General features: G+C 33.6%; 90 protein-coding genes and 2 tRNA genes (1 of these 92 cut by a window edge). 63 read left to right on the forward strand and 29 right to left on the reverse strand.

Going from position 1 to position 111314, the window contains the following annotated elements; translation table 11 throughout:
- From ASF10_RS03175 to ASF10_RS03235, 13 genes are all read left to right on the forward strand, one after another.
- Window positions 1–2015: the 3' portion of a TAT-variant-translocated molybdopterin oxidoreductase gene (locus ASF10_RS03175; RefSeq protein ID WP_056245292.1), read on the forward strand. Its footprint begins 1051 nt before the window's first position; only the last 2015 of its 3066 coding nucleotides appear in the window; its start codon lies beyond the left edge, outside the window; it ends in the stop codon at window positions 2013–2015.
- A gap of 34 nt (window positions 2016–2049) precedes the next feature.
- The gene (gene nrfD, locus ASF10_RS03180) at window positions 2050–3450 is read left to right on the forward strand and encodes an NrfD/PsrC family molybdoenzyme membrane anchor subunit (protein WP_056245295.1); all 1401 of its coding nucleotides are present in this window, start codon (window positions 2050–2052) and stop codon (window positions 3448–3450) included.
- Window positions 3443–3967 (forward strand): DUF3341 domain-containing protein, encoded by a 525-nt coding sequence (locus ASF10_RS03185; protein WP_056245298.1) that lies wholly within the window; start codon window positions 3443–3445, stop codon window positions 3965–3967. The genes nrfD and ASF10_RS03185 overlap by 8 nt, the downstream gene beginning before the upstream one ends.
- Before the next feature lie 8 nt (window positions 3968–3975).
- On the forward strand, window positions 3976–4521 hold the full coding sequence (locus ASF10_RS03190; RefSeq protein ID WP_056245302.1) for a c-type cytochrome: 546 nt from the start codon (window positions 3976–3978) through the stop codon (window positions 4519–4521).
- Between the two features lie 27 nt (window positions 4522–4548).
- Entirely contained in the window at window positions 4549–5943 is a 1395-nt protein-coding gene (locus tag ASF10_RS03195) for a hypothetical protein (protein WP_056245305.1), read from the forward strand.
- A 19-nt stretch (window positions 5944–5962) separates the two neighbouring features.
- Window positions 5963–7147: a cytochrome c oxidase subunit II gene (locus ASF10_RS03200; protein WP_056245308.1), complete on the forward strand. Its 1185-nt coding sequence runs from the start codon at window positions 5963–5965 to the stop codon at window positions 7145–7147.
- Window positions 7148–7178: 31 nt separating this feature from the next.
- On the forward strand, window positions 7179–8981 hold the full coding sequence (locus ASF10_RS03205) for a cbb3-type cytochrome c oxidase subunit I (RefSeq protein WP_056245311.1): 1803 nt from the start codon (window positions 7179–7181) through the stop codon (window positions 8979–8981).
- Window positions 8982–9091: 110 nt separating this feature from the next.
- On the forward strand, window positions 9092–10114 hold the full coding sequence (ruvB, locus tag ASF10_RS03210) for a Holliday junction branch migration DNA helicase RuvB (RefSeq protein WP_055096839.1): 1023 nt from the start codon (window positions 9092–9094) through the stop codon (window positions 10112–10114).
- 11 nt (window positions 10115–10125) lie between these two features.
- Complete coding sequence (locus ASF10_RS03215) at window positions 10126–11472, forward strand: cytochrome P450 (protein ID WP_056245313.1); 1347 nt, start codon at window positions 10126–10128, stop codon at window positions 11470–11472.
- Entirely contained in the window at window positions 11469–12395 is a 927-nt protein-coding gene (queG, locus tag ASF10_RS03220; RefSeq protein ID WP_056245315.1) for a tRNA epoxyqueuosine(34) reductase QueG, read from the forward strand. Before ASF10_RS03215 ends, queG begins: the two co-directional genes overlap by 4 nt.
- A gap of 500 nt (window positions 12396–12895) precedes the next feature.
- Window positions 12896–20209: a gliding motility-associated C-terminal domain-containing protein gene (locus ASF10_RS03225; protein ID WP_082472372.1), complete on the forward strand. Its 7314-nt coding sequence runs from the start codon at window positions 12896–12898 to the stop codon at window positions 20207–20209.
- A 50-nt stretch (window positions 20210–20259) separates the two neighbouring features.
- The gene (locus ASF10_RS03230; protein WP_056245602.1) at window positions 20260–21165 is read left to right on the forward strand and encodes a type IX secretion system membrane protein PorP/SprF; all 906 of its coding nucleotides are present in this window, start codon (window positions 20260–20262) and stop codon (window positions 21163–21165) included.
- A 12-nt stretch (window positions 21166–21177) separates the two neighbouring features.
- Window positions 21178–23178, forward strand: a complete 2001-nt coding sequence (locus ASF10_RS03235; protein WP_056245320.1) for an OmpA family protein — start codon at window positions 21178–21180, stop codon at window positions 23176–23178.
- Between the two features lie 130 nt (window positions 23179–23308).
- Here ASF10_RS03235 and ASF10_RS03240 read toward each other — a convergent pair whose 3' ends face one another.
- Window positions 23309–23629: a hypothetical protein gene (locus ASF10_RS03240; protein WP_056245323.1), complete on the reverse strand. Its 321-nt coding sequence runs from the start codon at window positions 23627–23629 to the stop codon at window positions 23309–23311.
- A gap of 89 nt (window positions 23630–23718) precedes the next feature.
- Here ASF10_RS03240 and ASF10_RS24665 point away from each other — a divergent pair, with 89 nt between their 5' ends.
- From ASF10_RS24665 to ASF10_RS03325, 17 genes are all read left to right on the forward strand, one after another.
- A complete protein-coding gene (locus ASF10_RS24665; protein WP_056245326.1) occupies window positions 23719–23961 on the forward strand; it encodes a helix-turn-helix domain-containing protein in 243 nt (80 codons plus the stop codon).
- An 801-nt stretch (window positions 23962–24762) separates the two neighbouring features.
- Window positions 24763–25188, forward strand: a complete 426-nt coding sequence (locus tag ASF10_RS03250) for a CBS domain-containing protein (protein ID WP_056245328.1) — start codon at window positions 24763–24765, stop codon at window positions 25186–25188.
- Between the two features lie 159 nt (window positions 25189–25347).
- Window positions 25348–27639 carry an NADP-dependent malic enzyme gene (locus tag ASF10_RS03255; protein WP_056245330.1) on the forward strand — a complete coding sequence of 764 codons (2292 nt, stop codon included), beginning with the start codon at window positions 25348–25350 and terminating at the stop codon, window positions 27637–27639.
- A 77-nt stretch (window positions 27640–27716) separates the two neighbouring features.
- Window positions 27717–28298 carry a Holliday junction branch migration protein RuvA gene (gene ruvA, locus ASF10_RS03260; protein WP_055095154.1) on the forward strand — a complete coding sequence of 194 codons (582 nt, stop codon included), beginning with the start codon at window positions 27717–27719 and terminating at the stop codon, window positions 28296–28298.
- 25 nt (window positions 28299–28323) lie between these two features.
- Entirely contained in the window at window positions 28324–35523 is a 7200-nt protein-coding gene (sprA, locus tag ASF10_RS03265; RefSeq protein WP_056245333.1) for a cell surface protein SprA, read from the forward strand.
- Between the two features lie 87 nt (window positions 35524–35610).
- The gene (gene gcvH / locus ASF10_RS03270) at window positions 35611–35991 is read left to right on the forward strand and encodes a glycine cleavage system protein GcvH (RefSeq protein ID WP_056245336.1); all 381 of its coding nucleotides are present in this window, start codon (window positions 35611–35613) and stop codon (window positions 35989–35991) included.
- A complete protein-coding gene (locus ASF10_RS03275) occupies window positions 35984–36367 on the forward strand; it encodes a VanZ family protein (RefSeq protein WP_056245340.1) in 384 nt (127 codons plus the stop codon). The genes gcvH and ASF10_RS03275 overlap by 8 nt, the downstream gene beginning before the upstream one ends.
- Before the next feature lie 109 nt (window positions 36368–36476).
- Window positions 36477–37220, forward strand: a complete 744-nt coding sequence (gene deoC / locus ASF10_RS03280) for a deoxyribose-phosphate aldolase (RefSeq protein ID WP_056245343.1) — start codon at window positions 36477–36479, stop codon at window positions 37218–37220.
- A complete protein-coding gene (locus ASF10_RS03285; RefSeq protein ID WP_241774888.1) occupies window positions 37221–39359 on the forward strand; it encodes an energy transducer TonB in 2139 nt (712 codons plus the stop codon).
- A gap of 159 nt (window positions 39360–39518) precedes the next feature.
- Window positions 39519–40421, forward strand: coding sequence for a heme o synthase (cyoE, locus tag ASF10_RS03290; RefSeq protein ID WP_056245346.1), 903 nt, complete (start codon window positions 39519–39521; stop codon window positions 40419–40421).
- A gap of 8 nt (window positions 40422–40429) precedes the next feature.
- Window positions 40430–41017, forward strand: coding sequence for a heme-copper oxidase subunit III (locus tag ASF10_RS03295; RefSeq protein ID WP_056245608.1), 588 nt, complete (start codon window positions 40430–40432; stop codon window positions 41015–41017).
- 42 nt (window positions 41018–41059) lie between these two features.
- The gene (locus ASF10_RS03300; RefSeq protein ID WP_056245348.1) at window positions 41060–42043 is read left to right on the forward strand and encodes a cytochrome c oxidase subunit 3; all 984 of its coding nucleotides are present in this window, start codon (window positions 41060–41062) and stop codon (window positions 42041–42043) included.
- Window positions 42044–42061: 18 nt separating this feature from the next.
- Window positions 42062–42412 (forward strand): cytochrome C oxidase subunit IV family protein, encoded by a 351-nt coding sequence (locus tag ASF10_RS03305; RefSeq protein ID WP_055095146.1) that lies wholly within the window; start codon window positions 42062–42064, stop codon window positions 42410–42412.
- 78 nt (window positions 42413–42490) lie between these two features.
- Complete coding sequence (locus ASF10_RS03310; protein ID WP_056245350.1) at window positions 42491–43132, forward strand: hypothetical protein; 642 nt, start codon at window positions 42491–42493, stop codon at window positions 43130–43132.
- A 10-nt stretch (window positions 43133–43142) separates the two neighbouring features.
- Window positions 43143–43832, forward strand: a complete 690-nt coding sequence (locus tag ASF10_RS03315) for an SCO family protein (RefSeq protein ID WP_056245353.1) — start codon at window positions 43143–43145, stop codon at window positions 43830–43832.
- 2 nt (window positions 43833–43834) lie between these two features.
- The gene (locus ASF10_RS03320) at window positions 43835–44374 is read left to right on the forward strand and encodes a DUF420 domain-containing protein (RefSeq protein ID WP_056245356.1); all 540 of its coding nucleotides are present in this window, start codon (window positions 43835–43837) and stop codon (window positions 44372–44374) included.
- Entirely contained in the window at window positions 44367–44690 is a 324-nt protein-coding gene (locus ASF10_RS03325) for a hypothetical protein (protein ID WP_056245359.1), read from the forward strand. Before ASF10_RS03320 ends, ASF10_RS03325 begins: the two co-directional genes overlap by 8 nt.
- A 22-nt stretch (window positions 44691–44712) precedes the next feature.
- On the opposite strand, the gene ASF10_RS03330 is transcribed toward ASF10_RS03325, so the two are convergent.
- Window positions 44713–46119 carry a DUF4403 family protein gene (locus ASF10_RS03330; protein WP_056245362.1) on the reverse strand — a complete coding sequence of 469 codons (1407 nt, stop codon included), beginning with the start codon at window positions 46117–46119 and terminating at the stop codon, window positions 44713–44715.
- A gap of 175 nt (window positions 46120–46294) precedes the next feature.
- On the opposite strand from ASF10_RS03330, the gene ASF10_RS03335 reads away from it, so the two are divergent.
- The 7 genes from ASF10_RS03335 (at window position 46295) to tsaB (ending at window position 54162) form a co-directional block, all read left to right on the forward strand.
- Entirely contained in the window at window positions 46295–46996 is a 702-nt protein-coding gene (locus tag ASF10_RS03335) for an ABC transporter ATP-binding protein (protein WP_056245365.1), read from the forward strand.
- Window positions 46989–48233: an ABC transporter permease gene (locus tag ASF10_RS03340; RefSeq protein ID WP_056245366.1), complete on the forward strand. Its 1245-nt coding sequence runs from the start codon at window positions 46989–46991 to the stop codon at window positions 48231–48233. The genes ASF10_RS03335 and ASF10_RS03340 overlap by 8 nt, the downstream gene beginning before the upstream one ends.
- A 2-nt stretch (window positions 48234–48235) precedes the next feature.
- On the forward strand, window positions 48236–49501 hold the full coding sequence (locus tag ASF10_RS03345) for an ABC transporter permease (protein ID WP_056245369.1): 1266 nt from the start codon (window positions 48236–48238) through the stop codon (window positions 49499–49501).
- Window positions 49502–49539: 38 nt separating this feature from the next.
- Window positions 49540–50655 (forward strand): efflux RND transporter periplasmic adaptor subunit, encoded by a 1116-nt coding sequence (locus tag ASF10_RS03350; RefSeq protein ID WP_056245370.1) that lies wholly within the window; start codon window positions 49540–49542, stop codon window positions 50653–50655.
- A gap of 79 nt (window positions 50656–50734) precedes the next feature.
- On the forward strand, window positions 50735–52120 hold the full coding sequence (locus tag ASF10_RS03355; RefSeq protein WP_056245373.1) for a TolC family protein: 1386 nt from the start codon (window positions 50735–50737) through the stop codon (window positions 52118–52120).
- Window positions 52121–52126: 6 nt separating this feature from the next.
- Window positions 52127–53419, forward strand: a complete 1293-nt coding sequence (locus ASF10_RS03360) for an efflux RND transporter periplasmic adaptor subunit (RefSeq protein ID WP_056245376.1) — start codon at window positions 52127–52129, stop codon at window positions 53417–53419.
- Window positions 53420–53487: 68 nt separating this feature from the next.
- Window positions 53488–54162 (forward strand): tRNA (adenosine(37)-N6)-threonylcarbamoyltransferase complex dimerization subunit type 1 TsaB, encoded by a 675-nt coding sequence (gene tsaB, locus ASF10_RS03365; RefSeq protein WP_056245378.1) that lies wholly within the window; start codon window positions 53488–53490, stop codon window positions 54160–54162.
- A 6-nt stretch (window positions 54163–54168) separates the two neighbouring features.
- Here tsaB and ASF10_RS03370 read toward each other — a convergent pair whose 3' ends face one another.
- The 3 genes from ASF10_RS03370 to ASF10_RS03380 all read right to left on the reverse strand — a co-directional run bounded on the left by ASF10_RS03370 (window position 54169) and on the right by ASF10_RS03380 (window position 56523).
- Window positions 54169–54981 (reverse strand): mechanosensitive ion channel family protein, encoded by an 813-nt coding sequence (locus ASF10_RS03370; RefSeq protein ID WP_056245381.1) that lies wholly within the window; start codon window positions 54979–54981, stop codon window positions 54169–54171.
- An 89-nt stretch (window positions 54982–55070) separates the two neighbouring features.
- Window positions 55071–55478: a hypothetical protein gene (locus tag ASF10_RS03375; protein WP_056245384.1), complete on the reverse strand. Its 408-nt coding sequence runs from the start codon at window positions 55476–55478 to the stop codon at window positions 55071–55073.
- Window positions 55479–55623: 145 nt separating this feature from the next.
- Window positions 55624–56523 carry a NifU family protein gene (locus ASF10_RS03380; protein ID WP_056245385.1) on the reverse strand — a complete coding sequence of 300 codons (900 nt, stop codon included), beginning with the start codon at window positions 56521–56523 and terminating at the stop codon, window positions 55624–55626.
- A 143-nt stretch (window positions 56524–56666) separates the two neighbouring features.
- Between ASF10_RS03380 and ASF10_RS03385 the strand changes: the two genes are divergently transcribed.
- Both ASF10_RS03385 and ASF10_RS03390 read left to right on the forward strand, forming a co-directional pair.
- Entirely contained in the window at window positions 56667–57656 is a 990-nt protein-coding gene (locus tag ASF10_RS03385) for a type IX secretion system membrane protein PorP/SprF (protein WP_056245387.1), read from the forward strand.
- Between the two features lie 9 nt (window positions 57657–57665).
- Complete coding sequence (locus ASF10_RS03390; RefSeq protein WP_055095129.1) at window positions 57666–58184, forward strand: gamma carbonic anhydrase family protein; 519 nt, start codon at window positions 57666–57668, stop codon at window positions 58182–58184.
- 1 nt (window position 58185) lies between these two features.
- Here the strand turns inward: ASF10_RS03390 and ASF10_RS03395 are convergent, their stop codons facing one another.
- From ASF10_RS03395 to ASF10_RS03420, 6 genes are all read right to left on the reverse strand, one after another.
- Entirely contained in the window at window positions 58186–58902 is a 717-nt protein-coding gene (locus tag ASF10_RS03395) for a LytR/AlgR family response regulator transcription factor (RefSeq protein ID WP_056245389.1), read from the reverse strand.
- Window positions 58903–59005: 103 nt separating this feature from the next.
- A complete protein-coding gene (locus tag ASF10_RS03400) occupies window positions 59006–59716 on the reverse strand; it encodes an intradiol ring-cleavage dioxygenase (RefSeq protein ID WP_056245391.1) in 711 nt (236 codons plus the stop codon).
- A 13-nt stretch (window positions 59717–59729) separates the two neighbouring features.
- A complete protein-coding gene (locus ASF10_RS03405) occupies window positions 59730–60833 on the reverse strand; it encodes a sensor histidine kinase (RefSeq protein WP_056245393.1) in 1104 nt (367 codons plus the stop codon).
- Complete coding sequence (locus ASF10_RS03410; RefSeq protein ID WP_241774889.1) at window positions 60834–61154, reverse strand: DUF4907 domain-containing protein; 321 nt, start codon at window positions 61152–61154, stop codon at window positions 60834–60836. It lies immediately after the preceding gene.
- A gap of 1 nt (window position 61155) precedes the next feature.
- A complete protein-coding gene (locus ASF10_RS03415; RefSeq protein ID WP_056245400.1) occupies window positions 61156–62163 on the reverse strand; it encodes a Kelch repeat-containing protein in 1008 nt (335 codons plus the stop codon).
- Between the two features lie 16 nt (window positions 62164–62179).
- On the reverse strand, window positions 62180–62971 hold the full coding sequence (locus tag ASF10_RS03420) for a DUF6268 family outer membrane beta-barrel protein (RefSeq protein WP_241774890.1): 792 nt from the start codon (window positions 62969–62971) through the stop codon (window positions 62180–62182).
- A gap of 291 nt (window positions 62972–63262) precedes the next feature.
- Between ASF10_RS03420 and ASF10_RS03425 the strand changes: the two genes are divergently transcribed.
- Both ASF10_RS03425 and ASF10_RS03430 read left to right on the forward strand, forming a co-directional pair.
- Window positions 63263–64591, forward strand: coding sequence for a DUF4270 family protein (locus ASF10_RS03425; RefSeq protein WP_056245405.1), 1329 nt, complete (start codon window positions 63263–63265; stop codon window positions 64589–64591).
- Window positions 64592–65827, forward strand: a complete 1236-nt coding sequence (locus ASF10_RS03430) for a hypothetical protein (RefSeq protein ID WP_056245408.1) — start codon at window positions 64592–64594, stop codon at window positions 65825–65827.
- Between the two features lie 4 nt (window positions 65828–65831).
- Here the strand turns inward: ASF10_RS03430 and murI are convergent, their stop codons facing one another.
- The 8 genes from murI to ASF10_RS03470 form a co-directional block, all read right to left on the reverse strand.
- Window positions 65832–66608 carry a glutamate racemase gene (gene murI, locus ASF10_RS03435; RefSeq protein WP_056245411.1) on the reverse strand — a complete coding sequence of 259 codons (777 nt, stop codon included), beginning with the start codon at window positions 66606–66608 and terminating at the stop codon, window positions 65832–65834.
- 151 nt (window positions 66609–66759) lie between these two features.
- Window positions 66760–67263: an OmpH family outer membrane protein gene (locus tag ASF10_RS03440; protein ID WP_198529562.1), complete on the reverse strand. Its 504-nt coding sequence runs from the start codon at window positions 67261–67263 to the stop codon at window positions 66760–66762.
- Window positions 67264–67278: 15 nt separating this feature from the next.
- Entirely contained in the window at window positions 67279–68283 is a 1005-nt protein-coding gene (locus ASF10_RS03445) for an OmpH family outer membrane protein (protein WP_056245414.1), read from the reverse strand.
- Window positions 68284–68331: 48 nt separating this feature from the next.
- Window positions 68332–71079, reverse strand: coding sequence for an outer membrane protein assembly factor (locus ASF10_RS03450; protein WP_056245417.1), 2748 nt, complete (start codon window positions 71077–71079; stop codon window positions 68332–68334).
- On the reverse strand, window positions 71012–71752 hold the full coding sequence (locus ASF10_RS03455; RefSeq protein ID WP_056245610.1) for an isoprenyl transferase: 741 nt from the start codon (window positions 71750–71752) through the stop codon (window positions 71012–71014). Before ASF10_RS03455 ends, ASF10_RS03450 begins: the two co-directional genes overlap by 68 nt.
- Window positions 71753–71756: 4 nt before the next feature.
- Window positions 71757–72446, reverse strand: coding sequence for a DUF6089 family protein (locus tag ASF10_RS03460; protein ID WP_056245420.1), 690 nt, complete (start codon window positions 72444–72446; stop codon window positions 71757–71759).
- A 173-nt stretch (window positions 72447–72619) separates the two neighbouring features.
- Window positions 72620–73507, reverse strand: coding sequence for an NAD kinase (locus ASF10_RS03465; RefSeq protein ID WP_056245423.1), 888 nt, complete (start codon window positions 73505–73507; stop codon window positions 72620–72622).
- A 119-nt stretch (window positions 73508–73626) separates the two neighbouring features.
- The gene (locus ASF10_RS03470) at window positions 73627–74286 is read right to left on the reverse strand and encodes a CBS domain-containing protein (RefSeq protein ID WP_056245425.1); all 660 of its coding nucleotides are present in this window, start codon (window positions 74284–74286) and stop codon (window positions 73627–73629) included.
- A 116-nt stretch (window positions 74287–74402) separates the two neighbouring features.
- Here ASF10_RS03470 and ASF10_RS03475 point away from each other — a divergent pair, with 116 nt between their 5' ends.
- The 3 genes from ASF10_RS03475 to ASF10_RS03485 all read left to right on the forward strand — a co-directional run bounded on the left by ASF10_RS03475 (window position 74403) and on the right by ASF10_RS03485 (window position 78533).
- Complete coding sequence (locus ASF10_RS03475; RefSeq protein ID WP_056245426.1) at window positions 74403–75116, forward strand: pyridoxine 5'-phosphate synthase; 714 nt, start codon at window positions 74403–74405, stop codon at window positions 75114–75116.
- A 276-nt stretch (window positions 75117–75392) separates the two neighbouring features.
- On the forward strand, window positions 75393–77669 hold the full coding sequence (locus tag ASF10_RS03480; RefSeq protein ID WP_056245428.1) for a TonB-dependent receptor: 2277 nt from the start codon (window positions 75393–75395) through the stop codon (window positions 77667–77669).
- A gap of 3 nt (window positions 77670–77672) precedes the next feature.
- Entirely contained in the window at window positions 77673–78533 is an 861-nt protein-coding gene (locus tag ASF10_RS03485; protein WP_056245429.1) for a DUF4249 domain-containing protein, read from the forward strand.
- Between the two features lie 39 nt (window positions 78534–78572).
- Here ASF10_RS03485 and ASF10_RS03490 read toward each other — a convergent pair whose 3' ends face one another.
- A complete protein-coding gene (locus ASF10_RS03490) occupies window positions 78573–79934 on the reverse strand; it encodes a hypothetical protein (protein ID WP_056245432.1) in 1362 nt (453 codons plus the stop codon).
- 213 nt (window positions 79935–80147) lie between these two features.
- Here ASF10_RS03490 and ASF10_RS03495 point away from each other — a divergent pair, with 213 nt between their 5' ends.
- From ASF10_RS03495 to ASF10_RS03520, 6 genes are all read left to right on the forward strand, one after another.
- A complete protein-coding gene (locus ASF10_RS03495; protein ID WP_056245434.1) occupies window positions 80148–80912 on the forward strand; it encodes an alpha/beta fold hydrolase in 765 nt (254 codons plus the stop codon).
- Window positions 80913–81081: 169 nt separating this feature from the next.
- The gene (locus ASF10_RS03500; RefSeq protein ID WP_056245437.1) at window positions 81082–81426 is read left to right on the forward strand and encodes a phage holin family protein; all 345 of its coding nucleotides are present in this window, start codon (window positions 81082–81084) and stop codon (window positions 81424–81426) included.
- 118 nt (window positions 81427–81544) lie between these two features.
- The gene (locus ASF10_RS03505) at window positions 81545–82867 is read left to right on the forward strand and encodes a trigger factor (RefSeq protein ID WP_056245439.1); all 1323 of its coding nucleotides are present in this window, start codon (window positions 81545–81547) and stop codon (window positions 82865–82867) included.
- A 375-nt stretch (window positions 82868–83242) separates the two neighbouring features.
- Window positions 83243–83917 (forward strand): ATP-dependent Clp endopeptidase proteolytic subunit ClpP, encoded by a 675-nt coding sequence (gene clpP, locus ASF10_RS03510; RefSeq protein WP_055095106.1) that lies wholly within the window; start codon window positions 83243–83245, stop codon window positions 83915–83917.
- Window positions 83918–84102: 185 nt separating this feature from the next.
- Complete coding sequence (clpX, locus tag ASF10_RS03515; RefSeq protein ID WP_056245443.1) at window positions 84103–85335, forward strand: ATP-dependent Clp protease ATP-binding subunit ClpX; 1233 nt, start codon at window positions 84103–84105, stop codon at window positions 85333–85335.
- A 131-nt stretch (window positions 85336–85466) separates the two neighbouring features.
- Entirely contained in the window at window positions 85467–86135 is a 669-nt protein-coding gene (locus ASF10_RS03520; protein WP_056245446.1) for a murein L,D-transpeptidase catalytic domain-containing protein, read from the forward strand.
- Window positions 86136–86296: 161 nt separating this feature from the next.
- Here ASF10_RS03520 and ASF10_RS03525 read toward each other — a convergent pair whose 3' ends face one another.
- A complete protein-coding gene (locus tag ASF10_RS03525; protein WP_056245449.1) occupies window positions 86297–87262 on the reverse strand; it encodes a GlxA family transcriptional regulator in 966 nt (321 codons plus the stop codon).
- Window positions 87263–87431: 169 nt separating this feature from the next.
- On the opposite strand from ASF10_RS03525, the gene ASF10_RS03530 reads away from it, so the two are divergent.
- The 6 genes from ASF10_RS03530 (at window position 87432) to serB (ending at window position 91149) form a co-directional block, all read left to right on the forward strand.
- Window positions 87432–87845 carry an SRPBCC domain-containing protein gene (locus ASF10_RS03530; protein WP_056245452.1) on the forward strand — a complete coding sequence of 138 codons (414 nt, stop codon included), beginning with the start codon at window positions 87432–87434 and terminating at the stop codon, window positions 87843–87845.
- Window positions 87846–87877: 32 nt separating this feature from the next.
- Window positions 87878–88282, forward strand: a complete 405-nt coding sequence (locus ASF10_RS03535; RefSeq protein WP_056245456.1) for an SRPBCC family protein — start codon at window positions 87878–87880, stop codon at window positions 88280–88282.
- 132 nt (window positions 88283–88414) lie between these two features.
- Window positions 88415–88822 carry a VOC family protein gene (locus ASF10_RS03540; protein ID WP_056245459.1) on the forward strand — a complete coding sequence of 136 codons (408 nt, stop codon included), beginning with the start codon at window positions 88415–88417 and terminating at the stop codon, window positions 88820–88822.
- A gap of 2 nt (window positions 88823–88824) precedes the next feature.
- Complete coding sequence (locus tag ASF10_RS03545) at window positions 88825–89265, forward strand: SRPBCC domain-containing protein (protein ID WP_056245464.1); 441 nt, start codon at window positions 88825–88827, stop codon at window positions 89263–89265.
- Between the two features lie 52 nt (window positions 89266–89317).
- Window positions 89318–89776, forward strand: coding sequence for a VOC family protein (locus ASF10_RS03550; protein WP_056245466.1), 459 nt, complete (start codon window positions 89318–89320; stop codon window positions 89774–89776).
- A gap of 143 nt (window positions 89777–89919) precedes the next feature.
- The gene (serB, locus tag ASF10_RS03555) at window positions 89920–91149 is read left to right on the forward strand and encodes a phosphoserine phosphatase SerB (protein WP_056245469.1); all 1230 of its coding nucleotides are present in this window, start codon (window positions 89920–89922) and stop codon (window positions 91147–91149) included.
- Window positions 91150–91732: 583 nt separating this feature from the next.
- On the opposite strand, the gene ASF10_RS03560 is transcribed toward serB, so the two are convergent.
- Window positions 91733–93241 (reverse strand): GH3 auxin-responsive promoter family protein, encoded by a 1509-nt coding sequence (locus tag ASF10_RS03560; protein WP_056245471.1) that lies wholly within the window; start codon window positions 93239–93241, stop codon window positions 91733–91735.
- A 261-nt stretch (window positions 93242–93502) separates the two neighbouring features.
- On the opposite strand from ASF10_RS03560, the gene ASF10_RS03565 reads away from it, so the two are divergent.
- Both ASF10_RS03565 and ASF10_RS03570 read left to right on the forward strand, forming a co-directional pair.
- Window positions 93503–94297 (forward strand): DUF2797 domain-containing protein, encoded by a 795-nt coding sequence (locus ASF10_RS03565; protein ID WP_056245474.1) that lies wholly within the window; start codon window positions 93503–93505, stop codon window positions 94295–94297.
- A gap of 258 nt (window positions 94298–94555) precedes the next feature.
- A complete protein-coding gene (locus ASF10_RS03570) occupies window positions 94556–95635 on the forward strand; it encodes a glycosyltransferase family 9 protein (protein WP_056245477.1) in 1080 nt (359 codons plus the stop codon).
- Window positions 95636–95704: 69 nt separating this feature from the next.
- Here the strand turns inward: ASF10_RS03570 and ASF10_RS03575 are convergent, their stop codons facing one another.
- The 3 genes from ASF10_RS03575 to sppA form a co-directional block, all read right to left on the reverse strand.
- A complete protein-coding gene (locus ASF10_RS03575) occupies window positions 95705–98329 on the reverse strand; it encodes an AsmA family protein (protein WP_056245478.1) in 2625 nt (874 codons plus the stop codon).
- Between the two features lie 174 nt (window positions 98330–98503).
- The gene (locus ASF10_RS03580; protein WP_056245480.1) at window positions 98504–99451 is read right to left on the reverse strand and encodes an alpha/beta hydrolase; all 948 of its coding nucleotides are present in this window, start codon (window positions 99449–99451) and stop codon (window positions 98504–98506) included.
- A gap of 13 nt (window positions 99452–99464) precedes the next feature.
- Window positions 99465–101222, reverse strand: coding sequence for a signal peptide peptidase SppA (gene sppA, locus ASF10_RS03585; RefSeq protein ID WP_056245482.1), 1758 nt, complete (start codon window positions 101220–101222; stop codon window positions 99465–99467).
- Between the two features lie 269 nt (window positions 101223–101491).
- On the opposite strand from sppA, the gene folK reads away from it, so the two are divergent.
- Entirely contained in the window at window positions 101492–102625 is a 1134-nt protein-coding gene (folK, locus tag ASF10_RS03590; RefSeq protein ID WP_056245484.1) for a 2-amino-4-hydroxy-6-hydroxymethyldihydropteridine diphosphokinase, read from the forward strand.
- 174 nt (window positions 102626–102799) lie between these two features.
- Here the strand turns inward: folK and ASF10_RS24475 are convergent, their stop codons facing one another.
- The 3 genes from ASF10_RS24475 to ASF10_RS03605 form a co-directional block, all read right to left on the reverse strand.
- On the reverse strand, window positions 102800–106033 hold the full coding sequence (locus ASF10_RS24475) for a T9SS type B sorting domain-containing protein (protein ID WP_241774892.1): 3234 nt from the start codon (window positions 106031–106033) through the stop codon (window positions 102800–102802).
- Window positions 106034–106135: 102 nt separating this feature from the next.
- On the reverse strand, window positions 106136–106678 hold the full coding sequence (locus tag ASF10_RS03600) for an RNA methyltransferase (RefSeq protein WP_056245485.1): 543 nt from the start codon (window positions 106676–106678) through the stop codon (window positions 106136–106138).
- Between the two features lie 75 nt (window positions 106679–106753).
- Window positions 106754–107188 carry a DUF1573 domain-containing protein gene (locus tag ASF10_RS03605; protein WP_056245489.1) on the reverse strand — a complete coding sequence of 145 codons (435 nt, stop codon included), beginning with the start codon at window positions 107186–107188 and terminating at the stop codon, window positions 106754–106756.
- 157 nt (window positions 107189–107345) lie between these two features.
- On the opposite strand from ASF10_RS03605, the gene mutS reads away from it, so the two are divergent.
- The 4 genes from mutS (at window position 107346) to ASF10_RS03625 (ending at window position 110911) form a co-directional block, all read left to right on the forward strand.
- On the forward strand, window positions 107346–109952 hold the full coding sequence (mutS, locus tag ASF10_RS03610) for a DNA mismatch repair protein MutS (protein ID WP_056245491.1): 2607 nt from the start codon (window positions 107346–107348) through the stop codon (window positions 109950–109952).
- Window positions 109953–110112: 160 nt separating this feature from the next.
- Window positions 110113–110185: transfer RNA gene (locus tag ASF10_RS03615), tRNA-Gly, on the forward strand.
- 14 nt (window positions 110186–110199) lie between these two features.
- A tRNA-Leu gene (locus ASF10_RS03620) sits at window positions 110200–110285 on the forward strand.
- 251 nt (window positions 110286–110536) lie between these two features.
- Window positions 110537–110911: a hypothetical protein gene (locus tag ASF10_RS03625; protein ID WP_056245494.1), complete on the forward strand. Its 375-nt coding sequence runs from the start codon at window positions 110537–110539 to the stop codon at window positions 110909–110911.
- Between the two features lie 112 nt (window positions 110912–111023).
- Here ASF10_RS03625 and ASF10_RS03630 read toward each other — a convergent pair whose 3' ends face one another.
- On the reverse strand, window positions 111024–111236 hold the full coding sequence (locus tag ASF10_RS03630) for a hypothetical protein (protein WP_055095081.1): 213 nt from the start codon (window positions 111234–111236) through the stop codon (window positions 111024–111026).
- Between the last annotated feature and the right edge of the window lie 78 nt (window positions 111237–111314).

A 111314-nucleotide genomic window follows, 5' to 3' on the forward strand; every position in this document is an offset into this window, starting at 1 on the left:
TATTAGTTTCAGGTCTTGAAGATAAAAATGCTCAATTATTAGTTTTAGCGATCAATCAGGTATTGGCAAGTGAAGCTTTTAATACTGCAGGTACAAGACAAATTAGAAAAGGATCTAATGCTGTTGTATCTCAATTGGTAAAAGACATGAATGCTGGAAGTGTTCATACTTTGATCATGAGCGGAATTAATCCAGTTTATACTTTAGCTGATTCAGCTTCTTTTGTATCTGGATTGAAAAAAGTAAAAACGTCAGTTGCTTTTTCTTTAAAAGAAGATGAAACTGCATCTATAACTACAATTGCTGCTCCGGCTCCTCATTATTTAGAGGCTTGGGGAGATGTTGTAATTACAAAAGGAACTTATAGTTTAACTCAACCAACTATTCGTCCTATTTTCAATACAAAACAATTTCAAGATGTTTTACTATCTTTAAACGGAACTCCTGGAAATTTCTACGATTATATTAAAGCTAATTTGGCTTCAGTTGTTGTAGGTTCTTCTTGGAACAAAGTTTTACATGATGGTGTTTTTGTTATTGGTTCATCTGCATTAGCTGCTGGTTCTGTTGATTTTAGCGCTGCTGCAAATGCTGTTGCGAAATCAAAAGCGAGTGGTGAATTTGAATTAGTATTGTATACTAAAACAGGTTTAGGAGACGGACAACAAGCAAACAATCCTTGGTTACAAGAGTTCCCAGATCCAATTACAAGAGTTTCTTGGGATAACTATGTTACGGTTTCGAATGCTGATGCTAAGAAATATGACTTATCAAATGAAATTGTTGCAAACGGAGGTTTAAACGGAAGTTATGCTACAATTACTACTGCTGATGGTCTAAAATTAGAAAATGTTCCAGTAATTGTTCAGCCAGGACAAGCTGTTGGTACAGTTGGTTTAGCATTAGGTTATGGTCGTAAGGCTGCTTTGAAAGAAGAAATGGTAGTAGGTTTAAACGCTTACGCTTTATATAAAAATTTCAATAGTGTTCAATCTGTTTCTATTGCTAAAGCAAATGGAGTTCATGAGTTCGCTTGTGTTCAAGGACAGAAAACATTAATGGGTAGAGGAGATATCATTAAAGAAACTTCTCTTGAAATCTTTAATACTAAAGATGCTGAACATTGGAACGAACAACCAATGGTATCTTTAGATCACGAAGAAGTAAAAGCTACAACTGTAGATTTATGGGAATCATTTGATCGTTCTACTGGACATCACTTTAACCTTTCGATTGACTTAAACGCTTGTACAGGTTGTGGAGCATGTGTTATTGCTTGTCACGCTGAAAACAACGTTCCGGTTGTAGGTAAGGCAGAGGTAAGAAGAAGTCGTGATATGCACTGGTTGCGTATTGACAGATATTACTCTTCTGAAAGTACTTTTGAAGGAGATAACGAAAGAAAAGATAATATTGCTGGTTTATCTAGTTCATTATCTACTTTTAACGAAATGGAAAAACCTGGAGATAATCCACAAGTTTCTTTCCAACCAGTAATGTGTCAACACTGTAATCACGCACCATGTGAAACAGTTTGTCCGGTTGCTGCGACATCTCACGGTCGTGAAGGTCAAAATCATATGGCATACAACAGATGTGTTGGTACTCGTTACTGTGCAAACAACTGTCCGTATAAAGTACGTCGTTTTAACTGGTTCTTGTACAACAAAAACAGTGAATTCGATTACCACATGAATGATGATTTAGGTCGTATGGTGTTAAATCCAGACGTAAACGTTCGTTCTCGTGGAGTTATGGAAAAATGTTCTATGTGTATTCAAATGACACAGGCGACTAAGCTAAAAGCTAAAAATGAAGGTCGTCCGGTTGCTGATGGTGAATTCCAAACAGCATGTTCAAATGCTTGTTCTTCTGGAGCAATGATATTTGGTGATGTTAATGATGCTGAAAGTAAAGTTGCTAAATTAGCTGCTGATGATAGATCATACCATTTATTAGAGCATGTTGGAACAAAACCTAATGTGGTTTACCATGTTAAAGTTAGAAATACTTAGAATAAATTATTAATAAGAAACAATATAAAGGATTATGTCGTCTCACTACGAAGCACCCATTAGAAAACCTTTAGTTATAGGTGATAAAACTTATCACGATGTAACTGTAGATGTAGCTGCACCTGTTGAAGGGCCTGCAAATAAACAATGGTGGATTGTATTTTCAATCGCATTAATAGCCTTCCTTTGGGGGTTAGGTTGTATAATTTACACTGTATCTACCGGTATTGGAACATGGGGATTAAATAAAACAGTTGGCTGGGCCTGGGATATCACGAACTTCGTTTGGTGGGTTGGTATTGGTCACGCCGGAACATTAATTTCTGCGGTATTATTACTTTTCCGTCAACGTTGGAGAATGGCGATTAACCGTTCTGCAGAAGCAATGACTATCTTCTCGGTAGTTCAGGCGGGTTTATTCCCAATTATTCACATGGGTCGTCCATGGTTAGCATACTGGGTTTTGCCTATTCCAAATCAATTTGGATCTTTATGGGTAAACTTTAACTCACCGCTACTTTGGGACGTATTCGCAATTTCTACGTATCTTTCAGTATCATTAGTTTTCTGGTGGACTGGTTTATTACCTGATTTTGCAATGCTACGTGATAGAGCGATAACACCTTTTAATAAAAGAGTATATTCTATCCTAAGTTTTGGATGGAGTGGAAGAGCTAAAGATTGGCAACGTTTTGAAGAAGTATCTTTGGTATTAGCTGGTTTAGCTACTCCTCTTGTACTTTCTGTACATACGATTGTATCGATGGACTTTGCTACTTCTGTAATTCCTGGATGGCATACAACAATCTTCCCTCCATACTTCGTTGCTGGGGCAGTATTCTCTGGATTTGCAATGGTAAATACCTTGTTGATCGTTATGAGAAAAGTTTCTAATCTTGAAGCGTATATTACAGTACAACATATCGAGTTAATGAATATTGTAATCATGATTACAGGTTCTATCGTAGGGGTAGCGTATATCACTGAGTTATTCGTAGCTTGGTATTCAGGAGTAGAGTATGAGCAATATGCGTTCTTGAACAGAGCTACCGGACCTTACTGGTGGGCATATTGGTCGATGATGACTTGTAATGTTTTCTCTCCACAATTTATGTGGTTCAAGAAATTAAGAACAAGTATCATGTTTTCATTTATTATTTCGATCGTTGTAAACATCGGAATGTGGTTTGAAAGATTCGTAATTATTGTTACTTCTTTACATAGAGATTACCTTCCATCTTCTTGGACAATGTTTTCACCAACATTTGTTGATATTGGAATTTTCATCGGAACGATTGGTTTCTTCTTTGTATTGTTTTTATTATACTCAAGAACATTCCCTGTAATTGCTCAGGCAGAGGTAAAAACAATTTTGAAAGGAACAGGAGATAATTACATTAGAGAAAGAGCAAATAAAGACACACATCATGAGTAATAAAGTAATATACGCCATTTATAATGACGATGATATTTTGATGGATGCAGTAAAGAAAACCAGAGCTGCTCATCATCATATTGAAGAGGTTTTTACTCCATTCCCAGTTCACGGATTGGATAAAGCTATGGGTTTAGCACCAACAAGATTAGCAATTTGTGCTTTCTTATACGGATGTGTTGGTATTTCTGTTGCAACAACCATGATGAGTTACATCATGATTCATGACTGGCCACAAGATATTGGAGGTAAACCAAGTTTTAGCTTCATTCAAAATATGCCTGCATTTGTTCCGATTATGTTTGAAATGACAGTATTTTTTGCTGCCCACTTAATGGTTATTACTTTTTATATGAGAAGTAGATTATGGCCATTCAAACAAGCTGAGAATCCAGATGTAAGAACAACAGATGACCATTTTTTAATGGAAGTTGCTGTAAATGATAACGAAGCAGAACTAGTTTCTTTTTTCGAAGGTACAGGAGCTGTTGAAGTTAAAGTAATTGAAAAGAATTAATTGTAGCTATGAAAAGGATATATAAAATAACACTTTTAGTTGGTATAACTATTTTAGTTTCATCTTGCCACAATAATTCGGCACCAAACTATCAGTATTTCCCTAATATGTATGAGTCTTTGGCATATGAGCCATATTCAGAGGCAAAGATATTTAAAGGAGGAAAAGAAGGACAACTTCCTGCAGAAGGAAGTATTAACAGAGGTTTTGAGCCTTATGAATATGAAAATTCAACAGCAGGTTATGAATTGGCTAAAGCTAATTTAAAATCTCCTTTGGATTCAATCGAAAGAAATTCCGAAAAAGGAAAAGAACTTTTCGAAATTTACTGTATCAGTTGTCATGGTGCAACTGGAAACGGTAAAGGTAAATTGGTTGAAAGAGAAAAATTTCTTGGAGTACCTAGCTATAAAGACAGAGTAATTACTGAAGGAAGTATCTTTCACGTTGAAACTTATGGTTTAAATGCAATGGGTTCACATGCAAATCAATTAAGTGCCCACGAACGTTGGTTAGTTGCTGACTATGTTCTAAAACTAAAAAGCCAATTATAATTGTTGAACAAACTGATCGTAATAGATATGTATACATTTTCAAGTAAATTAAAAACTTTTTCTATCATCCTAATGGCCCTTGGTATATTAGGAATTGGATATGGTTTTTTAACTGCTCCTAAAGATATTCAAGAAGTTGAAAAAATTCTAGCTGCAGACGCACATGGTTCTCATGGTGCTGCACATGAAGCAACAGCTGAAACTTCACATCAAGAAGCTGGACATCATGAAGCTGCTGAAGCTTCGCATGAATCGCACAAAGGTGGCGAGCATGAAACAGTAAATGCTGCTGATGAGCACAAAGAACATTTAACGCATGTATTGCACCAATTGCAAAACAAGCCTTGGTCTGCTTTATATGTTGCTTGTATTTTCTTCTTGCTACTTTCTATGGGAACTTTAGCATTTTATGCTATTCAACAAGTTGCTCAGGCAGGTTGGTCTCCGGTTTTGTTTAGAGTTATGCAAGGAATCACAGCTTATTTACCTGTAGGTTCAGTTATTTTCTTTATTATTTTAATTCTTTGCGGATTACACTTTAATCACATATTTGTATGGTTAGGTGAAGGGGTTACAGATCCTGCTAGTGCAAACTATGATAAAATTATTGCTGGTAAAGCGGGTTATTTAAACTTTACTTTCTGGATTATCAGAGCAGCTATCTTTTTAGTAGGATGGAACTTATACCGTTACCAATCTAGAAAAAACTGTTTAGCTCAGGATGGAGCTAATGATGATCTATACTACAAAAAGAACTTCAAGTTAACTGCTGGTTTCTTAGTATTCTTTATCGTATCTGAGTCTATTATGTCTTGGGATTGGATTATGTCAATTGATCCACACTGGTTCAGTACTTTATTTGGATGGTATGTATTTGCTTCTTTCTTTGTAAGTGGTATTACTGCAATCGCATTGGTTACTGTATATTTAAAATCTAAAGGATATTTAGAATATGTAAATACAAGTCACATTCACGATTTAGCTAAATTTATGTTTGGTATTAGTGTTTTCTGGACTTATTTATGGTTCTCTCAATTCATGTTAATCTGGTATGCTAATATTCCTGAAGAGGTAACTTACTTCGTAACAAGAATTCAATTATACAATTTACCATTCTTTGGTGCTGTAGTTATGAACTTTGTGTTCCCATTATTAATATTAATCAATACAGACTTTAAACGTCTTAGCTGGGTTATTGTAATGGCTGGTGTTGTTATCTTACTAGGTCACTACGTAGATTTCTTTAATATGATTATGCCTGGTACAGTTGGAGATAAATGGTTTATTGGAGTTTCTGAAATTGCATCTATACTTTTCTTCTTAGGTTTATTTATTTTTGTAGTGTTTACTGCATTGACTAAAGCTCCTTTGTTAGCAAAAAGAAATCCTTTCATTGAAGAAAGTAAACATTTTCATTATTAATATTTAAAGAAGTAAACAGATGACAAGTTTGTTGGTAATTATAGTTTTAGTTTTATTAGCAGTTGCATTATGGCAATTGACCAAGATATTTGATCTTACTCAAGTGGGATCTTCTTCGGACGATTCTCAAGTTGCATCAGATAATGATAATAATATTCAGGGATATGTTATGTTTGGCTTTTTAGCTTTCATATATATATTTACAATTTACGGTTTACTAAAATGGGGTAATTTAGCACTTCATACTCCTGCTTCTGAGCATGGACTTTTAGTAGATAACTTAATGAATATTACTTGGGTTTTAATTTTTGTAGTACAATTTATTACACAAGGTTTATTATATTGGTTTTCTTTTAAAAATAGAGGACATAAAGATAAAAAAGCATTATTCTTTGCTGATAGTAATAAATTAGAAGCAATTTGGAGTATTATTCCATCTGTAGTTTTGGCTTGTTTGATCCTTTACGGATTGTATGCCTGGAACAATATCATGTTTGTTGATAAAGATGAAGATGTAATTGAAATCGAATTATATGCACAACAGTTCAAATGGACTGCAAGATATGCAGGTAATGATAATGTATTAGGAAAAGCGAATGTTCGTTTGATCGAAGGTGTTAATACTTTAGGTGTTGACATGTCTGATAAAAATTCGGCAGATGATATTGTAGTTTCTGAATTACATATTCCAAAAGGTAAAAAAATACATTTCAAAATGCGTTCTCAAGACGTATTACACTCAGCTTACATGCCTCACTTTAGAGCGCAAATGAACTGTGTTCCCGGAATGGTTACTGAGTTTGCTTTTATTCCAACTTATACAACTGCTGAATACAGAGAGTTGCCATTTATGGTAGAAAAAGTAGCAAATATCAACAAACTTAGAGCTGAAAAAAGCGTTGAGTTAGTTGCTAAAGGAGGTACAGCTTTAGATCCTTATACATTTGATTATTTATTATTATGTAATAAAATTTGTGGAGCTTCTCACTACAACATGCAAATGAAAGTTGTTGTTGATACTCCGGAAGATTATAAAAAATGGTTAAGCGAAAAAACTACTTTAGCTCAGGATATTAAAGCGGCAGCAGCTGCTAAAGAACCAGCTGAAGGAGCGAAAGCTACTACAGATAGTACTGCTAAAGATACTGTTAAAGCGGTTATTGATACTGTAAAGGCGGTTATAGCTAAAGTTGCTATGAAATAATATTTATTAAGAAAATTTAAAGTACACATATATGTCAGCAGAAGCGCACGGTCACGATCACGGACACGATCACGAGCACGAACATCATCATAAAGAAACGTTCATTACTAAATATATATTTAGTATTGATCACAAAATGATTGCTAAGCAATACTTAATTACCGGTATTATTATGGGTATAATTGGTATTGCAATGTCCTTGCTTTTTAGAATGCAATTAGCATGGCCAGAAGAGTCTTTTAAAATATTTAATGTTTTATTAGGAGATAAATTTGCACCTGATGGTGTAATGGCAAATGATATTTATTTGGCTTTAGTAACAATTCACGGTACCATTATGGTATTCTTTGTACTGACGGCTGGTTTAAGTGGTACTTTTAGTAACTTACTTATTCCACTTCAAATTGGAGCAAGAGATATGGCTTCTGGATTCATGAACATGATTTCATACTGGTTGTTTTTCTTGTCTGCTGTGATTATGTTGTCTTCTCTATTTGTTGAAGCTGGACCAGCTTCTGCAGGTTGGACAATTTATCCGCCGTTAAGTGCTTTACCACAAGCAATTCCAGGATCTGGAACAGGTATGACTTTATGGTTAGTTTCAATGGCAATATTTATTGCATCTTCGTTAATGGGATCATTAAACTACATTGTAACTGTTATCAACTTAAGAACTAAAGGAATGTCTATGACTAGACTTCCACTTACAATCTGGACATTTTTCGTAACAGCTATCATTGGTGTTATTTCATTCCCGGTTTTATTATCTGCAGCTTTATTATTGATTTTTGATAGAAGTTTTGGTACTTCATTCTTCTTATCTGATATCTATATCGCAGGAGAGGTTTTACATTACCAAGGAGGTTCTCCAGTATTATTCGAACACTTATTCTGGTTCTTAGGACACCCTGAGGTTTATATCGTAATCTTACCAGCGATGGGTCTTGTTTCTGAGATTATGGCAACAAACTCTCGTAAACCAATTTTTGGATACAGAGCGATGATTATGTCAGTTCTTGCAATTGCATTTTTATCTACAATTGTTTGGGGTCACCACATGTTTATTTCAGGTATGAATCCTTTCTTAGGATCTGTATTTACCTTTACTACTTTATTGATTGCAATTCCGTCTGCTGTAAAAGCGTTCAACTGGATTACAACTTTATGGAAAGGTAACTTACAATTTAACCCTGCAATGTTATTCTCTATCGGAATGGTTTCTACTTTCATCACTGGAGGTTTAACTGGAATTATTTTAGGAGATAGTACTTTAGATATTAACGTTCACGATACTTACTTTGTAATTGCTCACTTTCACTTAGTAATGGGTATCTCTGCACTTTACGGAATGTTTGCTGGTATCTACCACTGGTTCCCAAAAATGTACGGAAGAATGTTAAACAAAAACTTAGGTTATATTCACTTTTGGGTAACAGCAGTTTGTGCTTATGGAGTTTTCTTCCCAATGCACTTTATTGGATTAGCTGGTTTACCAAGACGTTACTATACAAATACAAACTTCCCATTATTTGATGATTTACAAAATGTGAATGTTTTAATTACAACATTTGCTCTTATAGGAGGTGCATTTCAATTGGTATTCTTGTACAACTTCTTTAGTAGTATTTTCTACGGTAAGAAAGCAGTTCAAAATCCATGGAAATCTACAACATTAGAGTGGACAACTCCAGTAGAACATATTCACGGTAACTGGCCAGGAGAAATTCCTCATGTATACCGTTGGCCATATGACTACAGTAACCCAAATCATGATGTAGATTTTGTGCCGCAAAATGTACCAATGAAAGAAGGTGAAGAAGTTTTACACCACTAAAAAATACTTTAAAAAGACTGTCCTAACCGACAGTCTTTTTTGTTTTAGTTAAAGTTTTATTCCGCTATTTTAGTATTTTACAAACTGATTACTTTGTCTATCTTTGTAAAATGAATGAGAACCTAGATCCCACTACAAATGGGTACAATCCAGAAGAATTAGATCTTGAAAAAAGATTACGTCCGCTATCGTTTGATGATTTTGCCGGACAAGATCAAGTTTTAGAGAATTTAAAAGTTTTTGTTGCAGCAGCCAATCAACGTGGTGAAGCACTTGATCATACTCTTTTTCATGGTCCTCCCGGATTAGGTAAAACTACTTTGGCTAATATTCTGGCAAATGAACTAGAAGTTGGCATTAAAATCACATCAGGCCCGGTTTTAGACAAACCTGGGGACTTAGCAGGATTGCTTACAAATCTTGACGAAAGAGATGTTTTATTCATTGATGAAATTCATCGTTTAAGTCCAATTGTCGAAGAGTATTTATATTCTGCGATGGAGGATTTTAAAATTGATATTATGATCGAGTCTGGGCCAAATGCCAGAACGGTACAAATTAATTTAAACCCTTTTACACTAATTGGTGCGACAACCCGTTCAGGATTACTGACTGCGCCAATGCGTGCACGATTTGGAATTTCATCCCGATTACAATATTACACTACAGAACTTTTGACAACAATCGTTGAAAGAAGTTCTTCCATTCTTAAAATGCCGATTTCATTAGATGCTGCTATCGAAATTGCAGGAAGAAGTCGTGGAACACCTCGTATTGCAAATGCATTGTTGCGTAGAGTTCGTGATTTTGCACAGATAAAAGGAAACGGAACGATTGATCTCGAAATTGCTCGTTATGCATTAAAAGCACTTAACGTCGATGCGCATGGACTTGATGAAATGGACAATAAGATACTGTTAACGATCATCAATAAGTTTAAAGGAGGACCTGTTGGACTTTCAACTTTAGCAACTGCTGTTTCTGAAAGCAGTGAGACTATTGAAGAAGTTTATGAGCCGTTTTTAATTCAGGAAGGTTTTATTATGCGTACACCACGCGGACGCGAGGTAACGGATAAAGCATATAAGCACCTGGGGAAAATCAACACGAACATTCAGGGTGGATTATTTTAAATTCTATCAAAATGTCTGAAAATAGAAAATATAATTATCCCAATAGACTTTCAATATTAAGATTCTTTCTGGATGGAGAAGGAGTACGTAAAAATCCGATTCCTTTTCATAAAAGATATTTCGATAAATTTGGAGATTCATTTTCTCTTAAAATTGGTTTCTCTAAACATATAATTTTATCAAGAGACAATGAGGTTGCTCAGTATATCTTACAGAAAAATCAGAAGAATTATCATAAATCTAAATTTCAATCCGTATACCTTTCAAAATATTTAGGTAAAGGACTTTTGACTGTTGATGGAGATTTTTGGCTGAAACAAAGAAGACTTATTCAACCTGCGTTTCATAAGCAAAAGATGAATCAATTGGTTGAAAACATGGATCAGACTATTGTTTCAGAGTTAGAAAACTTAGTTGAAGAAAAATCAATTGACCTTTTTCCTGTAATGAGCCAGTTGGCTTTTAATGTAGTGGCGAAGTCATTGTTTCAACTTTCAATTTCAGAAGAAAAGTTAAATCGTATAAAGTATATTATTGAGGAAGTTCAGAATTTTTTAATTAAAGAAATTAGGCTACCTCATAAAGCGCTCTGGTTTTCGTTAAGCGGGCAAGTTAAAAAGCACCTTGAATTAGCAGAAGAAAATAATTCGATAATTAGGGAAATCATTGAACAGAGAGTTCACTCAAAAGACGAGATAAACGATTTGTTGAATATGCTTTTAGAAACTCGCTATGAAGATACCGGAGAAGGTATGTCTGTAAGTCAGTTAGTAGACGAAATTAAAGTTCTGTTTATTGCGGGACATGAAACTACTGCAAATGCTTTGACTTTTACACTTTATCTTCTGGCAGAGAACCCTGATATACAGCAAAAAGTTTTTGATGAAATCACTGAAATTGAATCAACGACTGATGATATAGTAGAACAGCTTCAAAAAATGGTATATACAAATGCAGTTTTAAACGAATCTATGCGTTTGTACCCACCAGCCTGGATTACGGATAGACAAAATGTTACTGATGATACTCTTGCTGGTTTTCATATAAAAAAGGAAACTCTTATCGGAGTTTCTTTCTACGAGTTGCACCGAAATCCTAAATATTGGGAAAATCCGGATGAGTTTATTCCGGAACGATTTCTTGGCGAGCAGAAAAAACAATCTATGCAATATTTTTATCCGTTTGGAGCAGGTCCAAGAATGTGCATCGGATCTGGATTTGCTATTTATGAAATGTGTTTAACTGTTTCTCAAATTGTAAAAAAATACGTGATTAAATCCAATAATAAACCTATTGAATTTAATCCTTTAATTACACTAAAGCCGGTTGGAGTTGAAGTTTTATTCTCTAAAAGATGACAATTAATGCTAAAGAGACATATTCGAAATTTATAAAATCTGAAGCAAAACGCCTTGGGTTTCTTTCTTGCGGAATTTCTAAAGCGGGTTTTTTGGAAGAAGAAGCACCACGCCTTGAAAAATGGCTAAATAATAACCATCATGGTCAAATGGCTTATATGGAAAATTATTTTGACAAACGTTTAGATCCTACTTTGTTAGTTGATGATGCCAAAAGTGTGGTATCACTGTTATTAAATTATTATCCGGAAGAAACTCAAACTGAGGAAAGTTTTAAAATCTCGAAATATGCGTATGGTCAGGATTATCATTTTGTAATAAAGGAAAAACTGAAAGAATTTCTACATTCTATTCAGGAAAATATAGGAGATGTTTCAGGTCGTGCTTTTGTTGACTCGGCACCAGTTTTAGATCGTGCCTGGGCTGCTAAAAGCGGCTTAGGATGGATTGGTAAAAGTGGTAATTTGTTGACTCAAAAAGTAGGTTCTTTTTACTTTATTGCTGAACTTATACTGGATTTAGAATTAGAATATGATCATGCTACAACAGATCATTGCGGTTCTTGTACCGCTTGCATAGATGCTTGTCCTACACAAGCAATTGTTGCTCCTCATGTCGTTGACGGAAGTAAATGCATCTCTTATTACACAATCGAGCTCAAAGAAAATATTCCTTATGAAATGAAAGGAAAATTTGATGAATGGATGTTTGGTTGTGATACTTGCCAGGATGTTTGTCCATGGAATAGGTTTTCGAAACCTCATTCAGAACCATTATTTAATCCAAATCCTGAATTACTTTCTTTTTCTAAAAAAGACTGGATTGAAATTACAGAAGAAACTTTTCGAGTTATTTTTAAAAATTCCCCTATCAAAAGAACCAAATTTGACGGTTTAAAAAGAAATTTAAAGTTTTTACAATAATTTTTATCCTAAAAATCTTACATATAAATCTTTATTTTTCATTAATGTTGTTACTTCTTATTTACACTATTTGTAAGATTTTTACGTTTTTATCTTCGAAATCTTTAAATAATAATAATTCTGTAAAAAATTAAGAAAATTCTGCTGTTTTGTTATCAAATAGTTATATTTTTTGTTCTTCAACGTTAATTTTTACCGTTAAAAAGTGTAATTCAACGTTTATATGTGTAGTTTGACGAGTAAAGTAGCTAGTACAGAGGTGTTTGTATAATTTCGCCGCTCCAAAAACTACTAATTTAACAGAGAGACAATTTGTGTCTTGCACCTATAACGATCTATGGTTCACACATTACTTTATTCTTGTGAAGATTTTGAAAATGTTTTTTTCAGGCTTTTAAAATCCACTCTTTCTATTTTATCGTATCTCCCATACATCCAGTTGAACGCTAATATTGGCTATTCAGTTTTTGGTATTTCTATTTTTAAATTCACAGTTGTCTATGCGTAACTTTACTTTTAGCCGATCTAAATTATTTAGATTGAATTTTTTGACTTTATTTTTATTACTTATTACTTATAACGCATCGGCACAGTTTTACACAAAACATTATATTGCGCCAGCACCATGGCAATATTTTAGTAAAGCCAATGAAATTGTAATTGCAACAAATTCTACAGCAACTGTTAGTATTACGGTAGCTAAAAGTGATGGTACCTTGGTAACAACTTTAACGGCAACAAAAGGCGCTCCTGCCGTATATAGATTTGAAGGTAAGCCAAGTGCAGCTCCTGCTTTTGCATTAAATACAGTTTTGAATGCGTCGGGATTAATTGTTACAGGAGATGCACCAATATCAATTAATTTAAGAAATGTTGCTTCGGATGCATTAGGTGGGGATGGTACAGATAAGGATATTAAAGGAAATGCGGCATTAACAAGTTTTGGTGATGCAGGAATCGGTATACGTTTTAGAGTAGGATATTACAGAGATGGTTCGTTAGGAAATTTTAATAATTATGGCGATCAACGTCCTATTTATAGTATCATGGCAATTACAAATGGTACTTCAGTAACAATAGATGGTGTGGTAAAAGCAACTCTGGACGCTGGACAAAGTTATTTGTTTAAGGCGACGATTGGTACTTTAGTACAATCATCTAACCCAACTGTTATGAATACTTCTGCTGCTATTGATACACCTGGAGGTTGTGGAGACGGGGCATACAATCAAATTCCGCCTGAATCAGTTTTAGGATCAGAATATTTTATCGAAAGAGGAAAAGGAAATGATACAGCAGAACAAACTACAGTTGTTGCTACAAAAGATAATACAACAGTTACGGTTGATAGTTATTCAGCTACTGGAGTATTAACAAAAACAACAACGACAGTTTTAGCAACGGCGGGTAAATTTTTTACTTTTCTTAATGGTAATTCAAATACTAATTTTTCAGCATCCCGAGTTTCTGCAGATAAAAATGTTGCAGTCTATTCTGGTACTGCACAATCATGTGAGGTAGATATTTCGACGATTGCACCTGTATCAGAATGTGGTGGATCAAATTTTATAGAAACTGCTAAATTTAGAAATTACGGCACGGGTTCTTTACCTTATTTTGGATATATACTTTTAAAAGATGCAGCTTCTGTTGTAAATGTTAATGGAGTTAATATTGAAACAGTATCTGGTATTTCTCCTCGTCATCAATTAGGATCAACAGGTTGGTATATAATCAATTTTGAAGATACACAAATAGGAAGTCCAAATGTACTTTCGATTTCAAGTTTAGCTAAATTAACAGTTTCAATTGTACAACAAGGAGGCGGATTCTCCATGGCGGGATTTTTCTCAAATTTTGCGGCTCAGCCGGAAGATCCAACAATGACTTATGTTTCAGGAGGCGGATGTACTAATAACACGGCTACATTAACAACACCATCTGATTTTGCGCCCTATCAATGGTATTTTAATGGTACTGCTATAACGGGAGCAAATTCAAATTCATATGTAGCTACTAAAACAGGTTCATATTCAGTTGCTTCTACTTTAGCATGTGGAGTTCAGACCCAATCTAAACCAGTAAGTGTTACTTTGTGTACAGATTTGGGCGTGACAAAAACAGTTGACAATGCAACTCCATGTGTAGGATCGAATGTAGAATTTACTGTTAAATTAAGTAATTTGGGAGTAAATAATGCTACGGGAGTTTCTATAAATGATTTACTTCCTTCTGGATATAATTTTGTAAGCGCAACACCATCAGTAGGAAGTTATAATTCCGGAACCGGGGTTTGGAGTATTGGAGATGTAAATGGAGGAATTACAGAAACATTAAAAATTATTGCAAAAGTAAACGCTACAGGAAATTACAATAACACAGCGGCATTACCATCTACAACTACAGATAGTAATTTAGCAAATAACTCGGCTAGTGTTTCTACTACTCCTAATCCGTTACCAACACTTGTTATTACTAATCCGGCATCAGTTTGTTCGCCATCAAAAGTTGATATTACAGCTCCGGCAATTACTGCAGGAAGTTCATCAGATCTAACATTTACATATTGGACAAACTCAACTGCTACAACATCATATGCAACACCAACAGCGGCTATAGCAGGAACATATTATATCAAAGCAACTACAACTTCAGGATGTTCAGATATAAAACCAGTCGTGGTAACTGTAAATACAACTCCTGCAGCACCAACAGCATCGGCACAGACTTTTTGTTCGGCTGAAGCCAAAACAGTTAATGATTTAGTTGAAACAGGATCTAATAAAAAGTGGTATAATGCCAGTACAGCAGGAACACTTTATACAGGTACAGAATTATTGGCAACAGGAACTTATTATGTTAGCCAAACTTCTGCCAGTGGTTGCGAGAGTGCAAGAACTTCAGTAGCAGTAACGGTAAACACAACACCAGTTGCACCCACAGCTTCGGCACAGACTTTTTGTTCGGCTGAGGCCAAAACAGTTAATGATTTAGTTGCAACAGGATCTAATAAAAAATGGTATAATGCCAACACAGGCGGAACACTTTATACAGGTACAGAATTATTAGCAACAGGAACTTATTATGTTAGTCAGACTTCTGCCAGTGGTTGCGAGAGTGCAAGAACTTCAGTCGCAGTAACGGTAAACACAACACCAGTTGCGCCCACAGCAACGCCACAGACTTTTTGTTCAGCCGATACTAAAAAGGTAAGTGATCTAGTTGCTACCGGTACAAATTTAAAATGGTATAATGCCAGCACAGGCGGAACACTTTATACAGGTACAGAATTATTAGCAACAGGAACTTATTATGTAAGCCAAACTTCTGCCAGTAGTTGTGAAAGCGCGAGAACTTCGGTTTCGGTAATTGTAAATGCAACTCCTGCTCAACCTTTATTGAGCTCTGTTACTCAACAAACATGTTCGACAGCAACAGGTAGTTTTACTATAACTAATTATAATGCAAGTTATACTTATGTGATAAGTCCTTCAACAGGAGTTAGTCAGGCAGGAAATACCATTACAGCTCCAGCAGGAAATTATACAATAATTGCCAAAGCAAATAATTGTGAATCTTTAAGCACAAGTGCTACTGTTGATTCTAAAATTTGTGCCAATGTTGACAATACGTATCCAACACAAACTGCATCAGCTACAACGAATACAATAGGAAACGTTACAACAAACGACACGCTAAACGGATTACCAGTTACGGCAGCAAACACGAACGTAACACCAATTACAAACGGACCACTTAGTATTGATGCCAACGGGGAATTAACTTTGGACCCAAATACAAAATCAGGGACTTACACGATTACTTATACGATTTGTGAAGAAGGTGCAAACCCAATCAACTGCACATCAAACACGGCTACGGTTGTAGTTGAAAATACAATTATTGCTAATGTTGACAATACATATCCAACACAAACTGCATCAGCAACAACGACCACAATAGGAAACGTTACAGCAAACGACACACTAAACGGATTACCGGTTACGGCAGCCAATACGAACGTAACACCAATCACAAACGGACCACTTAGTATTGATGCAAACGGGGAATTAACTTTGGACCCAAATACAAAATCGGGAACTTACACGATAACCTATACTATTTGTGAAGAAGGTGCAAACCCAGTAAACTGCGCATCAAACACGGCAACGGTTGTAGTTGAAAACACACTTATTGCTAATGTTGACAATACATATCCAGTACAAACTTCATCAGCTACAACAGCTACAATAGGAAACGTTACAACAAACGACACACTAAACGGATTACCGGTTACGGCAGCAAACACGAACGTAACACCAATCACAAATGGACCGTTAAGTATTGATGCCAATGGGGAATTGACTTTGGACCCAAATACAAAATCAGGGACTTACACGATTACTTATACGATTTGTGAAGAAGGTGCAAACCCAATCAACTGTGCATCAAATACAGCGACGGTTGTAGTTGAAAATACACTTGTTGCCAATGTTGACAATACATATCCAACACAAACTTCATCAACAACCACAACCACAATTGGGAATGTTACAACAAACGACACCTTAAACGGATTAGCGGTTACGGCAGCTAATACGAACGTAACACCAATCACAAACGGACCACTTAGTATTGATGCCAATGGGGAATTAACTTTGGACCCAAATACAAAATCAGGAACTTACACAATTACCTATACGATTTGTGAAGAAGGTGCAAACCCAGCAAACTGTGCATCAAATACAGCGACGGTTGTAGTTGAAAATACCCTTGTTGCCAATGTTGACAATACATATCCAACACAAACTTCATCAGCAACAACAACCACAATTGGGAATGTTACAACAAACGACACCTTAAACGGATTACCGGTTACGGCAGCCAATACGAACGTAACACCAATCACAAACGGACCACTTAGTATTGATGCCAATGGGGAATTAACTTTGGACCCGAATACAAAATCAGGAACTTACACGATTACCTATACGATCTGCGAAGAAGGTGCAAACCCAGCAAACTGTGCATCGAATACAGCGACGGTTGTCGTTGAAAACACAATTATTGCCAATGTTGACAATACATATCCAGCACAAACGGCATCAGCCACAACAACGACAGTTGGAAACGTAACCTCAAACGACACGCTAAACGGATTAGCGGTTACATCTCTAAATACCAATGTAACACCAATCACAAACGGACCACTTAGTATTGATGCCAATGGGGAATTAACTTTGGACCCGAATACAAAATCAGGGACTTACACGATTACCTATACGATCTGCGAAGAAGGTGCAAACCCAGCAAACTGTGCATCAAACACGGCTACGGTTATAGTTGAAAACACAATTATTGCCAATGTTGACAATACATATCCAACACAAACTGCATCAGCCACAACCACCACAATAGGAAACGTAACAACAAACGACACACTAAACGGATTACCGGTTACAGCAGCCAATACGAGTGTAACACCAATCACAAACGGACCATTAAGTATTGATGCCAATGGGGAATTAACTTTGGACCCTAATACAAAATCAGGGACTTACACGATTACCTATACGATCTGCGAAGAAGGTGCAAACCCAATCAACTGCGCATCAAACACGGCGACGGTTGTAGTTGAAAATACAATTATTGCCAATGTTGACAATACATATCCAACACAAACTGCATCAGCTACAACAACTACAATAGGAAACGTTACAGCAAACGACACATTAAACGGATTAGCGGTTACGGCGGCAAACACCAATGTAACGCCAATTACAAACGGACCACTTAGTATTGATGCCAATGGGGAATTAATTTTGGACCCAAATACAAAATCGGGAACTTACACGATTACCTACACTATTTGTGAAGAAGGTGCAAACCCGGCAAACTGCGCATCGAATACAGCGACGGTTGTAGTTGAAAACACAATTATTGCCAATGCAGACAATACATATCCAATGCAAACTTCATCAGCAACAACAACCACAATAGGAAACGTTACAACAAACGACACACTAAACGGATTACCGGTTACGGCAGCAAATACGAGTGTAACGCCAATTACAAACGGACCGCTTAGTATTGATGCCAACGGAGAATTGACTTTGGCCCCGAATACACCATCAGGAACTTATACAATAATATATGAGTTGTGTGAGGTAGGAGCAACAACACCTAATTGTACAACAGGAACGGTTACAGTTATTGTTAAGGGAACAATTAATGCAGTTACTGAAAATACGCTTCCAATAAATGGAAGTATCGGAGGAACTACTTTATCATTAATTAATAACGATACTTTAAACGGAAGCCCGGCAATTATTACCAATAATCCTGGAGGAGTAATTTTAAAACCGGTTAATATACCAACTGGATTAATTTTAAATTCAAATGGAACAATAACAGTCAACGCAGGAACTCCAATAGGAATTTATGAAGTTGAATATAGCATTTGCGAATATGTAGATCAAACAAATTGTTCGACTGTAAAAAGTTATGTTCCGGTAACCGGAGCAGTTTTGCAAGCAAACAATGACAATGCAGGAACTGTAGATAGTAATAAAGGGCAAACTTCAACTACAAATATTTTTAACAATGATACTTTAAACGGATTAGCACTTAATCCAACAAGTGTTATTTTAACTACTGTTGTTTCAAATCCTAATTTAATTTTAAAAGCAGATGGAACAATCGAGGTAAAACCGGGAACTCCAATAGGAAACTATGAGTTAACGTACCAAATTTGTGAAGTTTTAAATCCATCTAATTGTAGTCAGGCAGTTATAAAAATTTCGGTAGTAAATAATGTAGGTGCTAATCCGCCAGCGACACCGTTAACACAAATTGTTCTTACAAATGATGGACTAATAAATGTTGACGGAATAAATGGTTCTCTTGAATTTATAAATGTTCTGGATAATGATTTATTAAAAGGTTTACCAATTAATTCTATGGATGTTGTAATTGCGAATACACCAAAAAACAATTATTTCGAATTTAATGCTGACGGAACCGTAAATGTAAAACCAAATACTCCCGGAGGAAATTATTCATTAGTATACCAAGTTTGCGAAAAATCAAATCCAACTAATTGCGCTACAGCAACGCTTGATGTTTTTGTAGAAGTTCCAGCAATTGGAATCATCAAAACAGCAGTTTTTAATGATGAAAATAGCAGCGGATTTGCAAATGCGGGCGAAACTATTACCTATAAATTTAAAGTAACAAATACAGGTAATGTCCCATTAAGAGGCATTATGGTTTCAGATCCTTTGCCGGGCGTTATTGTTTCAGGACAAGCAATTGATTTAGCAGTAAATGAATCAGATGAGAATAATTTTATTGCAACTTATAAAATCACACAAAACGATATCAACAAAGGAAGTGTTAGTAATCAGGCAAGTGTAAAAGGTACTAGTAATAGAGGAGTTGTTGTTGAAGATATTTCAGACAATGAAAACAACAACGGAGACAAACCAACAGTAATGCCTTTAAACGGGTGTGTTATAAAAGTGTTCAATGCATTTTCTCCAAACGGAGATCAAAAAAACAGCAGATTTTATATACAAGGATTAGAATGTTATCCTGATAATACGGTAGAAATATACAATCGTTGGGGAGTTTTGGTTTACGATATTGATAAGTACAACAATGAAGACCGTGTTTTTACAGGCTTTTCTGAAGGGCGTACAACCGTAAAACAAACAGACGGATTACCGGTGGGAACTTATTTCTACATATTGAAATATAAAGACAGCGGTTCAAACTTACATGAAATGTCAGGTTATTTATATATAAACAAATAAAAAATACAAGCGATTTGGTTGCAGCCAAGCCGTTATTTAAAGCTTTTCAAATGAAAAAGATAATTTTAGTTTTCATGTTTTTTTCCGTTGTGTGTTCAGCACAGCAAGATTCTCAGTTTACCCAATACATGTATAATACCATTACAATCAATCCCGCATATGCAGGTTCTCGCGGTGTATTAAGTGTTTTTGGTTTATACCGTACACAATGGGTAGGACTGGATGGCGCACCAGAGACCAGTACATTTTCTGTAAATACACCTTTAAGCAATAGTAATTTAGGATTAGGAGTTTCTTTAGTAAACGATAAAATTGGTCCAACTAACGAAAACACTTTGTCTGCAGATTTATCGTATACAATTCCAACATCAGAAACCTACAAACTGTCTTTTGGAATAAAAGCTACAGCAAATCTTTTTAATTTAGATGTAAACAAATTAAGTTTTGAAGATCAGGGAGATCCGCAGTTTCAGGACTTAAATAATAAAATCACACCCAATATTGGAGCAGGTGTTTATTGGCATTCAGATAAAGCATATTTAGGATTATCAGTTCCTAATTTTATCGAAACCAATAGATACGATGATAATGATACAGCAATTTTCAAAGAAAAAATAAACTATTATTTCATGGCAGGTTATGTTTTTGATCTTGATTATTACATTAAATTTAAACCGGCATTATTAACAAAAATGGTACAAGGAGCTCCTCTTCAGGTTGATGTTTCCGGAAACTTTATGTTTAATGATAAATTTGTATTGGGTCTTGCTTACAGATGGAGCGCATCAGTAAGTGCGATGGCTGGTTTTCAGGTATCAGACGGTTTATATATAGGATATGGTTATGATCATGAAACAACCAATTTAAGAAAGTATAATTCAGGATCACATGAAATTTTCCTTCGTTTTGAGTTTTTTAATAATTACAACAGAATTACATCACCAAGATTCTTCTAACAAATTCAATCCATGGCAATAAAAGATTTAAAATATATCGTTTTATTTTTACTGTTTTGTTTCAATACAATTGCACAAACACAAAGTTTGGATGATGCAAATGAAAAGTATGAAAAATTTGCTTATGTCGATGCCATAAAAGCGTATGAAAGTATAGCAAAGAAAGGATATAAAGACGAAAAAATGTTTCAGCGTCTTGGTAATTCCTATTATTTTAATGGCGAATTGCTTAATGCCTTAAAATGGTACGACGAATTATTTGCCATGAACGAACAGCAGGAACCGGAGTATTTATACAGATATTCGCAATGTTTGAAAGCTTCAGGAAATTATGCTAAATCAGATCTTATTTTAGAAACATTCAATCGCAAATTAGGTACAGATAAAAGAGGTGTTTTATTCGAAAACAACAAAAATTATTTAGAAGAAATAAAATCTAATTCCGGAAGATATGAAATTGCAGATGCCGGAGTTAATTCTGGTTATTCTGATTACGGAAGCGCCATTTTAGACAATACATTAATTTTTGCTTCGGCTAGAGATACAGGCGCAGTTGTTAAGAAAAATTTTAAATGGACCAACACATCTTTTACAAATTTATACAGCGCACAATTAATGTCGGATGGAAGTGTTGGAATTCCGCAGCGCTTTCACAAAAAAGTAAATACAAAGTTCAACGAGTCAACACCAGTTTTTACAAAAGACGGAAGAACTATGTACTTTACCCGAAACAATTTTTTAGACGGAAAAAGAGGCAGAAGCGAAAAGAAAATTACCTTATTAAAACTCTATAAAGCAACCTTAGTTAATGGCGAATGGTTAAATATCGAAGAACTTCCGTTTAATAGTAATCAATACAGTGTGGCACATCCTGCATTAAGTCTGGATGACAAAACGTTGTATTTTGCATCAGACATGCCGGGAACATTAGGACAATCTGATTTGTTTAAAGTGAAGATAAACGATGACGGAACCTTTGGAAAACCAGAAAATTTAGGAACCTCAATTAATACCGAAGGCAGAGAAACGTTTCCTTTTGTATCTGGCGATAATGAACTTTATTTTGCCAGCGATGGCAGACCGGGTTTAGGCGGACTTGATGTTTTTGTTTCAAAAATAAATAAAGACGGTTCTTATGATGAAATTCAAAACCTTGGAGAACCAATAAACAGCAAACAAGATGATTTTGCTTTTATAATAAACAGTAAAAACAGAAACGGTTTCTTTTCTTCAAATAGAGAAAACGGACATGGATTTGATGATGTTTATCGATTTACAGAAACCCGAAGACTTATTTGCGAACAAGACTTATCAGGTACAATTACAGATGCAGAAACAAATGAAGTTCTGGCAAACGTAACTTTGATTTTGTTTGATGAAACCAGACTAAATTCATTGCAAGTTGTTTCGGATCAAAACGGAAATTATATTTTTCCGAATGTAAAATGCGGTAAAAAATATACCATAAAGACTTCAAAAAACGATTACGAGATAAGAGAAATTCCTGTTGCAATAAAAAAAGCAAGCGGAAAAACTACGTTACTAATTTCGCTAGAAAAGAAAGCGATTCCGTTAGTGGCTAAAACCATAATGATAAAAACAGTAGCGCTTAAAGCTGTTAAAATGAAACCTATTGCAGTAGGAACAGATTTGGCAAAAACGCTTAATATCCCTATGAACTTTTTTGATTTAGGAAAAGCTACAATCAGAAAATCATCAGAACCTCAGTTGCAAAAAATTGTCGATGTATTAAAACAATATCCATCCTTAAAACTCGATATTCGTTCACATACAGACAGTAGACAATCAGCGGCAAATAATATGATTCTTTCAGAAAAAAGAGCACAATCGACCAAGAATTGGCTAATTAGCAAAGGAGTTGATGGCAACCGATTATCAGCAAAAGGATTTGGAGAAACCCAATTGGTAAACAAATGCGCCGATGGTGTAAAATGTACAGAACAACAACATCAACAAAATAGACGCAGCGAATTTATCATTACTAATTTGTGATTTTTCAACCGGACTAAAGTCCGGCCCTACAATATATTTAGTTCCTCCGGAACGTTATAAAGAGCTTTAAGCTCGATTTATATTGTAGGGCTGGACTTTAGTCCAGTTTACGTCAATAATGGTATTTTGATTAATTTTCAGTAACAAACATCTGATTAATTTCGGACAACAATTCAAATTCATTTAAAGGAAACATTTCAAGAACCATTTCTAAAACAAGAGAAACATTTATGGGATTTTTGTTGGTACTTGACCTTTTGTCTCCTTCATTATCGAGTGTCAAAATACACATTTTTATCATATTGGTAATTACGCAACCAATCTCATAATAACTGATATTAACTTGAGTCGTATAAACGTCTGATTTATTATCATTTGACTTCGAACGGTTAAAATACAGAGAAATTAATTTTCTAAGATTCTCTAATTTTTCAGTTTCATTTTGTTCCATGTGTGCTTTTTTTAAGTAAATGTACTACTATTTTACGACACGACATATATGTCGTATGATTTTTTTACACAGTTTAATAGATTTGATTTGTGGAAAATAATAAATACGAGTTAGAAATTGTCCGATTAGGTCTATTGATAAAACAACTCAGAAAAAAAGAAAAAATTACACAGGAACAACTATCAAGATTATGTAATGTTGATATAAGGACTATCCAACGAATTGAAAAAGGGGAACAGAATATTACAATTAGTTTGCTCTTTTCAATAGCTGATTCATTGAAAATAAAATCTAGCATCTTAATAAGTCAAATCTTTTCTGAAAATCTATAATCAGAGAACTGTATAGTCCCTACGGGACAAATGCTTACGGTCAATTTTTTTATCTACCAATATTTAATTTCTACGAAATACTCCGTTAGGAGTTTAATATCGGTAGAACCCCAAATTACCGCAATAAAAATATCCCGTAGGGATTATACAAATACAAATAACTCACACAATCTTGTCTTTTCTCGTTCTTCATAAAAGACAAAAAATCCCAGCGGGATGATATATTTATAGAAAATAAATAATTTGCGTAATTAAGCCCCATCGGGGTGGAATGGTAATATTTCCTTCATTTTATATATTTTCAACTGGACTAAAGTCCAGCTCTACAATATAATTTGTTCCTCTGGAACTTATATAGAGCTGATTTATGTTTTATTTATAAAAACTATAAAGAGCCATCGGCTCGATTAATTTTTTAGACTGGACTAAAGTCCAGCTCTACAATATAATTTGTTCCTCTGGAACTTATATAAAATGCATGTTTTATTTATAAAAACCATAAAGAGCCATCGGCTCGATTAATTTTGTAGAGCTGGACTTTAGTCCAGTTTATAAAAACATATTGAAATTTTAATTTGGTTTGTGATATCAAAAATGCTGAAATTTCATTCGTGAAAATCAAAAACCCTGCATTTTTCTCAAAAAAGTATTAAAATTCGTTCATTTTTTTAGTGTAAAATTCTTTTAAAACTGAATTTAGCTTATTATGTTTAAAATGAATTAGTTAAGTTTTAAAAAATCGATTTCGTTGTTGTGTGTGTTCATTTTTTTCTAACTTTATAGATCTAAAATTTTTCAGATATGACTGTAAATCAAATACTAAACACAAAAGGAAAAAATGTTTATTCTGTTCTTTCAACAACAACGGTTTATGAAGCCTTGAAAGTGATGGGGGAGAAAAACATAGGTGCTATTCTGGTTATCGATAACACCGATTTAAAAGGAATATTGTCTGAAAGGGATTATGCCCGAAAAATTGTTTTAAAAGACAAATCTTCAAAAGAGACATTTGTTCATGAAATTATGGAAAGCAATATTTTTTCGGTAAAACTTTCTAACAATATCGAAGATTGTATGGAACTTATGAGTACCAAAAGAATCAGACATTTACCAGTTCTGGAGGACGGAATCGTAGTAGGAATAATTTCTATAAGCGATGTTGTAAAAGCAATTATAGAAATTCAGAAAGACACAATAAATCACTTAAACTCTTATATTTCTCAGTAAAAGAAATTTAAAAAATAAGCTTAAAAAAATAGTCCAAATAACAACGGACTATTTTTTTTGGTTTTCGAAAATTGTTATTTTAGGAAAAGAAAACTATAAAAATACGCCAATTTAAACCAAGACTTATATCTTTGTAAGCTAGAATAAAAGCTAAAATAAATGAACAAAGAGAGTAAAAGAAGAGAAGCGTTACTGTACCATTCAGAACCAACTCCAGGAAAAATTCAGGTAGTTCCAACAAAAAAATACGCAACCCAAAGAGACTTGTCTTTGGCTTATTCGCCAGGTGTTGCAGAGCCATGTTTAGAAATTGCAGCAAACGTTGAGGACGTTTACAAATATACAGCAAAAGGAAATTTAGTTGCCGTAATCTCAAACGGTACAGCTGTTTTAGGACTTGGGGACATTGGTCCGGAAGCTTCTAAACCAGTAATGGAAGGTAAAGGTTTATTGTTTAAAATATTCTCTGATATTGATGTTTTTGACATTGAAATTGGAACGAAGGATATTGAAGAATTTATTCAAACCGTAAAAAATATTGCTCCAACTTTTGGAGGAATTAATCTTGAGGATATTAAAGCACCGGAATCTTTCGAGATAGAAAGAAGACTGGTAGAAGAATTAGATATTCCTGTAATGCACGATGATCAGCATGGTACAGCAATTATTTCTTCGGCGGCATTAATTAATGCTTTAGAATTAGCAGGAAAAAAAGCAGAAGATGTAAAAGTAGTAGTTTCCGGTGCAGGTTCTGCAGCGATAGCTTGTACAGATTTATATGTTTTATTAGGTGTTAAAGTAGAGAATATTTTAATGTTTAATAGTAAAGGACTTTTAACAAAAGATAATCCTGCATTATCAGAACTGCAATTAAAATATGCTTTAGATGGTGCTAAAATTGATTTAGCCGAAGCTGTAAAAGGTGCAGACGTTTTTATTGGTCTGTCTTCAGGAGGTATTTTGTCTGCAGAAATGTTATTGACAATGAAAGAAAATCCGATTGTATTTGCAATGGCAAATCCAAATCCGGAAATCGATTATAATTTAGCTACAGAAACTCGTAAAGATGTTATTATGGCTACAGGACGTTCAGACTTTCCTAATCAGGTAAATAACGTTCTTGGTTTTCCGTATATTTTTAGAGGAGCATTAGACGTGCGAGCTACAAAAATTAACGAAGCAATGAAAATGGCCGCTGTAAAAGCATTGGCTATTTTAGCAAAAGAACCGGTTCCGGAACAAGTTAACGTAGCTTACGGAGCAATGAAACTGGGCTTTGGTCAGGAATATATTATTCCTAAACCATTTGATCCACGTTTGATTACCGTTGTAGCACCTGCAGTTGCAAGAGCAGCAATGGAATCAGGAGTAGCAAAAAATCCTATTACAGACTGGGCTGCTTATGAAGATGCGCTTCGTGAACGTATGGGTAACGATAATAAAATGGTGCGTTTGATTACAAATCGTGCTAAAATGGATCCTAAGCGAATTGTTTTTGCAGAAGCAGATCAATTAAATGTATTAAAAGCAGCACAAATTGTTCATGAGGACGGAATTGGGCTTCCGATATTATTAGGAAACAAAGAAGTGATTTTAGAATTAAAAGCCGAGTTAGGTTTTGATGCTGAACTTGAAATCATAGATCCTAAAACAAATGATGAAGAAGCAAGACGTAATAAATTTGCAACTTCATATTGGGAAACAAGAGAACGCAGAGGTGTTTCGTTACTTGACGCTCAAAAGTTCATGCGCGAAAGAAACTATTTTGCTGCCATGATGGTAAACGAAGGCGAAGCAGATGCATTAGTAACAGGTCATACAAGAAGTTATCCTACGGTTGTAAAACCAATGTTACAATTAATTGATAAAGCGCAAGGAGCTTCACTGGTTGCAACAGCAAACATGATGATGACTTCAAGAGGACCAATGTTCTTGTCTGACACTGCGATTAATATTAATCCATCAGCCGAAGATTTAGTTAATATTGCAATTATGACTGCAAAAACAGCAAAAATGTTTGGTGTTGAGCCAGTTATTGCAATGGTTTCATTTTCTAACTTTGGTTCATCTACAAGTCCTGGAGCGGCAAAAGTTAGAGAAGCAGTAGCATATTTGCATAAAAATCATCCGGAATTGATCGTTGATGGAGAAATTCAGGCAGATTTTGCTTTAAATCAGGAAATGCTTGCAGAGAAATTTCCTTTTTCTAAATTAGCAGGTAAAAAAGTAAACACATTGATTTTCCCTAACTTAGAGTCAGCCAATATTACTTATAAATTGCTAAAAGAGTTATATAAAGTAAACTCTATTGGACCAATTATGATGGGAATGGGTAAACCGGTTCACATTTTTCAATTAGGTGCAAGTGTAGAAGAAATGGTAAATATGGCAGCCATCGCAGTCATTGATGCTCAGGAGAAAGAAAATAAAAAAAATAAACTAGCTAAATAGTACAAATAATAAGGATCGAATAATATTGTCGTATTTTTATTGCATTTTTGTTATATTTGACCCTTAATAAATTAACTATGATAGCACATTTGCAGGGTAAATTAGTAGAGAAAAATCCTACAGACGTCATTATTGACTGTGGAGGAGTTGGTTATCAGGTAAATATCTCTTTACACACCTTTTCGTTAATCCCCAATGCTGAAAATATAAAACTGTATACGCATCTTCAAATAAAAGAAGATGCGCATACTTTATTTGGTTTTGTCGAAAAATCAGAGCGTGAAATATTCAGAATGTTATTGTCTGTTTCCGGAATTGGAGCAAACATTGCCAGAACAATGTTATCATCAATAGAGCCAAGGCAAATTATCAACGCAATTGCATCCGGAGATGTAGGCGTTATTCAATCAATTAAAGGGATTGGAAACAAAACCGCACAGCGAGTTATCCTTGATTTGAAAGAAAAAGTGTTAAAGTTGTACGATTTGGACGAAGTTTCTGTTGTGCAAAACAATACAAACCGAGATGAAGCGTTATCTGCTTTGGAAGTTTTAGGTTTCATCAGAAAAACTTCAGAAAAAGTAGTAGAGAAAATCGTAAAAGAAGATCCGGAAGCTACAGTCGAAACAATCATTAAGAAAGCGTTAAAAAGCCTATAAACTCAATTTTTTATAACGAATTGGTATGCGTAAAATTTGTATTTTTTTACTGTTTTTGTTTTGCGGTAATGTTTTGCGTTCGCAAGTTAATCCAACGGTTAAAGATACAACGAAAACTCAATTCTCTGTAGGGAAAGTTGAACTGCAAGATCCACCAAGTGTACTATCTGCCTATAGATATGATCCAATTACGGATCGATATATCTATACAAACTCTGTTGATGGATTTTCTATCAATTACCCTATTATACTAACGCCAAAAGAGTACGAAGACTTAGTTTTGAAAGAATCCAGAAGGGATTATTTCAGAAAAAAATCAGATGCAATCGATGGTAAAAAAGTAGGTAGTGAAGCGGCAAAAAAAGACTTATTACCCCGATATTATATTAATTCAAGCCTTTTTGAAAGTATTTTTGGAAGCAATACAATTGATGTAAAGCCCACAGGATCAGTAGAGATGGACTTGGGTGTTCGATACACGAAACAAGACAACCCCTCATTTTCACCAAGAAACAGATCAAGCCTTACTTTTGATTTTGATCAGCGAATTAGTATGAGTTTAATGGGTAAAGTAGGAACAAGGTTAGAGGTTAATGCTAACTATGATACTCAATCTACATTTGCCTTCCAGAACTTATTTAAACTAGCTTATACACCATCTGAGGATGATATTGTCCAGAAAGTTGAGGTTGGTAATGTTAGCATGCCATTAAATAGTACCCTTATTCGTGGTGCGCAAAGTTTGTTTGGGGTTAAAACCCAGTTGCAATTTGGTAAGACAACTGTGACCGGAGTTTTCTCAGAACAAAAGTCACAAACAAAGAGTATAGTTGCAGAAGGTGGCGGAACAGTTCAAAACTTTGATTTGTATGCGCTGGACTATGATAATGACAGACACTTTTTCTTATCTCAGTACTTTAGAAACAAATACGATGCTTCTTTAAAAAATTATCCATTTATTGATAGCCGTGTTCAGATAACACGATTAGAAGTTTGGGTAACCAACAAACAAAACAGAGTAAGTACAAGCAATAACAATTTACGTAATATTATTGCACTTCAGGATTTAGGTGAAGGTCAGGTTACAGGTGTTCCTGATAATCAGGTTGTAGTTATAAGTTCTTCGACAGGCTTTTTTAATAATCCTGTAGATACCCCAACAGATAATAATAACAATAAATACGATCCTGCAACAATTGGTCAGGCAGGAGCCTATTTAAATTCGAATATTAGAGAAATCGTAACGGCAAAGTCCGGATTCAATAATGCGAATACCAGCGAAGGAACAGATTACTCTGTACTTGAAAATGCAAGAAAATTAACTTCAACAGAATATACTTTTAATACACAATTAGGATACATCTCTTTGCAGCAGCGTTTAGCAAATGATGAGATTCTGGCAGTAGCTTTTGAATATACTGTAGGAGGAAAAGTCTATCAGGTTGGAGAATTTGGTAGTGATGGAGTTGATGCAACTGTAGTTACTGGAAACAACAATGCAGATCAGGCTATTATTACACAAAGTTTAGTGTTGAAAATGCTAAAGAGTAATTTAACAAACGTTAAGAATCCGGTTTGGAACCTGATGATGAAAAACGTTTATCAAATTCCTCAGGCATATCAAATTAAACAAGACGATTTTAGGTTAAATATACTTTATACAGATCCTTCACCAATAAATTATATTTCGCCAGTTTCAGGAACTACTTTTCCTGCAAACCCAACAGCTGATAATAAGGTAGATCAAACCCCATTATTGAATGTCTTTAATCTGGACCGATTAAATTATAATAACGATCCGCAAACTGGAGGAGACGGTTTCTTTGATTATATTCCTGGAGTAACAGTAGACGTTCAAAACGGACGAATTATTTTTACAACTAAGGAACCATTTGGAGAACTTTTATTTAGAAAATTACAAAATACAGGTTCAGGCGAAAATTATGATGATCCAAATTCATATAATGCCAATCAACAAAAATATGTGTTTAGAAACATGTATAAAAACACACAATCCGGAGCTTTGCAGGATAGTGATAAAAATAAATTCTTATTAAGAGGAAAATATAAGTCATCAGGAAGTAACGGTATTCCTATTGGAGCATTCAACGTTCCGCAAGGCTCTGTTGTCGTTATGGCAGCCGGACGAAAATTAGTAGAAGGTATCGATTATAGTGTAGATTATCAACTGGGAAGAGTTCAGATTTTAGATCCTTCACTTCAGGCATCAAACACACCAATTGAAGTTTCATTAGAAAATAATTCCATTTTTGGGCAACAAACCAGAAGATTCATGGGATTCAATATTGAACACAAAATTTCGGATAATTTTGTTATTGGAGGTACTTTTTTAAAAATGACAGAGAAACCATTTACTCAAAAATCAAGTTATGGTCAGGAATCTGTAAACAATACCATTTTTGGATTTAATGGAAACTATTCAACCGAAGTTCCTTTCTTTACCAGATTAGTAAATAAATTACCAAATATTGATACAGATGTTCCTTCGAATCTTTCTATTCGTGGTGAAGTTGCTTTTTTAAGACCTGACGCTCCAAAAGCAAGTGATTTTGAAGGTGAAGCAACTATATATGTTGATGATTTTGAAGGTTCTCAATCAACAATTGATATGCGCTCAGCTTATGCATGGAGCCTAGCATCAACTCCTTTTGTAAATTCTATAAATGATAATACATTTAATGCAAATTCAAGCACATTAGAATACGGATTTAAACGTGCAAAATTAGCATGGTATACAATCGATCCTGTTTTTTATGCTTCAAAACCATCAGGTATTTCAAATGATGATTTATCATTAAATACAACAAGACGAGTTTACAGTAAAGAATTATATCCAAATACAGATATTGCGCAAGGACAGATTCAGGTAATTAATACACTTGATTTAAGTTATTATCCTTCTGACAGAGGACCGTATAACAACAACCCGAATTTTGGTACAAACCCTGCCAATTCCAATTTTGGAGGTATTATGCGTGCTTTAAATTCGACCAACTTTGAGCAGGGAAATGTTGAATATATTCAGTTTTGGGTAATGGATCCTTATGTAGGAAACGCAGAAGCGCCAACAAGTAATACCGGAAAAATATATTTTAACTTAGGAGAGATTTCTGAAGACGTATTAAAAGACGGAAGAAAACAATACGAAAACGGATTAGGGCCAGGGCAGATAATGGTAAATCCACAACCACTTTGGGGAGATGTTCCTGCGTCGCAATCTTTGATTTATGCCTTTGATACAAATGCTGAAAATCGTAAAAATCAAGACGTTGGTTTAGATGGTTTGCCGGATTCACGAGAAGGTTCAGTTTATACAAATTATGCAGGAGAAGCTGACCCTGCAGCAGATAATTATATCTATTATTTAAACACAGATGGGGGAGTTCTTGAGCGTTATAAAAATTATAACGGAGTCGAAGGAAACTCTGCAGTTAGTGTAGACGATCCTAATCGTGGTTCAACAACTTTACCGGATGTTGAAGATATCAATAGAGATAATACCATGAATACAATCAATGCTTATTATGAATATAGTATTGATGTAAGACCCGGAATGCAGGTTGGACAAAATTACATTACAGATATCCGTGAAGTAAGCAGCGTCGAATTACCAAACGGATCAACTACAACTGCAAGATGGATTCAGTTTAAAATTCCGGTTTCTCAACCACAAAATACAATTGGTAACATTACAGACTTTAGATCTATTCGTTTCATGCGTATGTTTATGACCGGTTTTAGCAACCAGATGACAGTTCGTTTTGGGGCATTAGATTTAGTAAGAGGCGAATGGAGAAGATATACAGGAACACTTGACGGTAATGATACAAACCCGGATGATGACGGAACTGAATTTGATGTTGCGGCAGTTAATATTCAGGAAAACGGAACAAAATGTCCTGTAAATTATGTTGTACCTCCCGGAGTACAAAGAGAGCAATTGTACAATAACAATACAATTATTAATCAAAACGAACAGGCACTTGCATTACGTGTTGGAGGTGCAGGTTTACAATATCAGGATTCAAGAGCAGTATTTAAAAACGTAAGTGTTGATATGCGTCAGTACAAAAAACTTAAAATGTTTTTGCACGCAGAATCTTTGCCTAACGAAAGTACTTTACTGGATGATGAAATGATTGGATTTATTCGTTTTGGAAATGACTTTACCCAAAACTTCTATCAAGTCGAAATCCCATTAAAAGTAACCAGAACAGGTGGTACTTGTACAATAAGCCCGGATCAGGTTTGGATGGAAGATAATAATATAGATCTGGCACTGGAGTTATTGACCAAAATGAAAATTAAGGCCATGAGTATTGATATCAACTCTAACAAGCGTGATATTAACGGAATTTATTATCCGGATGATGACTTAAGTACAGGTGGTGATGGTGATGGTAAACTGAGATTAGGTATAAAAGGAAACCCTAACTTTGGTTTGGTTCGAAATTTAATGGTCGGATTAAAAAGCAGGGCAGATCATAAAGATATAAAAGGAGAGGTTTGGTTTAATGAACTTCGTTTAGCTGATTTAGAAAACAAAGGCGGTATGGCTGCAATATTAAATATTGATACCAATATGGCTGACTTTGCTACAGTATCTGCAACAGGTAAAAAGAGCACGATTGGTTTTGGATCTCTTGAACAAGGAGCAAACGAAAGAGATCGTGAGGATATTCAGCAATATAATATTGTTACAAATCTTAATTTAGGTAAATTATTGCCTCACAAATGGGGAATCAATCTGCCTTTTAATTATGCTATTGGAGAAGAAGTAATTACACCGGAATATGATCCTTTTAATCAGGATATAAAATTAGACCAGTTAATAAGAGAAACTACAGATCCGGCAGAAAAAGAAAATATAAGAACTCGTGCTATCGATTATACAAAACGAAGAAGTATCAACTTCATCGGAGTCAGAAAAGATAGAGCACCGGAGCAAAAACCGCATATTTATGATGTCGAAAATTTAACATTATCACAATCATATAACCAGGTCGAACGTCATGATTATGAAGTAGCAGATTATGTAGATGAGCAATCAAATACAGCGGTAAATTATGCTTATACTTTTCAGCCAAAAGAAGTAGTTCCTTTCAAGCAAACCAAATTCATGAAAAAAAGTGAGTATTGGAAATTGTTAAGTGATTTCAATTTTAATTATTTACCATCTAATATTTCATTTAATACCAATATTTTAAGACAAAGTAACCGTCAGCAATATAGAGAAGTAGAAGTTCAGGGAATTGGACTTGATCCTTTGTACAGACGAAATTTTGCCTTTAATTATCAATACGGATTTGGATATAATTTGACAAAATCATTAAAATTAAATTATACAGCAGCTTCAAATAATATCGTAAGAAACTTTTTGAATGATGATAATACACCAAAAGAAGATTTTAATATTTGGGATGATTACTTAGATATAGGAACACCAAATCAACATGTACAGCAATTAGTGTTGAATTATGATATTCCAATCAATAAAATTCCGGTTTTTAGTTTTGTAAAAGCTTCTTATTCTTATACGGCTGATTATAACTGGCAACGTTCCTCGACTGCATTTTCTGAATATATTGATCCGGACGGAAATCAATTTGATTTAGGAAATACGATTCAGAATGCGAATTCAAATACATTGACAACTACTTTTACGATGAATACATTGTATAAGTATTTAGGATTAACACCCGGATCAAAAACGGCAGCAAAACCTAAAGCGTCAGCACCGCCAAAACCGGGAGAGAAAATTGTAAATACGGCAAAACCGGTTACAAGCAGCAATCCGTTTTATGATGGTATGATAGGTATTTTGACTAGTGTAAAAAATATTCAGGTTAACTATACTAAAAATAGCGGAACCGTTTTACCGGGATATACACCGGGAGTTGGATTCTTAGGATCGTCAAGACCTACTTTAGGATTTATTTTTGGAAGTCAGGATGATGTACGTTATGAAGCAGCAAAAAGAGGCTGGCTTACAGATTATCAGGATTTCAACCAGAATTTTACACAAGTAACCAATAAGCTTTTAAAAATTACGGCTAATATTGATTTATTGCCGGACTTAAAAGTTGACTTGACAATGGATCGCGCTTACTCTGAAAATTCATCAGAACAATATAGTGTGGTAAATGGAGAATATATGCCTTTATCGCCTTACACATACGGAATGTTCTCGATCTCGACAGTGTTGATTAAGACTGCTTTTTCGACTAGTAGCGAAACCGAATCTGCTGCGTTTGATGATTTTAGAAATAACCGTTTGGTTATTGCAGATCGTCTTGCAACAGATCATTATGGAGCAGGTGCACCGATTCCTAGATATGGAGATGCAAACAATCCTATTCCGGCAGAAACAGATCCTAATTACAAAGTGTATGTTGCCAATCAGGGATATCCAATAGGATATACAAAAAGTAATCAGGCTGTTTTATTACCTGCATTTCTTGCCGCTTATTCAGGAAGTAATGCATCAGGAAGTTCGACAGATATTTTTAGAAGTTTCCCAATTCCAAACTGGAGTGTAAAATACAACGGTTTGATGCGTTATAAATATTTCAAAGATAAATTCAAACGTTTCTCATTACAGCATAATTACAGAGCGTCTTATACGATAAATCAATTTAGATCTAATTTTGATTATCTGGAAACGCCAAACGGACAAGACGTGAATACCAATTTCTTTAATAAAACGATCATGTCAAATGTCAATTTAGTAGAGCAGTTTAGTCCGCTTGTACGAGTAGATTTTGAATTGAAAAGTTCATTAAGGATACTTACGGAAGTTAAAAAAGACAGAGCATTATCAATGAGTTTTGATAATAATTTATTGACAGAGGTAAAAGGAATGGAGTATATCGTAGGATTAGGATATCGTTTTAAAGATGTTATTTTCTCGTCAAGACTTGCTGACAGTCCAACCGGAATTATTAAAAGTGATATTAATATTAAGGCTGATTTCTCTCTTAGAAATAATGAGACATTAGTACGTTATTTAGATTATGATAACAACCAGTTAGCGGCAGGACAAAATATCTGGTCATTAAAAGTAACCGCTGATTATTCGTTTAGTAAAAATCTTACGGCTATATTTTATTACGATCATTCGTTTTCGAAAGCTGTAATTTCAACGTCATTTCCTTTAACGAATATCAGGTCAGGGTTCACATTGCGATATAATTTCGGAAATTAATTTTTTTAGATTCTAAACAGGATTTCATTAGAAGATTATTACATTTGTGACTTAATTATTAAAATATCAATTTTCAAACATAGTATTATGAGCATACCAGCAAATTTAAAGTACACAAAAGATCACGAATGGGTTAGCATCGAAGGAGATGTTGCAACTGTAGGAATTACTCATTTTGCACAAAAAGAGTTAGGGGATATCGTGTATGTTGAAGTAGAAACTTTAGATCAGACACTTGATAAAGATGAGGTTTTTGGAACAGTAGAAGCTGTAAAAACAGTATCAGATTTGTTCTTGCCTCTAACAGGAGAAATTATTGCTTTTAATGACAGTCTGGAAAGTGCACCTGAAACAGTTAACTCTGATCCTTACGGAGCTGGATGGATGATTAAAATAAAAATTGCAAATACATCAGAAATAGATTCATTATTGTCTGACGAAGCTTATAAACAACTTATCGGTGCCTAAACAATTATTACTGCTCTGGGCGATAGTATGCTCAGGTGTTATTACTTACTTTTGTTTGACGGATTCAAGTAATATTCCTGCTGTAAGTTTTCCAAGTATAGATAAGATTGTACATTTTTGTTTCCATTTTGGATTTACAATTTCCTGGATTTTGTTTTTCAAAAAAGAGCTTAAAGGCAAAGCGCCTGATGATTATAAAGCATACCTTATTTCGTTTATATTTTCTGTTTTTTTTGGAATCACAATCGAAATTTTACAAAGTGTTTTAACAACCACAAGAGCGTCTGACGTGACTGATGTTTTAGCAAATGCAATAGGAGCTTTAATAGGTATCTTTACTGCAATGGCTTTTAAAAAGCAAATCGATAAAATATAAGAATATAATTACCCACTTCGGTGGGTTTTTTGTTGCCAAAAAATCAAGCTTTAAAAAGTGTGTTTTTTTCTGAATATAAAATGTATTTTTGTCCCAATTCTATACAATTATGAATGTTAAGCAATATTTAGATTCGACCTATTTAAAAACTGCCTCTCAAGCCGGACTTTCGGAAGCAGAGAATAATAGTGTAGTAAAAAAGGCCATCGAAGAAGCAATTCTTGAAGGCTTTAAACTTATTATGATTAGGCCGGAACATGTTGCATTAGCCAAAGAAATGATTTTAAAAGCCAATTCGACTTTACTTGTTGGTACCGTAATTGATTTTCCTGAAGGAAAAGAAAGTTTAGAAACGAAGATTAAAGAAGCGAATAAAGCAATCGAAGACGGAGCAGACGATCTGGATTTTGTTTGTAATTACGAAGCTTTCAAAAATGGAGATGTTGCCTTAGTCAAACAAGAAATTTTAATAGGATCCCAAATTGCTTTAGCAAATAATAAAACGGTAAAATGGATTATTGAAGTTGCGGCTTTAACAGATAAAGAAATTATCCAGCTTTCGGTTTTGATAAAAAATGTTGTAATATCTCATTTTAAAGAAGATGATTATAGTTCTGTTTTTGTGAAATCATCAACAGGTTTTTATAAAACTGAAGATGATTTGCCAAACGGCGCAACTATACCAACTATTATAATGATGCTCGAAAATGCATCGCCTTTGCCAATAAAAGCTGCCGGAGGAGTTCGGTCTTATGAAGATGCAATAGAAATGATTCGTTTAGGTGTTAAACGCATCGGAACTTCGGCTGCAAAATCAATCGCAAACGGAGAAAATACCACAAATCAATATTAAATGAAAACCTACATTTACGTGAATAAGATTTTTCTATCTTTTATTTTTACACTATCAGCCGTATGCGTTTTTTCGCAAGAAACAAATAGTTCCGTTAAACCGGGTTTTACATCAGAACAATTTCCTGTTTTTCCGACTTGCGAAAATCTGCAATCAAAAAAATTAGAAGATTGTTTTTATAAAGAAGTTCAGGATTTTGTTTTTAACAATTTTGAAGTTACTGAAAATTTAAAACAATCGAATTATAAAGGCGAAGTAAAAGTACTTTTTGAAGTAGATGTAAATGGAGAATTTAAAGTCATTTATGTAAATGCTGCAAACGATGCATTATCAGAAGAAGCAAAACGAGTTTTTGGAAAATTCCCTAAAATAAAACCATCTACTTACAACGGAAAGCCTACATATTCAAAATACACGATTTCAATTGATATTCCATTAAAAAGCGCAGATCAAATTGCCGCAGAAGCACTGGCTGCAGCTCAAATTCTAAAACCAGCTGAAAAGCCAATGACAGAACTGGATAGTATTGTGTATAAAAAATATAATAATCCGGAATTTGACAGTCATTTAAATATTCCATTTTCACATAGTTACTATGCCCAGTTTGATGGCGCAATGAATCAGGTTGGAAGTAATAATCATACTGCTTCTAAGCCATATACATATGCCGAAGTTTCAAAATACTACAATTTAAAAGAAGTAAATCAATCGCTTAAAAAAGATGTTTCGACCTGGCTGGGAAGAAAATTCTGGAACGAAAATCTGGTTCAGATTCAGGGAGAAGATTACTGGCTGGCATTAAATCCTATTCTTGATTTACAAATGGGTAAAGCCTCAGATCTTGATGCTTCATATACTTATGTAAATACACGTGCCTTAAATTTTAGAGGAGGTTTAGGTAAGAATCTTAATTTTACAACTACCGTTTTTGAAAGTCAGGGACGATTTGCAGGTTATTTTAATGATTATGCCGAAACATTAAAACCTTCAGGAGGAAATCCTGCCATTATTCCGGGAATGGGAATTGCAAAAAGATTTAAAACAGATGCCTACGATTTTCCTTTGGCTGAAGCAAATATTACATATGTGCCAAGTAAGTTTTTTGACTTTCAGCTAGGTTACGGAAGAAATTTTATTGGTGATGGATATCGTTCCTTACTTGAAAGTGACGGAGCAAGTCCTTATCCTTATTTTAAAATTAATACCACTTTTTGGAAAATAAAATATACCAATACTTATATGTGGCTTAAGGATGTTCGTCCTGACGTTACTTTAGAGCGAACATATGCTACAAAGTTTATGGCAAATCATTACTTAAGCTGGAATGTGTCGAACAAACTGAATTTAGGATTTTTTGAATCAGTAGTCTGGACAGATACCAATAATAGAGGTTTTGATATCAATTTTGTAAACCCAATTATTTTTTATCGTTCCGTAGAATTTTCATCATCATCAAAAAGCGGAAATGCCCTTTTAGGAATGTCCGGAAAATACAAATGGAACAACAATGTTAATTTATACGCTCAGTTTTTACTAGATGAATTTTCGATAGGAGATATGGCAGGTGGAGAAAATAGCTGGAAAAACAAATTTGGATATCAATTAGGGGCTAAATACTTCAATGCTTTTAAAGTAAAAGATTTATTACTACAATTAGAGTACAACCATGTTCGTCCGTATGTTTATTCACACAGTGCTATTATTACGAATTACGGTCATAACAATCAAAGTATTGGACATCAATGGGGAGGTAATTTTGAAGAACTTGTTGCGATTGCCCGATACCATAAAGGACGTTATTATGCCGATGCGAAATTTACGGTTGGTAAACGAGGTCTGGATTTTGATACTGCAGAGGATAGTTACAACTACGGAGGTAATATCTATAAGAGCTATGATGTAGATCGACCTTATGATACCGGTGTAAAAGTGGGTCAGGGAAATAAAACGAACATTTTTATAGCAGATATTCAGGGAGGTTATTTGATCAACCCAATGACTAATCTGAAATTTTTTGGAAGTTTTCTTTATAGAAATTTTGATCCAACACAAGAAACAGCAACTACTTTTAAGCAAAGTACAACCTGGTTCACTATCGGATTGCGTTCAGATATCTTTAATTGGTATTTCGATTACTAGTCTTTTTAATAAGATTTTTCGAAATAATAGTGTTAAAGATTTGCAAGTCCTTATTTTGTAAAGGTTTTATTGAAAAAAATCTAATTTTATAGGTCCGTATTCTACAATCTAATTTGTACATTTGCACCACTCAAAAAAAACATACAAAATAATACTGTATTGAACGCTACTAAAAATACATTTTCAATAAAATCAATATTTAACGATTTCAAAGAGATTACAAAGGCTGGTTTAGCAATCAGTGTATTGTTCTCTTCGATTGCGGGATATTTATTAGGTGTTAATGATGAGCATCCTTTTAAATGGAGTGTTTTATTGATTTTGATGATTGGTGGGTATTGTATGGTTGGCGCTTCAAACGCTTTTAATCAGGTAATAGAAAAAGATATCGATTCATTAATGGATCGTACTAAAAACCGTCCGGTTCCTTCAGGGCGTATGTCACCAAAAATGGCATTGTTTGTAGCAAGTTTGCTAACTATTATTGGTATTGCATTGTTGTATACGATTAATGCAAAGTCAGCAATGTTTGCCGCAATTTCAATATTTTTATATACAAGTGTTTATACACCTTTAAAAACAGTAACTTCGTTATCGGTTTTTGTTGGCGCTTTTCCGGGTGCAATTCCTTTTATGTTAGGTTGGGTTGCAGCAACAGGAGAATTTGGTATCGAGGCAGGAACACTTTTTCTAATTCAGTTTTTCTGGCAGTTTCCACATTTTTGGGCGATTGGCTGGTTTTTATATGAAGACTATGAAAAAGCAGGGATCTTTATGTTGCCTACAGGAAAAAAAGACAGAAAAACTGCTTTGCAGATTATTTTATATACAGTTTGGCTTATAATAGCATCATTACTTCCTTGTTTAGGATTTACAGGACAATTATTTATTACGCCAATTGCGGCTGTAATAGTGTTCTTGTTAGGATTGTGGATGTTGTTTTATGCCGTGCGTTTGTATCAGTTACGAACTCCTAAAGCGGCAAGAACATTAATGCTGGTAAGCGTTTCGTATATTTCGTTACTGCAAATAGTATTTATAGTAGATAAATTTTTAAGATAGTTATGGAAATGACAATGACAATGACAACAGATGAAGAGCAATTAAGAAAAGCGAAGTCAGCAAAACTGATTTTGTTGTTCGCAATGGTAAGTATGACCATGATGTTTGCGGGTCTTACAAGCGCATTTGTAGTAAGTAAATCAAGAGCAGACTGGTTGAAGAATTTCGAGTTACCAACTGCATTTTATTATAGTACAGCAGTTATTATTGGTTGCAGTGTTACTTTTTATCTGGCAAAAAAAGCCATTCAAAAAGATAATAGAAGTGCAACGACAGCATTACTTTTAGGAACATTGGCTTTAGGGATTTTATTTGTGGTTTTGCAATTTGTAGGTTTTGGACAAATCGTAAAAAGCGGTTATTATTTTACGGGAGAAGGTAGTTCTATTACTACAACTTTTCTTTATGTAGTTACTGTTACGCACTTATTACACTTGGCTGGAGGTTTGATTTCACTTTTAATTATAATTTATAATCATTTTAAACAAAAATACAATTCGACTCAAACTCTTGGTATAGAACTAGGTGCGATGTATTGGCACTTTTTGGATTTATTATGGGTATATTTATTTTTATTTTTATATTTCTTTAAATAAGAAAAAAACGTAAATTTGGGAACTTTTTAACGAATATCTTTTATGGAAGCGACAGTTACTACTGCAAACAACGAAAAAACTTGGGGAGGCGGACATGAGATCCAGCCATTAGGAGCAAGTTATGGTAAAATGATGATGTGGTTTTTTATCGTATCAGATGCCTTGACATTCTCTGGATTTCTGGCGGCTTATGGTTTTTCTAGATTTAAATTTATTGAAACTTGGCCATTGGCTGATGAAGTGTTTACTCACTTCCCATTTATGCACGGTGTTTCGGCTCCAATGTATTATGTAGCCTTAATGACTTTTATTTTGATTTTCTCATCTGTAACAATGGTTTTGGCTGTTGATGCAGGTCACCAATTGAAAAAAACGAAAGTTGCAATCTATATGTTCTTAACTATTATTGGAGGTTTTATTTTCGTAGGCTCTCAAGCCTGGGAATGGAAAAACTTCATTAAAGGAGAATATGGTGCTGTTGAAACAGTAGGCGGAAGTTTACTACAGTTTGTTGATAAAGATGGTAAAAGAGTTGCTCTTGAAGAGTTTGCTGTAAAATTACCAAATCAACCGGAACAACTTAGCAGAGCAAAAGCAAAATGGTTTATGGAAAGTGCAGAAACATTGCCTACTTATTCAGTAGCTGATGTTCAGGCAGGTTTTAAAGCGCATCCTGAATTATTAATAAGAACAGAGCATCTTACAGCAGAAAAGAAAAAAACAGTTTTGTCAAGAGCAGAATCTGAAGCTCGTTTGAGCCAGGCAAAATATGTTGTAGAAGGTGCTAACTTAATAAGAAATGAATACGGAAGTAAATTATTTGCTGATTTCTTTTTCTTTATTACAGGATTCCACGGATTCCACGTATTTTCTGGAGTAATCATTAATATCATTATTTTCTTTAATGTATTATTAGGTACTTACGAAAAGAGAAGAAGCTACGAAATGGTAGAGAAAGTTGGTTTATACTGGCACTTTGTCGATTTAGTTTGGGTATTTGTATTCACAGTTTTCTACTTAGTTTAATTTTAGATTTTAATTATTATGTCACACGAACACGTATCAAATACAAAAAGAATCTGGTTTGTTTTTGCATTATTATCAGCAGTAACTACAGTAGAAGTTATCCTGGGAATTATAAAACCAGCATCATTAGAATTTAATCATTTTGTAGGTTTGAATTTGTTGAACTGGATATTTTATATCCTGACAATATTCAAAGCATATTATATAGTATGGGCATTTATGCACATGGAAGGTGAAAAAAGCAGCCTTAGATGGTCAGTTGTTTCACCAGTTATTTTCCTAGTTTTATATTTATTGTTTATTCTGCTAACAGAAGGACATTATATTTATGGGGTTTTTAAAGATTCTACTATTAAATGGAATTTTTAACATGATATTAATTCGAAAAGAGTCCCGATAACATCGGGATTTTTTTATTTTTGTACCTCAATAACTTCCGGTAATAAAATGAAAAAAAATATAGTTCTCTTTGTACTTTTTGTTTTGCCAATTGTAGCCTATTTGTTTTTTGCTTCTGGTGTAAATAGCTTTACTAAACTTCCAACAATAACTCCTAAAATTGCCGACTTTGGTAATTGGAAATCCCTTAAAGGAGAAAAAGTAACCCTAAATAATAAAATTACAATTCTTGGTTTTTCAGGAACCGAGATTTTAAAAAACAGAGGTAATTTCTTCAATCTAAACGAAAAAATTTATCAGCGTTACAACGGTTTCAAAGATTTGCAATTTGTAGTTATCTGTCCATTAGGAACAGAGAAAGATGCAGAGAAAATTGTAGAATCATTAGGTGCCTTTACAGATGTTTCCGGATGGCATTTTATTTTTGCTTCGCCTGATGATATTAAAGTTTATTACAATCAATTGAATCTTCAAGGAAAATTAGACCAGAACCTTGGCACTTCTAATGTTTATATTGTAGACAAGGAACGCAATCTAAGAGGCAGAAAAGATAAAGAAGAATATAAAGAAGGGTATAATACTTTTCATCCTTCTGAGTTGAGTAACGAAATGCTCGATGATTTTAAAATCATATTATACGAATATCGTGCAGCCCTGAAAAAGAACCACAACGCAACAAAAGAACTTTAATCTTTATATCATGTTTAAAAATAAATCATATATCGGAATTTCGTTTATAATTTTAATTTTTGGAATTTATGCCGTACCTAAAATTATTGACAGAATAACAAATGGCGAAGTTGTAAAAGGAAATCGTTTGGATAATGTAGGATTGAAGGGTTCTAAGTCTGATGCGAAACTTATGACAATAGGACCTGCACCTAAATTTGATTTAACAAATCAGGATAATATTAAAGTTTCAAATGAAACCTATAAAGGAAAAGTATATGTTTTAGAATTTTTCTTTACAACATGTCCGTCAATTTGTCCTAAGATGAATTTAAGCATGTTAGAAATTGAAAAAACATTTTTTGGAAATCCAAATTTTGGGATCGTTTCCATTACTATCGATCCTAAACATGATACATCGCAAGTTTTAAAAGATCATGCTAAGTTATTAGGCGTAAAGTCTTCTAACTGGAATTTCCTGACAGGTGATAAAGCTACCATTATGGACTTATCAAATAAGGGTTTTAATCTTTATGCTGGCGAGAATGATAAAGTAAGTGGTGGTTTTGAGCATTCAGGTTTATTTGCCTTGATTGACAAAGATGGAAATATTCGTTGCAGAAAAGATGAATTTGGGAATCCAAACATCTACTATGACGGATTAGATAAAAAAGGAGTTAGAGATATTCAAGAGGATATTAAAATATTATTAGAAGAATAAAAATGGAAGATCATTCATTAGAAAAAAAATACAGCAAACTTATTGTTGCAGTTTCAATCATTATTCCGGTTGTAGTAGCCATTTTATTTGGAGTTAAATTAAAAGATTTTGGTTTTAATGTAGAGCCGCTTTCATTTCTTCCTCCTATTTATGCTACCACAAATGGTATTACGGCAATTGTTTTAGTTTGGGCTGTAATTGCTATTAAAAACGGAAAACAAAAACTCCACGAGCGTTTAATGACTTTTGCCATCGCGCTTTCGGTTGCTTTTTTAGTGATGTACGTGGCGTATCATATGACAGCAGATTCTACTAAATTTGGTGGAGAAGGAGTAATACGATATATTTATTTCTTTATTTTAGTAACTCATATCTTATTGTCTATTGCGATTATTCCGTTAGTATTAATAACATATGTAAGAGCTCTGGCACAACGTTTTGACAGACATAGAAAAATAGCAAAAATAACATTTCCGCTTTGGCTTTATGTTGCCGTAACCGGTGTAGTGGTTTACTTAATGATTTCTCCTTATTATGTTTAAAATGGAAAATAGAATAAAGAATAATACAGAATACAGAATACAGAATATTGAAAATAGAGAAGATAATGCGGGGAAAAGTTTTTCAGCTAAATATGTATTTCTATTTTCTATTCTCTTTTCTCTTTTCTCTTCTCTCGCAGCTAATGCCCAATGTGCGATGTGTCGCGCTGCACTTGCAGGAGATTCGAATGTAAAAAAAGCCGAAGCTGTAAATAACGGGATAGTTTATTTGATGGTGATTCCTTATTTACTCGTTGCCATAATTGGTTTTCTGATTTACAGAATGTACCAATCAAAAAAGAAAAAAGCAGAATAATTATATTCTGCTTTTTTTTTTGTTATTTCAGTCCGTCAACCGAGACATTTACCGTTCCGTTTATCTTTATAAACGCGATAATAGCCTGATTGGTCAACTGGATTTTGTCAAACTGAATATCTTCCATTTTTCCATTTACAAAAACGCCAGGCAGTGGAGAATAGTTTTTAAGATAAGCAGCCATACTTTTTTTGCCTTCTTCTAAGTTAGGCTGAATAGAATAACGGCAGCTTTCTTCCATTTTTCTTAATACATAACCCTGACCCAGCCAGCTTGCTGTTCTCATAAGCTTGCTTTTTGTATCTAAAACATAATCGAGTTTCTCAAAATAAATCTCTTTTGTTTGAGGATTATATTGCGGAAATCCGTTTAAGTAAAGCGTTCCGTTTATAGAACCTAAAACGTCAAGGGCAATAACCATTTTTCCGTTTTTGTGCCAAATAGAAACATTTTTTACCGTTATTTTTTTACTTCCTGAACCAAACTCTTGTCCTGCAAAATTTTGGGTCATGATTTTTGAAGCATCAATGTAAGTTGAAATTGCTGCAATATTAGCTGATATTTGATTCGGAATTTTTGCTACCGGTTTCAAGACAATTTTACTGGCATTGAATTTTGATTCCGGTTTTTTCCCCACAATAGTTTCCATATTACATTTCATTCCCATGTCTAACAAAAACAAATCGTTCTTGAGTTTTGCATTTGTAGAATAGACTTCGACAGGCACGATTCTTAACCAGCTTTCATAAGTATCACTCATCTGGAATGGGGTACATATTTTTTCTAATGCTGATAAAACGTTCGGTTTAAAATCCATTGATTTTTCGATTGCTTCGTCTATTTTCTTTTCAATTTTAGATTTAAAAATAGAAATTGCCGGATTTACTAAATAAGTTATCGGCATACTTTTTCCAAATACAAGCATTGTAGGACTTTCATTCCAGTCTAATGATTTGAATTCGGTTTTAGTATTAAGTTTCCAGTTGTTCAAAGCTACTTCGCTTGATAAAGTAATTACACCATTTAAATTAAATTCTCTGACATCGTAAAGGTCAACGCCAAGTTTTTTGGTACCAATACGGTATTTTACTGTAGCTTTTAGCGGTAAAATTGTTTTTATCTTTTTATCCGGATTTGCAGGATCATTTTGGATTTTAATAGGAGCCTGTTTCCAGATTTTCATCTCGATATCATCATCTTCAATATTATTATCTTCATAAATCAAACCATTCAATAAAGAGTTTGTTTGGTTTTGAATGTCACTAAGTTTTACCGTTATGGGTAAATTGATAAAAGATGGATTTGCGTCATAAACCAGCGGACTTGCATCGTCTGGTTCCGGTTTTAAAGTTTCTAATTTTTGAGATGTAGAACAGCTTGTAAGCAACGTAACCGCGGTAAATAGAGAGAGAATTGAAAAAAACTTCATCGTTAAGATTTTTTTAGTGATGCAAAATTAAGAAAACAATTATATTATCTTAAAAAAGTGTAACAATTGATAGTGAATTGAGTCTTATTGTAATAAGGTAACAGAATTATTAACGTTTTTTTACCATAAATTACTTATAAAAAATATTATTATTGTTTTAAAATTTAACAGTACGATGATCGAAATCAAAGATTTACATAAATCCTATAAAATGGGAAGTTCAGAATTACATGTGTTAAAAGGAATTAATTTTAATATTGAAGAAGGTGAATTGGTTGCCATTATGGGATCATCAGGATCTGGTAAATCTACGCTTTTAAATATTCTGGGAATCCTTGATGAAGCAGATTCGGGTAGTTATATTTTAGATAAAACTCCAATTAAAAATTTAAACGAAACGATAGCTTCAAGATATCGAAATAAATTTTTGGGATTTGTATTTCAATCTTTCAATTTAATAAACTATAAAACGGCACTTGATAATGTTGCAATGCCTTTATATTATCAGGGTATAAAGAGAAAAGAGCGTTATGAAATTGCTATGAAATATTTAGAAAAAGTAGGTTTGAGTTCGCATTCACACCATTTGCCTAATGAACTTTCAGGAGGTCAGAAACAACGTGTTGCAATTGCCCGTGCATTAGCTTCAAACCCTAAAGTTTTACTGGCAGATGAGCCAACTGGTGCTTTGGATACTAAAACTTCCTATGAAGTTATGGAACTTATCCAGGGAATTAACGATGAAGGAAAAACCATTTTAATCGTTACCCATGAACCCGATATTGCCGCAATGTGCAAAAGAAATGTGGTCCTGAAAGACGGATTAATTATAGATGATAAATTAGTAGAACAAGTTAGAGCTTCATCTTATGTTTAATATTGAACGTTGGCAGGAAATATTCGAAGCAATTTCTAAAAACCGACTAAGAACATTTCTTACCGGAATTTCTGTGGCTTCTGGTATTTTTATTTTGGTGATTCTGCTTGGAGCGGGAAAAGGACTTCAGAACGGAATTCAGAAACAATTTGAAAATGATGCTGTAGGAATTATTGAAATTTGGTCAAATACAACCACAAAAGAATATAAAGGATTGAATCCGGGAAGACAAATCCAGTTGCGAAACAGCGATTATGATCTTCCGGTAATGAAGTTTGATGATCAAATCGATAAAAAATCAGCTACGAATATCACGCGTGGTGTAATCGTAACCTACGGAAAAGAATCTGGAAACTATCAATACAGAGGCGTAAATCCGGATTACTTAGACATAGAAAACGGAACTATAATTCAGGGAAGATTTTTAAACGATAATGATTTAAAAAACAATGAAAAAGTGACTGCAATTGGTTTAAAACTTAAGCAGGATATCTTTAAGGAAGAAGACGCTATTGGGAAAGAAATTTCAGTAAATGGTATTAATTTTAAAGTAATTGGAGTCTTTACAGATCCATCAGGCGAGAGAGAAGAGACACGATTGTATATGCCTATGACTACTATTCAGCGTGCTTTTGGAGGTGGAGATAAAATTACAGGGATGATGTTCGTTTTAAATAAAAAAGCAGATTATGACGAAGCATTAGCACAATCGAAGCAATTTACAAATGATGTCAGGGAGTTATTGAAAAGTAAAAACATTATTGCTCCGGACGATGAAAGCGCAATTGGAATTTATAATTCTGTACAAGAAGCAAAACAGTATTATGACTTAAATCTCTATATCAAATTATTTTTCTGGTGGGTTGGTATTTGTACCATTATTGCCGGAGTTGTTGGAGTAAGTAATATCATGCTTATTATAGTTAAAGAACGAACTAAAGAAATTGGAATTAGAAAAGCTTTAGGAGCTTCGCCTTTTTCTATCATTTCGATGATACTTCATGAATCCATATTTATTACGACTATTGCTGGTTTTGTGGGATTACTGGCGAGTTTGTTATTGCTGGAATTTGTTGGACCAATGGTTCAGAGTGAATATTTTAGAAATCCCGAGGTTGATTTTAGTGTGGCTTTGACAACACTTGTTTTACTGGTGTTTGCAGGCGCATTGGCAGGATTTTTTCCGGCATATCGAGCAGCCAAAATTAGACCTATTGTAGCACTTAGAGACGAATAATTATGTTTAAGAAAGATAATTGGGATGAGATTTTACAGGCTTTGACAGCCAACGTTTTTAGAACTGTTTTAACGGCATTTGGTGTATTTTGGGGAATATTTATTCTGGTAATATTACTGGCTGCAGGAAATGGTTTAGAGAACGGGGTAAAAAAAGATTTTGACGGAATAGCCACAAACACGATGTTTATGTGGAGTCAGACGACTTCAAAAGCTTATAAAGGTTTGCCTAAAGTACGAAAATATGATTTTAGAAATAGTGATGTTGCAGCATTAAGAGCAGCTTTGCCGGATTTGTTATATGTGTCGCCACGTAATCAATTAGGGGATTTTAACGGAACAAACAATGTGGTGCGCGGTACAAAAACGTCGGCATTTACCATTTATGGAGATTATCCTGAGTTGATCAAACAACAACCAATGGATATTATAAAAGGACGTTTTATAAACCAACAGGATATTCAGGAAAGACGAAAAATAGCCGTAATAGGTAAAGGTGTTATTACTGAATTATACGGAAAAGAAGAAGAAGCTGTGGGAACTTACATAAAAGTTAACGGAATCAATTTTATGGTAGTTGGGGTTTACAATTCAAAAAGAACCGGTGGAAATGCAGAACAGGAACAAAAAAATATTTTTTTACCCTTTACTACTTTTCAGCAAGCTTTTAATTATGGTGATAAAGTGGGCTGGATGGCGATTACATCAAGAGATGAAGTTTCTATTACGGATTTAAAACCAAAGATTTTAGAACAGATAAAAATCCTGCATTCCATTAACCCAAAGGATGATCGTGCTGTGGGAAACTTTGATTTGTATGAACAATATAATAAAGTACAAAGTTTGTTTAATATATTAAAAATCATCGCTTATTTTGTAGGAACTTTGGTCTTGATTTCAGGAGTTATCGGAATCTCAAATATTATGCTGATTGTGGTCAAAGAACGAACAAAAGAAATAGGGATTCGCAGAGCTTTAGGAGCAACGCCGGGAGCGATTCGCGGTCAGATTTTATCTGAGTCTATATTTTTGACTATTATTTCAGGAATGTTGGGTATTGCTGTGGCAACCGGAGTTATAGCGATTTTAAATATGGTATTAGATTCTATGCCGCCAGATAGTAATATGATGTTTGCCAACCCAAGCGTAGATTTAAGAGTTGTATTTGTTGCCTTAATAATATTAGTAGGATCAGGTTTGCTGGCAGGATTTATACCAGCGCAAACCGCAATTAATGTAAAGCCTGTAGATGCTTTAAGAACAGAATAAATTATCAATCAAAAATAATCGATTAAACCAATAACAAAATGAAAAAAGGAATAACCGTAACCATTTTAATCTTTATTGCTATAGTTTTCTTTGGCGCACTATATTATTTGTATGCCAAAAATCAGGAATCTCCAATTGTGTTTAAAACTGAAAAAGCAGAGATTAAAACAATCGTAAAAACTACAATTGCAACTGGTAACATTCAACCTGATGAAGAGGTCTTAATCAAACCTAATATCTCAGGAATTATTGAACAAGTGTATATCAAAGCAGGAGAGAGAATCAAGGCTGGAGATATGATTGCCAAAATTAGAGTTGTAGCGAATGTGTCGAATGTAAGCAGCACTCAAAATCAGGTGCAAACTGCTAAAATTGCTTTGGATAATCAGGAAAAAATCTATAAAAGACAAAAAACTTTGTTTGATAAAGATGTAATTTCTGCTAATGATTTTGATGCAGCGCAATTAGCGTATACACAAGCGAAACAAAACTATCAGGCCGCTAAACAAAGTTTAGATATCGTAAAAACAGGAACAACAACTTCTTTAGGAAATTATGCTAATACTTTAATTCGTTCAACGGTAAACGGAATGGTTTTGGCGGTTCCGGTAAAAGTAGGAAATCAGGTTATAGAAAGTAATAACTTTAATGAAGGAACTACAATTGCAAGTGTTGCAGACATTGGAAGAATGATTTTTATTGGAAAAATTGACGAATCTGAAGTTGGAAAAGTAAAAGAAAGAATGCCAATCGAGATTACAGTTGGAGCAATCGAAAACAAAAAATTCAATGCTGTTTTAACAGATATCGCCCCAAAAGGAGTTGTAGAAAATGGTGCTATTCAGTTTGAAATTAAGGCTTCTCTTGAAAATAAAGATGCAACATTTATCAGAGCCGGCTTAAGTGCAAATGCTTCTATTATTTTAGAAAAAGCAGAAAAAACTTTAGCCATTAAAGAATCATTAGTTCAATTTGACAAAAAAACTCAAAAACCATATATTGAAGTAGAAACTGCTCCTCAAAAATTCGAAAGAAGAGATTTAGTTTTAGGAGTTAGTGACGGAATTTATGTTCAGGTTAAAAGTGGAGTAAAAGATTCTGATAAAATTAAGATCTGGAATCAGGGTTTGATCAATGAAGGAGAAAAAAAATAATTTGAAAGTATAAAGAGTTTTTGAGGTTTAAAAATTGTTAAATTTGCGTAGCATCTTGCTATGCTTTCATTCAAAATATATGAAAATAAATAAATATAATAGTCTTGTTTTAGCCCTGTTATTCGGATTTGGTCTATCATCGCAGGCACAATCAAAACAATGGACATTAGAAGAATGCGTGCGTTATGCATTAGATAATAATATCACAATAAAATTATCAGAGCTGGATGTAAAAAATGCTGCAATTGATAAAAAAGGAGCATTAGGAAGTTATCTTCCAACAGTAAATGGTACCGCTTCTCACTCCTGGAATATTGGTTTGAACGTTAACCCGGTGACCAATATTGCAACTACCCAAACAACACAATATTCTTCTTTAGGAGTTAATGCAGGTGTTGATATTTACAAAGGTCTGCAAAATCAAAATACTTATAGAAGAGCAAAACTTTCTATTATAGCATCGCAATATCAGCTTTTGAAAATGCAGGAAGATATTTCACTGAATGTAGCAAATGCATTTTTGGAAATTCTTTTCAATAAAGAAAATTTAAAAGTAAAGAAAGAGCAATTATCTATTGATCAAAAACGTTTGGCGCGTTCAGAAGAAATGGTAAATGCGGGAACAATTCCGCGTGGCGATTTGTATGATTTAAAGGCTACTGAAGCAACAGATCAACAGGCGATTATTGTTGCCGAAAATAGTTTGCTAATTTCTAAATTAAGTCTGGCGCAGCTTTTACAATTAAAAGAGTTTGCAGATTTTGATGTTATAGATGATACAAATGCAAAAGATGAGAATAATATCATGGCGCAAACTCCGGTTGATATTTATACGAAAGCCAAAGAAATTAGAACAGAATTAAAACTGGCTCAGACAAATCTTGAAATTGCAGAAAAAAGTGTTGCGATCGCAAGAGGAGCTTTTCAGCCAACGCTTAGAGGTTTTTACCAATTTAGTACAAGTGCAAGTTATAGTGACAGAATTATTGGAACAGATGGAAATGGAAATCCGGTTTATTCAGGACCACATTCTGTTTTAGATCAGTTTAGCGATAACAAAGGACATAATTTTGGTTTTCAATTAAACGTTCCTATATTTAATGGTTTTTCTGTTCGAAATAATGTAGAGCGTAGTAAGGTAAGTTTAGAGAAATCTAAAATAGATTTAGAACAAAAAAGTTTAGATTTGCAACGTAACGTTTATACTGCTTTTACAGATGCTAAAGGAGCATTAAATGCATATGAATCATCAACGGTAACATTAGAAGCAAGACAACAAGCTTATAATTATGCCAAAGAAAAGTATGATGTAGGTTTAATGAATTCATTTGATTTTACACAGGCTCAAACCTTGTTAACCAATGCACAGTCAGACGTTATCAGAACAAAATACGATTACATTTTTAAAATAAAAATACTTGAATTCTACTTTGGAATTCCAATTGTCCCAATTATCACAAAATAATTTATTATGTCAAAAAAAACAATTTATTTCTTACTTGGCGGTGCAGTAGTTCTTATCGTAGGTTTAATTGCTCTTTCTAAAGCAGGAGTAATAGGAAATAAGGATGAAGGAAAAGAAGTAGAAGTTTCAAAAGTAGTTGCTTCAACAATTGTAGAAACAGTTTCAGCAACAGGTAAAATTCAACCGGAAATCGAAGTAAAACTTTCGTCAATGGTTTCAGGTGAAATTATCGCATTGAATGTCAAAGAAGGTCAGGTTGTTAAAAAAGGAGACTTATTAGTAAAAATAAACCCGGATTTGTATACTTCAGGATTAGACAGATCTGTTGCTAATTTATCCGGAACCAAAGCTAGTTTGACACAATCAGAAGCAAATTATAAAGAAGCAAAAGCAAGTTACGAACGTAATAAAACACTTTATGACAAAGGCGTAATTTCAAAGTCTGACTGGGATAAATCGATTGCTACTTTTGAAGTGGCAAAAGCTACAAAACAAAGCTCTTACTATAATGTTCAAAGTGCATCAGCATCTGTAACCGAAGCTAAAGACAATTTAGGACGTACCTTAATTTATGCGCCGGCAGCCGGAACAATTTCTGTTTTAAATGTAGAGTTAGGAGAACGAGTTCTTGGAACGCAGCAAATGGCAGGAACAGAACTTTTGAGAGTAGCAAACCTTAACAATATGGAAGTTGAAGTTGATGTGAACGAAAATGATATTGTAAAAGTAAAAATTGGTGATGAAGCAAATGTTGAAGTTGATGCGTATTTAAAAAAGAAGTTTAAAGGCACTGTAACCAGTATTTCTAACTCGGCAAGTACAACATTAACCTCAGATCAGGTAACTAATTTTAAAGTTAAAGTTCGTATTCTAAAAGAATCATATCAGGATTTATTAGAAGGTCAGCCAAGTACTTATTCGCCTTTTAGACCAGGAATGACTGCTACTGTCGATATTATTACAAGAACTAAAAGCAATGTTTTGGCAGTGCCAATTAGCTCTGTTGTAGTAAAATCTGATACAACTGCCGTAAAAGATTTTAAAGTTGAAGAACCAAATGATGACAAAAAAACAGCTCCGAAAAGTGATAAAAAATTCGAATGTGTTTTTGTAAAAGTTGGTGATAAAGCTAAAATCAGAATTATTAAAACAGGTATTCAGGACGATACGAATATTGAAGTCCTTTCAGGATTACAAACCGGAGATGTGGTAATTACCGGACCTTATACAACGGTTTCCAAAGACTTAAATTCCGGCGATAAAGTAAAACTGAAAAAAGCTGATTTACCTAAAAAGTAAATAGATTTTCTTTAAAGATAGTGTCACGCTCAGTCTGACATGAATAATTAATTTTAAAAATAAATACCTTGTCTTTTATCCTTAATATTGAAACTGCTACTAAAAATTGCTCCGTATCCATTGCTAAAAATGGAGAAACAATTGTTTGTAAAGAAATTGCTGAAGAAGGATATTCACATGCCGAAAAGCTGCATGTTTTTATCGAAGAAGTAATAGCCGAAGCAGGATTAAATGTTCAGGATTTAAATGCAGTTGCGGTAAGTCAGGGACCAGGTTCTTATACTGGTTTGCGAATAGGGGTATCAGCAGCAAAAGGGTTGTGTTTTGCCTTAAACATTCCATTAATAGCAATTGATACACTACAAACTTTAGCTTCGCAGGCAAAAGTCTCTGAGGGAAAAATTATCCCAATGCTTGACGCAAGGAGAATGGAAGTTTACAGTGAAGTTTTTAATGCAAAATTAGAAACTGAAAGAGCTATCGAAGCTGAAGTTATAACACAGGATTCATTTGCAGAATATAACGAAACAGTTTATTTTGTTGGTGATTGTGCAGGGAAATGCAAACCGGTTTTAACAAAGGAAAACTTTGTGTTTTTAGAAGAAATCAAATTTCCGTCAGCATCAGCAATGAGTAAGATCAGTTACGATAAATATCAAAAAAGCGACATTGTAGATGTCGCTTATTTTGAACCTTACTATTTAAAAGATTTCATGATGGCACCACCATCAAAAAAACAATAAAACATTTTATTTTTGAAGTGTAAAAGGCTGAATTGAAATTCCTGCTTCATCAAGAGCGATTTTGCAGTTCTCAAGTGTTTCAGAAAAAACAGCTCCATAATTGGCATTTTTTGCCCACGGACGTACGGCAAAATCTATAGAACTTGCTGATAAATTCTTTACAAAAACTTCTGGTGCAGGAGTTTTAAGCACTTTTGGGTTTTTGACTAAAACATCTAAAAGAATCTCTTTTGCTTTCTTAATATCAGAGTCATAAGAAATAGAAAATGTCAAATCAGCTTTTCTTTCTCCTTGCATAGAGTAATTGATTATTGTTCCGTTAGACAAAGCTCCGTTTGGTACAAAAACAGTCTGGTTATTACCCGTAAGCATCTTAGTAACAAAAATCTGAATCTCAACAACAGTTGCAATAACACCTTGCGCCTCGATTGTATCACCAACTTTAAAAGGTTTAAAAACGATAATTAGCATTCCGCCTGCAAAATTAGAAAGCGAACCCTGCAATGATAAACCTACTGCAAGTCCCATTGCTCCCAAAATAGCAACAAATGACGAAGTCTCAATCCCGAGTTTTGAAATAAACGTTACAAATAATAAAATACGTAGTGCCCATATCAGGATGTCCGAGAGAAATTTTGTTAAGGTAGGATCTAAATTTCGTTGAACCATTACTTTTGTAATGACTCTGTTTATTAATCTGATGGCATAAATACCAACAAATAAAATAATAAACGCAGAGACTAATTTAGGTGCATAATCAACTAATACGTCAATAAATTTAGAGACATAATTGCTAATTTGATCTGGATTCATGTTCATGTTTTTTCGAATAAAAAAACCTTCTCAAAGAGAAGGTATATTAGTGGTGCAAATATAGAGATATTTTATTTTTATTAGAAAAAATGTCTTTATTCCTTGTCAGTAACAGGATCGATATTTTTTTGCACTATCGTTTCAGTTTTTTCAGTGGTATCTGTTGTAGTTTCTGAAATAACAGTTTTGGTTTCGCCGGAAACTTCATTTGTTTTTTCTTTTACAGAATCGATTACATCGCTTAATGAATCTGATGCTTTTTCTACATATTCACTCACAATATCTTTTGCTTTATGGGCATATTCTACGGCATTGTCCAATATGGGTTCTGCTGCTTCTTTTGCTTTTGCGATAGTTTCCTCAGCAAAAGTCTCTGCTTTGTCGATGTAAGGAGCAGCTGCTTCTTTAGCCTGTTCAAACTTAACCTCGGCTTCTGTTGCTAAATCTGAAGCAGAATCTTTGGTCTTGCCAAATAAATTCTTGAAAAATGAAGATAATCCCATAGTTTTATATTGATTGGTTTAGAATACAATATTAACTATTTTTATCATATTGCGGCTTAATAATTTATTGAATATTAAGGAGATACGAATAAAATACAGAAAGCGTCTCATTTGAGACGCTTTCTGTATTTTTTAGAACAAAATATTATGCATTTACAGCTTCCACTTTTATTGCTTCGTCATTTAGCATGCTTTTCAGCATATTTTCGATTCCGCTTTTTAAAGTAAAAGTAGACGACGGACAACCGCTGCAAGCACCTTGCAGGATTACTTTAACCGTTTTATCATTCTCGTTATAAGAATCAAAAGCAATGTTTCCGCCATCAGCCGCAACTGCTGGTTTCACATATTCTTCTAATATATTAATAATTTGCTGAGAAGTAACATCTAACTTATCAAATGCTTCATCTTTAGTGATGTCATTTTTTGTAGCAACTTCAATTAAAGTTTCATTTAAAACAGTTCCGCCATTTTCAATAAATTGTTTGATGAAAGTTCGTACTTCAAGGGTAATTTCGTCCCAGTTGTTAACATCATATTTCGTTACCGAAATATAATTTTCATCAATAAAAACTTCTTTTACATAAGGAAATTTAAACAATTCTTTTGCTAATGGAGAAGAAGCAGTCTGGTCAATATTTTTATATTCAACAGCATTTCTCGTCAACATTCTGCTTACAACAAATTTTAAGGCAGAAGGATTTGGAGTTGTTTCTCCGTAAACAGTAATAGGTTGTTTTTTAGGCTGATTTTCATCAACTTTTATTATAACGCCACCTTTGTCAACAAACGATTCAATTTGTTCAGCAACAGCGTCTTTAACATCGTCCCATTCTACAATACTGTATCTTTCGATCGCAATAAAGTTTCCTGAAATGTATACTGTTTTAACAAACGGAAGATAAAATAATTGTTGTGCTAAAGGTGATGATTGTGCTTCGTCAATATTTTTAAATTCAAAATTTTGATTTTGCGTGATGAAATCTTCAAATTCAAACTTTAGGATAGTCGGATTTTGAGTTTCTTTTATGGTGATTTTTGTCATGATTTGTAATTTTCCACAAATTTAGTAAAGTTATTTTCTACTAATACCTATATTTGATTTTTTAATAAAATAATTAAGACTCTTTTCAAATAAATCGTATTAAATTACAAGAGTCTAAAATATATTTAAGCAAAATTGCCTTTATGGAATTTAGAATCAAGGTTTTATTTCTTTTTTTAATAACAACATTTTATTCTTATTCGCAAGAAGGAATACCTGTTTATTCAGATTATTTGTCAGATAACTATTACTTGATTCACCCATCAATGGCTGGCGCGGCGAATTGTGCAAAAATAAGATTGACAGCCAGAAAACAATGGTTTGGTCAGGAAGATGCACCTACACTTCAAACGTTAACTTTTAACGGAAGAATAGGGGAGAGATCCGGAGCCGGAATTATTATTTTTAATGATAAAAATGGTTACCATTCGCAAAAAGGAGTAAAGCTTACTTATGCACATCATATCATGTTTTCGAGAGATGAGCTCGATTTAAACCAACTTTCGTTTGGTATTAGTGGAGGAATAATTCAGAGTCAGTTAGACGAAACCAAATTTGGAGGTACTTTTGATCCAATAGTTTTTGGACAGATTCAAAAAGATTCTTATTTTAATGTTGATGTTGGAGCCTCTTATAATTATCTTGATTTTTATGCGCATGCAACCGTTCAGGGATTGCTTGAAACGAGACGCGAATTATATACGGATTATGAGAGCGATAATGTGAGAAAATTTCTTTTAAGTGCGGGATATGTTTTTGGTAAAAGCAATTCGATTACCTGGGAACCTTCTGTTTTGTTTCAGGTATTTGATAAAACAAAAGAGAAATCGGTCGATTTAAACTTAAAAGCGTATAAGAGCATGGATTTTGGAAGTTTATGGGCTGCCTTATCATACAGAAGAAGTTTTGATGGTGCGGAATATAGCAATTCAAGTGGTGTAGCTGCTCAAAAATTACAATACATTACGCCAATAATTGGTCTTAATTATAAGAATTTTATGTTTGCCTATACATATTCACAAGTTACGGGCGATGTAAAATTTGATACCGGAGGATACCATCAAATTACTTTGGGTATCAATTTATTTTGTAAAAAGGAACGTTACGATTGTAATTGTCCTGCAATTAATTAAATTTTTATTATGCTTATTAAATCTGTAAACGGAAAAACGCCTTCGATTCCTGAGGACTGTTATGTTGCCGAAAATGCTACAATTGTTGGCGACGTTACTTTTGGAGATTCTTGCAGTGTTTGGTTTAATGCTGTAATTCGCGGCGATGTCAATTTTATATCAATTGGCAATAAAGTAAATATTCAGGATGGAGCGATTATTCATTGTACGTATCAAAAACACCCAACTATTATAGGTAATAATGTTTCAATAGGACACAATGCCATTGTTCACGGATGTAAAATTCACGACAATGTTTTAATTGGTATGGGAGCAATCGTAATGGATAATTGTGTTGTAGAAAGCAATTCGATTATCGCTGCCGGAGCTGTTGTAACACAAAATACAGTTGTTGCATCAGGAACTATTTATGCCGGTGTTCCTGCAAAAAAGGTAAAAGACATTGATCAGTCTGACTTCGCTGGCGAAATTGAGCGTATTTCAAACAATTATGTAATGTATTCCGGATGGTTTAAGAACGAAGAATAAACTACAAATTTATTCTTTCAAAAAAAGCACTTTTATAACTTTCGCTAATTGGAATTCGTTTATCACTAATCAAAACTTTATTTTTCTGGATTGATTTTACATGTTTTATATTAATGATATAAGACCTGTGAATTCGGGAGAAACCTTTGCTTGAAAGTAAATTTTCCAGTTTTATAAGACTGATTAAGGTAAGCGTGAACTTATTATCCGTAGTATATATTTTGACATAATCTTTTAGTCCTTCTATAAATAAAATATCCGAAAAATTCATTTTTACATTCTCATATTCTGCTCTTACAAACATAAAATCCTGTTCTAATTCCGGTGCAGTTGTGCTTTCAGAAATGGCCTGAACATTGGCAGCAGGATTTAAAATTTGTTGTGCCCTGACAACCGATTTTAAAAAACGATGAAATGGAATGGGCTTTACTAAATAATCTACAGCACCAAGATTAAAACCTTCAACGGCATAATCAGAAAAAGCAGTCGTAAAAATAACCAAAGGCTTTTTTTCGATCGTATTTAAAAAATCAATTCCTGAAAAATGAGGCATCTGAATGTCCAGAAAAATCAAATCAACATTGTTCTGGTTGATAAATGAAACAGCATCAATAGCATTATTAAAAGTAGTGAGAAGTTCCAGCGAATCTATCTTTCGAACAAAATCTTCTAATAATTCAACCGCTAAAGGTTCATCGTCAATAATTACACATTTCATTTGTTGAAGTTTTAGGTTTAAAGATTTGATTTGGTGTTCAAAAGTACTTTTAAACTAGTAAATTAAGTTTTAAAATTATCATAAAAAACAGATCGAACTTGATTTATCCGTTTACAGTAATTGTTTTGCTTAAAGTGTAACCGTCTGTTAGATTACCTGTTAGGGTTGCTAATTCATCAGCCAAACTATCAGAGAAAACATTGTCTTTTGTATTCGCAGTGTCGGCCTGACCGTGAGCAGCATAATTTGTACTCGAATAAACGGTACTTGAAATGGTTTCCGGAAAAGCAATCTGAGTTACTAATAAGGAAGATCCGGTACTGCTTAATACTTCGACATGCACATGAGGCGCCCTGCCTTGATACCAACCCGGATAAATCGAAATAAACGAAACTTCTCCTTTAGCATTTGTAGTTTGTCTGCCTCTTAAAAAATGAACCGTTGTATAATCAGTTTGCTGCATCGACGTCCCGCCATATTCAGAGTAATTTCCATCTTTATCACAATGCCAGATATCGACTAAAACACCGGCAAGTGGCGAACAATTGTTGTTTTTGTTTTCGATAACTAAATTGATCAGCAAAGCAACTCCAACACGATCTGATTTTATGTTTTCTAAAACCAATTGGCTTGGCGTTTTGATAGGGAATGGTCCTTTAGTTTCTGATGGAGAAACCGAACAACTGTCATCTTCAGAAGAGGTTGTGCCTTTGTCATCATTATCATTTTTAGAACAGGATTCTAATAACTTAGAAGCTGTTGCTAAAGAAGCAATTCCTAAAATACCGTTTCGAATGAATTTTTTTCTGTCCATATTCAGTTTCTGTTTAATTTATTGCGGTTTGGATTTTATCTAATTTTAAATTCAAATGCACACGATAGTATTGATTGTCTTGTGTGATTTTAAGTTCATGTGCGTTTGGATAAAGTAAATCCAGTCGGTTTTGAATGTTTACCAAACCAATTCCTGAATTTTCAGGATCTTTGACATAGCTTTCAATCGTATTTTCGATCCAGAAATCGAGACTGTTTTCCAGGATAAAAATTTTGATCTTTACATGTGCCGCACCTTTATAATCAGTTCCGTATTTAAAGGCATTTTCTACAAACGAAATCAATAATAGAGGTTCAATAAACTTGTTGCGCGTGTCTCCATGAACATTAATAACAATATCTTCTATATTATTCAGTCTTAGTTTTTGCAGCTCGATATAATTTTGAATGTAATTGACTTCTTTTTCTAAAGCCACCGTTTTATTATCTGTTTCATACAGCATATAGCGCATTAATTCTGACAATGTGACGATGGCATCAGGGACCAAATCAGATTTTTTATGTGCCAGAGAATAAATACTGTTTAATGAATTGAATAGAAAATGCGGATTGGTTTGTTTGCGCAAATAAATCAATTCCGTATTTGTTCTGTGGGTTTCGGCAATTAATTTGTTTTGTTGGTTGTTATAAAATTCAGTTAGTGTTCTAATAATAGCACTTATGGTAATAATTAAAATATAGAAAAAAGAAGGACCAATTTTAAAAAATAAGGGCTGTCTTGTCGCCATTATAGCTGTGACCCGTTTTCCTTTAAATATTAATTTAAGATCCTCAGGAGGAGGTCCCATTGCGGGTCTTGTATGCCTAAATTCAGGAATAAAATAATTAATCCTGATAATCATAAAAAGTAAAATAAGAGCAAATACAAATACAAAATAAAGCCAGTATTTTTTTTCTAAAAGTAACACAGGAACCAAATAAAAATAGTTCAGATAAAACAGCAGAATTCCGGTACTCCATTGTACATAGAAATCATTATTGATCCTAAACGGACTTTCATAAAATTGAATTAATGAAGTCAGAATAAAGAAAACCCATATAATGCAATGGAATAAAATTTTATTTGAGCTTGTATTTTTGATGGTATCTAGTGTCATTTATAATTTTATTTTTAATAAAATTAAATCATTTTTGGTTACCGTTGGTGATATCTTTTGATTGAGTTTGTCTACTACTAGGTCTGCAACTTTTAGTGCATCGCTTTCTGTCGAGAAACTTTTAGTGTCATTTATTACCGGAATAATAGATTGTTTAATTATGGTTTTATTTTTAAAAGCAACTGTATATCCCCAGCCTGTTGCAGTTTTGAAGGATGTGCTTTTAAATTTCTCATGCTTTACACAAGCAGTAAATTGTAAAACCAGTAAAAGAAACAATAAATTCTTCTGGATTTTACTCCAGAAGAATTGTTTTTTCATGTTAATTATCATCGCTGTTTTGCTCTTCTAAAGGTTTAAATTCCCATGCGTCATCAAAGTAAGTAGAACCCACTCTTCCTAACATATAAAAACCACGATTGTTGATCGCAAAACCAACAGCATCTGTTCTGCTCGCACCTTCCATAGGAGTTCTTTCTGTCCATAAATCTGTTGCCGGATTATATTCCCAGATTGTCTTGATGCTTTCTCCTCCCACAACATATCCTAATCCGTTCATAGAGAAACTCGAAGCGTTTGAACGAACAATTGCATAGTCATCGTTATAACTGTAATCATCATCAGTATCTTTATCGATATCACGTTTTCTGGTCCAGACATCAGTAGCAGGATCAAATTCCCAGAAATCTTCCTGATAAACCCCGTTATTAATTCCGGTTCCAAGATAAACTTTGTCCGCAATTATAAAAGCAGTAGCATTACGTCTTTTATTTCCGCTAAATCCGTTTACAAGTGTCCATGTATTTGTCACATCGCTATATTGATAGAAATCTTTAAGATAATTTCCGTCATAACCAGTACCAAAATAAGCTTTTCCTCCGGCCTGAAAACCTACAGCGGCATAACGGCCAGTTCCTGCAAAATCAGTTTTTTGAGTCCAGCTATTACTGGTAGGATCGTATTGATAAAAATCTTTTAATTTATTTGTACCATCGTAACCAAGACCAATATATCCTTTTTCGTTAAGCGCAAAACTAGAGGCAGAACTTCTGCCAACTCCTGTAAAATCTGCTTTTTGCTCCCAATAATCACCTGTAGAATTATAAGCCCATAAATCTTTTAAATAAACATCACCAGTATAACCTGTTGCTATATAAGCATAATCTCCAATAACAAAACTGGTAGCACTAGATCTCGCAGGGCCATCAAATGCTGATTTTTTAACCCAGTTTCCCATTAAATCATCATCGTCATCATCGTTGCTGCAGCCTATAAAAACCAGACTCGAAAACAATGCAGCGAATAATATTCCTTTTTTAAAATTATTCATAGTGTATTAAATTTATTTATTGTTTGTATTTGATGCCAATTCCTAAAACATACCCGTTACCGGTATTAAAATCATAAACTTTATGATCGTCATTATCCATCAGGTTGTATTTTTTGTCAAAATCATATCCTGCTTTAAAATTCAGAAACCAGTTTTTTTCTACATTTCTTTCATATTCAATAGCCGAAGTCATTTGCGACAAACTAACTTTTGTGGCATTATTATCCAGATTTTTTTGTGGATCTAAATGATAAAAATTGCCATTAAAACTATTGCTGAGACTGAACTTATTTCTATTATTATTGGAGTATGAAATTTTAGAATCCGGAAAACCAATCAGTAAAGAACTTTGATTATTTACTATATAATTTAATGCTAAAACAGGCATGAATTTAGGTGTGCCAAAAACAGTTGTTCGTGCTGCACCAATGCTAATGTTTGTTTTTGAATTCAATTGCTGCCTAATCTCAAAACTTCCTAAAATCGAAAAGTCAGAAGTATCTAAATTGCTTTGAAAATTTACCATTGGAGTAATAGAAAAGTTTAAACTTGTTTTGTCTGATATCTCATGAGAAAATTTAAGCTTATCCTGAATCTGATTAAATCCATCCAAATTCTGATAGGCATTAAAAGCGCCTAATTCATAATTTACTTTCAAATTCGAATATTCCAATGTATTCGTTATCGTGTTTTTACTGCCAGCTTTCGTCTTAAACGAGACATTTATATTGGTTTCATTAAAATCAATCTTATCAGTAGGTTCTGTTTTTATATTCATATTTACCAAAAAGTTCTCCTGAGCTTTCATATTGAAAATTGAAATCAAAAAAACCGAACAAATTAAAAACCTTGTTTTCATTACTTATTTATTGGTTCAAAAGTAGGAGGCTAATGGTTTTAAAAAAAAGAAGATATATGTATGACACTTTTTGATAGACAAAACAGCCTTTTTTAAGGTTGAATGAAGTATTGCCGGTGATTACTCTATATTACTCTATTGTAGATAGTTTTTTGCTGTTTATAGTGCAAAAACACGTGACTGTATATGTTATAGTGTAATGCAGAAGAGTGCATTTTATATTTGTTCAAAAAATAGATTATGCACAAGTTTATATTGATGTTGCTTTTAGCAGTTACCGCAATCTCATGCGGAACTGATTCTGATGCCGGCGAATTTGTTGTTGGATCTGATTATTTAGCTTTAGGCAATAAAGTTATTTTAATCGATACGGTAACGGTCGACATGTCTACGATAAATTTCGATTCTCTTGTTACTTCCAATCAAAGCAGAATCCTGATTGGTAATTATGACGATGCCATTTATGGAAAGGTAAAATCAAACAGTTATTTTCAATTGGCTTCAGAATCCTATACATTAAATAGCAGTGGATCTGATACGGAAACAACCAATTATGTGTTTGATTCTATTGCAATGATCCTTAAATATGATAACTATTATTATGGCGATACCACAAAAGTGCAAACGTTCGATATTCATCGATTAACTCAGAGAGTAAAACCCAATACTGATGATAATAATTTTTATAATAACTCAGCTTTAAGTTATAGTGACGAAAGTATTGGAACAATTTCATACAAACCCAGACCATTAGAAAAAGATTCTGTTAATATTAAAATGAATGATGCATTTGGTGCAGCTTTATTTCAGAAATTAAAGAAAAGGGAAATCACTGATTTTGATAGTTTCAATGAATATTTAAAAGGTCTTGTTCTCGTGCCATCAACTTCTAATTCTTCGAGTGTAATTGGTTTTCACGTCGCAACAAGTAAAGTCAGATTATATTATTCAAAATATCAGGCAGATACTGAAGAGGTTCCTTTTATATTAGATTTTACGATTCTGGATGCCACAAAGCAATTCAATTCAATTTCATTAGATAAAACAGGAACCCTTCTTCAAAATTTACCCGCCTCAACGAGTAAGTTGTCAAGCACACTAACCAATCAGCAGGGATTTATTCAGTCCGGAACAGGAGTAGCTTGCAGGATCGATTTCCCCAATATTAAACAGCTCAAATATATTTCTGAAAAAGGTACAATTGTAGATGCTCAATTACTGCTAAAACCGGTTAATAATACTTATTCAGAGCGGTATCCTCTGGCAGATTCCCTAAAGATTTATGTAGGCGATAATCTAAATAGAATCAGTGGTTCATTAGTGAATTCTGCTGGTACGGCAGTTTTTGGTATGTTGAATAAAAAGACAGATGAGTTTAATGAAAATGTTGGATATACAGTTTCCGTTGGTAACTTTTTACAAAAAGAAATGATAAAAGCATCTGATTCTAAATCGTCTCTTATTCTAACGTTACCGGCAATTTCTAAATCTGTAAACAGAGTTGTTCTGGGAGATCAAAAACATTTGAACAATAAAATCCAGCTTAAAATTTATTATATCTCTTATTAAATGAAAAGTAAAATAGCATATTTAAGTTGCTTCATATTAATGTCGATAACTTCATTTTCTCAAAGTGTTTCAAGTTCACCATATTCATTATACGGAGTAGGGAGTTTGTATGATGCAGATTTCGGAGTACTTCCGTCAATTGGTTCTTCCGGAATTGCTTTGCCATCAGATACGTTTATAAACAATCTAAATCCCGCATCGTTGGGTTATTTGCCTCAAAATCACTTTATGTTTGATATTGGCGGAAAGTCTATTTCTACGACTTATCAAAGCAGTTCAAAAAGCGAAAATCGTAATAATTTTCAGTTTTCACATATTGCTTTTGCTTTTCCGGTTACTAAAAACTCCGGTTTTAGTATGGCTTTACGACCATATTCAAGTTCAGCTTTTAAAATTTCTAATTTAAAATTACCTATAGATAATAGCCAGGATTATTACTATTTGACTGCGACAGGAACTGGCGGATTAAATAATTTTGATTTTTCGTATGGATATAGATTTGGAAAAAAATTATCAGTAGGAGCCTCGGCAGCTGTATTATTTGGAAGCACTACTGACAATAGAAATTTTCTGATTATGAATTCTATTACAAGTATTCAGAAAAAAACAAATTATAGAGGTGTTAGGGCAACATTAGGAGCTCAATATAAAATTGATTCCACTTTTACGGTTGCGACAACTTTTAAACTGCCAAGCCATATTAAAGCTTCAAAAGTTCAAACTGTTCAAACTGTAAATGATGATGTTGTTACTACTGTAGAGTCTAATGTCGCATCTGATACAGATGATTATTATATGCCTTTAGAAATGGGTATTGGGATAAGCAAACGCTTTAAAAACAATTTGAATATGACAGTGGATTATGAAAAGAGTTTATGGAGCGATAGTAATCAATCTGAGTTATACGGAAATTTTGTAAATCAGGATCGATTTGCACTTGGATTTACTTATAGTACAAAAAAGAACATCCGTAAATATTGGGACAGGGTTCAATATGCAACAGGTGTAAACTTTGATACCGGTTATCTTGAAGTCGATGGAAAAAGGATTAATAATGCCGCCATTTCTATAGGGCTTACTTTGCCTATTGATAATACTTATTCAGCTTTACACGTTTCCTATTCATACGGACAAAAAGGAAGAATATCAGATAATCTGATCAAAGAAAATTACCATAAAATATCACTTAATCTATCTTTAGACGGAATTTGGTTTATTAAACGAAAAATTGATTAACGGTTTAAAAGTCTTTTTCGATCACGGGATATTTATAATCTAAAATTGATTTTAAAACTTCAGGATTTGAATTGACATAAAATACAGGGTCATTTTTTAAAGTATCTGTAAAGCCTACTTTTTCACGCAAGACATTTTGAGTTTGTCGTGCTACAGCTTCTCCGGAATCAATGATCTGAATGTGTTCCGGTAGAATTTTTTTGATCTGAGGAATTAGATAGGGGTAATGACTGCAGCCTAAAACAAGATAGTCGATATTTTCATCTATCATGGGTTGTAAATAGGATTCTAATAATTGCGTCATTTCAGGAGAATAGAGATTTCCGTCTTCAATAAGCTGAACAAGTCCATGACCTACTTGTTCAATTATTTTAGTATTCTGGAACATCTCAGCTGTTTTGTTAAATAACTCACTGTTCAAAGTTCCTTTGGTCGCTAAAATGCCGATTATTTGTGTCTTCGAATTATTAGCCGCTGGTTTTATTGCGGGTTCAATACCTATAAACGGAATATCGTAATCTGCACGAAGTTCTACAATTGCATTTGTCGTAGCAGTATTGCATGCTACAACGATAATTTTGCAATTCATTTCTAATAAAAAATCTACATTTTTTTTGCTTAGGGCAACAATCTCTTCTTTGGTTCTTTGACCATAAGGAGCATTTTTGCTGTCAGCCAGATAAATAGTTTTTTCGTTTGGAAGTAAATCGTGGATGGCGCTCCAGATGGAAGTTCCTCCAATACCGGAATCAAAAACGCCTATAGGGTTGTTATTCGTCATGCTACAAATTTAGTGTTTTTTCAAATAAATTTATATTTCAATTGAATTGAAATTGGCTAATATTTTAGTTTTTATTTATAAATTAGAATAAAAAAAACTGCTTAAACTTTTAAGGTTTTAAGCAGTTTTTATGTTTTAAGAAATCTGTTTATTAGAATCCTAAATCTTTTTTTACATCAGCAGTTATGTTTGGACCATCAGCTAATAAAAGAGTAGAACCATCTAATACATATTGGAAACCTTTAGCTTTTCCAACTTTTTGGATAGAAGCTCTAACTTTTTCCATTAATGGTTTTACAATGTCAGTTTCTTTTTGTTGTAATTCTTTTTGAGCGTTGTCTCTGTAGTCAACGATTCTTTTTTGCATGTCCTGAACTTCTTTAGAACGTTCTCCGTTTACAGCATCAGTTACAGTTGCAGCTTCACCTTCGTATTTTTTGATTTTTACTTGGTATTCGTCAACCATTTTTTTGTATTCTGCATCGTATGTCCCACTTAATTTTTGTAGTTGATTTTGTGCATCTAGCATTGCAGGCATTTTCGACATAATCTCGCTAACATCAACATGAGCTACCTTAGCTTGTGCGTTCATTGTGTTACTTGCTCCTAAAATTAGTATTGCAGCAATTAGTAAAGTTTTGATTTGTTTCATCATTTTTAAAAATATTAATTAATTATTGGTCGTATTTGATTTTTGTGTTTCGGCTTCTTTTGCTTTTTTAGCCGCTTCTCGTTCTTCTAAAATTTTCTTCCTTCTTTCTTCTAATTCTTTTTTGCGTTCCTCATAAAGCCTTTGTCTTTCTGCTGCTTTATCAACTGCAGGTTCTGTTGTTACAGCTTCTGTTCCTGTTGTTGTTGCTGGCTTTGCCGTTGCGTCAGTTTTTGTTGCTTCTGTTTTAGCAGGTTCAGAAACCGTGCCATTTTTTTTAGCTTCTCTTTCTGCAGCAATTGCTTTTCGCCTGTCGTCGTATTCTTTTTTCTTAGCTTCTTGCTCTAGTCTTCTGTCTTCAATTAATTTTTCTCTGGCAGTCCTTTTCTCATCTAAAGCTTTTTGACGGTCTGCCATTGCTGGATTTTCGTCAATAGCATTTTCTAATTTTTCTTTTGCTTCCTGATCTTTTAATTGTTTTTTATTCAATTGTTCTCGTTTATCAGTTCGGTTCAGAACACGAATAACCTGATCGCTGATGTCAAATTTTTTGTTACTGAAAAGCATCGTTAAATCAGATGATTTATCAAAAACAAAATCATAATTTTTTGCCTCTGCAATATCTTGAACAGCAGTAAAAACCTGATCTTGAATTGGCTTTGCTAGTGCTGCCTTTTGGTGCATTAGATTTCCTTCAGATCCAAATTGCTTTTGCTGATAATCCATCATTTCAGTTTCCAGAAATTTAATTTCTGTTTCCCTCTCATCAATAAGTTCTTTGGTAAGTAAAGCTCTTTCAGCTTTAAGACCTTCTTTAAGATTATTGATGTCCAGTTTTTTGGCTTCTACATCCTGTTTCCACTTTTGGGCTTTTAGCTCTAACTGAGCTTTTGCCTCTTTATAATCGGATACATTTTCCAAAATATATTCCATGTCAATGTAACCAATTCTTGTCGTTCTTGTCTGAGCCTGACTTGCGTTTACTGCAACCAGAGCTAAAAATATAAATAAAAATTGTTTTCTCATAACATTAGTCTATATCAAAATTTTTACACAAATGTAATAAATTTTCTACTAAAACTGTTGCCCAATGATAAAGTGAATTTCTTTACCATGTGCTTTAGTTTCTCCTGGCTGAGGATCAAATCCATAACCCCAGTCAATACCTAACAATCCAAATGCTGGCATGAATACACGCAGACCAACACCGGCAGAACGATTAAGGTCAAATGGGTTGTAATCTTTAAAAGTTGGGTATGATGATCCGGCTTCTAAAAACGCTAACGCATAAATCGATGCAGATGATTTTAATGTAATTGGATAACGTAATTCCATAGAGAATTTGTTATAAATAGTTGCTCCAATTTGTTCTCCATTTGCATTTACAGGAGTCAATGAGTTATTTTCATAACCTCTTAACTGTACTGTTTCTCTACCATCCATAGAGTAGTTTGCCATACCGTCTCCTCCTAAATAGAAACGTTCAAATGGTACAACACCTCTAGATTGATCATAAGCACCTAAGAAACCAAACTCAGTTAATGTTCTTAAAACTAATTTACCATATAGTTTAGTATACCAGTCTGCTTTAAATTTAATTTTATAATACTCTAACCAGTTATATTTCTTTTGATCGACTTTCCCCTGATCAGTATCAGCATTTGCATAATCAGATCCAACACTTGCATAACCTGATTGTCCGTTTATGGTTTCAGTTTTAACATAATCACCAGGATTAAGTGGTTGTCCGTCTATACCTGAAGTTGCTGCTCCTGTATATTGTGTTTTGTATTCTTTTTGGTTTTTTAAATCTCCGTAATCAATTCCGTTAAATAAAGAGTAAGGAGGAGTAACTTTTGCAGAGATACTAAAATCTGAACCATAAGTTGGGAATATCGGGTTAACTCCTTTATTACTTCTTGAAAGTCCAATTGTATACGCTAAGTTTCTTGAAGCTCCGTTACCAAAAGTAAATAATCCGGTATTATAATTATTCAAATCATAATGTTGGTAACTCACAGATTGCGAAAGAACGAAATAATCATCCGGCACAGTAAGACGTTTTGCTAAACCAACTTGTAAAGTCAGGATATTAAAACTTTTACTTTTATCTACAGTTCTTGTAGCGTAGTTGTTTAAGAATTGTTTACTATAAGAGATAGATGAACTAAATTGTACTGGTTTTTTTCCTCCAAACCATGGTTCTGAGAATGATAAACTATAAGTCTGGAAATAAGTACTTCCTTGTAAACGAAGTGCTACTTTCTGACCATCTCCCATTGGTAATGGTTTATATGATTCTTTGTTGAATAAATTTCTGGCAGAAAAGTTATTAAATGATAGACCTAAAGTTCCAATGAAACCTCCTCCACCGTAACCTCCTTGAAGTTCGACCTGGCTTGATCCTTTTTCTACAACGTGATATTCGATATCAACAGTTCCTGCTCCGGCATCAACATTCTTGAATTTTGGGTCAATAGCTTCAGGATCAAAGAATCCTAGTTGTCCTATCTCACGAATAGTTCTAACCAATTGTTCTTTACTGTATTTTTCTCCCGGTTTAGTTCTAAGTTCACGGTAAATAACTTGGTCATTAGTTTTATCATTTCCTACTACAGATATTTTGTTGAAGTAAGCAATAGGTCCTTCTGTTACTCTAATTTCGAAATCGATCGTATCGTTTACCGTTTTTACCTCTACAGCATTAATATTAGAGAACAAATAACCGTTGTTTTGGTATAAGTTTGTAATGTCTTCTGCGTCAGGTTTTGTTTTGTCAGCAATACGTTTTTCAAGTAAAACACCATTATAGGTTTCCCCTTTTTTGATACCTAAATAACGATTTAACAGTTGATCAGAATAAACAGTGTTTCCAAGGAATTTAATATTACCAAAGTAGTATTTATTTCCTTCTTCCATTTTTATTTTGATCGCAAGCATATTTTTCTTCTTGTTATAAGTAACAGAATCATAAATAATACGTGCATCACGATATCCTTTTTCCTTGTATGCTGCAACAACTTTTTCTAAGTCGGTTTTGTATTTTTCAGGAATAAATTTTGAAGATTTTAAAACGCGAAAAAAGTTTTTTTGTTTCGTGTCTTTCATGGCAGATCTTAATTGATTGCCTGTAAGTTGCTTATTACCAATAAAGTCAATACTGCTAATTTTTACTTTGTCACCTTTATCTATCCTGACAAGCATATTTACCTGATGTCCGTTTATCGTATCAGGAGTATTTGTTATAGTAACTTTGGTATTATAAAAACCTTCTTTTTTGTATTTGTTTTCTATATAATTTTTGGTTGTCGTGATTAAATTTTCGTTTACAATTTTGTTTTTAGTCAAATTGTTATCCTTAATTAATCCTTCGACTTTGCTTTTCTTAATACCAACAAATTTTACTTCATTTAGTTTTGGAAGCTCAACAATGTTTAAGTCCAGATATATACTGTCATTATCAATTTTATTTACATAAAAAGCGATTTCATCAAAAAGGCCAAGTTTACCTAATTTTTTGATTGCACCACTAATTTCTTCACCGGGAACGGTAATTTCTTGTCCTTTTTGAAGGCCAGAAAAGGTAACTACGGTTTGTTCATTGAAGCTTATTTTACCAACAACAGAAACTTTAGCAAGAATATATTTTTTTCCCTGATCAAAAGGAACTCTTTCTTGTGCTTTTATTTGTGAAAAACTACCCAGAAGAAGTAGGGTAAAGACTATTTGTATTCTTTTTTGTAACACTAAAAAATTATTTAATTTGTTCGCTGGTTTTTCCAAATCTACGTTCTCTTTTTTGATAACTAATAATAGCCTCATATAAATCTTGATCTTTAAAGTCTGGCCACAAGACATTAGTAAAATATAATTCTGCATAGGCTATTTGCCACAACAAAAAATTACTTATTCTATGTTCTCCACTTGTTCGTATTAATAAATCTACGTCAGGTAAATTTTGCGTGTAAAGATGCTCATTTATAATTGAATCGTCAATAGTGTCTATTGAAATTATATTATTTTTAACTTTATCACTGATGATTCTCACAGCATTTACCAATTCTTCTCTTGATCCGTAACTTAAAGCGAGAGTTAGCGTAAGACGTGTATTATTTTTGGTTTTGTCTATTACATCCAAGAGCTCTTTTTGAGCTGATTTAGGTAATTTTTCAAGATTTCCAATTGCATTAAGTTTGATATTGTTTTCTTGTAAAGTTGTAAGCTCTTTCTTTAATGAATTGATTAATATTTTCATTAATGCATCGACTTCTAATTTAGGGCGATTCCAGTTTTCTGTCGAAAAAGCATATAAGGTTAAATATTCGATGCCAAGTTTAGCACAGGTTTTAATTGTTTTTTTTACAGATTTTGTTCCATTTTCATGACCAAATGCTCTTAAAAAACCTTGTTGTTTTGCCCAACGACCATTTCCGTCCATAATAATGGCTAAATGTTTGGGTAAGTTTGTTTGATCGATAGAGTCTAGTAAATCCATTTTATTAATATGCGCAATAGCAAGGTTTTTGTCCAAAGGTATAGGTTAAAGTGATACCTGAAAACACATACCAGTCATTATTATTTAAATTCCCAAATTTCAATACGTTTGCATTGTTTGTGTTGGGGTTGCTTGAGTCAATATCATCTGTAAAAGTATAACGTGCTCCAACTTCAGCTCCTAAAACCCAATGTGGGGCTATATTCGATTTTATACCTAATATTATAGGTATGGCAAACGAATTTCCGTTTTGTGATCTGGTTATAGTTGGATTCGCAACAGAACGGTACAATTGATCATAAAGAAAGAAACTTAATCCAGAGTATATATAAGGAGTAACTTTTGTATGGTAATCGTGCAGATTAAAATCAAAAAAATTAAACTCTAAACCTGCAGATAGTTCTTTTACCTCGTTTTCGAAACTGTAACCTCTTCTGTTTCTTCCTGTTTCTTCCGAATCCAGGTCATTTCCTGAAACAGTCGATTGTGTGTAGGAAAAGCGATATGAATGTCGCGGGCTTTTATTCCATTTATATAAAACCCCAAAAGCTAATTTGTCCGGATTAATATAAGTTGTACTTCCTACGTCTCCTACAAAGTTACTTCCACCAAGAAAAACACCAATCTCATTGATCTGAGCGTGTAGTGTGATAAAGGGGAAAAAACATAACAATAAATTAAAAATTTTCTTCATTTAATTCAAAATTGCGTGCAAATATAATAATTATCGATACGAATCAACGTTCCTTTAGTTAAATGTGCTTTTTTTTAAATTTACAATATGATATTGAGACATTTAATGATGATTCGATACATGCAGAACGGCAAAAAGTGGTATTATCGTATAGTGGTGAATCAGAAAACAACTTAATTTCTCTTATCTTCTCCCCAAAGCAATTTATTTCTTAATGTTTTCAAGAAAGTTTCGCCTGGAATTTCGACCATTTTTATTTTGTAATCTGTTTTTTTGATTGTTAAAATGGATTCATTTTTTACAGATGCGATTCTGGAATCTAATGAAACCAGATATTGATCTTCCCTGCCTGAAACACGAAGTTTAATTTCGGTATCATCCGGGATAACAAGTGGTCTTGCTGTTAAGTTGTGAGGGGCAATTGGTGTGATTACTAAGCTTTTTACATCTGGTGTTAACAATGGTCCGCCACAGCTCAAAGAATATCCTGTTGATCCTGTTGGCGTAGAAATAATTAAACCGTCTGCCCAGTACGAATTCAGATATTCATTATTAAGGTAGGTTTCAACTGTAATCATCGACGTAGTATCTTTTCGGCTTACCGTGACTTCATTCATTGCAAAGTTCAAATCTTCTTCGATAGCATCATTTTTTGGGTCACAAGTCAGGCTTAGTAAAGTTCTTTCAGAAGTTGTGTAATTTTTATCAATTACAAACTGTAGAAAGCTATCAATGTTTTCTTTTTGTACCGTGGCTAAAAAACCAAGACGTCCAGCATTGATTCCTAAAATTGGAACACCGGAGTTGCGAACTAAAGTTGCGGCTCTTAAAATAGTTCCATCGCCGCCAATACTAATTAGCATTTCAAAACTATTATCGAGAGATGTACTTGCTGAAAAAGTTTTATATTCCTTTTTTACGAGTTGCTTTTCGTGAAGCATTTTTAGAAAGTGCTCTTCTATAACCATTTCGACATTATTAGTGTTAAAAAACAAAAATATATCTTTGATAATGGGTTCGGTACTGTTCTGGTAATACTGTCCGTAAATAGCTACTTTCATTCTTTTTAATTAGATAATTCGTCGATTAGGTAATGTGGCAATTCGTGAATTAGATAAGGTGAAAATTAGAGTAGTTAAGAAATTATCTCATTATCTAATTGGCAAATTATCCTATTGTATTATATATTAAGGTATTTGTCTAAATAATCTGAACGCTCTTTTAAGCTGTTGATGTATGCATCTTCCTGATGTTCAGAAATAATTTCATACCCATATCTTCTATAAGTCTGAATAATTTCATTCATAGGGCCAACACCAATTTTTACGGTAATCTGAACATTTTCAAGATCAGCCTCAGATATAAAACAGCCCAGGATTTTACCATTATTGCTTTCTACAATCTGGGTAACCTGACCCATAGAATAATCTAAAAGTCCTTTTTGAACAATAATAATTCCTCCCTGTTCTTTTAAAAATGGAGTTTCCTGAAAAAATTTCATGATATCTTCCATTTCATAATATCCTATATAGATATTATTCTCGTCAAGAACCGGAATTATATTCGTGTGGTTTTTAGCAAAAACTTCTAAAACATCAAGCCAAATCATTGATTTTCGCGCAAAAAAGCGTTCCAATGTATATTTGTAATCAATGACTTTTTTATCTGTATCAAAAGTTTCAATATCGTCAGAGGCGATACTACCAATGAAAATTCCGTTTTCCAGAACAGGAAAATGCGAAAAATTCAAATCAGCAAAATAGTCCTGAACCGAGGCTATCGTTTCCTGGCTATTTATAGCTCTGAAATCATTAGTGATATAGTTTATAATTTCTGTCATAAATCTGTAAAGGATATTTCATGCAAAATAATCAAAAAATAGCAAAAACTGCTACGTTTTACTTTGTATTTTTGTCGTAACAAATATAGTGTTACTAGAATTAATTATCTATTTATATGACAAAGTTAAGTGTAAATATCAATAAAATTGCAACCCTTCGTAATGCACGTGGAGGAAATGTTCCTGATTTATTAAAAGTTGCCACCGATATTCAGAAATTTGGAGGACAAGGAATCACCATTCACCCACGTCCGGATGAACGCCATATACGTTATCAGGATGCACGCGATCTAAAAGCAATTGTTTATACAGAATATAATATTGAGGGAAACCCGCAGCATAATTTTATCGATTTGGTTTTAGAATGCAAACCTACACAAGTAACTTTAGTTCCTGATGCAATAGGTGCTATTACATCTTCGGCAGGTTGGGACACGATAAAAAACCAAGCTTATCTGACAGAAGTAATTCAGGAATTTCAACGTAACGGAATCAGAACTTCGATTTTTGTTGATCCGGTATTAGAAATTATTGAAGGCGCAAAAAAAACAGGAACAGACAGAATCGAGTTATATACCGAAGCTTTTGCACATCAATATGATTTAGGAAACAAAAACGGAATCGATCCTTATGTTAAAGCAGCAGAACTGGCAAACGAATTAAGTTTAGGAATAAATGCAGGTCACGATTTAAGTTTAGATAACATTCAGTTTTTTAAACAAAATATTCCGGGTTTATTAGAAGTTTCAATTGGTCACGCTTTAATTTCAGAAGCGCTTTATCTGGGGTTGGATAATGTGGTAAATATGTACTTGAATAAATTGAAGTAAAAACTTAGACTATGAGTTAAATCAATTGGCTTGGATAAAAATTTAATAAAAATAAAATAAGTAGGGCATGACCCGCAGAAAAAGCGGGTCGGGCTATTCGTTACAATCTTCTATTTTTAAAGAAAAAATAGAAGGATTTTCACTACTATCCCTCATGCGGCATTCTAGTCGCCATAATCTTTTCAGATTACAAGTTTAAACCACAAAATAAATATTTACATCACCTGAGAATTGGCTTATAATTGATTACTTTCGCACTTTTCTTATTAAAATCAAGTGTCGAAATCAATAATTATCCTTTTTTTGTTCTGTTTCTCCAATGTATTTGCGCAATCTAAAGCAACTATAATTGGAAATATAAAATCATCTGAAAACGAAAGCCTTATTGGTGCAAGCATTTCTTTAGAAGTTAATAATCAGCACTATTACGCAATATCAGATACTCTTGGTAATTTTAAAGAAAACCTGCCATTAGGGCAAGTGAAGATTACGCTTTCTCAATTGGGTTATCTTAAAAAAGATATTAATTTTAATTTTTTAAGAGACACTATAATTTCGATTGTTTTAGAAAAAGACATTTCACTTTTAAAAGAAGTTATAATAGCCAATGATAAAAAAAGAGGCATTACAACGTTGTCCGGAGGTAAATTATCTTTTAATCTAAAAGAATTGTCTTCGGTTCCAACCGTTTTGGGAACTACTGATATTATAAAACTTTTACAACTAACTCCGGGTGTTCAGAATTCCGGAGATGCAAACGGATATTTATATGTAAGAGGTGGAGATCCTGGACACAATGCCATTTTATACGACGGAACTCCTATATACGGAATGTCGCATTTGCTGGGTATTTTTCCTTTCTATAATACAGATCATATTAAAGAAGTTGAGTTTGATAAATCAAGTTCAAATTCAAAATATGGCGGACGTTTAAGCTCAACAACACTTTTAATCCCGAACAAAAAAATACCTTCTGAATTGGGTATTCAGGGAAATGTTGGAGTTTTAGCTTCACAACTTACTTTGACTGTTCCTGTTAATCAAAAATCCGGTTTTTATATCTCAGGAAGAAAAACTTATATTGATGAAATTGTAGCGCCATTATTGCATTCCGGTTCCAAAAAAAATGATATCCAGAATATGAAATATGGTTTCTCTGATGGAAATCTGACTTTTATTTCTCAAATTTCAAAAAACAATCTACTTTCTGTTGATGCTTTTATAAGTGGAGATGAACTGAAAATTAAAGATGATAATCTGGCTTTAAGAACAAGTTTAAAATGGAGTAATTTTACGGCTTCACCAACTTTGATAACAACATTTTCTCCTAAAACGAGTATGTCAAACTCAGTCTATTTTAGTAAATATTCTAATGAACTAAATATGGAACAAGCAACAATTGAGTTTGGAGTTTCGTCATATGTAAAAGATTTTGGGTTTAATAATGCCGTTAAATATTGGATAAAAAATATTCCTGTAGAATCAGGAATACAATATGTACATCATGATTTACAGCCTCAAAAGGTTAATATCGAAAATCTGACTGATAATAATACGACTCAAAGTAATGTCATTAATGCTGATGAAGTTGGAGTTTTTACAACGGTCAGACCAAAGCTAACAGATCGTCTAAATGCTGAATTAGGTCTCCGAATTAATTATTATACTTCCGGTTCAAATGATTCTTATTTGCATTTTCAGCCTCGTATTTTGCTTAATTATGTGGCGAACGAAAAATATTCTTTTTACGGATCGTATAATAAACAATATCAATATTTAAGTTTAATAACAACATCAAGCGTAGGGATTCCTACTGATTTCTGGATTGCGAGCTCAGACGGAATAAAACCACAATCTTCTGATGAATTTTCTATTGGTTCGAATCAAAATATTTCGAAAAACATTTCTTCTTCCTTTGGAGGATTTTATCGCTCTATGAAAGATTTACTGGAATATCCGTACGGAATAACGCAATTTAATGAAGTTACAACGCTCAAAAATGATTTATTGGTTGGGAAAGGTAAAGCATACGGATTAGAAATGATGTTGCGAAAAAATAACGGAAAATTTACAGGTTGGTTAAGTTATACACTAAGTTGGTCTGATCGAAATTTTGATGAACTTAATAACGGGAATACTTATTTTGCGAAATACGACAGACGTCATAATCTTTCAATTGTAGGGATGTATGATTTAAATACAAAATGGAATTTTGGCGTTACGCAGATATTTAGCTCGGGAAATCGTTTTACAATGCCAACTTCCTGGTATTTTATCAATAACAATCCGGTCAAAGAATATTCCGGATATAATAATGCGCAAATGCCTAATTATATCCGCACAGATATTTCTGTGAATTACTTTTTCCTGAAAACAAATAAAAAAGAAAGTGCTTTGAATTTTTCAGTTTACAATACTTTTAATATCGATAATCCCATTTATGTTGTTTTGAATGTTCAGGTCAATGAAGATAAAAACAGTGTGATTGTAAAACAGGAAAAAAAAGTTTTGTATCGCATATTGCCTTCAATAAGCTGGAGGTTTAAATTTTAAAACATGAAAAAATATATACTGTTTCTTTTTACGTTAATCGCTGTAAGTTGTTCTAAAGATGATTTTAGTGAACAAAGTACTGAATCTAAAATTGTAGTCGAAGGCTGGATTGAAGAGGGTGATTATGCTCAGGTTTTGTTATCGAGCAGTATTCCGGTTACAGATGTAATTGATTCTACAAATGTTTTGAGTCATGTAATAAGATCAGCAAAAATAACAGTTTCTGATGGTGTTAATTCTGAAGTTTTGAGAGTCAGGAATGATAAAAACCGGGTTCCGCCATTTGTATATTATGGTACAAGTTTATTAGGTGAAGCCGGAAAAGAGTATTCTATCAAAATAGAGTATTTAAATCGCATTGTTAGCGCTGTAACAACAATCCCAAAATCAGTAAAGATTGATAATGCGGAGTATATAAAAAAGAATCCATCAGATACAACAGGGTATGTTTTTGTAAAATTTGATGATCCGGTTAACGAAAAAAACTATTACCAGATTGCAACAAAAATCGACGGTAAAGAAGCAATTTATGTCCCTGCATTTTATGGCAATTTAGATGATAAAAACTTTAAAGAATCGTCAGTTTCAGTACAGGTAAATCGTGGTGTTTTGCTTTTTCCTAAAACTAAGTTCACTCCTAATTTTGCTGATGGAGACTTGATTTATGTAAAATTAAGAACTCAGAACAAAGATGCATTAGATTTCTGGAACAGTTGGCAAAATGAAATCGTAAATAGCAGAAATCCTATTTATCCGGCAAATACAAGCCTGAAATCCAATATAAATGGCGGAATAGGTATTTGGGCAGGATATGGTCAAAGTATTTTTATTGTAAAAACACCGGAAAAAATAAAGCCGATTTGAAACTTTTCAAATCGGCTTTAAGTATATGTTTAAAAGATATTATTTTTCAAAAGCATTGATGAAATCTTCAAACTTAGCTTCGAATTTTTCGAATCCTGTAGAGAAGTAAGTACTAAACGAAACTTCTGTATTATCGTTGAATTTCAAGTATAATACTTCTTCAAGATAAGGTTGAGCAAATGATTCACCAGTACCGTTGTCTGACCAGTAAGAATATTGAGCATTCCAAACAGGTAAATTAAATACATAATCATTCCCTGATTTTTCTGAATGCTGAACAAGATCTGCAATTTTAGTTCCGTCTTTTTTAGAAACTAAGATTAATTTTAAATTTTTATTAAAATTAGCAGCAGTACCTTCAGAATATTTTTTCTCGTATGCATTTAATGCAGTATAATATTCTTTGTAATTAGCTTTAGGATTGTTTGAATCTGGGTAAGTAGGACGTACAAGGCTTTTTTCTAAAGCTATTTTATCAGCGCCTTCAGTTTCTAAATTCATGTCAGCAACAATAATAAAATTGTCCATTAATTTAATCAATCCATTTGCTTTACCTCTGTATTGAACAAGCTCATCATTATCGATAAGAGCATCAATATTAGCAGAACTTCCTGAATTAAAATCAAGTAAAGTTTTTCCGTTATAAGTAAAAAGTGCTTTTGAAGTGTTTTCAGTACCTTTTTTACCGTTCATTTCCCAAGTATAACCATCGCTTAAAGTCATTTTATAAGCAAACTCATCCGGAGATTGATTTTTAGAAGAATATTTAGCAGTTTGAGCAAATGTTGCTACTTGTGCATTATCAACCGTTAAAGTTGCATCTGTTGAACTTGGTAGAAAAATATTGTCATATACTTCATCTTTTCCATTATAGCCATCATAATATTTAACTTTTACATCAGATGAAACACCTTTTGAAGTAAGGATTGCATTGTTTGCAGTTTGAGATTTTTTAGCTGGAAAAACGAATTTTAATTCTGTAGTCGAAGCTGTTTTATCCCATTTTTTTGCAGTATTATTCCATGTATATACACCGTAAACACCAGAGATGTTTAAAATGTCTTCTACTTCATTGTCATTTTTTCCGTTAAAAATGTCAATTTGATAAATATCTAATAATCTGGTTAAGTTTTCCAGTGCTTCAATAGCGCTTGAACTTTTAGATTTGTCTAACTGAACCAACATATCATTAGCTTCAGCTTCTAATTTTATTTTTTGTTCAGCAGGAGTTAATTTAGAGTAAGGTTGTTTAACGATCTCAGCAATTTGCTCAGCAAGAGTTTTGTCTTTTGTAGGCTCTTCGGTTACAGGATCTGTTGTAGGATCCAGATCGTCATTGCTAGAACATGAGATAGCAAATTGAGAAAGAACTACCGCGCATAAAAGTAACTTTTTAATCATAGTAAAGTATTTAATTAGATATTGATCAAGTTTTTGATTTGATTTTATGGGCGCAAGGTACTATTTGTATTCTTGTTTTCTTTACGGGAAACCGTAAACTTGTAAAGTTTTTTCTAATAAATAAAACCAAAATAAAAGCCAGGAGAAGTTATTGCATGTCAGATTCATAGATAAGTTTTACATTTGTGTTCAGTTTTTAAAACCAAAATATACATGTTATACTCAAAAATAGAAGGTGAAGGGAAACCTTTCATCATCATGCACGGATTTTTAGGAATGTCTGATAACTGGAAAACCCTCGCTGGGCAATACGTAGAAGCCGGATTTCAGGTTCATATTTTAGATTTAAGAAATCACGGTCGCAGTTTTCATTCAGAGGAGTGGACTTATGAAGCAATGGTGCAGGATGTATTCGAATACTGTCATGCAAATCAATTGACTAAAGCTGATGTTCTGGGACATTCGATGGGAGGAAAAGTAGCGATGCTTTTTGCAACGACACATCCTGAAATAGTAGATAAATTGATAGTGGCAGATATTGGACCTAAATTTTACAAACAACACCATCAGGATATTTTGGCAGGATTAAATGCGATTGATTTTTCTGTAAAGCCAAGCCGTAATGATGTCGAAGAAACATTATCACAATACGTTCCGGATTTTGGAACACGTCAGTTTTTGTTAAAGAATTTATATTGGAAAGAACCGGGGCAATTGGCATTCAGATTTAATCTGGAAGTTTTTAATAATAACCTGGATGCAATAGGAAAAGCCCTGGCAGATGATTTGGTTTTTAATAAACCTGTCTTATTTATACGAGGAGGAAATTCCGGATATGTTCCAGATACAGATTTTGATTCCATACGTCAGCATTTTCCAAATGTTACCTTCGAAACGATTCCAAATGCAGGACATTGGCTTCATGCCGAAAATCCTAAAATGTTTTTTGAATTAACGACTCAGTTTTTAAAAGATTAAAAAAAGTCGCCACGAATTTCATCAATTCACACGAATTTTAATTCAATTTTGACTCAATCTTAATTTGTGAAAATTTGTGAAATTTGTGGCAAAAAAATCATTTTAACCTGTGGCAAAAAAACAATATAAAAATCATTACTTTTATTCAAACTTTTAAATAAAAAAAGATATGAAATTTTTACTCAGACTTCTTGTTACCGCAGCTTTGGTTTTGTTAATAGCTAACCTTTTGCCAGGTGTTCATGTTGCCAGTTTTGCTACTGCTGTAATTGTAGCAATTGTATTAGGATTATTAAATCTTTTTATAAAACCTATATTAGTCATCCTGACATTGCCGGTTACCTTTATTACTTTAGGTTTGTTTTTACTGGTAATTAATGCGATCATTATTTTGTTATGTACTAATATTGTTGGAGGTTTTGCGGTAGATTCATTCTGGACAGCATTGTTCTTTAGTATCATTCTGTCTCTGCTTCAATCTATTACTTACAAAATACTTGGAGACGATAAATAAAACAAAAAGAGAAAGCATGTTTAAAACGGCTTCAAATACAATAGATTAAAAACTTGGTTGGGTTGCAAAAATTTTATAATTTTGCAACCCAATTTTATTATGTAAATTAAAGAAGACGATGGATATTAAAAGAGTAGCAACAGATGCTGTGAATGAAACGATTGTGTTAAACGTTGTTCACATGGATTATAAAGGTCAGGTAGCAAAAAGAATAAACGAAAAAATGCCATTGGCTACCGTAAAAGGTTTTAGAAAAGGACAAGTTCCTAAAGACCTTGTTGAAAAACAATACGGAAAAGCAATTAAGCAAGAAGAAGTTAAAAAAGTAGTTGATTTGGCTTTAGAGCGTTTTGTTCAATCTGAAAGATTAAATCTTTTAGGAACTCCTCTTGCTAAAGAAAACGAAAACTTTGATTGGGATGCTGAAGAACTAACTTTCGAATACGAAATTGGTTTAGTGCCAAACTTCGAAATTGACTTAGAGGCTAAAAACAATATCGTAAAATATATCGTTACTGCTGATGATAAATTAATCGACGGACAAGTAGAGCGTATCCAAAAACAATTCGGAAAAGCAATTCCTCAGGATAAAGTTGAAGCTGATTCAGACTTAACCGGAACTTTCTCAAACGAAGAAAACGGAATCAACAATACAACTACAATTGCTGTATCTACTTTCAACAAAGCTGCTGCTGATAAATTCATCGGTAAAAAAGTTGGTGATGTTGTTGCAGTAAGCGCAAAAGGTTTATTTGCTGATGATCACCAATTAATGGATTACTTAAAAGTAGGTCATGATGATGTTCACGGTTTAGATATCGAAGTAAACTTTACTATCGAAGCTATCAACGGAGCAGAATTGGCTGAATTAAACCAAGAGCTTTTTGATAAACTTTTTGGTGAAGGTAAAGTAGCTTCTCTAGAAGATTTAAAAGCTAAAATTAAAGAAGATGCTGAAGCTCAATTCGCGCAGCAAGCAGATCAAAAATTATTGTTAGACGTTCAGGATTTCCTTATCGAAAGCACAAAATTTGATTTACCAGCTGAATTCCTTAAAAAATGGTTACAAACTGTTGGAGAGAAAAAACTTTCTGCAGAAGAAGCTGAAGTTGAATACGCAAGATCTGAAAAAGGATTACGTTTTCAATTAATCGAAGGAAAAGCAATGGCTCAAAGTAATATCCAAATTACATTCGAAGATTTGAAAGCATTTACAACAAACGCTATCAAGCAACAAATGGCTCAATTTGGTCAAACAAACCCAACTGACGAAGAAGTACAAGGAATCGTGGCTAGAGTTTTATCTAACCAGGAAGAAGTAAAAAGACTTTCTGAGCAAGTTGTGGCAGAGAAATTGTTAGAGGTTTTCAAAGAAAAAGCAAATCCTACAACTAAAGAAGTAACTTACGAAGAATTTATTGCTGCGTCTTACGGAGAATAATTTCTAAAACAATAAGTATTTTGAGCGTCAGGAAGTTTTTTCCTGACGCTCTTTTGTTTTAATTTATTTTTTGATTACTTTTCAGAAGCTAATCAAGCTATTCGTTACAAGTTTTTTTACGGCTGCCTTTTTTTGTAAGGTAAAAAAAGAGCTTCCGTTGGTCGCTTTTTTTAACCAACAAAAAATAGTTGCCATTTCAAAAAGCTTTTCACTGCTATCTGGGCTATCTAAGCAAGCGTGAGAACTTGAAACAAAATAAACCTGAAACTTGAAACAATTTTAAAAATAAGACAAATTGACATCCTTTAGAAAGAGGTACAACCTTTGATGAAGATTTATACACAGATATTACGTAAAACTTAGAACACTTAAAATATGAACTACGGTAAAGAATTCAAAAAATTTGCTACAAAGCACCAAGGAGTAAACGCAATGTACTACGACAAAATCGTAGCGGCAATGAATCCAACTAATATGACTCCATATATTATAGAAGAGCGTCAGTTGAATATTTCTCAATTAGACGTTTTTTCAAGATTAATGATGGACAGAATTATCTTTTTAGGAACTGGTATCGACGATCAAATCGCTAATATCGTTCAGGCTCAGTTATTATTTTTAGAAAGTGCTGATGCTTCAAAAGACATTCAAATTTATCTAAATTCTCCTGGAGGAAGCGTTTACGCAGGACTAGGAATTTACGATACAATGCAATACATAAAACCAGACGTAGCGACAATTTGTACAGGTATGGCAGCTTCTATGGGAGCAGTTTTATTATGTGCAGGAGCAGCAGGAAAACGTTCGGCTTTACCACATTCAAGAGTAATGATTCACCAACCATCAGGAGGAGCACAAGGAGTTGCAACTGACATGGAAATCAACTTACGTGAAATGTTGAAACTAAAAGATGAATTATACCATATTATCTCACAACATTCAGGACAAACTTTTGACAAAGTACACAAAGACAGTGAGCGTGATTACTGGATGAAAGCTGACGAAGCTAAAGAATACGGAATGATTGATGAAGTATTGAGAAGAAGCTAAAAAAAGTTTTATTTGTTTCAGGTTTCAGGTTTCAAGTTTGCTATTGTTGACTTGAAACGTGAAACTTGAAACCATTTTTCAAACTTGAAACAAAAATAAAAAGTTAATAGGTTGCTAAGTTTTTAAGGTTTTATTGATAAATCTCAGAAACTTAGTAACTTTGCGACTTATGTAACTAAAAAAGAATGGCTAAAGTAGTATTAGAATGTTCGTTTTGTGGAAGAAAAAAGCCAGAAACCAATTTATTGATTGCAGGTATTAATGCACATATCTGTGATAAGTGTATTGAACAAGCACACGGAATTGTAATAGAAGAATTAAAATCAAGTGGAAGCGCTAAACTTGTTGGGGATTTAATTTTAAAGAAACCAAAAGAAATCAGAGCTTTCTTAGATCAATATGTTATTGGTCAGGATCAAACAAAAAAAGTAATGTCAGTTGCGGTTTACAACCACTACAAACGTTTAATGCAACAGCAATTAGACGACGAAGTAGAGATTGAAAAAAGTAACATCATCATGGTTGGTCAAACCGGAACCGGAAAAACATTGGTAGCAAAAACTATCGCAAAAATGTTAGACGTTCCTTTGGCTATCGTTGATGCAACCGTACTTACAGAAGCTGGTTATGTAGGTGAAGATGTCGAAAGTATTTTGACACGTTTGCTACAAGCCGCTGATTATGACGTAACCAAAGCCGAAAGAGGAATCGTATTTATTGATGAGATTGATAAAATTGCCCGTAAGAGCGATAATCCGTCCATAACACGTGACGTTTCTGGTGAAGGAGTGCAACAAGCATTGTTGAAATTATTAGAAGGAACAGTTGTAAACGTGCCACCAAAAGGAGGACGTAAACATCCGGACCAGAAATTTGTTGAGGTAAATACTCAAAATATCCTGTTTATTGCAGGAGGAGCGTTTGATGGAGTAGAACGTATTATTTCTAAACGTTTAAACCGTCAGGCAGTTGGATATTCTACTTCTAAAAATGTAGACAATATCGACAAAGACAATTTATTGCAATATATTATTCCAAAAGATATTAAAGATTTTGGGTTGATTCCTGAGATTATTGGTCGTTTGCCAGTTTTAACACATATGGATCCTCTTGATAGAGAAACTTTACGTGCGATCCTGACACAACCTAAAAATGCGTTAATCAAACAATATCAAAAATTATTTTTAATGGATGATGTTGAATTTAATATTTCAGATGAAGCATTAGATTTTATTGTTGATAAAGCTTTAGAATACAAATTAGGAGCTCGTGGATTACGTTCGTTATGCGAAGCAATCTTAACAGATGCAATGTATGAACTACCAAGTTCAGACGATAAAGTTTTGACAATCGATAAAGATTATGCAAAACATACTTTGAATAAAAATTTATTGAAGCGAATGGAAATTGCTTCTTAAATTTCAAAATACTTTTTTCTGAGTTTAAAACTTTGAGGAAGATTAATATAAACCTGTTCATTTATTTGAGCAGGTTTTTTTTATACTTTTTTTGTACTCTTTCTGTTTCTGTTTTTATGTAAATTGGCATTATGAAAAAAGTATTCTTTATTATAAGTTTTGTGCTGGTATGGTCCTGTAAGAACAATAAAAAAGAGCTCAAAGAAGCAAGTGTTTTTAAGGCTGAAAAAACAATAGAAAATGTTTCTAATCAAAAGACTCGTAACGAACTAAAAGAGATAGATTATAGTACTTATTACAAAGAAGCGCAGCAATATTGTAAACGTAATAATCTGAATCAGAATACATTTTTCCTAATAGATTTAGGCGTTCATTCCGGTTTAAAGAGATTCTTTGTTTATGACTTTAAAAAAAATAAAGTAGTTCAATCCTATATGGTAAGTCATGGTTGTGGTGATAATAGCTGGGGCGCAACGATGTCTAAAGAGAATGCGCCAATAAGCAATGAATTCGATTCGCATTGTTCCTCTGTAGGTAAATTTATTATTTTGGATCGCGGTGTAAGCCAATGGGGAATAAAAGTAAATTATGTTTTGCAGGGAAAAGATAAAACAAATTCACATGCCAGAAGCCGTGCAATAGTTTTGCATTCCTGGGAAGCCATTTCAAGTCACGAAGTCTATCCTCAGGGAACTCCTGAAGGCTGGGGTTGTCCCGCGGTATCGAATGAAAGTATGAAGGAAATCGACAAACTTCTCAAAGAAAATAAAAAAGTACTAATGTGGATTATTAAGTCTTAAGTTTAATTTAAACTCCAAATCTGATTTTCTTATAAAAATAAAATTTCTCGTCTAGCCCTGATCGAAACGATATCCTTTTGCTGTGGAGTTCACAGCAAAAGATATAGTGAAGAGCAGGACAAAAGGTGTTTTTTTAATGAAAACTTCTGCTCCTGAAAAAATTACTGAACCCTAAATTTCTCCCGATATTCTATTGGTTTCATCCCAACCATTTTAAAAAATACTTTTCTAAATGCTTTTGGATCATTATAACCTGTTTTTTCGATAATTTCAGAAATCGAAAGCTGGGTTTGCTCCAGATATTTCTTAGAACTCTCGACCCTTATATTTTGTAAATATTCTATTGGAGGGATTCCTGTAACTTGTTTGAATCTTCGTGTCATATTTCGCGCACTTGTTGGAATATCTTTGGTGATTTCTTCCAATTTTTCGATCGTATGATATTGACTTTCAATTTTTTGCTGAAGCATTGCAACCAAAGTATCGTTGTGTAAATGATTTGGTCTAAAAGTACTAAAGTAGCTTTGTTTGTATCGGTTTAAATCAATTGAGAAAATCTTGGCAATCTGAACGGCAATTTCGTTTCCGCAATATTTCTGAACCAGTAAAATCAATAAATGAAACGTTGAGGTAGAACCACCGCTTGTATATAAACTGCCATCAGCTGTTAACGTTTCTTCGGCTTTTAGTTTCACTAACGGAAAAGCTTTTGTAAAAGCACTACAAGCGTCAACATGGGTTGTGGCTAGTTTTTCGTTTAACAATCCTGATGCCGCAAACAAGAAAGCCCCTGTGCAAAAACTTGCTAGTTCAGCTCCGGACTGATGTTGCTTTTTTAACCACGGAATAAAAATTTTATTCTTTGCAATCATTTCTCCCATATTGTCAGTCGTAAAAGCAGGAATTAAAATGAGATCTAAAACTTCATTAGAATTTTCAATTGCATGGACTTCATAGCCAAATAAAAGTTCCTTATTCATCTGCTCAGCCGATTGAAAAACCATAATGTTGAAAGGTTTTTCTATTTCTTTCGAGAGATTATTAGCAGTTTCAAACACTTCTAAAATGGCTGCTATACTTAATAATTTATAGTCATGCGGTACGATCAAACCTATTTTTTTGCTCATAATTTTGTGGTTTTGGGAAAGTTAATTGCGATACAAAAATAATTATTTTGTCTTAAATGACCCTAAAGTTGACTTTTAATGTATCTTAAAACAAATGCTAAAATTTTAAATTTGCTATAAATAATTTGTAATTTTATAAAAAAGGATACTTAATTTTAATAAATAACCAATGATAACAGTACATAATACGATTGGTGCATCGATAGATAAAGTTTGGGATTGCTGGATATTACCGGAACATATCAAAAACTGGAATATTGCCATAGAAGATTGGTATACTCAAGATGTGGAAAATGATCTAAAAGTTGGTGGAAAATTCAAATACAAAATGGCTAAAAAAGATGGAAGCCTGAGTTTTGATTTTGAAGGAGAATATACTAAAGTTGAAAACTTATCTTTAATAGAATATAAACTCGTTGATAACAGAATAGGAAGAGTAAGTTTTGAAAAAGAGGAAAGTGAAGTAAAAATCACAGAAACGTTTGAACCTACAAAACAAGATTCTGAAAGTATGCAGAAGGAATGGTGTCAAACGGTTATTGACAATTTTAAAAAGTATGTCGAAGAGCTAAAAGCTCATTAAAAAAATATAAATAATTCTAACAAATAAATACAATGATAACAGTACAAAATACAATTAATGCATCTATAGATAAAGTTTGGGAATTTTGGACACAACCGGAACATATTAAAAACTGGAGCTTTGCTTCGGCAGAATGGCATACACCTTATGCTGAAAATGATTTAAGAGAAGGAGGAAAATTTAAATCGACTATGGCTGCAAAAGATGGTAGTATGAGTTTTGATTTTGGAGGTGAATATACTTTGGTCGAAAAAAATAAAGCAATTGAATATGTATTGGAAGACGGAAGAAAAGTAGAAATTACTTTTACCGAAACACCAGACGGAGTAGAAATTATAGAAAGTTTTGATCCCGAAACTCAAAATTCAGATGAAATGCAACAAGGCGGATGGAATGCGATCCTGGATAACTTTAAAAGTTATGTAGAGCAGAATTAGTTTTTTTCTAAAGGTTCAAAGGCTCAAAGTAGCAAAGGCTCAAAGGTTATGAAAACTTAGTCTTAGCTGCAAAAGGCACTTAAATTATCTTATATAACTTATATGGTTTAAAATAAAAAAAAACAAAAAACTATGACAAAACAAATATGGTTGAATTTGCCTGTTAAGGATGTGGCAAAAGCTAAAGATTTTTTCTGGAAAATTGGTTTTTCTTTTAATGAGCAACACGATACACCTCGTTCTACATGTATGGTAGTTGGTGAATCACATTTTGTTGTAATGCTTTTTGAAGAATCTTTATTTACCGGTTTTTCTCAAAACAAAATAACGGATACGCAATCAAGTTCAGAAGTTTTGATTTCAATTGATGCAGAAAGTGCTTCAGAAGTTGATGAATTAGCAAAGAAAGTCGAAGAAGCCGGTGGAAAAGTTTTTGCTCCTCCGGCAGAAAGTCAAGGCTGGATGTATGGTTTTGGTTTTGCCGATTTAGACGGTCATCGATGGAATGTTTTATTTATGGATTTTAGTAAATTATCTTGATTATGGAAACTTTAGAATTTAAAATCAGAATCAAAGCACCGGCAGAAAAAGTCTGGTCAGTTTTATGGAACGATGAAACCTATAGAAAATGGGCAGGAGTTTTTTATGATGGATCATATGCAATAAGTGATTGGAACGAAGGTGGAAAAATACACTTTCTGGGACCTAACGGAGGAGGAATGAACAGCATAATCGAAAAAAAAGTCACTAACGAATATATGGCTTTTAAGCATTTGGGAGAAATTAAAGATTTTAAGGAACTGCCTATTGATGAAGAAACAGAAAAATGGAGCGGTGCAATGGAGATCTATCGGTTAACGCCTGATGATGAGTTTACAGATCTTGTAGTTCAGGTTGATGTAGTAGAAAAATTTATTGATTATTTCAAGGATACTTTTCCAAAAGGGCTTGAAATAGTAAAAGAACTTTCTGAAAATAAATAGAGGAAAGAGAATAGAGGAAAGAGGAAAGAGAATAGATAAAAAACAAAATATCATGGCAACATCAGTAAACCCTTATTTAATATTCAACGGGAATTGCGAAGAAGCATTTCTGTTTTACAAATCAGTTTTTGGAGGTGAATTTCCCTATATCGGAAGATTTAAAGACATGCCTGCAGATGAAAATGGCAGCTGTCCCGAAGTATCTGAAAAAGATGCGAATAGAATAATGCATGTTTCCCTGCCAATTGGAAATACTATTTTAATGGGAAGTGACAGTAATGAGCAATCCGGAGATGTTGTTTTTGGAGGAAACTTTTCAGTATCTATCAATCTCGAAAGCACTGCCGAAGCAGATAGAATTTTCAACGGACTTTCTGCAAGCGGAACGATTTATATGCCTATGAATAAGACTTTCTGGGGCGCTTATTTCGGAATGTTCAAAGATAAATTCGGCGTAAGCTGGATGGTGAATTTCGACGAATCAGAAGCGCATAAAGAATATAATAGTTAGGTTATTTTGATACCTGAACATATTTGTTAAATTAATTCAAAAAGCACATTCATATGTGCTTTTTCTTTTCAAAAAAACAAACAATATCCTTTTTTATCAACAATAGATTGCCGATTTTTGTCGCTTCTTAAAATCAACGTAAAATGGCAATAGAAGGTAAAGAGATTATTTTATTAAAAGTTTCAGGACATGATAAAATAGGAGTAACAGCAGGATTAACAGCCGTATTGGCGACTTATGATGCCAATATTTTAGATATTGGTCAGGCTGATATTCATGACACACTTTCTTTGGGGATTTTGTTCGAAATCGAAGCCGGTTCAAGTTCAGGACCCGTTTTAAAAGACTTATTGTTTAAAGCTTACGAATTGGGTGTTAAGGTGAAATTTATTCCAATTTCTGTAGAAGATTACGAAACCTGGGTAAAATCACAATCAAAACAACGTTACATCATCAATATTTTAGGAGAGAAACTGGCAGCTTCACAATTAGCCGCAGTGACCAAAATAATGTCAGATCAAAACCTGAATATCGATTCTATAATTCGATTAACAGGCAGAACATCTATTGTCGAAAAAGAAGAATATCCACGTTCTTGTATACAATTATCCGTTACGGGCGAAATTGTAAATAAGATTATCATGACGGCAAGTTTCATGGAGATTTCAAGAACCCTGAATGTCGATATTTCATTTCAGGAAGATAATATTTACAGACGAAACCGTCGTTTGGTTTGCTTTGATATGGATTCGACTTTAATCCAGACTGAAGTCATTGATGAACTGGCAGAACTAAACGGAGTAGGAGAGCAAGTTCGTGCCATTACAGAATCTGCCATGAACGGCGAAATAGATTTCAACGAAAGTTTCAAACAGCGCATGGCTTTATTAGAAGGCTTGAGCGAAGATGTTTTGCAAAATGTTGCTATCAACTTACCAATTACAAAAGGAGCACATCGTTTGATGAAAGCCCTGAAATATTACGGTTATAAAACCGCAATTTTATCCGGAGGATTCACTTATTTTGGAGAATATCTTCAAAAAGAATTGGGAATCGATTACGTTCATGCCAATCAGTTAGAGATTAAAGACGGTAAATTAACGGGTAAATATTTAGGCGAAATCGTAGACGGTCAAAAGAAAGCCGAATACCTAAAGGCCATTGCCGAAAAAGAAGGAATTCACATCAACCAAACTATCGCAGTTGGTGACGGAGCAAACGATTTACCAATGCTAAACTTAGCCGGTTTGGGAATCGCCTTTCACGCAAAACCAAAAGTAAAAGAAAGTGCTTCAACCTCAATTTCAAGTTTAGGACTTGATGGAGTTTTATACCTTTTAGGATATCACGACAGGTATATTGATATGATGTAGAAAAGGGCTTCGACTTCGCTCAGTCTGACAGTCGAAATTTTAGCTCATTTTTGTTATTTCGACGAAGGAGAAATCACACTCGAAACTCGACAAAGATTGGGAATTTTAGCTCATTTTTGTTATTTCGACGAAGGAGAAATCACACTCGAAACTCGACAAAGATTGGRTTTTCGTTGCGGAGTTACTTGCGAAGATTTCTCCTTCGTCGAAATGACAATATTGAGAAAATCTTAGCGACTTAGAATCTCAGAGCCTTAGAATCTTAATAATGGCATGCCCCTCCGGGTCGGGCTATTCATTCCAATCTTTTTGTTTTTAAAGAAAAAACAAAAAGGATTTTCACTTCTATCCCTCATGCAATTTGTTTTTATAAATGCATTTTTTGTCATTTCGACGTAAGGAGAAATCACACGCCTAAATCGACAAAGATTGGAGATTTTTCTTTACTGAATTTCTAATGTGATTTCTCCGTACGTCGAAATGACAAAAACAATTAACTTGTATGAGTGAAAGCCTCTTATTAGTAATAAATTAAGAGGTAAAATTATTCGTGATATTCGTGAAATTCGTGGCAAAAAAATCACTACATCTCCTTCAACTGCTCTAAATAATCCCTCTGATTCGAAAGTCTCGGAATCTTATGTTGTCCGCCTAGTTTATCGCGTTCTTTAAGCCAATCATAAAACAAGTTTTCACGAGCTACATTAATCACCAAAGGATTTAAAGTCATATTGTTGTGACGTTTCGCTTCGTAATCAGAGTTTAAAGTCTGCAAAGTTTCATCCAGAACTTTCTGGAAAAGCCCAACATCAGCAGGTTTTTTCTTGAATTCGATCATCCATTCATGAGCACCTTTTTCTTTGTCCTGCATAAAAATAGGGGCAACCGTATAATCGATAACTTCAGTCTGTGTAACCTGACACGCTTTGGCAATTGCCTGATCAGTATTCTCGACCATCAACTCTTCGCCAAAAACATTAATATGATGTTTGGTTCTTCCTGTAACACGAATTCTGTACGGATTTAAAGAGGTAAAACGAACCGTATCACCAATTAAATAACGCCATAAACCTGAATTTGTCGTAATAACAATTGCATAGTTTTTATTCAGTTCAACATCAGCCAGGCGAATTACTTTTTGATCCGGAGTACCAAAAGTATCCATTGATATAAATTCATAGAAAATACCATAATCAAGCATCAACAGCAAATCGCTTGAATTATTCAAATCCTGAATGGCAAAAAAGCCTTCAGAAGCATTGTATATTTCGTAATATTTAAAGTCTTTACTAGGTAGTATTTTCTTGTATTGTTCTTTATAAGGAGAAAAACTCACACCTCCGTGAAAGTAAACTTCCAGATTCGGCCAGATTTCCAGCAAGCTTTCTTTACCTGTGTTTTCTAAAACCTTATTCATTAAAACCAACATCCACGAAGGTACTCCTGCAAAGCTGGTTACATTTTCATTTTTAGTTTCGTTTATAATGGCAGCAATTTTAGCTTCCCATTCACTCATTAAAGATGTTTTACTGCTTGGCGTACTGCTGAATTCAGCCCAGATTGGCATGTTTTCAATCAAAATAGCAGATAAATCTCCAAAGAAAGTATTGTTGTTTTCGTAAATCTGAGAACTTCCGCCTAATCGAAGACTTTTTCCTAAAAATAATTCAGAATCCTCATTGTTGTTCAAATACAAACAAAGCAAATCTTTGCTTCCTTTATAATGACAATCTTCCAGAGCTTCTGTACTTACCGGAATAAATTTACTTTTTGCATTCGTAGTTCCGCTGGACTTCGCAAACCATTTTATCGGAGTTTCCCAAAAAACACCCTGTTCACCCTGACGTGTGCGTTCTATCAAAGGCTGTAATTCTTCATAAGTTGCAATAGGCACCCTATCAGCAAAAGTCTGATACGATTTGATAGACTCAAAATCATATTGTTTGCCTATAACAGTATTCTCTGATGCCGTTAATAAATTGTGCAACAGTTCTTCCTGAACTTCGTTGGGATATTTTAGAAAAAGTTCTATTTGATGTATCCTCTGTTTCAGGACCCAAGAGGCAAACGAATTGATTATTGATAAGGGCATGAGTCAATTTTAGATTTTAGTCCCGATAACTATCAGGAGGTTTTAAATTTTAGATTTTATCTTAACGCGAAAATCAAAAAATATAAAATTTGAATATCGATCGACAAATACTAACTTTGCCGTTGTATCAAAAATAGTGTTTTTTTGTAAAAAAAACGTTCTATAAAAGTAAAGATTCCAAATGATAATTGGAATTTTAACAAATAAAAGTTCACAATCCGGAGCAAAACTAATATCTGAAATTTACAATCTAAAATTCTTATGACATATCAAGGTGTACTTACAAAAATGCAAACTGAAATGGGAACCCCAATTCAATATTATCTGGTTTTCGAGGATAGTTTTCTAAATATGAACCAACTTTTAGATAAAGAGATTGAGATTAATTTTGCAGGATATGAATGTTTGAATTGTCATAAAAAGAAAAAAATATTTCGTCAGGGTTTTTGTTATGATTGTTTTTATTCCAGTCCGGCAGTTGGTGATTGGATTATGAGACCGGAATTAAGTACAGCACATTTAGGCATTGCAGATCGTGATCTTGAATATGAGCAAAAAGTACAACTACAGCCTCATGTTGTATATCTCGCTTTGGCAAGTGAAGTAAAAGTTGGTGTAACACGCAAGACACAAGTTCCAACCCGCTGGATAGATCAGGGCGCAACACAGGCAATTGCAGTTGTTGAGGTTCCTAATCGATATTTAGCCGGAATTACTGAGGTAGCTTTAAAAGAACATTATACTGATAAAACAAATTGGAGAAAGATGCTTCAAAATACAGGGGAAAGCTTTGATCTTCTTGCAGAAAAAGTAAAAGTAGAAAGTTTAATTCCTGATGAAGCAAAAGAATATTTCTATTCTCAAAAAAATGATCTGTACCAATTGAATTATCCGGTGCTGAATTATCCTGCTAAAGTGGCGAGTTTAAATCTGGATAAAACACCATCTTTTCAAGGAAAATTAACAGGAATTAAAGGCCAGTACTTAATTTTTGAAAACGGAACTGTTTTCAATGTTCGCAGTTCAGAAGGCTATGTTGTTACAATAAACGTCTAGTTTTATCACCCAACCGTCTACCGTATTGGGCTAACGGTCTAGTATATAATTATTTGTAAAATAGTTTTTGTCGTTTTAAATCTCTTTCAATTAGCTGAATATGTGAATGTTGATACATTTCCTTACAATTTTGTAATAATAGCTTATTGAAAGAATTTACTTTTAGAAAAAAAAAGAGACTAGTTTTAAGCTAGTTGAATTTCTTGATTTTTCTAAGGTTTAAATGAAGATTTAATAATTCGTAATCTATTTTATAAGATGGGTGTTGTAGCAAAAATAAATAATTTCAGGCGTAGCTTAATGCGCAACCTTACTAAGAATATTGGTAAAGCAAGATCACAAGAAGATATCATTTTAGTGGATAAAAAAGATATAAAAAGAATCTTGATCTGCAGACCAAATGGAAGGTTAGGAAATTTATTATTGATAACACCTCTCGTTCAGGAAGTCATAGAAATATTTCCAAATTGTAAAGTCGATTTGTTTGTTAAGGGAACGTTATCCCCAATTATTTTTGAAAACTATAAAAATATTGATAAGATAATCGACTTACCCAAAAGGCCATTCAAAAATTTATTGAAATACATGAATGTCTGGATTTCAATAAAAAGACAAAATTATGATATTGCGATCAATGTAGATCAAAATTCTTCTTCAGGACGTTTGGCAGTCCAGTTTTCAAATGCCAAGTATAAATTTTACGGAGATTCTAATCTGGAAACTCAACTTGTAAAAAATGATTACGAACATATTGCCAAATATCCGGTATATAACTTTCGACATTACTTAACCAAACTCAGATTTCCTAAAAGCAATAAAATCATTGCACCTTTAGATCTTAAATTGTCATCTTCTGAAATTGTCGAAGGAAAGAAAATCTTGAATGATATATTTCATAATGATAAAAGAACAATCTGCATATTTACTTTTGCAACAGGAGAAAAATGTTTGTCAGAAGAATGGTGGGAGAATTTTTATGGTAAACTAAAAGAAGAATATAAAAACTACAATATCATAGAAATTTTGCCTGTAGAAAATGTCTCTCAAATTGCATTTAAGGCACCATCATTTTATAGCAAAGATATTCGCGAAATAGGTTCTGTAATTGCCAATGCCGATTTATTTATTGGTGCAGACAGCGGAATCATGCATTTGGCAAGTGCTGTACAAACACCAACAATTGGTTTGTTTTCTGTATCAAACATCAAAAAATACGAGCCTTATGATAATTGCAGCGTTGCGGTAGATGTTAATTTATATACCAAAAAAGAGTATCTGAAAACAATAAATTCAATCCTGAATAACGGAAAATTAAGTAGCTATTCAGACGCTATTTAGTAAATAATAAGTATATAAAAAAACAGGCATCTGTCGAAACGGATGCCTGTTTTTTTATGAGTATAAAATTTATTTCTTTTTGAATAAACCATTGATTAGGTCACTGGCTTTTTTCGTAGCTTCCTGAGTTTTCTGTTCTTTCTCAGTTGCAGCAGCTTTAGTAGTATCTTTAGCTTTTGTGTTTTTATTGATTAAATCAGTAAGTGCAGAAGTACCTTTTTGAGTTAGCTTTTCTTTTTGCTGATTTACTAATTGAGTGGTTAAACTCGTAACCGCAGTTTTCATATCCGTAGAAACCTTTGGATTAGAAAAATTACCTGTAATAAGTGCATTTATCGGAATGTTTTGCAATTTTGCAGCATCTGCAGGAGACATTTTTGCGATAAAAGCATTTGCTTCACTTCCTAAATATTTTGCAGGTACATCTAATTTCAAGTTGTAATTCATTGTTTGATCAAAACCGTGCGTTCCGCCTACAGTAACTTTAATGTCTTGATATTTAATATCAAATGGTTTTACATTTACTTTTCCGTCTTCAAAAGTCAGGGCTGCTTTAATATCATTTAAATTCACCTTATTCATATCAATAAATTTAAGATTTGAAGTCAAGGCATTCAATACAGTTGAATTTTTAGTATTTACAGTTGTAGAAAGCAACTGACCTATTAAATCTCCCGAAATAGATTTTAAATCCGGAGTAAGTTCATTTGCATCCAGGTTTCCGTTTAATTTTATGGTAGAATTTAATTTTCCATTGATGATTCCAGCAATTGGCGCAATTTTTTTCATCATGTCTAATTGCGTAAATGTTTGCGAAATATCAACCTGGTTAAAACCTAAATTCATATCAAACGTAGGAACTTTTGCTTTTGTAGAAACTGTTCCTGTTAAACCAATTGTTCCTCCAAAAATGGAAGTTTTAAAGTTTTCTAAAGTTGCTTTTTCATCCTTAACAATCAATTTTCCTGAAACATCTTTTAGTTTTAAGTTGTCATACAAAACCGTTGTTGCTTTTGCATTTATGGTACAATTTAAAAAAGCAGGAATCTTCATGGCTTCAGCAGGTTTTGCTGTTGTTGGTTTGGTTTCTCCTTCTTTTCCGGCTGCAGTTCCGGTTTTAGCAGGTTCTCCCGCTGTCATAAAATCATCAACGGCTAATTGGTTCGAGCTCATATTAAAGTTACCTCTCAGTTCTTGTTTCTTAAACATAAAACCATAGAAATTCTCTAAAACTCCATTAATACTTAAATCACTTTTTCCGGTTGTAGCATCAAATTTCTTTAAGTTAATAGTGCTTGGATTAAACTCAACCAAAGCCGTACTAATGTTCATTGACTTATTGTTTTCATCCGTATATTTAAATCCTGACAAACTCATCGTTCCGGCATTTTTAATGTTTTGATATTGGCTTTTTTCTACAGATGCCATATCAAATTGAGTCGTTACATCAGCTTTTAAAATACCAGCAAGAGGCTTGTCTATTTTAATTGGATATGCTTTTGAAAGATTAGCTAAATTCACAGTTCCTTTTAAGGCTGCATCTACAAACGGATTTACAGTTATGTTTTTAATATTTGCTTTAGCATTAAAAACATCCTGATCAATTCTAAAAGATAGTTTGTCTAAATTAACGTAAGTATCGTTTAAAATTCCCGTTTCATTGATAATCTTAGTATCGATTACAATATTCTGAACTGATTTTGGTAAGTTAGGATATTGAAAAGATGCATTATTTGACGCGATTGCAATATTAAATTTAGGAACAGTAGTATCTGTTAATTGTCCTTTTGCAAAACCAACAACAGTAAAATCTCCGGTAGTTTTTACACCTTCTAAACTTGATGAATAAGCAGAAGGGATTAATCCTAAGAAATTGGTAAACGATGAGGTTGGTGTTTTAAACTTTAAATCATAAACCTGACCTGCTTCAACCATCTGGATAAAACCGTCAAATTCTAATGGCAATTGGTTGATTAAAGCTTTGTTTTCCTTAAAGGTATATTTGCTTTGCTCTAAATCAATTCCTAAAACAGCGTCAAGAGTCAGTTTTACATTTTTCATGTAATTGATTTTGTCCATGTCCAAAGAAACGTTAGCTGTAGATTTCGTCGTTAAATCTAATTTAGAATTCGTAAAATCTCCGGTTCCTTCATGGTTTAAACTATCAATAACCATTTTTATTTTAGAACCCTGATCGATGTATCTAAAAGTGAAATTTTCGATTTTATAACTCTGAATTTTTAAAGAAAGCGGTTTGCTTGCTTCGTCTGTTTTTGTTTCTTTTTTATCTTTTAAAGCAATATCAAAGTTTCCGACACCGTCTTTATTAAAAATAATATTGATTAAACCATTCGTAGAACTTATTCCCTGAATATTCAAAGGTTCGTCTTTTCCTTTAAAAAGTTCCTTAATACTCATTTTTAAATTCAATTCACCTAACGAAACCAATGTGTCGCCTTCAAAAGGTGCTTTGTTAATGATTACCAGTTTTTCGATTCCAACCGTTGCATTCGGAAAGTTCCTGAACAAACTTAAATCAGCGTCAGCAAAACTTACTTTAGCATCAACACTTTCGTTGATCGCATCTGCAATTTTAGCTTTTATTTGATCTTTAAAGAAATACGGAATGGCAAATAATGCGGCTACAATCACCACGAGAACGATGGCTGTAATTTTTAAAATTTTCTTTAACATATAAATAGATTTGAGGATTTAATTTATAATTGACTCCTTGCAAAAATAGTTTTTTTTGATTGAGATCAAAGATAAAGTTTTTGTAAAATGTAAGAATATTTTTAAATTTTGTGAAAAAATAAAAATCCGTCTGAATATAATTCAAACGGATTTTTTATGGTTTTATGATTTTGATTATTTTTTAATAAAAGAAACAATCTTCTTCGTCATGATTTCTGAGAGAGGCAGGGTTTCATTTGTATAGCTTTCTATATTGGCTTGAGTATCACCTTCAATAGTTTTCATGATATGATTCATGTTCTCAACAATCAAAAGTTCTGCATTTTTATTGGCTTGTGCCAAAAGCTCTGCATCTTTTACGGTTACTTGTAAATCCTTATTTCCTTGCAGAATCAAAATAGGAACATTTAATTTATTAATTTCTGTTTGCGGATTATATTTAAACCAGGAAATTAAATAAGGCTGAATACTTGCTCGAAAAAGCGAATTAAGCATTGGATCAACTTTCTTTACATTATTGCCGCTTCTCAAACTATCAATAATAGGAAATGTTAACTCCTCTAATTGTTTATTTGCTTTTGATGCAATTTGTGCTTTTATCAATTTATCTGCTGATTCTCCCGGACCGGCGATCGAAATAAATTTGTTTGCTTTTGCTCCGGCAATCATTCCTATAAGTGAACCTTCACTATGACCAATCACAATTACTTGAGAAAAACGCCTGTCTTGTTTTAATAAATTAATCCAGCTTTTAGCATCTTCCGTATAATTTTCGAATACCAAAGTTTGTTCTGTAACAGCAGAAGCTTTGCTTTCGCCAATTCCTCTTTTATCATATCTTAAGGAGGCAATTCCGTTTTTTGCCAGCGTTTCTGCCAGCATTTTCAACGAATTATTTTTCATCATTGCATTATTTCCGTTTCTGTCTGTTGGTCCTGAACCTGAAATTATTAAGGCTACCGGATATTTTGTCTTTAAATCCGGAGTAGTCAACGTACCAAAAATCTGATCGATATTAATCTTTAAAATTAAAGGAGATTCTTTAAACGTGATTTCGCTTTTTTCCTGAGCATGGATTAGGCTCAGGAAAAGAAAGGCAGAAAGAGCAAATAATTTTTTCATTTTAAAAATGGAATTATTTAATATTTAATCCAAAAGGAAGCATCGCCTGAACTCCTTTTTGTTTTTGAAGTCTTTTTACCTGCTCAATAAGCATATAATTCTCTTCGCCAATTTCTTCTTTTATAAACGCTTCTTTTGATTGTGCAAAAGGCAAATTAGAAAGCAAATCGTTGAATGTTTTTTCGTATTCAGGATAATTTTGTGTGCTGTATGATTTTACTTTAGCAATTTTAGCAGCTTCGGCAATAGCATCATTTAAGCCGCCAATTTTATCTACCAAACCAATTTTTAAAGCCTCAGATCCTGACCACACTCTTCCTTGTGCAATAGCATCAACTTGTGCAAAAGTCATTTTTCTTCCTTCGGCAACATGCGTTACAAAAGTGTTGTAAATATGTTCAACACCTTCAAGAGTAAAAGCTTTAAACTTTTCATCAACAGGTACAAAAGGACTATAATTAGCTGAGTTTTCGTGGGTTTTTACCTGCTCAGTATTAATTCCTAATTTATTGGCAAGAGGAGTAAAGTTGGGTAAAATTCCAAAAACACCAATAGAACCTGTGATCGTGTTACTTTCTGCAAAAATTTTGTTCGCATTACAAGCAATATAATATCCTCCTGAAGCGGCATAATTTCCCATAGAAACCACAACAGGTTTTACTTTTTTGGTAATTTCAATTTCTCTCCAGATCAGGTCAGATGTTAATGCATTTCCGCCTGGACTGTCAATTCTAAGAACAATTGCCTTAACATCTTCATCTTTACGGGCTTCCTGCAAAGAACGACGCATAGAACCTTCGCCAATTACGGTAACATCACCTTCGCCGCTTTGTATTTCGCCCTGAGCATAAATAATAGCAATTTGATCTGTCGCTGTATTTGTCAAAGCCGTAGTAATATTATTTTGAGTATAATCTAAAATCGAAATCTTGTTATAATCATCATCACCGGTTACTTTCAAAGCTTTTTTGATCGCATTATGGTAAACATCTTCATAAGCAATAACATCTACCAAATGCTGTGCTTTTGCCATTTCCGGAGTTCTTGCCAATAAACCGTTTGCGATTTCGTTTAATTTATCAAGAGGAATATTTCTGCTTTTTGAGATATCAGTAGAAACAGTTGTCCAGATAGAATTTAATAAAGCAGTTACTTGTTCTCTATTAGCATCGCTCATTTTATTTTCTAAAAATGGTTCAACTGCACTTTTATATTTTCCGTGACGAATCACTTCCATATGAATCCCTGATTTATCCTGAAAATCCTTAAAGAACATTACTTCAGACGAAAGTCCTTTAAAATCTAAATCACCCGCAGGATTTATATAAACGGTATTGGCAACAGAGTTTAAATAATATTCTTTTTGAGAATACGTATTCGCATATGCCCAAACAAACTTTCCTGATTTTTTAAAACTTTCAAGAGCATTTCTTAAATCTTTATATTGAGCCAATCCTAAAGAAGACTCATCGTTTAGAATCGAAATTCCTTTGATATTATCATCTTTTTTTGCTGCTTCGATTGCATTGATTACATCCGTTAAACCAACGCCCTTTTTTTCAGAGAAAACAGTTACCCACGGATCTTTATATTTTCCGGCATAATCATTTTGAATTTGTTTTAAGTCTAATTCTATAACCGAATCATTTTTGACAGACACAGTGTCGTCTCCTCCAAAAATAGCTCCAATAAGAATTATTCCGAAAAAGAAGAACATGATAAATACAAAAATACCGACAACTGTGGCAATTACATTTCCTAAAAACTTCATAAGTATATTTTTTTAATAAGTAGCAAAAAAGGTTGGTTTGTTACAAATGTAATCTAAAAACAAATTATTTATTATATACGATTTGACCAAATATTTGTACTTTTTACATTTTTAAAATTCTAAATTAAAGATAGGGTATTTTGAAAGATATCCGAAGTTTTTTTAAACAGTAAAAGGAAATAAAAAATCAGAAACAGTGGGAAACTTCTAATTCTTGAGTTAAATAATGTGGGTAATTCTGAAATAGTTTTAGTTAATTTGCATTAATTATGAAGTCACAGCATCAAGTCGTTTTATCTATAGGCAGTAATCAGGGAAACAGGTTAGCAAACATCGAGAGTTGTATCGATTTAATACATCGCGAAGTAGGAACTGTAATCAGGGTTTCTAAGCTATACGAAACTCCTGCCTGGGGCTTTGAGAGTGATGCTTTTTATAATTGTGCTTTGCTTTTGCATACCACTTCATCAGCACAAAAAATACTCAGCCAGATTTTAAAAGTCGAAAAACATTTAGGCCGAATCAGATCTAATGAACAAGGATATCAATCCCGAATTATAGATGTGGATCTAATTGTTTTTGATGATGAAATTATTGATTCTGAGAAATTGCAGGTTCCACATCCTTTAATGCAAAACAGGAATTTTGTATTGTTGCCTGTTCGGGATTTAAAATTAGATTGGAAACATCCTGTTTTTCAGAAATCTGTTCCGGAATTAATTGCGATTTCTCCAGACGACAGCGTTTGTACAATAGTTCAGGATTTAAAGAATCCTTTGCGCGAAATTGCTTTAGAAAACTATAATTATATTGCTTTTGAAGGAAATATTGGAGCAGGTAAAACTACTTTGGTTCAAAAAATAGCCGATGATTTTAATGCTAAAACAGTTTTAGAGCGTTTTGCTGATAATCCGTTTTTACCCAAATTTTATAAAGATCAAAATAGATATGCTTTTCCGTTAGAGATGTCTTTCTTGGCAGATCGTTATCAGCAATTGTCAGATGATTTGGCACAATTTGATTTGTTTAAGGATTTTATCGTAGCCGATTATCATATTTTTAAATCATTGATTTTTGCCAAAATTACCCTGGCAGAAGATGAATATCGTTTGTATCGAAACTTATTTGATATCATCTATAAAGAAATGCCAAAACCTGATTTGTACGTGTACTTGTATCAGAACTCTGAACGATTGCTTCAAAATATCAAAAAACGAGGAAGAACTTACGAACAGAATATCGAAGCAGAATATCTGGATAAAATCAATAATGGTTACCTGGATTATATTAAATCCCAAACAGATTTGAATGTCCTGATCATAGATGTTTCTGATCGTGATTTTGTCAAAAAACACGAAGATTATCTTTTTATCTTAAACGAAATCCAGAAGAAGTTAAGTTAATTAGATAATTAGAGAATGTGTCAATTAGATAATTTTGGCAACGTATTTTAATTATCTCATTTTCTAATTGACAAGTTATTAATTAGATAATTAGACAATGCGTCAATTAGATAATTTTGGCAACGTGTTTTAATTATCTCATTTTCTAATTGACACATTCCCTGATTAAAAATACTATCTCTTTAAAGCAAAATGACCTCTTAAAACAGGCTTTGTATTGTCAATTTTCAAAGCATACCAATAATCAGAAGCAGGTAAAGGCATTTGTTCAAAAGTTCCGTCCCAGCTCATTTTAGAAGTATTTAATTGCGCAATCAGTTTTCCGTAGCGGTCAAAAATAGTAACTTCAGCCTGCGGATAATTTTCCATTCCGGTTACTTCCCATAAATCATTATAAGAATCATTGTTTGGTGTAAAAAATGCCGGAAACACAAGAACTACAAAGTTTTGAGAAGTTTCTCCGCAACCGCTTTTTTCTCTTACATACGCCGTTTGTAAACCGCCGGGAATATTATAAAACAAATTTGAATCCTGAAAGTTTATTCCGTCTACAGAATACTCAAAATAATCCGTTTCATTTTTAAGATAGATTATCGCAGTTGTTCCATTTACATCAATCCGATTTATTTGCGGAACCTGACGTTCATTAACAGTAATTGTTTTTCGGCTGGTACAATTTTCAGGAGCCGGACTTGTAACATCTACAGTATAAATTCCACCCGTTGTAGCATCAATAGTTGGTGACGTTGCACCATTATTCCACAGATAAGTCATTCCTGGAATTCCTGCGTCGAGTGTAACTTTCTGAAATTGACATAAAAGCAAAGTTTCGTCTGTAACAACCGGAGGCGTATAAATGACAATATTTATTGCTGTACGATTTGTATTGATACAAGTGCTATTCGAAGCCTCAGCGTAGTAAGTTGTATTGGTAGAAATTGTTGGGGTTGTAAATCGGTTTCCTGTATAAACACTTGTTCCGCCTGCAGAAGTTGTAAACCAATTAATTACTCCAATATTTGCATTAGCTTCTAGAACAACACTTCCTGCTCCGCAATTGTAAACTGTCAAAGAAGTCGCAACTAGTGTTGTAGGTGTTATGTTTACAGTAGCAATAACCGGTTTTCTATTTGATTCGCATCCCGCATCAACATAATAAGTTGTTGTGCCGGATAATACAGGAGTAGTATAGGAGTTTCCTGTTGCTAATAAATTTCCGCCAATAGCGGCATCGTACCAGCGAATTGTTGCTCCGATTGTTGCTGTTGCGTTTAATGTAAAACTTCCGGAATCACAAACAGAATTTGGGTTTGGGGCAGGTGTTGCAATCGGAATAGTAATTTTGGTACTCGTTGCAATTTTCAAAGGCAATTCACCCGGCATTCCGCCATATTCTACCACATAACCTTTCGGCTGATAATTTCCGCTTGGATCTCCTGTATTTGATAAATCATTCCAGGATCCTTTTATTCCAATACCAGGTTGGGTAACATGCGCATATTTTTCATTTCCTCCTTGATTATTAGGTTCTCCGTTATTCCAGAAAGCAAAATTTGGCGTTGAGCCGTTTGCAGTTCCATTCCAGAAAACAGTTCCCGCTTCAGGTCCTGTAACCCATTTCCAGACATTGTCAGTGTCCGCATCGGTTCCTCCAATCCAGCCTGTTCCAGAGGCTTGTTCTCCAATTAATTTTGCTTCATCTGTAGATAAAATAGTAGCCAGATATCCTTTTAGTCCATAGTAATTCCTGGCTTCCGCCGCAGTTTTTGCAGTTGACCATGTAATGCCAACACTGGGAACAAATAAATAATAATGTTGGGTAGAAGGCAAATAATTGGCTTGACCAATAGTTATAGAAAAAGTTCTGGTTCCTGATGCTGTCGCTGAAGAATTAGTAAACGCAAGATCTTTTACCGCAGCAACTATATCCGAATATGATAAATCAATACCAGTAAGACTTGCCAGAGTTAGCTTGCCTGATGATGCATCCCAGCTTTCCTTTATATTTGGATGTAAGGCAGGATTTAAAAGTTTTAGCACATCAAGACCGGAAACATAACCGGATGATATTTGAATATATACCGCCTGTGTTCCTGTTTCAGCCGGATCATGTGTTATAGAAAAATCAGTAACAATTTTAATATTATCTGTTGGACAATAAAATTGATCTCCTGTAGCACTTAATACTGGCGGAAGAGTTGTACTGGCATTACATTTATCCGCATACATAGCAGCGGCATCTTTATAAGACGACCAGTTAGTATCAGAGTAGGATTTGTTATCCACTTGTATACAACTCAGATTAAAATTCGATTTAAGATCCAGATACCTTATATCAGTATTAGTTCCATTTTTTAAATTCAAACTAACTAGTTGATTATCGTTGACTCTAAAATGGGTTAAAGCAACATTTTTTGAGACATCAAGGACAGATAGCTTATTAGAATTGCAGTGAATCACTACTAAAGCAGGATTATTCGAAGTATCCAGATTAGATAATTGATTATTATCGATGTTAAGACTTTTCAAGAGAAGATTTTGAGCAATATCAATAGTTGATAATTGATTAGAATTGCAGATTAAATCAATCAAGTATATATTTTTAGAAACACTTAAAGCGGTTAATTTATTTGTGCTGCAATATAAAATATTTAAATATAGATTTTTACTAAGATCTAAACCTGCTATTTGATTGCTTTCACAATGTAAAAAATTTAAGTCAGTATTTTGCGAAGTGTTTAAAGTAGAGAGTTTATTAAAACCGCAGCTTAAAGTTGTAAGATTACTATTTTTAGAAACATCTAAAGTAGTGAGCTGATTTCCTATGCAGTTTAATTTAGTTAATAATAGATTGTTGGAAATATCTAAATTCGATAATAAGTTATTCTCTAAATTTAAAATGTCTAAAGAAGAGTTTTTGCTTAAATCTATAGTTGTCAGTTTGTTATTTCTGGCAAAAAGCATAGTTAAAGCTGTGTTTTTAGAAATATCAATGCCGGTAAAATTATTATTGTCGATGTATAAAAACTCTAAATAAATGTTATTGGAGAGATCAAGCTGTGTTAAGTTATTAAAACTGCAAATTAAATAAGTAAGCTGTAAATTGTTGGAAAGGTTTAAAGTGCCGATTCTGTTTCTTTGGCTTGGATCAGTGTCTATTGCGCCAATGTTTAGTTGCTGTAATTTTGTAAAAGCTTCAATTCCTGTTAAATCTGAAATGTTTTTTCCGGGAATTTCTAAAGATGTTATTTCACTAATTTGCGCTGTTAGAACTTTACCGTCAATAACACCGCTGTCAATTCCTAAATCAATCAAAGCTTTTTCAAAGTTTGAATCAGGAATTGGTGTAAATTGTGCATAACCCAAAAAACCAATTAAAAATAAAAACCAGGTAATTCTATTTCTCATAAGCAATTTATTTCTAATTCTCCTTCGTAAATGTACTTAAGAGAATTGTAAAATAAATGCTGGCAATCAGTTATTTTGTTTTAAAAACATTTGCCGTTTGGTCTAAATTGTACTTGGCCAGTTTAATTTTTGAAATAAATCCCAAACCACAATTCCTGCGCTTACGGCAATATTCAGGGAATGTTTAGTGCCTAATTGCGGAATCTCTATACAGCCATCGCAAATTGCAACCGCTTCCTGAGCAACGCCATAAACTTCATTACCAAAAACAAGAGCGTATTTTTGATTTTTCTCTACTTTAAAATCCTGAAGAAAAACAGAACTTTCAACCTGTTCAATTGCCATTGTTAATACGTTATCCTTTTTAAGATTTTCGATAACTTCCAATACATTTTCATGATGTTCCCAAGCAACAGTTTCAGTAGCGCCAAGAGCAGTTTTATGAATTTCTTTATTAGGCGGAGTAGCTGTAATACCGCATAAAATTATCTTTTCGATCAAAAAAGCATCAGCAGTTCTAAACACAGAACCTATATTGTGTAAACTGCGAATATCGTCTAACACTAATATTAAAGGTGTTTTTTCCGATTTTTTAAAATCTTCAATCGATTTTCTGTCCAGCTCACTATTTTCTAGTTTTCTCATTGGTGTAAATTCAGGTCATAAAAAAAGCTTCCAAAGATAAGGAAGCTTTTCGATTATTTTATTTGTTTTCTCAGATTAGCTTTTAACTGGATCTGGTAAAACTGTACCTTTAATAGTAAGTACTTTTGTTGGTTGTCCTTCAGCATTAGAAGTAACAGTTACTGTTTTTGTAAAAGCACCAACTCTGTCAGTAGCATATTTTACACCAATAATACCTTTAGCACCAGGAGCGATAGGCTCTTTTGGAGTTGTTGGTACAGTACAACCACAAGATCCTTGTGTATTTGTAATGATTAATGGTTTAGTTCCGTTGTTTACAAAAACGAATTCACGTTTTCCATCAGCATTATGAGCGATAGTTCCGTAATCGATAGTTTCTGTTTCAAAAGCCATTCCAGCTCCTTCAACCTTAGCAACTTTAGCAGCTTTTGCAGTTGCTTTTTTAGCTTGAGCGTTAGAAGCAGTAATTCCAACTACAGCCAACATAGCGAATAAAATTATTTTTTTCATCTTTAGAATCTTTGTTTTAATTATGAACAAATCTATATAAAAATCTTATATCTTAATATAAAAAAATCTTAAAATATTTTAATTTTTGTTCCTCTTCGATATTCCTTTAAAATATTATAAATTCGCTGTCTTAATTTTTCATTTAAAACACAATAATTTGGCAGCGAAAGAGAAAGTGGTGAAAGAAACACCTTTAATGAAACAGTACAACGAAATCAAGAGAAAATATCCTGATGCATGTCTGCTTTTTAGAGTAGGTGATTTTTATGAAACCTTTGGAGAAGATGCGATTAGAGCGTCAAAAATCCTTGGGATTACCCTGACTAAAAGAGGTGCAGGATCAGAAACGGAAACGGCATTAGCAGGTTTTCCGCATCATTCTATTAATACGTATTTGCCTAAATTGGTAAAAGCCGGACTTCGTGTGGCGATTTGTGATCAGCTTGAAGATCCAAAAATGACCAAAACTATTGTAAAACGTGGCGTTACTGAGTTGGTAACTCCCGGAGTTTCTTTGAATGATGAGGTTTTACAATCAAAAACAAATAACTTTTTAGCATCTGTTTATTTTGCTAATAAAAATATTGGGGTTTCTTTTCTCGACGTTTCAACCGGAGAATTTTTAACGGCTCAGGGAAATGCTGAATACATAGATAAATTATTGCAGAATTTTAATCCAAGTGAAATTCTGGTTCCCAAGAATAACAAAGGAGATTTTAAGGCTTCTTTTGGAGAAGATTTTCATACTTTCTATCTGGAAGACTGGATCTATAAAGAAGATTATGCATTAGAAACCCTGACAAAACATTTTCAGACGGTTTCTTTGAAAGGTTTTGGAATAGAAGAATTAAAAGAAGGAATTATTGCATCCGGAGCAATTCTATATTATTTATCCGAAACGCAACACAATCGTGTACAGCATATTACCGCGATTCAGCGTATTGCCGAAGATGCATATGTATGGATGGATCGTTTTACCATTAGAAATTTAGAATTATACCATAGTTATAACCCAAATGCTGTAACGCTTTTAGATGTTATCGACAGAACGCTTTCGCCAATGGGAGGACGTTTGTTGAAACGCTGGCTGGCTTTACCATTAAAAGATAGTAATAAAATAAAAGGACGTCATGATGTGGTTTCGTATCTGAAAACAAATTCTGAAGTTTTATATAACATTCAATATCAAATCAAACAAATTTCAGATTTAGAGCGTTTGATTTCTAAAATTGCAGCCGGAAAAGTTTCACCGCGCGAAATTGTTTATTTAAAAGAATCTCTGGACGCTATCATCCCAATAAAAACTTTAGCGCTTGCAAGTCCGCAAGAAGCTGTAAAAGTTATTGGAGATAGTTTGCATGCTTGTGATTTGTTGAGAGAGAAAATCAAAACGACTTTAAATCAGGATGCGCCCGTTGCGATTGCAAAAGGAAATGCAATTGCAAAAGGTATTAGCGAAGAACTGGATGATTTGCGTGCTATTTCGACTTCAGGAAAAGAATATCTGGAAGGAATCGAAAAACGAGAATCAGAGAGAACAGGAATTTCCTCTTTAAAAATATCCTTCAATAATGTTTTTGGATATTATATCGAAGTTAGAAATACGCACAAAGATAAAGTGCCAACAGAATGGATTCGTAAACAAACTTTAGTAAATGCCGAGCGTTATATTACCGAAGAATTAAAAGAATACGAAACAAAGATTTTAGGAGCCGAAGAGAAAATTCATAAAATTGAAACCGATCTTTTTGAGCAATTAGTAGCCTGGATTGCGACTTATATCAAACCGGTTCAAATGAACGCCAATTTGGTTGCGCAATTAGATTGTTTGTGTTCCTTTACGCAATTGGCTGTCGAAAATCTATATGTTTGTCCTGAAATTGATGAAACATTCGAACTTGAAATCAAAAACGGAAGACACCCGGTTATCGAAAAACAATTACCGGTTGGAACTCCATATATTGCGAACGATGTTTATTTAGACAGAGAAACGCAGCAAATTATTATGATTACCGGTCCTAACATGTCCGGTAAGTCGGCTATTTTAAGGCAAACCGCTTTAATTGTACTATTGGCTCAAATGGGAAGTTTTGTTCCGGCTGACAGTGTTAGAATGGGAATTGTAGATAAAATCTTTACCAGAGTAGGAGCGTCAGACAATATCTCGATGGGGGAATCTACTTTTATGGTCGAGATGAACGAAACGGCTTCTATTCTGAATAATATTTCTGATCGTAGTTTAGTGTTACTGGATGAAATTGGTAGAGGAACAAGTACGTATGACGGAATCTCGATTGCCTGGGCTATTGCCGAATTTCTACACGAACATCCGGGAAAACCCAAAACATTGTTTGCAACGCATTATCATGAATTAAATGAAATGACAGAATCTTTGCCAAGAATCCAGAATTATAATGTTGCGGTAAAAGAATTAAAAGATACCGTTCTTTTTATCAGAAAGCTTGTAAAAGGAGGAAGCGCACATAGTTTTGGAATTCATGTTGCAAAAATGGCGGGAATGCCTCAAATCGTAATTCTGAAAGCACAAAAGCTATTAAAGAAATTAGAGAAGAATCATTCGAGCGATGCCTTAAACGGAGTTAAAGAAGCTGCTGACGAAATGCAAATGAGTTTCTTTAATCTGGATGATCCTTTATTAGAAGAAATAAAAGAAGAGATCATGAGCCTCGATATAAACGCAATAACGCCGGTCGAAGCACTGATGAAACTGAATGAGATCAAAAGAATGCTGGTTAAGAAATAAAATTTAAAAGTTTTCAAGTTTAAAGTTTAGGTTATCAGAAAGTTATAAAATAAGTGTGATTTTTTTTCAAAAAACGCTTGTATAATTGAATAAATGTCCTAAATTTGCACTCGCAATACAGAACAAGTCAAGTATTGTAGTTCTTACAAGAATTTGAAACGCGAAAATAGCTCAGTTGGTAGAGCGCGACCTTGCCAAGGTCGAGGTCGCGGGTTCGAGCCCCGTTTTTCGCTCAATGCCATATAATGCTCGGATGGTGAAATTGGTAGACACGCTGGACTTAAAATCCAGTGAACAGCAATGTTCGTGCGGGTTCAAGTCCCGCTCTGAGTACTAAAGCCTCTTCTTTTGAAGAGGCTTTTTTTATTGTGTAAACTCGCGCAGCATAAAATAAATTTGCGAAGTAAATTTATTTAAGAAATCAACAATCAACAATCAACAATCAACAATCAACAATCAACAATCAACAATCAACAATCAACAAAATCAACAATCAACAATCAACAATCAACAATCAACAATCAACAATCAACAATCAACAATCAACAATCAACAATCAACAATCAACAATCAACAATTAAAATATGGGTGCTTTTGTAATAAGTAAAAGGTTTAATGATGAGTATAAATTCGTGTTTACTTCCAGGAAAGGCAAAGTGATATTTATAAGCTTAAGTTATGAGTTGAAGTTTGAAGGTGAAGAGGATATTCAAAAATTTAAAGCAAATATAGATCAGGCTCGGTTTTTAAAATTTAAAGGCTCTGGAGGAAAGTATTTTTTTAAATTGATGTTAGGTGAGGTTCATTTTGCTACAAGTCGTAAATACACTACAGAATTGCTTTTGCAAAAGGGGATAAAAGAAATTGTTACGTATGCTTCGAGGTCAGAGATTTTGGATTTCTCGTCCAGTGAATCGATTTTTGAAGATGAGGTAGTCGAAGAAGAAGTTGAGGAATAAAAAAAAGCGATCGCCGCGGCGATCGCTTTTTTTTGTGCATTAATGCTTAAAATTAAGTACAAAAAAAACCATCTCAAGGATGGTTTTAAAATCTTTAGAACTTAGGTTCTAATTATTTTTTTACTTCTTCTACTTTAGCAGCAGCAGAATCAACTTTAGCAGCAGCAGAATCAACAGTTGCAGCAGCAGAATCAACTACAGCAGCAGCAGAATCAACAGCAACAGCAGTAGAATCTACAGACTCAGTAGCTGCAGCATCAGCTTTTTTACAAGAAACAACAGTTAAAACAGCAACAACAGCTAAACTTAAAAATACTTTTTTCATCTTACTTTATTATAAAAGGTTAATTATTAATTCGTGGCAAAGATATAAATTTTTTAATATGTAAAATATTTTTTTATT

Origin of the sequence: Flavobacterium sp. Leaf82 (assembly GCF_001422725.1) — a bacterium.
GTDB lineage: Bacteria > Bacteroidota > Bacteroidia > Flavobacteriales > Flavobacteriaceae > Flavobacterium.

Bases quoted from the DNA above. Each gene is read 5' to 3' on its own strand.
- ASF10_RS03285 (WP_241774888.1), top strand. From the start codon at position 37,221: ATGAAAACCTACATTTACGTGAATAAGATTTTTCTATCTTTTATTTTT.
- ASF10_RS03215 (WP_056245313.1), top strand. From the start codon at position 10,126: ATGTCTGAAAATAGAAAATATAATTATCCCAATAGACTTTCAATATTA.
- ASF10_RS03500 (WP_056245437.1), top strand. From the start codon at position 81,082: ATGAAATTTTTACTCAGACTTCTTGTTACCGCAGCTTTGGTTTTGTTA.
- ASF10_RS03200 (WP_056245308.1), top strand. From the start codon at position 5,963: ATGACAAGTTTGTTGGTAATTATAGTTTTAGTTTTATTAGCAGTTGCA.
- ASF10_RS03605 (WP_056245489.1), bottom strand. From the start codon at position 107,188: ATGAAAAAAATAATTTTATTCGCTATGTTGGCTGTAGTTGGAATTACT.
- nrfD (WP_056245295.1), top strand. From the start codon at position 2,050: ATGTCGTCTCACTACGAAGCACCCATTAGAAAACCTTTAGTTATAGGT.
- ASF10_RS03470 (WP_056245425.1), bottom strand. From the start codon at position 74,286: ATGACAGAAATTATAAACTATATCACTAATGATTTCAGAGCTATAAAT.
- clpP (WP_055095106.1), top strand. From the start codon at position 83,243: ATGAACTACGGTAAAGAATTCAAAAAATTTGCTACAAAGCACCAAGGA.
- ASF10_RS03340 (WP_056245366.1), top strand. From the start codon at position 46,989: ATGTTTAATATTGAACGTTGGCAGGAAATATTCGAAGCAATTTCTAAA.
- ASF10_RS03390 (WP_055095129.1), top strand. From the start codon at position 57,666: ATGCTTATTAAATCTGTAAACGGAAAAACGCCTTCGATTCCTGAGGAC.
- ASF10_RS03405 (WP_056245393.1), bottom strand. From the start codon at position 60,833: ATGACACTAGATACCATCAAAAATACAAGCTCAAATAAAATTTTATTC.
- ASF10_RS03350 (WP_056245370.1), top strand. From the start codon at position 49,540: ATGAAAAAAGGAATAACCGTAACCATTTTAATCTTTATTGCTATAGTT.
- ASF10_RS03445 (WP_056245414.1), bottom strand. From the start codon at position 68,283: ATGAGAAAACAATTTTTATTTATATTTTTAGCTCTGGTTGCAGTAAAC.
- ASF10_RS03535 (WP_056245456.1), top strand. From the start codon at position 87,878: ATGATAACAGTACAAAATACAATTAATGCATCTATAGATAAAGTTTGG.
- ruvA (WP_055095154.1), top strand. From the start codon at position 27,717: ATGATAGCACATTTGCAGGGTAAATTAGTAGAGAAAAATCCTACAGAC.
- ASF10_RS03520 (WP_056245446.1), top strand. From the start codon at position 85,467: ATGAAAAAAGTATTCTTTATTATAAGTTTTGTGCTGGTATGGTCCTGT.
- ASF10_RS03250 (WP_056245328.1), top strand. From the start codon at position 24,763: ATGACTGTAAATCAAATACTAAACACAAAAGGAAAAAATGTTTATTCT.
- ASF10_RS03310 (WP_056245350.1), top strand. From the start codon at position 42,491: ATGAAAAAAAATATAGTTCTCTTTGTACTTTTTGTTTTGCCAATTGTA.
- ASF10_RS03485 (WP_056245429.1), top strand. From the start codon at position 77,673: ATGAAAAAATATATACTGTTTCTTTTTACGTTAATCGCTGTAAGTTGT.
- ASF10_RS03625 (WP_056245494.1), top strand. From the start codon at position 110,537: ATGGGTGCTTTTGTAATAAGTAAAAGGTTTAATGATGAGTATAAATTC.
- ASF10_RS03465 (WP_056245423.1), bottom strand. From the start codon at position 73,507: ATGAAAGTAGCTATTTACGGACAGTATTACCAGAACAGTACCGAACCC.
- ASF10_RS03400 (WP_056245391.1), bottom strand. From the start codon at position 59,716: ATGGACAGAAAAAAATTCATTCGAAACGGTATTTTAGGAATTGCTTCT.
- ASF10_RS03330 (WP_056245362.1), bottom strand. From the start codon at position 46,119: ATGAAGTTTTTTTCAATTCTCTCTCTATTTACCGCGGTTACGTTGCTT.
- ASF10_RS03410 (WP_241774889.1), bottom strand. From the start codon at position 61,154: ATGAAAAAACAATTCTTCTGGAGTAAAATCCAGAAGAATTTATTGTTT.
- ASF10_RS03320 (WP_056245356.1), top strand. From the start codon at position 43,835: ATGGAAGATCATTCATTAGAAAAAAAATACAGCAAACTTATTGTTGCA.
- ASF10_RS03600 (WP_056245485.1), bottom strand. From the start codon at position 106,678: ATGAGAAAACTAGAAAATAGTGAGCTGGACAGAAAATCGATTGAAGAT.
- ASF10_RS03450 (WP_056245417.1), bottom strand. From the start codon at position 71,079: ATGAGGCTATTATTAGTTATCAAAAAAGAGAACGTAGATTTGGAAAAA.
- ASF10_RS24475 (WP_241774892.1), bottom strand. From the start codon at position 106,033: ATGAGAAATAGAATTACCTGGTTTTTATTTTTAATTGGTTTTTTGGGT.
- ASF10_RS03545 (WP_056245464.1), top strand. From the start codon at position 88,825: ATGGAAACTTTAGAATTTAAAATCAGAATCAAAGCACCGGCAGAAAAA.
- ASF10_RS03430 (WP_056245408.1), top strand. From the start codon at position 64,592: ATGAAAAGTAAAATAGCATATTTAAGTTGCTTCATATTAATGTCGATA.
- ASF10_RS03455 (WP_056245610.1), bottom strand. From the start codon at position 71,752: ATGGATTTACTAGACTCTATCGATCAAACAAACTTACCCAAACATTTA.
- ASF10_RS03205 (WP_056245311.1), top strand. From the start codon at position 7,179: ATGTCAGCAGAAGCGCACGGTCACGATCACGGACACGATCACGAGCAC.
- ASF10_RS03565 (WP_056245474.1), top strand. From the start codon at position 93,503: ATGACATATCAAGGTGTACTTACAAAAATGCAAACTGAAATGGGAACC.
- folK (WP_056245484.1), top strand. From the start codon at position 101,492: ATGAAGTCACAGCATCAAGTCGTTTTATCTATAGGCAGTAATCAGGGA.
- ASF10_RS03190 (WP_056245302.1), top strand. From the start codon at position 3,976: ATGAAAAGGATATATAAAATAACACTTTTAGTTGGTATAACTATTTTA.
- queG (WP_056245315.1), top strand. From the start codon at position 11,469: ATGACAATTAATGCTAAAGAGACATATTCGAAATTTATAAAATCTGAA.
- ASF10_RS03385 (WP_056245387.1), top strand. From the start codon at position 56,667: ATGGAATTTAGAATCAAGGTTTTATTTCTTTTTTTAATAACAACATTT.
- ASF10_RS03335 (WP_056245365.1), top strand. From the start codon at position 46,295: ATGATCGAAATCAAAGATTTACATAAATCCTATAAAATGGGAAGTTCA.
- ASF10_RS03415 (WP_056245400.1), bottom strand. From the start codon at position 62,163: ATGAATAATTTTAAAAAAGGAATATTATTCGCTGCATTGTTTTCGAGT.
- ASF10_RS03505 (WP_056245439.1), top strand. From the start codon at position 81,545: ATGGATATTAAAAGAGTAGCAACAGATGCTGTGAATGAAACGATTGTG.
- ASF10_RS03630 (WP_055095081.1), bottom strand. From the start codon at position 111,236: ATGAAAAAAGTATTTTTAAGTTTAGCTGTTGTTGCTGTTTTAACTGTT.
- ASF10_RS03300 (WP_056245348.1), top strand. From the start codon at position 41,060: ATGGAAGCGACAGTTACTACTGCAAACAACGAAAAAACTTGGGGAGGC.
- ASF10_RS03525 (WP_056245449.1), bottom strand. From the start codon at position 87,262: ATGAGCAAAAAAATAGGTTTGATCGTACCGCATGACTATAAATTATTA.
- ASF10_RS03325 (WP_056245359.1), top strand. From the start codon at position 44,367: ATGTTTAAAATGGAAAATAGAATAAAGAATAATACAGAATACAGAATA.
- ASF10_RS03580 (WP_056245480.1), bottom strand. From the start codon at position 99,451: ATGAAAAAATTATTTGCTCTTTCTGCCTTTCTTTTCCTGAGCCTAATC.
- ASF10_RS03395 (WP_056245389.1), bottom strand. From the start codon at position 58,902: ATGAAATGTGTAATTATTGACGATGAACCTTTAGCGGTTGAATTATTA.
- ASF10_RS03575 (WP_056245478.1), bottom strand. From the start codon at position 98,329: ATGTTAAAGAAAATTTTAAAAATTACAGCCATCGTTCTCGTGGTGATT.
- ASF10_RS03440 (WP_198529562.1), bottom strand. From the start codon at position 67,263: ATGATGAAACAAATCAAAACTTTACTAATTGCTGCAATACTAATTTTA.
- ASF10_RS03345 (WP_056245369.1), top strand. From the start codon at position 48,236: ATGTTTAAGAAAGATAATTGGGATGAGATTTTACAGGCTTTGACAGCC.
- ASF10_RS03490 (WP_056245432.1), bottom strand. From the start codon at position 79,934: ATGATTAAAAAGTTACTTTTATGCGCGGTAGTTCTTTCTCAATTTGCT.
- ASF10_RS03475 (WP_056245426.1), top strand. From the start codon at position 74,403: ATGACAAAGTTAAGTGTAAATATCAATAAAATTGCAACCCTTCGTAAT.
- ASF10_RS03255 (WP_056245330.1), top strand. From the start codon at position 25,348: ATGAACAAAGAGAGTAAAAGAAGAGAAGCGTTACTGTACCATTCAGAA.
- ASF10_RS03550 (WP_056245466.1), top strand. From the start codon at position 89,318: ATGGCAACATCAGTAAACCCTTATTTAATATTCAACGGGAATTGCGAA.
- ASF10_RS03425 (WP_056245405.1), top strand. From the start codon at position 63,263: ATGCACAAGTTTATATTGATGTTGCTTTTAGCAGTTACCGCAATCTCA.
- gcvH (WP_056245336.1), top strand. From the start codon at position 35,611: ATGAGCATACCAGCAAATTTAAAGTACACAAAAGATCACGAATGGGTT.
- ASF10_RS03195 (WP_056245305.1), top strand. From the start codon at position 4,549: ATGTATACATTTTCAAGTAAATTAAAAACTTTTTCTATCATCCTAATG.
- ASF10_RS03530 (WP_056245452.1), top strand. From the start codon at position 87,432: ATGATAACAGTACATAATACGATTGGTGCATCGATAGATAAAGTTTGG.
- ASF10_RS03240 (WP_056245323.1), bottom strand. From the start codon at position 23,629: ATGGAACAAAATGAAACTGAAAAATTAGAGAATCTTAGAAAATTAATT.
- murI (WP_056245411.1), bottom strand. From the start codon at position 66,608: ATGACGAATAACAACCCTATAGGCGTTTTTGATTCCGGTATTGGAGGA.
- ASF10_RS03420 (WP_241774890.1), bottom strand. From the start codon at position 62,971: ATGAAAGCTCAGGAGAACTTTTTGGTAAATATGAATATAAAAACAGAA.
- ASF10_RS03235 (WP_056245320.1), top strand. From the start codon at position 21,178: ATGGCAATAAAAGATTTAAAATATATCGTTTTATTTTTACTGTTTTGT.
- serB (WP_056245469.1), top strand. From the start codon at position 89,920: ATGGCAATAGAAGGTAAAGAGATTATTTTATTAAAAGTTTCAGGACAT.
- ASF10_RS03460 (WP_056245420.1), bottom strand. From the start codon at position 72,446: ATGAAGAAAATTTTTAATTTATTGTTATGTTTTTTCCCCTTTATCACA.
- sppA (WP_056245482.1), bottom strand. From the start codon at position 101,222: ATGAAGTTTTTAGGAAATGTAATTGCCACAGTTGTCGGTATTTTTGTA.
- ruvB (WP_055096839.1), top strand. From the start codon at position 9,092: ATGAATGAGAACCTAGATCCCACTACAAATGGGTACAATCCAGAAGAA.
- ASF10_RS03225 (WP_082472372.1), top strand. From the start codon at position 12,896: ATGCGTAACTTTACTTTTAGCCGATCTAAATTATTTAGATTGAATTTT.
- ASF10_RS03360 (WP_056245376.1), top strand. From the start codon at position 52,127: ATGTCAAAAAAAACAATTTATTTCTTACTTGGCGGTGCAGTAGTTCTT.
- ASF10_RS03295 (WP_056245608.1), top strand. From the start codon at position 40,430: ATGACAATGACAATGACAACAGATGAAGAGCAATTAAGAAAAGCGAAG.
- ASF10_RS03230 (WP_056245602.1), top strand. From the start codon at position 20,260: ATGAAAAAGATAATTTTAGTTTTCATGTTTTTTTCCGTTGTGTGTTCA.
- ASF10_RS03315 (WP_056245353.1), top strand. From the start codon at position 43,143: ATGTTTAAAAATAAATCATATATCGGAATTTCGTTTATAATTTTAATT.
- ASF10_RS03185 (WP_056245298.1), top strand. From the start codon at position 3,443: ATGAGTAATAAAGTAATATACGCCATTTATAATGACGATGATATTTTG.
- ASF10_RS03560 (WP_056245471.1), bottom strand. From the start codon at position 93,241: ATGCCCTTATCAATAATCAATTCGTTTGCCTCTTGGGTCCTGAAACAG.
- ASF10_RS03380 (WP_056245385.1), bottom strand. From the start codon at position 56,523: ATGACAAAAATCACCATAAAAGAAACTCAAAATCCGACTATCCTAAAG.
- ASF10_RS03375 (WP_056245384.1), bottom strand. From the start codon at position 55,478: ATGGGATTATCTTCATTTTTCAAGAATTTATTTGGCAAGACCAAAGAT.
- ASF10_RS03570 (WP_056245477.1), top strand. From the start codon at position 94,556: ATGGGTGTTGTAGCAAAAATAAATAATTTCAGGCGTAGCTTAATGCGC.
- ASF10_RS03355 (WP_056245373.1), top strand. From the start codon at position 50,735: ATGAAAATAAATAAATATAATAGTCTTGTTTTAGCCCTGTTATTCGGA.
- sprA (WP_056245333.1), top strand. From the start codon at position 28,324: ATGCGTAAAATTTGTATTTTTTTACTGTTTTTGTTTTGCGGTAATGTT.
- ASF10_RS03495 (WP_056245434.1), top strand. From the start codon at position 80,148: ATGTTATACTCAAAAATAGAAGGTGAAGGGAAACCTTTCATCATCATG.
- deoC (WP_056245343.1), top strand. From the start codon at position 36,477: ATGAATGTTAAGCAATATTTAGATTCGACCTATTTAAAAACTGCCTCT.
- clpX (WP_056245443.1), top strand. From the start codon at position 84,103: ATGGCTAAAGTAGTATTAGAATGTTCGTTTTGTGGAAGAAAAAAGCCA.
- ASF10_RS03370 (WP_056245381.1), bottom strand. From the start codon at position 54,981: ATGAACATGAATCCAGATCAAATTAGCAATTATGTCTCTAAATTTATT.
- ASF10_RS03305 (WP_055095146.1), top strand. From the start codon at position 42,062: ATGTCACACGAACACGTATCAAATACAAAAAGAATCTGGTTTGTTTTT.
- ASF10_RS03540 (WP_056245459.1), top strand. From the start codon at position 88,415: ATGACAAAACAAATATGGTTGAATTTGCCTGTTAAGGATGTGGCAAAA.